The sequence below is a fragment of the Enterococcus sp. DIV1316a genome (genome assembly GCF_050536915.1).
GTDB lineage: Bacteria > Bacillota > Bacilli > Lactobacillales > Enterococcaceae > Enterococcus > Enterococcus faecalis.
Genome location: NZ_CP172913.1, coordinates 2,305,001 through 2,420,343, shown reverse-complemented (window position 1 = coordinate 2,420,343; position 115,343 = coordinate 2,305,001). Strand labels below are relative to the sequence as shown.

103 protein-coding genes, 1 tRNA gene, 2 rRNA genes and 1 other annotated feature (2 of these 107 running past the window's edge) are annotated in these 115,343 nt (G+C 38.6%); of the genes, 87 read left to right on the top strand and 19 right to left on the bottom strand.

Annotation, left to right across the window (positions count from 1 at the left end):
- From IGL56_RS11535 to IGL56_RS11505, 7 genes are all read left to right on the top strand, one after another.
- Positions 1-607, top strand: the 3' portion of a protein-coding gene (locus IGL56_RS11535; protein WP_231428270.1) for an anti-sigma factor. 320 nt of this gene lie to the left of the window's left edge; 607 of the gene's 927 nt are visible here — the last part of the coding sequence; its start codon lies beyond the left edge, outside the window; the stop codon is at positions 605-607.
- A gap of 151 nt (positions 608-758) precedes the next feature.
- Positions 759-2,540, top strand: a complete 1,782-nt coding sequence (locus tag IGL56_RS11530; protein ID WP_002403446.1) for a hypothetical protein — start codon at positions 759-761, stop codon at positions 2,538-2,540.
- 111 nt (positions 2,541-2,651) lie between these two features.
- The gene (gene truA, locus IGL56_RS11525) at positions 2,652-3,392 is read left to right on the top strand and encodes a tRNA pseudouridine(38-40) synthase TruA (RefSeq protein ID WP_002355033.1); all 741 of its coding nucleotides are present in this window, start codon (positions 2,652-2,654) and stop codon (positions 3,390-3,392) included.
- A 23-nt stretch (positions 3,393-3,415) separates the two neighbouring features.
- Positions 3,416-4,375: a restriction endonuclease gene (locus IGL56_RS11520; RefSeq protein WP_002383295.1), complete on the top strand. Its 960-nt coding sequence runs from the start codon at positions 3,416-3,418 to the stop codon at positions 4,373-4,375.
- 115 nt (positions 4,376-4,490) lie between these two features.
- Positions 4,491-4,874 carry a potassium channel family protein gene (locus IGL56_RS11515; RefSeq protein ID WP_002355036.1) on the top strand — a complete coding sequence of 128 codons (384 nt, stop codon included), beginning with the start codon at positions 4,491-4,493 and terminating at the stop codon, positions 4,872-4,874.
- A gap of 128 nt (positions 4,875-5,002) precedes the next feature.
- Positions 5,003-6,265: a serine/threonine transporter SstT gene (gene sstT / locus IGL56_RS11510; RefSeq protein ID WP_002355037.1), complete on the top strand. Its 1,263-nt coding sequence runs from the start codon at positions 5,003-5,005 to the stop codon at positions 6,263-6,265.
- 149 nt (positions 6,266-6,414) lie between these two features.
- Positions 6,415-8,967: a cation-transporting P-type ATPase gene (locus tag IGL56_RS11505; RefSeq protein ID WP_002392432.1), complete on the top strand. Its 2,553-nt coding sequence runs from the start codon at positions 6,415-6,417 to the stop codon at positions 8,965-8,967.
- A gap of 5 nt (positions 8,968-8,972) precedes the next feature.
- Here the strand turns inward: IGL56_RS11505 and IGL56_RS11500 are convergent, their stop codons facing one another.
- The 5 genes from IGL56_RS11500 to IGL56_RS11480 form a co-directional block, all read right to left on the bottom strand.
- On the bottom strand, positions 8,973-10,412 hold the full coding sequence (locus tag IGL56_RS11500; protein ID WP_002365311.1) for a helix-turn-helix domain-containing protein: 1,440 nt from the start codon (positions 10,410-10,412) through the stop codon (positions 8,973-8,975).
- A gap of 100 nt (positions 10,413-10,512) precedes the next feature.
- Positions 10,513-11,694, bottom strand: coding sequence for a hypothetical protein (locus IGL56_RS11495; RefSeq protein ID WP_002355042.1), 1,182 nt, complete (start codon positions 11,692-11,694; stop codon positions 10,513-10,515).
- Between the two features lie 42 nt (positions 11,695-11,736).
- Positions 11,737-13,161: a DUF1116 domain-containing protein gene (locus IGL56_RS11490; protein WP_002355045.1), complete on the bottom strand. Its 1,425-nt coding sequence runs from the start codon at positions 13,159-13,161 to the stop codon at positions 11,737-11,739.
- Complete coding sequence (fdrA, locus tag IGL56_RS11485) at positions 13,148-14,707, bottom strand: acyl-CoA synthetase FdrA (protein WP_002386299.1); 1,560 nt, start codon at positions 14,705-14,707, stop codon at positions 13,148-13,150. The genes IGL56_RS11490 and fdrA overlap by 14 nt, the downstream gene beginning before the upstream one ends.
- Positions 14,685-15,551: a DUF2877 domain-containing protein gene (locus tag IGL56_RS11480; protein WP_002355047.1), complete on the bottom strand. Its 867-nt coding sequence runs from the start codon at positions 15,549-15,551 to the stop codon at positions 14,685-14,687. The genes fdrA and IGL56_RS11480 overlap by 23 nt, the downstream gene beginning before the upstream one ends.
- Positions 15,552-15,678: 127 nt before the next feature.
- Here IGL56_RS11480 and IGL56_RS11475 point away from each other — a divergent pair, with 127 nt between their 5' ends.
- The 3 genes from IGL56_RS11475 to IGL56_RS11465 all read left to right on the top strand — a co-directional run bounded on the left by IGL56_RS11475 (position 15,679) and on the right by IGL56_RS11465 (position 19,434).
- Entirely contained in the window at positions 15,679-17,337 is a 1,659-nt protein-coding gene (locus IGL56_RS11475) for a PucR family transcriptional regulator (protein ID WP_002355048.1), read from the top strand.
- Positions 17,338-17,544: 207 nt separating this feature from the next.
- Entirely contained in the window at positions 17,545-18,753 is a 1,209-nt protein-coding gene (locus IGL56_RS11470) for a hypothetical protein (RefSeq protein ID WP_002355049.1), read from the top strand.
- 24 nt (positions 18,754-18,777) lie between these two features.
- Complete coding sequence (locus IGL56_RS11465; RefSeq protein ID WP_002355050.1) at positions 18,778-19,434, top strand: glucose-6-phosphate 1-dehydrogenase family protein; 657 nt, start codon at positions 18,778-18,780, stop codon at positions 19,432-19,434.
- A 51-nt stretch (positions 19,435-19,485) separates the two neighbouring features.
- Here IGL56_RS11465 and IGL56_RS11460 read toward each other — a convergent pair whose 3' ends face one another.
- Complete coding sequence (locus IGL56_RS11460) at positions 19,486-20,553, bottom strand: choloylglycine hydrolase family protein (protein WP_002367364.1); 1,068 nt, start codon at positions 20,551-20,553, stop codon at positions 19,486-19,488.
- 176 nt (positions 20,554-20,729) lie between these two features.
- Between IGL56_RS11460 and IGL56_RS11455 the strand changes: the two genes are divergently transcribed.
- A complete protein-coding gene (locus IGL56_RS11455; RefSeq protein ID WP_002397597.1) occupies positions 20,730-22,391 on the top strand; it encodes a SulP family inorganic anion transporter in 1,662 nt (553 codons plus the stop codon).
- A gap of 164 nt (positions 22,392-22,555) precedes the next feature.
- Here the strand turns inward: IGL56_RS11455 and IGL56_RS11450 are convergent, their stop codons facing one another.
- Positions 22,556-23,248 (bottom strand): hypothetical protein, encoded by a 693-nt coding sequence (locus IGL56_RS11450; RefSeq protein ID WP_002370054.1) that lies wholly within the window; start codon positions 23,246-23,248, stop codon positions 22,556-22,558.
- 192 nt (positions 23,249-23,440) lie between these two features.
- Between IGL56_RS11450 and sylA the strand changes: the two genes are divergently transcribed.
- The 6 genes from sylA (at position 23,441) to allE (ending at position 30,092) form a co-directional block, all read left to right on the top strand.
- Positions 23,441-23,893, top strand: coding sequence for a transcriptional regulator SylA (gene sylA, locus IGL56_RS11445; RefSeq protein WP_002371694.1), 453 nt, complete (start codon positions 23,441-23,443; stop codon positions 23,891-23,893).
- Positions 23,894-23,911: 18 nt separating this feature from the next.
- The gene (locus IGL56_RS11440; RefSeq protein ID WP_002391365.1) at positions 23,912-24,424 is read left to right on the top strand and encodes a GNAT family N-acetyltransferase; all 513 of its coding nucleotides are present in this window, start codon (positions 23,912-23,914) and stop codon (positions 24,422-24,424) included.
- Between the two features lie 594 nt (positions 24,425-25,018).
- Positions 25,019-26,515 (top strand): allantoin permease, encoded by a 1,497-nt coding sequence (gene allW / locus IGL56_RS11435; RefSeq protein ID WP_002392437.1) that lies wholly within the window; start codon positions 25,019-25,021, stop codon positions 26,513-26,515.
- Positions 26,516-27,880: an allantoinase AllB gene (gene allB, locus IGL56_RS11430; RefSeq protein WP_002392438.1), complete on the top strand. Its 1,365-nt coding sequence runs from the start codon at positions 26,516-26,518 to the stop codon at positions 27,878-27,880.
- A gap of 181 nt (positions 27,881-28,061) precedes the next feature.
- Positions 28,062-29,285, top strand: a complete 1,224-nt coding sequence (allC, locus tag IGL56_RS11425) for an allantoate deiminase (protein ID WP_002392439.1) — start codon at positions 28,062-28,064, stop codon at positions 29,283-29,285.
- Between the two features lie 21 nt (positions 29,286-29,306).
- Positions 29,307-30,092, top strand: a complete 786-nt coding sequence (allE, locus tag IGL56_RS11420; protein WP_002384779.1) for a (S)-ureidoglycine aminohydrolase — start codon at positions 29,307-29,309, stop codon at positions 30,090-30,092.
- A 117-nt stretch (positions 30,093-30,209) separates the two neighbouring features.
- Here allE and IGL56_RS11415 read toward each other — a convergent pair whose 3' ends face one another.
- Positions 30,210-31,835 carry a PucR family transcriptional regulator gene (locus IGL56_RS11415; RefSeq protein ID WP_002355060.1) on the bottom strand — a complete coding sequence of 542 codons (1,626 nt, stop codon included), beginning with the start codon at positions 31,833-31,835 and terminating at the stop codon, positions 30,210-30,212.
- Positions 31,836-32,006: 171 nt separating this feature from the next.
- Between IGL56_RS11415 and IGL56_RS11410 the strand changes: the two genes are divergently transcribed.
- Entirely contained in the window at positions 32,007-33,215 is a 1,209-nt protein-coding gene (locus tag IGL56_RS11410) for a pyridoxal-phosphate-dependent aminotransferase family protein (protein WP_002355061.1), read from the top strand.
- A 97-nt stretch (positions 33,216-33,312) separates the two neighbouring features.
- Positions 33,313-34,572 (top strand): MFS transporter, encoded by a 1,260-nt coding sequence (locus IGL56_RS11405; protein ID WP_002368361.1) that lies wholly within the window; start codon positions 33,313-33,315, stop codon positions 34,570-34,572.
- A 45-nt stretch (positions 34,573-34,617) separates the two neighbouring features.
- Here the strand turns inward: IGL56_RS11405 and IGL56_RS11400 are convergent, their stop codons facing one another.
- A complete protein-coding gene (locus IGL56_RS11400) occupies positions 34,618-34,878 on the bottom strand; it encodes a metal-sensitive transcriptional regulator (protein WP_002355063.1) in 261 nt (86 codons plus the stop codon).
- A 168-nt stretch (positions 34,879-35,046) separates the two neighbouring features.
- On the opposite strand from IGL56_RS11400, the gene IGL56_RS11395 reads away from it, so the two are divergent.
- The 26 genes from IGL56_RS11395 to IGL56_RS11270 all read left to right on the top strand — a co-directional run bounded on the left by IGL56_RS11395 (position 35,047) and on the right by IGL56_RS11270 (position 62,827).
- Positions 35,047-35,361 carry a rhodanese-like domain-containing protein gene (locus IGL56_RS11395; RefSeq protein WP_002365287.1) on the top strand — a complete coding sequence of 105 codons (315 nt, stop codon included), beginning with the start codon at positions 35,047-35,049 and terminating at the stop codon, positions 35,359-35,361.
- Positions 35,362-37,011, top strand: a complete 1,650-nt coding sequence (locus IGL56_RS11390) for an FAD-dependent oxidoreductase (RefSeq protein WP_002355065.1) — start codon at positions 35,362-35,364, stop codon at positions 37,009-37,011. It begins immediately after the preceding gene.
- Complete coding sequence (locus IGL56_RS11385; RefSeq protein WP_002355066.1) at positions 37,004-37,303, top strand: rhodanese-like domain-containing protein; 300 nt, start codon at positions 37,004-37,006, stop codon at positions 37,301-37,303. The genes IGL56_RS11390 and IGL56_RS11385 overlap by 8 nt, the downstream gene beginning before the upstream one ends.
- A gap of 171 nt (positions 37,304-37,474) precedes the next feature.
- Positions 37,475-38,641 carry an efflux RND transporter periplasmic adaptor subunit gene (locus tag IGL56_RS11380; protein WP_002361088.1) on the top strand — a complete coding sequence of 389 codons (1,167 nt, stop codon included), beginning with the start codon at positions 37,475-37,477 and terminating at the stop codon, positions 38,639-38,641.
- Positions 38,634-39,308, top strand: a complete 675-nt coding sequence (locus IGL56_RS11375; protein WP_002367351.1) for an ABC transporter ATP-binding protein — start codon at positions 38,634-38,636, stop codon at positions 39,306-39,308. Before IGL56_RS11380 ends, IGL56_RS11375 begins: the two co-directional genes overlap by 8 nt.
- Positions 39,305-40,513, top strand: coding sequence for an ABC transporter permease (locus IGL56_RS11370; RefSeq protein WP_002359134.1), 1,209 nt, complete (start codon positions 39,305-39,307; stop codon positions 40,511-40,513). Before IGL56_RS11375 ends, IGL56_RS11370 begins: the two co-directional genes overlap by 4 nt.
- Positions 40,514-40,893: 380 nt before the next feature.
- Positions 40,894-41,559 (top strand): helix-turn-helix domain-containing protein, encoded by a 666-nt coding sequence (locus IGL56_RS11365; RefSeq protein WP_002359135.1) that lies wholly within the window; start codon positions 40,894-40,896, stop codon positions 41,557-41,559.
- 96 nt (positions 41,560-41,655) lie between these two features.
- Entirely contained in the window at positions 41,656-43,104 is a 1,449-nt protein-coding gene (locus IGL56_RS11360) for an amidase (RefSeq protein ID WP_002355073.1), read from the top strand.
- A gap of 65 nt (positions 43,105-43,169) precedes the next feature.
- Positions 43,170-43,697, top strand: a complete 528-nt coding sequence (locus IGL56_RS11355; RefSeq protein ID WP_002355074.1) for a histidine phosphatase family protein — start codon at positions 43,170-43,172, stop codon at positions 43,695-43,697.
- Positions 43,698-43,818: 121 nt separating this feature from the next.
- The gene (locus IGL56_RS11350; protein ID WP_010776455.1) at positions 43,819-46,632 is read left to right on the top strand and encodes a sigma 54-interacting transcriptional regulator; all 2,814 of its coding nucleotides are present in this window, start codon (positions 43,819-43,821) and stop codon (positions 46,630-46,632) included.
- A gap of 71 nt (positions 46,633-46,703) precedes the next feature.
- Complete coding sequence (locus IGL56_RS11345; RefSeq protein ID WP_002365282.1) at positions 46,704-47,105, top strand: PTS sugar transporter subunit IIA; 402 nt, start codon at positions 46,704-46,706, stop codon at positions 47,103-47,105.
- Positions 47,106-47,124: 19 nt separating this feature from the next.
- Positions 47,125-47,619: a PTS system mannose/fructose/N-acetylgalactosamine-transporter subunit IIB gene (locus IGL56_RS11340; RefSeq protein WP_002355078.1), complete on the top strand. Its 495-nt coding sequence runs from the start codon at positions 47,125-47,127 to the stop codon at positions 47,617-47,619.
- A gap of 23 nt (positions 47,620-47,642) precedes the next feature.
- Positions 47,643-48,392, top strand: a complete 750-nt coding sequence (locus tag IGL56_RS11335; protein ID WP_002355079.1) for a PTS mannose/fructose/sorbose/N-acetylgalactosamine transporter subunit IIC — start codon at positions 47,643-47,645, stop codon at positions 48,390-48,392.
- Complete coding sequence (locus tag IGL56_RS11330) at positions 48,392-49,243, top strand: PTS system mannose/fructose/sorbose family transporter subunit IID (protein WP_002355080.1); 852 nt, start codon at positions 48,392-48,394, stop codon at positions 49,241-49,243. The genes IGL56_RS11335 and IGL56_RS11330 overlap by 1 nt, the downstream gene beginning before the upstream one ends.
- Positions 49,244-49,254: 11 nt before the next feature.
- A complete protein-coding gene (locus tag IGL56_RS11325) occupies positions 49,255-50,358 on the top strand; it encodes a DgaE family pyridoxal phosphate-dependent ammonia lyase (protein ID WP_002370039.1) in 1,104 nt (367 codons plus the stop codon).
- Between the two features lie 3 nt (positions 50,359-50,361).
- Positions 50,362-51,105, top strand: coding sequence for a 2-dehydro-3-deoxy-phosphogluconate aldolase (gene dagF, locus IGL56_RS11320; protein ID WP_010774012.1), 744 nt, complete (start codon positions 50,362-50,364; stop codon positions 51,103-51,105).
- Positions 51,106-51,451: 346 nt separating this feature from the next.
- Positions 51,452-53,365: an endonuclease MutS2 gene (locus IGL56_RS11315; protein ID WP_002355085.1), complete on the top strand. Its 1,914-nt coding sequence runs from the start codon at positions 51,452-51,454 to the stop codon at positions 53,363-53,365.
- An 87-nt stretch (positions 53,366-53,452) separates the two neighbouring features.
- Positions 53,453-54,898, top strand: a complete 1,446-nt coding sequence (locus IGL56_RS11310) for an alkaline phosphatase (protein ID WP_430599778.1) — start codon at positions 53,453-53,455, stop codon at positions 54,896-54,898.
- 111 nt (positions 54,899-55,009) lie between these two features.
- Complete coding sequence (locus IGL56_RS11305) at positions 55,010-55,981, top strand: dimethylarginine dimethylaminohydrolase family protein (RefSeq protein WP_002367340.1); 972 nt, start codon at positions 55,010-55,012, stop codon at positions 55,979-55,981.
- A gap of 425 nt (positions 55,982-56,406) precedes the next feature.
- A complete protein-coding gene (locus tag IGL56_RS11300) occupies positions 56,407-57,096 on the top strand; it encodes a WxL domain-containing protein (RefSeq protein ID WP_002355089.1) in 690 nt (229 codons plus the stop codon).
- 87 nt (positions 57,097-57,183) lie between these two features.
- Positions 57,184-58,317, top strand: a complete 1,134-nt coding sequence (locus tag IGL56_RS11295; protein WP_002392524.1) for a DUF916 and DUF3324 domain-containing protein — start codon at positions 57,184-57,186, stop codon at positions 58,315-58,317.
- Complete coding sequence (locus IGL56_RS11290; protein WP_002355092.1) at positions 58,298-58,699, top strand: LPXTG cell wall anchor domain-containing protein; 402 nt, start codon at positions 58,298-58,300, stop codon at positions 58,697-58,699. The genes IGL56_RS11295 and IGL56_RS11290 overlap by 20 nt, the downstream gene beginning before the upstream one ends.
- 45 nt (positions 58,700-58,744) lie before the next feature.
- Entirely contained in the window at positions 58,745-58,969 is a 225-nt protein-coding gene (locus IGL56_RS11285) for a hypothetical protein (RefSeq protein ID WP_002355093.1), read from the top strand.
- 165 nt (positions 58,970-59,134) lie between these two features.
- On the top strand, positions 59,135-61,144 hold the full coding sequence (locus tag IGL56_RS11280) for a BglG family transcription antiterminator (protein ID WP_002394059.1): 2,010 nt from the start codon (positions 59,135-59,137) through the stop codon (positions 61,142-61,144).
- 1 nt (position 61,145) lies between these two features.
- Positions 61,146-61,445: a PTS sugar transporter subunit IIB gene (locus IGL56_RS11275; protein ID WP_002355095.1), complete on the top strand. Its 300-nt coding sequence runs from the start codon at positions 61,146-61,148 to the stop codon at positions 61,443-61,445.
- A gap of 14 nt (positions 61,446-61,459) precedes the next feature.
- Positions 61,460-62,827, top strand: coding sequence for a PTS ascorbate transporter subunit IIC (locus IGL56_RS11270; RefSeq protein ID WP_002355097.1), 1,368 nt, complete (start codon positions 61,460-61,462; stop codon positions 62,825-62,827).
- Positions 62,828-62,889: 62 nt separating this feature from the next.
- Here the strand turns inward: IGL56_RS11270 and IGL56_RS11265 are convergent, their stop codons facing one another.
- Complete coding sequence (locus tag IGL56_RS11265) at positions 62,890-63,864, bottom strand: alpha/beta hydrolase (protein WP_002370033.1); 975 nt, start codon at positions 63,862-63,864, stop codon at positions 62,890-62,892.
- Positions 63,865-64,075: 211 nt separating this feature from the next.
- Here IGL56_RS11265 and rbsR point away from each other — a divergent pair, with 211 nt between their 5' ends.
- The 4 genes from rbsR (at position 64,076) to rbsU (ending at position 67,399) form a co-directional block, all read left to right on the top strand.
- Positions 64,076-65,071, top strand: coding sequence for a ribose utilization transcriptional repressor RbsR (gene rbsR / locus IGL56_RS11260; RefSeq protein ID WP_002370032.1), 996 nt, complete (start codon positions 64,076-64,078; stop codon positions 65,069-65,071).
- Positions 65,072-65,162: 91 nt separating this feature from the next.
- Entirely contained in the window at positions 65,163-66,080 is a 918-nt protein-coding gene (gene rbsK / locus IGL56_RS11255) for a ribokinase (RefSeq protein WP_171844219.1), read from the top strand.
- 15 nt (positions 66,081-66,095) lie between these two features.
- Entirely contained in the window at positions 66,096-66,491 is a 396-nt protein-coding gene (rbsD, locus tag IGL56_RS11250) for a D-ribose pyranase (protein WP_002355102.1), read from the top strand.
- A 20-nt stretch (positions 66,492-66,511) separates the two neighbouring features.
- Positions 66,512-67,399, top strand: a complete 888-nt coding sequence (rbsU, locus tag IGL56_RS11245) for a ribose/proton symporter RbsU (protein WP_002355103.1) — start codon at positions 66,512-66,514, stop codon at positions 67,397-67,399.
- A gap of 19 nt (positions 67,400-67,418) precedes the next feature.
- On the opposite strand, the gene IGL56_RS11240 is transcribed toward rbsU, so the two are convergent.
- Entirely contained in the window at positions 67,419-68,303 is an 885-nt protein-coding gene (locus IGL56_RS11240) for a LysR family transcriptional regulator (RefSeq protein ID WP_002370030.1), read from the bottom strand.
- Between the two features lie 107 nt (positions 68,304-68,410).
- Here IGL56_RS11240 and IGL56_RS11235 point away from each other — a divergent pair, with 107 nt between their 5' ends.
- The 7 genes from IGL56_RS11235 to IGL56_RS11205 all read left to right on the top strand — a co-directional run bounded on the left by IGL56_RS11235 (position 68,411) and on the right by IGL56_RS11205 (position 76,961).
- On the top strand, positions 68,411-68,992 hold the full coding sequence (locus IGL56_RS11235) for a DapH/DapD/GlmU-related protein (RefSeq protein WP_065813716.1): 582 nt from the start codon (positions 68,411-68,413) through the stop codon (positions 68,990-68,992).
- Positions 68,992-69,729, top strand: coding sequence for an SDR family oxidoreductase (locus tag IGL56_RS11230; protein WP_002355106.1), 738 nt, complete (start codon positions 68,992-68,994; stop codon positions 69,727-69,729). The genes IGL56_RS11235 and IGL56_RS11230 overlap by 1 nt, the downstream gene beginning before the upstream one ends.
- Positions 69,730-69,910: 181 nt before the next feature.
- Complete coding sequence (locus tag IGL56_RS11225) at positions 69,911-71,224, top strand: NCS2 family permease (protein ID WP_002355107.1); 1,314 nt, start codon at positions 69,911-69,913, stop codon at positions 71,222-71,224.
- Between the two features lie 159 nt (positions 71,225-71,383).
- Positions 71,384-72,598 (top strand): tRNA uracil 4-sulfurtransferase ThiI, encoded by a 1,215-nt coding sequence (gene thiI, locus IGL56_RS11220; protein WP_002359156.1) that lies wholly within the window; start codon positions 71,384-71,386, stop codon positions 72,596-72,598.
- Positions 72,599-72,727: 129 nt separating this feature from the next.
- Positions 72,728-73,375 (top strand): redox-sensing transcriptional repressor Rex, encoded by a 648-nt coding sequence (locus IGL56_RS11215; protein WP_002365189.1) that lies wholly within the window; start codon positions 72,728-72,730, stop codon positions 73,373-73,375.
- A 63-nt stretch (positions 73,376-73,438) separates the two neighbouring features.
- Positions 73,439-73,927 carry a thiol peroxidase gene (gene tpx, locus IGL56_RS11210; RefSeq protein WP_002355111.1) on the top strand — a complete coding sequence of 163 codons (489 nt, stop codon included), beginning with the start codon at positions 73,439-73,441 and terminating at the stop codon, positions 73,925-73,927.
- A gap of 49 nt (positions 73,928-73,976) precedes the next feature.
- Positions 73,977-74,216: a binding site (T-box leader), on the top strand.
- A 102-nt stretch (positions 74,217-74,318) separates the two neighbouring features.
- Positions 74,319-76,961, top strand: a complete 2,643-nt coding sequence (locus tag IGL56_RS11205; RefSeq protein WP_002355112.1) for a valine--tRNA ligase — start codon at positions 74,319-74,321, stop codon at positions 76,959-76,961.
- 45 nt (positions 76,962-77,006) lie between these two features.
- On the opposite strand, the gene IGL56_RS11200 is transcribed toward IGL56_RS11205, so the two are convergent.
- On the bottom strand, positions 77,007-77,606 hold the full coding sequence (locus IGL56_RS11200; protein WP_002355114.1) for a TVP38/TMEM64 family protein: 600 nt from the start codon (positions 77,604-77,606) through the stop codon (positions 77,007-77,009).
- Positions 77,599-80,163, bottom strand: coding sequence for a YfhO family protein (locus IGL56_RS11195; protein WP_002389062.1), 2,565 nt, complete (start codon positions 80,161-80,163; stop codon positions 77,599-77,601). The genes IGL56_RS11200 and IGL56_RS11195 overlap by 8 nt, the downstream gene beginning before the upstream one ends.
- Before the next feature lie 248 nt (positions 80,164-80,411).
- Between IGL56_RS11195 and IGL56_RS11190 the strand changes: the two genes are divergently transcribed.
- The 4 genes from IGL56_RS11190 (at position 80,412) to IGL56_RS11175 (ending at position 83,485) form a co-directional block, all read left to right on the top strand.
- Positions 80,412-81,734, top strand: a complete 1,323-nt coding sequence (locus tag IGL56_RS11190; RefSeq protein ID WP_002355117.1) for a bifunctional folylpolyglutamate synthase/dihydrofolate synthase — start codon at positions 80,412-80,414, stop codon at positions 81,732-81,734.
- Positions 81,718-82,377 (top strand): HAD family hydrolase, encoded by a 660-nt coding sequence (locus IGL56_RS11185; protein WP_002385286.1) that lies wholly within the window; start codon positions 81,718-81,720, stop codon positions 82,375-82,377. The genes IGL56_RS11190 and IGL56_RS11185 overlap by 17 nt, the downstream gene beginning before the upstream one ends.
- 55 nt (positions 82,378-82,432) lie before the next feature.
- On the top strand, positions 82,433-83,131 hold the full coding sequence (gene radC, locus IGL56_RS11180; protein ID WP_002365188.1) for a RadC family protein: 699 nt from the start codon (positions 82,433-82,435) through the stop codon (positions 83,129-83,131).
- Positions 83,132-83,284: 153 nt separating this feature from the next.
- Positions 83,285-83,485, top strand: a complete 201-nt coding sequence (locus IGL56_RS11175; protein ID WP_002355121.1) for a cold-shock protein — start codon at positions 83,285-83,287, stop codon at positions 83,483-83,485.
- 105 nt (positions 83,486-83,590) lie between these two features.
- Here IGL56_RS11175 and rnjA read toward each other — a convergent pair whose 3' ends face one another.
- From rnjA to IGL56_RS11160, 3 genes are all read right to left on the bottom strand, one after another.
- On the bottom strand, positions 83,591-85,276 hold the full coding sequence (rnjA, locus tag IGL56_RS11170; protein WP_002355122.1) for a ribonuclease J1: 1,686 nt from the start codon (positions 85,274-85,276) through the stop codon (positions 83,591-83,593).
- 1 nt (position 85,277) lies between these two features.
- Positions 85,278-85,490 carry a DNA-directed RNA polymerase subunit epsilon gene (locus IGL56_RS11165; RefSeq protein ID WP_002355123.1) on the bottom strand — a complete coding sequence of 71 codons (213 nt, stop codon included), beginning with the start codon at positions 85,488-85,490 and terminating at the stop codon, positions 85,278-85,280.
- Between the two features lie 305 nt (positions 85,491-85,795).
- Positions 85,796-86,182, bottom strand: coding sequence for a YbaN family protein (locus tag IGL56_RS11160; RefSeq protein WP_002355126.1), 387 nt, complete (start codon positions 86,180-86,182; stop codon positions 85,796-85,798).
- A gap of 228 nt (positions 86,183-86,410) precedes the next feature.
- Here IGL56_RS11160 and efrA point away from each other — a divergent pair, with 228 nt between their 5' ends.
- The 19 genes from efrA (at position 86,411) to IGL56_RS11065 (ending at position 106,978) form a co-directional block, all read left to right on the top strand.
- The gene (gene efrA / locus IGL56_RS11155) at positions 86,411-88,138 is read left to right on the top strand and encodes a multidrug efflux ABC transporter subunit EfrA (protein ID WP_002389280.1); all 1,728 of its coding nucleotides are present in this window, start codon (positions 86,411-86,413) and stop codon (positions 88,136-88,138) included.
- Positions 88,135-89,904, top strand: coding sequence for a multidrug efflux ABC transporter subunit EfrB (gene efrB, locus IGL56_RS11150; protein WP_002365186.1), 1,770 nt, complete (start codon positions 88,135-88,137; stop codon positions 89,902-89,904). The genes efrA and efrB overlap by 4 nt, the downstream gene beginning before the upstream one ends.
- A gap of 242 nt (positions 89,905-90,146) precedes the next feature.
- On the top strand, positions 90,147-90,638 hold the full coding sequence (locus IGL56_RS11145) for a gamma carbonic anhydrase family protein (RefSeq protein WP_002355129.1): 492 nt from the start codon (positions 90,147-90,149) through the stop codon (positions 90,636-90,638).
- Between the two features lie 13 nt (positions 90,639-90,651).
- Positions 90,652-91,803, top strand: a complete 1,152-nt coding sequence (wecB, locus tag IGL56_RS11140) for a non-hydrolyzing UDP-N-acetylglucosamine 2-epimerase (protein ID WP_002387311.1) — start codon at positions 90,652-90,654, stop codon at positions 91,801-91,803.
- Between the two features lie 74 nt (positions 91,804-91,877).
- On the top strand, positions 91,878-92,555 hold the full coding sequence (locus IGL56_RS11135) for an HAD family hydrolase (RefSeq protein WP_002392521.1): 678 nt from the start codon (positions 91,878-91,880) through the stop codon (positions 92,553-92,555).
- A 207-nt stretch (positions 92,556-92,762) separates the two neighbouring features.
- Positions 92,763-94,148 carry an endolytic transglycosylase MltG gene (mltG, locus tag IGL56_RS11130; protein ID WP_002389176.1) on the top strand — a complete coding sequence of 462 codons (1,386 nt, stop codon included), beginning with the start codon at positions 92,763-92,765 and terminating at the stop codon, positions 94,146-94,148.
- 260 nt (positions 94,149-94,408) lie between these two features.
- On the top strand, positions 94,409-94,888 hold the full coding sequence (gene greA / locus IGL56_RS11125) for a transcription elongation factor GreA (RefSeq protein WP_002355133.1): 480 nt from the start codon (positions 94,409-94,411) through the stop codon (positions 94,886-94,888).
- A 150-nt stretch (positions 94,889-95,038) separates the two neighbouring features.
- Positions 95,039-95,770, top strand: coding sequence for a cell wall-active antibiotics response protein LiaF (liaF, locus tag IGL56_RS11120; RefSeq protein WP_002381168.1), 732 nt, complete (start codon positions 95,039-95,041; stop codon positions 95,768-95,770).
- Positions 95,767-96,870: a sensor histidine kinase gene (locus IGL56_RS11115; protein WP_002365182.1), complete on the top strand. Its 1,104-nt coding sequence runs from the start codon at positions 95,767-95,769 to the stop codon at positions 96,868-96,870. Before liaF ends, IGL56_RS11115 begins: the two co-directional genes overlap by 4 nt.
- Positions 96,845-97,477, top strand: coding sequence for a response regulator (locus IGL56_RS11110; protein ID WP_002355137.1), 633 nt, complete (start codon positions 96,845-96,847; stop codon positions 97,475-97,477). Before IGL56_RS11115 ends, IGL56_RS11110 begins: the two co-directional genes overlap by 26 nt.
- 103 nt (positions 97,478-97,580) lie before the next feature.
- Entirely contained in the window at positions 97,581-98,246 is a 666-nt protein-coding gene (locus IGL56_RS11105) for a potassium channel family protein (RefSeq protein ID WP_002355139.1), read from the top strand.
- A gap of 54 nt (positions 98,247-98,300) precedes the next feature.
- On the top strand, positions 98,301-98,630 hold the full coding sequence (locus IGL56_RS11100; protein ID WP_002355140.1) for a HesB/YadR/YfhF family protein: 330 nt from the start codon (positions 98,301-98,303) through the stop codon (positions 98,628-98,630).
- 203 nt (positions 98,631-98,833) lie between these two features.
- Complete coding sequence (locus IGL56_RS11095) at positions 98,834-99,772, top strand: glycosyltransferase family 2 protein (protein WP_002355141.1); 939 nt, start codon at positions 98,834-98,836, stop codon at positions 99,770-99,772.
- A gap of 146 nt (positions 99,773-99,918) precedes the next feature.
- Entirely contained in the window at positions 99,919-101,052 is a 1,134-nt protein-coding gene (locus tag IGL56_RS11090; RefSeq protein ID WP_002385276.1) for an ABC transporter ATP-binding protein, read from the top strand.
- Positions 101,052-101,927 carry a carbohydrate ABC transporter permease gene (locus IGL56_RS11085; RefSeq protein ID WP_002355143.1) on the top strand — a complete coding sequence of 292 codons (876 nt, stop codon included), beginning with the start codon at positions 101,052-101,054 and terminating at the stop codon, positions 101,925-101,927. The genes IGL56_RS11090 and IGL56_RS11085 overlap by 1 nt, the downstream gene beginning before the upstream one ends.
- Positions 101,928-101,931: 4 nt before the next feature.
- The gene (locus tag IGL56_RS11080; RefSeq protein WP_002355144.1) at positions 101,932-102,750 is read left to right on the top strand and encodes a carbohydrate ABC transporter permease; all 819 of its coding nucleotides are present in this window, start codon (positions 101,932-101,934) and stop codon (positions 102,748-102,750) included.
- Complete coding sequence (locus IGL56_RS11075) at positions 102,734-104,023, top strand: MBL fold metallo-hydrolase (RefSeq protein WP_002355145.1); 1,290 nt, start codon at positions 102,734-102,736, stop codon at positions 104,021-104,023. Before IGL56_RS11080 ends, IGL56_RS11075 begins: the two co-directional genes overlap by 17 nt.
- Positions 104,024-104,046: 23 nt before the next feature.
- A complete protein-coding gene (locus IGL56_RS11070) occupies positions 104,047-105,327 on the top strand; it encodes an extracellular solute-binding protein (RefSeq protein WP_002355146.1) in 1,281 nt (426 codons plus the stop codon).
- A 97-nt stretch (positions 105,328-105,424) separates the two neighbouring features.
- Complete coding sequence (locus tag IGL56_RS11065; RefSeq protein ID WP_002355147.1) at positions 105,425-106,978, top strand: bifunctional metallophosphatase/5'-nucleotidase; 1,554 nt, start codon at positions 105,425-105,427, stop codon at positions 106,976-106,978.
- Positions 106,979-107,042: 64 nt separating this feature from the next.
- Here IGL56_RS11065 and IGL56_RS11060 read toward each other — a convergent pair whose 3' ends face one another.
- Both IGL56_RS11060 and IGL56_RS11055 read right to left on the bottom strand, forming a co-directional pair.
- Positions 107,043-108,005 carry a phosphoglycerate dehydrogenase gene (locus IGL56_RS11060; RefSeq protein WP_010816047.1) on the bottom strand — a complete coding sequence of 321 codons (963 nt, stop codon included), beginning with the start codon at positions 108,003-108,005 and terminating at the stop codon, positions 107,043-107,045.
- A 148-nt stretch (positions 108,006-108,153) separates the two neighbouring features.
- A complete protein-coding gene (locus tag IGL56_RS11055; protein WP_002355149.1) occupies positions 108,154-109,164 on the bottom strand; it encodes an NAD(P)/FAD-dependent oxidoreductase in 1,011 nt (336 codons plus the stop codon).
- A gap of 204 nt (positions 109,165-109,368) precedes the next feature.
- Between IGL56_RS11055 and IGL56_RS11050 the strand changes: the two genes are divergently transcribed.
- Positions 109,369-109,959 carry a peptidylprolyl isomerase gene (locus IGL56_RS11050; RefSeq protein WP_002355150.1) on the top strand — a complete coding sequence of 197 codons (591 nt, stop codon included), beginning with the start codon at positions 109,369-109,371 and terminating at the stop codon, positions 109,957-109,959.
- Positions 109,960-110,123: 164 nt separating this feature from the next.
- On the top strand, positions 110,124-110,330 hold the full coding sequence (locus IGL56_RS11045; protein ID WP_080477317.1) for a DUF3955 domain-containing protein: 207 nt from the start codon (positions 110,124-110,126) through the stop codon (positions 110,328-110,330).
- A gap of 33 nt (positions 110,331-110,363) precedes the next feature.
- On the opposite strand, the gene IGL56_RS11040 is transcribed toward IGL56_RS11045, so the two are convergent.
- Positions 110,364-111,530: a MalY/PatB family protein gene (locus IGL56_RS11040; RefSeq protein WP_002355155.1), complete on the bottom strand. Its 1,167-nt coding sequence runs from the start codon at positions 111,528-111,530 to the stop codon at positions 110,364-110,366.
- Positions 111,531-111,713: 183 nt separating this feature from the next.
- On the opposite strand from IGL56_RS11040, the gene IGL56_RS11035 reads away from it, so the two are divergent.
- The 6 genes from IGL56_RS11035 to IGL56_RS11010 form a co-directional block, all read left to right on the top strand.
- The gene (locus IGL56_RS11035) at positions 111,714-112,082 is read left to right on the top strand and encodes a CvfD/Ygs/GSP13 family RNA-binding post-transcriptional regulator (protein WP_002365178.1); all 369 of its coding nucleotides are present in this window, start codon (positions 111,714-111,716) and stop codon (positions 112,080-112,082) included.
- A 64-nt stretch (positions 112,083-112,146) separates the two neighbouring features.
- The gene (locus IGL56_RS11030) at positions 112,147-112,518 is read left to right on the top strand and encodes a hypothetical protein (RefSeq protein ID WP_002385270.1); all 372 of its coding nucleotides are present in this window, start codon (positions 112,147-112,149) and stop codon (positions 112,516-112,518) included.
- Positions 112,502-112,750: a hypothetical protein gene (locus IGL56_RS11025; protein ID WP_002392518.1), complete on the top strand. Its 249-nt coding sequence runs from the start codon at positions 112,502-112,504 to the stop codon at positions 112,748-112,750. Before IGL56_RS11030 ends, IGL56_RS11025 begins: the two co-directional genes overlap by 17 nt.
- A gap of 434 nt (positions 112,751-113,184) precedes the next feature.
- Positions 113,185-114,745, top strand: a 16S ribosomal RNA gene (locus tag IGL56_RS11020).
- A 79-nt stretch (positions 114,746-114,824) separates the two neighbouring features.
- Positions 114,825-114,897 (top strand) — tRNA-Ala (locus tag IGL56_RS11015).
- Positions 114,898-115,073: 176 nt separating this feature from the next.
- Positions 115,074-115,343, top strand: a 23S ribosomal RNA gene (locus tag IGL56_RS11010); it runs 2,643 nt beyond the window's last position.
- The 16S and 23S rRNA genes sit together here with 1 tRNA gene alongside, the layout of an rRNA operon.

Here is a 115,343-nt window from a genome sequence, read left to right as displayed (position 1 = left end):
TTCGATTGACTGGAATGAAGTCTATCCTGGTAGCTATTATTCTTCTAAGAATTTTTATGAATACAACCGACAAACCAAGCAGAAAGTAGCATCTTTTTATAACCCAGCGATTACCAATTACTATGGTGGTATCAAAAACGAATTAAGTGAATTAGATAAAATGGAAAACCAAGTAGCGGAAGTGGCGATTTCTTTTGATAAACCTTATCCATATGAAGAAGTCCGCAAAATGTTACCGAGCAATGTCAACTTAGTTTGGCTCTATGTTTACTCCGAAATGGTTAATGAAGCAGAAGGTCCTTCTGGTACGCTGCCTTATGGTTTTCAATTAAGCATGGACGATCACAACGAAATATTTGATCCTGAAAACGACAAGCAACACTTTTTTGAAACCTTAGAAAAATCCCCCTTGTTTGCTGACAACCAAGAAGGCCAAAAGTTTATCCAACAAAATAAAAATAAAAAAGTCGAAAAATTACCTATTTGGGGAGTCATGCTTACCGGACAAACCAAAAATTTCAAAGCCTTACAAAATGAACCTTTTGTTCGTGGGGCTTCAATTGGCGTGACCGCACCTATCGTTCCTTATATTCAGCCAGAGAAATAAACGTTCTTCAGAACTCTAAGCCTTCCGACTGATTTTGCTTCAACGATATTGTCAGTAAAAATAGAAAACGTTATAATAGAATGGATCACAGGAAGTGCTTCTACAATGCGTGGGAGCACTTTTTTTACTTATCTATGAGGAGGGCAAGTGAATGTTTTTTAATTTTATTGGGTTAACGTTATTTTTTGGTATCGGGATCTTAGTTGCGAATGGCGCCAAAATTGTAGCGAATAAAGGGAAAAAGAGTAAGGGGACTATTCTATTAATGGCGATTGAATTGCTCTTGTTAGGTATCTTTTTATTTGTGACTTTGCCAAGTAAAAATCTTTCAACCGTGTTATGGATTAATCTGATTGGCGCAGTGATTGCTAGTGGGGTGTTATTAAGTACACGCTTAGCTAGTAAAGTCGAAGTTCCTGGTATCCCAAAGGGCCGCAAAGAAGTAGGGAAGAATACCAACAAAACGGCTAACAAAGACTGGTCTGGCAAAATTTTGGGTGTTGCCGTTTTGGCAATGATTTTGTTGACTATTGTCAGTAGTATTACCAGAATCTCTTCTATTGATGAAATTTATCAAACGATTCCTTTAAAAACGGAAGAAAAAGCTGAAGTTTTAACTTCGGCGAAAGAAACACCCATTGCGATTGCACCACAAACGGCGAAACGAAAAATGTTACAGAAATTTTCCGTCATTCCCAATTCCAATATGTTTACTTTGGATGGTATAACGGCACAAGTTGTCAATGGCGAGTATGTTTATGTAGCAACAGTCGAATTTAATGGCTTCTTTAAATGGCTAAAACTGGGGGAAGTACCTGGCTATTTCATCATTAGTGCGACAGATATCAACGCACAGCCAGAATTTGTAGAAAAACCAATTGTTTATACTCCTTCAGCTTACTTTGGCAAAGATGCCGCACGAAAAATTTATTCCGCTTATCCAGGTTATGCAGCAACGGGCACAATCAATTTAGAGCTGGACGACCAAGGGAATCCTTACTATATTCAAACGCTTTACAAAGAGTATGGGGTTTCTGGTCGCATGCACTATAATGAATTTAAAACGGCGGTATTAAATGCTACAACAGGAGAAGTTAACGTTTATGACAGTCAAAAAGCCCCAAGTTTCGTTGATGCGCCGATTACTAGCTCAGCGGCGAATAGCTTAAATGAATTCTTTGGTCGTTACAGTCAAGGCTGGTGGAACCAGACAATGTTTGGTGCCAAAAAAGATGTTAAAATTCCAACTGAAAATGGTATTTATGCATCAGGACAAATTACGCCGATGATGAACAAGGAAGGGAACCAGTTGCTTTATTTTACGGACTTTACAAGTAGTGAAAAAGACCAAGATTCCGCTTTAGGTTATTCCTTAATCAATGCCCGAACAGGCCAAGTTACGTATTATCGTGATACTAAAGTCGGCATTATGGATAGTGATGGCGCCATTTCTATCGCTTCAAAAATTTATCCAGAAAAGAAATGGAAAGCTAGTATGCCAGTCCTTTATAACATTGATGGCGTGCCAACGTGGATTGTTTCGTTAATGGACAGTAAAGGGATTTTCAAAAAATATGTCTATATAAACGCCGTAGATAATGATATTGTGATTGATGCAGACACGGCACAAGGCGCATTAGACGCTTATCGAATTGAGTTAGTAACAAAAGGAAGCAACAATGAAAATACAGACAAAGCCAACTTGAAAACGATGCAAGGTAAAGTAGCTCGTGTCTCAGTAGTAGCTGGGGAAGCGCAAACGGTAGTTTCATTTTTACTAGAAGATGAAAAAACCATTTTTAGCGTAACGACTAATAACAGTCCGCTGGCGCTATTCTTAAAAGAGGGCGACCAAGTGACATTTAAAGCCGTAGTGACTGAAAATGCTAAAGCAGCGAATGTTGAAGAATTGAAAATTGCAGGATTAAACTAAATAAAACACCTCTTTTCTATAGAAAAGAGGTGTTTTATTCTTGGAAAAGAAGAAAAATCCACTTATTTCTGCTATGATAAGAGAGAAAAAGAATACGAAGGAGCTTCGCCCATGCGCAACATAAAATTAACCATTGAATATGATGGTAAAAGATACTCAGGTTGGCAACGACTAGGTAATTCAGAGAAAACGATTCAAGGGAAAATTGAAAGTATTTTAACACAAATGACAGGTGAACCGATTGAAATTATTGGCTCAGGCAGAACGGATGCCGGCACACATGCACGTGGTCAAGTAGCGAATTTTAAAACGACTAGTTCACTAACAACAACCGAAATGTTATCCTTTTTAAATCGATATTTACCTGGCGATATTGTTGTTAAAGAAGTTACAGAAATGCCTGAACGTTTTCATGCACGGTATAACGCCACAGGCAAACAATACAGCTACTATGTTTGGAATAGCCCAATTCCTAATGCCTTTGAACGGTATCATAGTTTTCACTTTCCCAAAGCGTTGGATCAAGAAAAAATGGAACAAGCTTGCCAAAAATTAATAGGGACCCATGATTTTATTGGCTTTTCAGCATTGAAAAAAACCAAAAAATCGACTACTCGAACGATTGAAAAGATTACGATTGAAAGAAACGGCGAAATGTTACAGTTCACTTTTGTGGGCAATGGGTTCTTGCATAAAATGGTCCGCATCCTCGTTGGGACACTTTTAGAAATTGGTGCAGGCACCAAAGAATTAGCGATAATTGATGAATTGTTCGCAACAAAAGTCCGAGAAGGCGCAGGTGAAACGGCTCCTGCACAAGGGTTGTTTTTAGATGAAGTGTATTATAAATAAACAACTTTAGAGGTGGGAGAAAAGTGAATAAAGATTGGAAAAAACTAAAAGCGTCTAATGAAGGTATTCCAACATTTGAATCATTAATGCCATATACTTTAGAAGTTTTGAAAGATGGAGATGTACTGAACAGAAAGATCATTTTAAAGCGTATTATTCAGTTCTTAGATATTCCGGATGAAATTGCCTCAATGATGTATCCAAACTACCCTCAAGGAGATGGGATTTTAGCAAATCGTTTCAGCTTTGCTATCAGCGATTTGTATAAAGCTGGAGCTGTTGAACGGATTAAACGAGGTATGTATCAAATAACAGAACTAGGTTTGGATTTATTAAATAATTATGGTGAAAAAATCAATAGAAAACTTTTGGAACAACAACCTGCATATCAAAAATATATGCAAGAATTAGTCGAACGGAATAATCGTGTTGGAACGACTACTATCGAAGCAAGCGCACCAATTGAAAGTGCTAAAATAGACATTGAGGATATGATCAACAATCAAAATAATCAAATTGCGATTGAACTATTAAATAAAGTTCGACAAGTGGAGCCAGTATTTTTTGAAAAGCTAGTTATACATTTATTGGAGACAATGGGATATAGTGGAAAACACGGAACGGCAGTTGTTACATCCAAATCAAATGATGGTGGAATAGATGGTATCATCAATCAGGATCCATTAGGAACTAGTACTGTTTATGTTCAAGCAAAGCGATATCACGAAACTAATACCATTGGTCGCCCTGCTATACAAGGATTTTATGGCGCTTTAGCTGCTGTAAATGCAGATAGAGGAGTTTTTATAACAACTTCTAGTTTTAGTGCTAATGCGCACGAATTTGCCAAAAATCAAGGGATAGTTTTAATAGATGGTATTAAATTAACAGAGCTCATGTTAGAGTTTGGTGTTGGTGTAGAAATAGCCAAGACGTACAAGCTATTTAGAATTGATAATGATTACTTTGAAGATGAGCTTTAGCTTATTATAAATAACAAAAAATAAATTTTCTTTAACCACACCAATTAAAAAGTTGAACTTCATCTAAAAAGTGCTAACGTTAAGAAGAGATTAACAATAGAAAGAGGTCATTTTTTTGCTATCTTTACTTATTTCTGTCAAAAAATTATTTTCATCTTTTTTAGGTATCTTAAAAAAAGAAGACACTCGTGCCTTGTTCTTTTTACTGGCAACCACGTTGTTGAGTGGGACTATTTTTTATTCAACAGTGGAAAAATTGTCGCCATTAGATTCGTTATATTTAAGTTTCATGACGTTAACCACGATTGGTTATGGAGATGTGCATCCAGTTACTGACTTGGGAAAAATTTTCACCATGGTTTATGCTACAGTAGGCTTGGGGATTATGGCTATGTTTATTTCGGTCGTAGCAAAATCCTACTTGTATTCTAAACAAAGTCATCACCACCATCACCATAAAAACAAAGAACATTCAGCGGAAAAGTCTTCAGAAAAATAGACGAAATTGATGAGTTGACCAAGTGTTTCTCGAAAAATGAAAGTTTTTTGAGAAACACTCTTTTTTTATCTTAATAATTATGGTAGTATGTCCCAAACTGTATTTTATTTTAAAGGAGCGTGAAGTGAATGGTCAAAGCGATTCGGAAATTATCGTTAATTCAAAAAATCATGATAGGGATTGTGATTGGAACCACCTTGGGTTTCTTGGTGCCAGAATGGACCTTCATCAGCGTTCTTGGTGAATTGTTTGTGGGCGCCTTAAAAGCAATTGCGCCGATTTTAGTTTTTGTTTTAATTATTGCGTCGCTAGCCCAACAAAAGGCTGGGGCGAAAACATATGTTGGATCAATTTTAGTTGTGTATCTGTTAGCGACATTTTTGGCAGCTGTTGTTGCCGTGACGGCAAGCTATCTGTTTCCCGTTAAGATTGTCTTGGAGGCGGCGCAGGAAGCGCAAGCAGCCCCAACGCAACTTAGTGATGTTTTAAGTAATGTGTTAACAAGCGTTGTCCAAAATCCGATTCAAGCGATGATTGAAGGCAATTATTTATCTGTTTTATTTTGGTCCTCATTAATCGGTATTGGGTTACGTCAAAGTTCGGTCGCTACCAAGGATGTGATTGCCAATCTTTCAACAGGGATTACCACGGTCGTTCAAATGATTATCGGCATTGCGCCAATTGGAATTCTAGGTTTGGTGTTTCATTCGGTGGCAACAACAGGCATTGCAGGGTTAGCCAAGTATGGTCAGTTACTATTATTGTTAATTGGTACGATGGCCGTGGTTGCTTTAGTCGTTTATCCAGCGATTGTTTTTTGGAATATTCGGCAAAATCCGTATCCGTTAGTCTTTTTTGTATTAAAGGAAAGTGCGATTCCCGCATTCTTTACACGCAGTTCTGCGGCCAATATTCCCATTAATATGGAATTGGCGAAAGCAATGGATTTAAATGAAGAATCTTATGCGGTCTCTATTCCGCTGGGCGCAACGATTAATATGGGCGGCGCAGCCATTACGATTACCATTATGACATTGGCGGCAGTCCACACATTAGGCATGTCCGTGCCAATCTATTTAGCATTATTGTTGAGTATCATCGCCGCTGTTTCTGCTTGTGGGGCTTCAGGAATTGCTGGTGGTTCCTTGTTGTTAATTCCGCTTGCATGTAGTTTGTTTGGCATTTCCAATGACATTGCCATGCAAGTCGTCGGCGTTGGCTTTATCGTCGGCGTAGTCCAAGATTCCATTGAAACAGCGTTGAACTCTTCTAGTGACTTGTTGTTTACCACCTCAGTTGAGTTAGCAGACCGACGTAAAAATGGTGAAATTATTGATGTCAAAGCGTTAATTGGCAAAAGTCAATTGGTGGTCGAACAAGAAAATATTTAAAAGAAAGGAACAACCCGCTAAAATGCGGGTTGTTCCTTTCTTTAATAATCTCGGCCCCATTTTTTTCAGGGGCCACTGAAATTATCGACCATTTTGTGAAGAAAATCCTCTCTATAATAAAGGTATCAAGTAAATAGGAGGTACACGAAATGAAATGGTATCAACTTTCCTCAACAAAAGTAATCGAGCAGACTAAGACGAAGCAAACGGGTCTTTCTAGTGAAGAACGTCAGCAACGTTTACAAACGAATGGTCCAAATAAAATTGAAGAAAAACAACAACTGAAAACATGGCAAAAGCTAGCCAAACATTTTACAGATTTACTAATGGTGGTCTTACTCGCTGCCGCAATTCTAAAATTTGCCACAGGCGAAGTGGTCGAAGGAAGTATCATTTTTCTAGTGGTACTTGTCAATGGCTTTGTCGGTTATTGGCAAGAGCGTAAAGCAGAAGAATCATTAGACGGCCTGAAACAGATGATGGGCCAAGAGGCAGTCGTTCTAATTGATGGACAAAAAACAACCGTTTCTTCTGAAACATTGGTTCTAGGAGATGTAGTCACGTTACAAGCTGGCGATGTAGTCCCAGCAGATTTGCGCTTATTTGATGTTCATAATCTGATGATTGAAGAATCAATTTTGACAGGCGAATCAGAAGCCGTGGGGAAAATTACCGGTTCCTTGAATGAGGAATTGCCAACAGGCGATCAAAAGAATTTGGCTTTTTCAGGAACACTTGTCCAAGCAGGTTCGGCCTTAGGTGTTGTAGTAGAAACAGGAGATTCCACTGAAGTTGGAAAAATTAATCACGCGTTGCAGTCAGTAGATCAAAAAACAACGCCGCTCGTACGGAAAATGCACCAATTAAACAAGCAAATTTTCCAAGGGATTATGGTCTTGATCTTGTTCCTGATTTTCTTTACCACTTTTCGTCATGGCATGGAATGGAGCCTCTTATTTTCTGCGATGATTGCATTAATTGTAGCAATGATTCCAGAAGGCTTACCTGCTGTGTTAACGATGATTTTATCGATGGGTGTTCATGAGATGGCTAGAGAAAATGCGATTATTAAAGGCATGCCTTCCGTTGAAACATTAGGCTCAATGACAGTTATCTGTTCAGACAAGACAGGAACGCTAACTAAAAATGAAATGACGGTAATGGATGTAGTGACTGAAGAAATGACCATTGTCAAAGAGATTATGGCCAACTGTCAAGAATTGAAATTACAAGACCAACAAAAAATCGCCGACTTGCAGGGGAATCCTACCGAGTTAGCTTTACTACAATATGTTGATCAGGATCAACTGTCTTTACGCCCTGTAGAAAAGAAAATTCCGTTTAGTTCAAGTTATAAATACATGGCCACTCGCCATCCGCAAGCAGAAGGTTCAATTATTTATGTCAAAGGTGCGCCAGAAGTATTGTTACAACTTTCTACGTTATCTGATAATCAAAAAGATGCTTGGCAAGCACAAGCTGCGCAATTAGCGCAAAAAGGACAACGGGTATTAGGTTTCGCTTATAAGACAGTTACGTCACAACAGGAACTGACACATGAAACATTGTCAGGATTGACGTTTGCTGGACTGGCAGGCATCATCGATCCGCCAAAAAAAAGTGCCATTCAAGCCGTCAAAGAATCTCAAGAAGCAGGTATTTCCGTCAAAATGATTACCGGAGACCATAAAGATACAGCGCAAGCCATTGGCGAGCAGGTTGGTTTAAAGCATACGAAAAAAGTCCTTGAAGGATTAGAAATTGATGTTATGTCAGATGAAGAATTAGCTCAGCACGTTCAAAAAGTCGATGTATTTGCACGAACGACGCCAGAACATAAATTACGAATTGTCACGGCGTTACAAAACAATGGCGAAATTGTCGGAATGACCGGCGATGGTGTAAACGATGCGCCAGCACTAAAGAAAGCCGATGTCGGAATTGCCATGGGAATTAAAGGAAGTGAAGTAACCAAACAAGCCGCAGATATGGTTTTGGCAGATGATAATTTCCATACGATTGCTAAGGCCGTGAAAGAAGGACGCCGCATTTTTGATAACTTGAAAAAGACGATTACTTTCTTCTTGCCAACTTCTTTGGCACAAGGTTTAATTGTTGTCTGGGCGCTTTTAATGAATCATCCTCTACCGTTGACACCTGTCCAGATATTATGGGTAAACATGGTAACTACGATTACTTTGTCTTATGCATTAGGTTTTGAAAAAGCGAGTGCTGATACCATGAAACGACCACCAAGAGATGTCAACGAAGGCATTTTAACAAAGTACAGTATTTTTAGAATCGTCTATGTGTCGGTACTCATTATGGTACCAGGTTACCTTATGGCATTACAATTTGAGGGCCAAGCCTTACAGCAAACGTTCCTCTTACAAAGTATCGTCTTAGCGCAAGCAGCGTATATGATCAACTGTCGTAAGTTGGTTGATCCGTCGTTAAGCACAGGATTTTTCCAAAATAAAGTGTTGTTTGCTTCATTAGGAATCCTCTTTTTGCTACAAGCGCTAGTAGTTTACTGGCCAGTAGCGCAGCAATTAATTGGCACAACTTCTTTAAATGGCCTTCAATTAGCAATGATTTTCGTCCATGTTGTGAGTCTGTTTTTCCTTGTTGAAGGGGAAAAATATATAACCAAACGATTCATGACGAAAGAAAGCCAAAAAACTAGCGAATGTCCTCGCTAGTTTCTTTAAAAATAAGAATGAAGAGTGAGCTCTGCTAGTCGGCGGAGTTCATTTTTTGTTGGAATTAAAGAGAGATAAAAGACAGGAAGATCAAGATGATCCAAGGGGAAATTGGAAATAATTATGTCGGCTTCATTTAACGTCAACTGGCTTAGTTCCACATATTCAATAGCTTGTAATTTCACACGAGTACCTAAATAAGCAGCTAATTCTTGTTGTAAAAAAGCTTTCCAAGCAGGTTCCCCTTGAAAGAGGAAATAGGCAGTCATCGTTTGCGCCTGAATGGAATAACTGGCTTGTTTTTCTAACAAAGAAGCCAAACTAAGAAAATAAGTCGGTTCTTCAATCGTGGTGTAGCGAGATAAAATCTCCAAAAGTTCTTGGTTGCTCTTTGATAACGCAAGGTCCTCTGCGGCTTGTTCGGTCATTAATTCTTGATATTCCAATTGAAATTGCTCAGAAAGTGTTGGGGACTCGGTATATTTAATGAATAACAATAACAGATTATCCAATAAATTTGTTTGGATTAAATCAGGCCGGGCTTCTTCAGTGGACAAATTAGTGACAAACTGTTGTAACGACTTTCGCAGCTGACTGTAATGAGTGTGGAGCGCAGAAGCCAACGTTTCGCCATAGACATTATCGTAATTCCAACTTTCTAAGAAACAAAAGAAGGCGAAAAAACTTTCTTCTCCTTGCAAATAGATGCCTTCAGAAGCATAAAGTTTTGCCAAGGACGGTTGATAAAGTTGAAACAAGACATCTTTTGAGTCAAAAGAAAATTGACTCACTCGGCAATTGGCTTTGTTGCGAATCGTGTTAATAAAAAACCAACAAGCGCCAAAAATTTCTTCCGTTTCCACCGTCAACTCACTATTGTAAACTTGTTTCAAAAATTGAAAATAATGCTCCTCATGAATAGAATAATCGTCAAAAAAATAATTATTATGAGTAAAAGGCACCAACAAACGGTGATAAAAAATCCGAATATTGCTTTCTGCCCCGATTAGCTGAATGGTCGTCGTGGTTAGCTGAATCGTTAAATGAAAATCACGTAAGGCCAGATTCATTTTTTTGATATGTCGCTTCAAAGTTTCATAAGAAACACCACTAGTGCTCAAAAAAGAAGTTGTCACTAACTCTTTCGTAAATAGTAGCTCTTTTAATAGTTGAATACTAATGGATTGAGGTAAAAATAATGACCAAAGCTCATTGGTTTGCGCATTCCCCTGATTGCGTAACCGAATACCACTGCTATCGGTTTCAATGGACCAGTCGGCGGGTAATTGACTGCGAATATACTGTAAATCCGAAAAAACGGTTCGCTCTGTCGTTTGGATTTGCGTGGCTAAACGCTTGGCTGTCAGCTGAGGAACATTTAACAACTGTTCCAACAAACGAATTTGCCGAAGCAAATCTTTTTCCGTTATCACACGTTTTAACATGGAGTACATGGCAAAACCTCCTTTTGCTTAAGAATACGGATAAAAAGGGGATTGGTCAATTAAAAAAAGAAGCGAATCGTCATTCGCTTCTTTTTATTCACTATACAAAAATATCAAATGTATGCAAAACGGCTGACAATAAAATGGTTACAACAGCCATTCCTGATACAAAGCCGACAGCACCAGGAACAAACGGAGGTAATCGTTTAGCAATATAGCTACCGACAGGGGCCGCACTGATTCCTGCTAAAACGGCGATGGTCAGGGAAAGCCAAAAGCCACCACCCATCATTAAAATCACACCAGGAACAATACTGACCAGTGGCATAAACGTTGGATACCAACCTTCTTCAGCGAAATGTTTTTGATAAAGAAAAACACCAACAGCCGAAGCAATCATTTGTCCCATTAAAATGTCAGGAACCAAGCCAGAACCATTTGTAATATGATTAATATTGACAAACCAATCTGTTAAAACGCCTAGAATTACCAAACCTCCAACTAACTCATTTCCATAAAACCAAGCTTCGGAGAAGTCAGCAAAAGTGCGTCGTATTGACCATTGAAAGGTTTGCGTATTTTCAATTTTAGGTTGTTTTTGCCGCTTCTGAGCGATTGGTGCAACAGAAGGAACCATCCAAGGAAGTTGATGACAGATGGCTGAAACAATCCAGCCAACAAAAGCCATTGTGGTAACGTTGGAAACTGTCCCAGGTACATTTAAAAGGGGCATCAATTGCGCATTCAGCCAATTGGCAAACGGAAAGGTGAAAAGCGCACTCAACAGAGAAATCGTTCCTAATTTTTTCCAGCCAGGACCATAAACGAGCGTTAAAGCTGGCGGCGTGCCGACAACCACAATAAACGTTGGTAACCACAACACTTCTTTTGTAAAAAAGCGTGTAAAATCAAAAACATAAATAGTTAAAAAGAGGGAAAGTAGCTGAGAAGCAAGTACCCAAGGCCAAGCACCAGAACCACCAGCAATTGCAAATCCCTGCCATTTTGAATTTTTCCGATAAAGTTGCCAAGCAATCAGACCGCCGATTAGTAAGAAAAGCGTTGTAAAAAGTCCACCGTAAAATTCCCCTTCCGTGAAGTTCATAACAAAATAGATAAATTTGTAAAATCCCTGCTGATTCACTTTGGTAACTACGTCATTGTAAGGAAAAAAGTTAGACACATGTCGAAAGCCATTCATGATCCAATACAGGAACATTCCCAAAAAAATTTTTACAACAAGAGCTAAAACGGCTTCGTAATTGATCGATTTATTTTTCATATGATCGCTCCAAAAAAATGACATTTTACTAAGTTTTTGAAATTAGTTTATTTTAGCTACTAAAGCTTTTAGTGCCTCGTTAAAGACATTTGCTGGCGGATTAGTCAATCCAGCGCCAATCATACCAATCCCCGGTTCTTTATGAGCAATAGCAGTATTAATGACAGGCAGCATCCCTGTTTCTAAGACTTTTAAGACATCGATGCCTGAAGGAATCCCCATAAAATCTAAAACAGGAATCGTGACATTGGGATTTTCTTTCGTAGTAATTTCCAGCATTTCTTTTGAATAATTCAATGCTTCTGCCACTGTTCCGCCAACTAATGGGACAATTGCTGGTGCAGCTGCCATAGCAAATCCGCCAACACCATACGTTTCTGTAATAGCACTATCGCCCATATCCAAACCAGCATCTTCTTGTGTGTAACCAGCAAACATCGGACCAATCACCCGTTGGGCAGGCCCCGTAAACCAGTGATTTCCGCCAATTCCACTGACACGAATTCCAAATTCGACCCCATTGCGACACATGGTGGTGACAATTGTACTATTCTCCACATTATGACCAGCATCTAACGCACATTTAGCGGCACCCATCCAAGTTGGACCAGAAAAATAGTCAGAACTGCCAAGAAATTCAAATACTTCTTTTAATTGTTCACGAGAAAAATCAGTTTGAACCATGTAAGGTGTTAATGCTTGGACTAACAACGTACTTCCGGCTACATTGCGATTATGGCACTCATCGCCCATATGCAAGGCTTGCGAAAGCATTAAGCGTAAATCAATGCCTTCTGGACAAAAAGTCATGGCATCATGAAGTAATGGACCTAAAACATCGCGCATCCAAATCAGGCGATCCACGACGGATTGATCATTTGCACCAAATCGTAAAACTTTCGCCAATTGTTCACTTAAATTAGTAAAAGCCGTGTTGCCGTACGTTTCATTTTTGATAATATGAACGTACATATTCGGAGAAGTCACGCCAGCCATAGAACCAACGGCATCATGTTCATGACAAGGAGAAAACGTAATCGCGCCAGAACGAGCAACCCGATCGGCATCAGCTAGATCTTTTGCTAATCCTTCAAAAACAAGCGCTCCTTGAACGGCACCTTTCATCGGTCCGCACATATTTTCATAAGTAATGGGTGGCCCAGCATGTAAAATGGTCGTTTCAGTCATATCGGGCATGACATTAATTGCTTTATCAAATCCCACTAAAATAGGTTTTGATTGAATAATGCGGGTAACCGCTTCTTCGTTGGCTTGTTGGATTTTTTCATAAAGTGTTGGATTTTTTAATTGATCCAATAATTTTAATAGCTCTGGGTCACCATTGGCTGGCGGTGCCCAATTTACTTGATGTGAAGGAATCCCTTGTTTTTTCATATCTTCATGAATAAAGTCAATGCCTACATTGATCGTATCTAAAGGCTGTTTAAAAAGATCATTTCTGCTCATGTTCGTTCGCTCCTTTTACAAAAGTTTTGGTGGCTTCGCAAAGTTGATGACTGCTGTCGACAACGAGAACCTCTAAATCTTCTAAAATTTTCCGCTGTTCATGAATATCTTGTGGATCTTCTTCGGTCCCTAAAACATAGCCAATAATGGCTAACTCACGACCATCTGCTTTCGCTATTGCTTTGGCTTCCTTTAACGCCTCTGCTAACACACCAACGGGATTTTCGTGAGAACCATAACCTAATTCAAAATCTAACGCTAAAACTGCCACTTCAGGATCTTTGGCTTCTTGAAGAATGCGAGTAATCCGAGAAGTCGGATCGATCATTGGATGTGGGCGGCCTTCTGTGAAACGATCATCACCGAAATCAATCAATGTATGTGCTTGGCTGTGGTCAGGATTTGCTAATTGTCGTTCAGGAATTTTATGAATATTACTATAAACATCATCAGAGACTTCTGTTAAAGCATATAAAAGTTCATCACAAAGAGTGCCACCACAGAACAACCCACGAACAAATTTTTGAGAAGGGGCTTGTTGCTGTTGGATGGCTGTTAACGTTGCGCCTGTCGGATTTTGATAGAGGCTGGTTTCCGCTTCCTGTGTTTGACTAAATTGAATCACCTTTTGAACTGCATCCAGAGAAGAAGTAGCAAAAGTGACGTTGTCTATTTTTCGTTCCGTTTGTTCACTGCCGATAAAATAAATAACAACTGGTTTAGTTGAAACAGCTAATTTTTTTAAAATTTTCTCTGTTACTTCTGGAGCAGGCGGTTTAGAAATAAGCAAAATTGCCTTAGTTTGTTCGTCTACCATTAAAGCATCCAGCCCGTCAAGCATCATCAGCCCACCAATTTCAGCAGACAAATCACGGCCACCAGTACCGATTAATTGTGAAATCCCATAACCATATTTATGGATTTGAACACTAACTTCTTGGCTACCTGTACCAGAAGCGCCGACAATTCCAATATCTCCTGAACGTACCTCGTTAGCAAAACATAACCCGACGCCATTAATAATCGCTGTTCCACAATCAGGGCCCATCACAAACAGTTCTTTTTCGTGTGCTTTTTGTTTTAACGCTAATTCCTCGTCAACCGTCACGTTATCACTAAAGAGCATGACGTGTTTTTGCTGATCTAAAGCTTTATGCGCTTCTCGTGCAGCAAATTTTCCATTGACAGAAATTACAACTAAGTTGGCATCAGGCTCTTCATGAAGGGCTGAATCTAACGTCTTATAGGTTACTTCAGAAGAAGCGGTTTTCTTTTTCTTCGTAAATAACTCGTCGACTTGCTGTAAAATTTCTTCTGAGTTCGCTTGGTCATCAAGATCTAAAACAATTAATAAATCACCTGTTGTAACATGATCCAAGGCGGGTGTATATAAACCAACATTCCGAATCACTTCAAGATTCATGTCGGTTCCCATCCCAATCATTGCGGTTTTAACTCCAGCCAGTTCATTGGCTCGTGTTGAAATGGTCATTAAAGTAACTGAATCAAAATAGGCGTTCTCTTTAATTACTGTTTGAATTGTCATGATTATTCTCCTCACAAAATAGTTTTAAACCAAAAATAATGCCGCAAAGTATGTCGCTTCCTGAAGTTGAGCCCACCTCCTCTAAAGCTGAAACCGCTTGAGCCATTTCGTTTGTATTTCCACTTTCAATTGATAAAAAAACACGCTGAACTAGTTGAGAAAACCGCTCGTTCACTGCTTCATGGATTTCCGCATAACTGACCGCATTCGTTCGTTCCTTGGCTAGCACAGCCAGCTGTTGGAAATTCGAGGGAAGTTGCTTTAATGCAGAAAAACTAGCAAGTAATCCTGTGATAAAATCATCGCCAGTGGGGGTTAAACCAATCCCCAATCCCAAAATCTTCGTTAAACAATCAAGAGCTATTTTAAAAGATTTTTGCTCCCAAGCCTGTTGAAAATGAATCATTTCTTTTTGAATCTGGGTCCGACTATAAGAATCAAAAAGAAAGGTTGACGGCGAAGCAGGAAAAAGCGCTTGCCAAGGATTGAAACGAGTTTGCTGAATATACGTTAAAAAAATAGCTATCTTTGTTTTACTGGGTGTTAAATAAAGTGGCGTTGGTTGCCAAATTTGGGCATCGGCTAGGGTTAATTGTCGTCGGCCTAACCGGATAAACAGGGGCTCAATTTGGACAGGTAAATCAGCGAAATGGCTAAGTTTTTTTTCATCGAGTATAATCGTGTTAGGTGCTATATGTTCGGGATGCGTTGAAATGGTCAAGAGAATTTCTTGGGTGTCTACATGACCATAATTAATAGCGTGCGTAAAACATTGCAAACTAGTCAATGTTTGATGAGGGAGTTTCGATAAAATCGTTTGGTCATAAGCTAAAATTTTTGTCATTCCAACGACCTCCTTTTTAATAGCGCTTTCACGACTTCATAATAAAAGAATCCAGCACGCTAAACAATTGCTAAAAATGACATTGATTTACAAGTTTGAATGGACAATTTGTACATTGGGAGGATAAATGATGTTAAAAGTGAGTGATTTATTAACGTTAGAAGAATTACCTGGCATTACCTTAGTGGCAGGACATAAAAATCAGGACCAACCGATTTTAAAAGTCAATATTTTAGAAAATCCTGATATTTTAGATTGGCTAACAGCAGGTGAGCTGCTGTTAACGACAGGGTACATATTTAAAGATGATCGGAAATTACAGAAAAATTTTTTGAAAGAACTAGCTAAACACCATTGTGCTGCCTTAGGATTTAAAACCCAACGTTATTTTGAAGAAGTTCCACCAGACCTAATCAAATTAGCAGATGAAATGAACGTTCCTATTTTAGCAATTCCTTACAATTACACCTTTTCGCAAATTGCTGACGTGTTGAAAAGTCGTGTCACGTTAGAACAATTTGACATGAATGCGCAAGAAACCGCATTGCATAATAAAATTTACCAAATCTTAGAAACGGGAAGTAGCAGTTTTCATTTGCTGCAGGATCTAGCAGAAACCATTCAAAATCCTGTCTTGTTATTGAATGACCACTTTGAAGGAGTTAATTTTTTTGACTTGCCTAAAAATCCAATTCGTATTTCTAGCATTTTAGAAGATAGACAAGAAACCTCAGAGTTCCAAAAACAATTGCTGGAACAAAGTCATCCATTATTACGCTTTTATCAAGAACCGATTCATTTACAGTTGAAACTCCAGAACCAAGTGGTGCCAATTGAAATTTATCCAATTAAAAAGAAAAATGTTATTTTATATTATTTACTCGTCTGGAACACCTTGGCCCCATTACGGCCAGTCGATGTGGCTCATTTTAAAATCACAGCTCATTACTTACTTTTACAATTGCAATTGGAATACTCACGGAAATTTGAAGAATACCAACAACGAAACGAATTATTTTTTAAGCTGATTGCGCATGAAAAGAGGGATCAAGCTGTTTTCCAACAATTTCAACAGTATTATCGCTTGGCAATAGATAAGCCCTATGCGATTTTGCTAATTTCATTAACCTTAAATGAACGCCAAAGGCAAGAAAGAATGTCTATTTTAGGTAACCAGTTAAACCAAGTTATCTTAGGGGACAAACAAAAAATTGTTTGTATTGAAATTGACAGTTCCTTTGTCTTATTAGTTGAAGATCCACCTGAAAAAGAAGGCGATTATCTGAAAATGATGCAACGCCTAGCAAAAAGTAGCATAAATCAGTTAATGAAAGTACAAGAAGATGTGGAACTTTTCCTAACAATAGGACCTAAGATTCAAGGTCTGACCCAGATTCATGAATCGTATCAACAAGCGATTGACGTTTTAGCCTTTCAACGCCAATTCGTTGCAGAAAAACCTGAAATGAGGATTGCTTCCTACGCGAATTTTCATTTTAGACAGACATTGCAACGTTATTTTTTAGAAGAAGGACAAGCAACCCTCAGAAAAAAATATCTTCAACCATTGCAGAAAAGTGATCAACAGCAACATACCGACTTTGTCCATACACTGAATGTCTATTTTCAATCAAAACGAAACTTGTCTCAAACAGCCAAAAAACTCTTTATTCATCGTAATACTTTATTACAGCGATTGGAGAAAATTGAACAGCTAGTGCTGTTGGATTTTGATAAGGAAGTGGACTTGTTGGCGCTGGAAGTGGCGTTGTTTGTGGGAACTTAAGAAGCAATATAAGTGGCGGTTTTTAATTTAATGGAATATATATAGCTAAAAGAAACGATTATACAAGAAGGATAATTTGATCAATAAAAAATGGAATCTTTTCATAACCTCAATTTTTTCAAAAAAATAAATCCTTCCCAAAATCTTCAAACACAAACCACTAACTATCTGCTACTATAAAAGAAACAACTATCATTTGGAGGAAGTATGCGTAACAGAAAAATGTGGACAATTATCGTCAGTGGGTTATTTTTAAGTAGTATCATCGCGGGAATTTCAGGAGCATTTTTAATCATTGAAGGAGAGCTAACGACTCTGCTCTGGGAGGTGTTGCCAGCGCAAATGAAATGGCCAATTCTCTATTATTTTGTCTTGTGTGTGCTAGGAGCGTTGGTATTGAGTTATCTGAAGAAACGCTTCGGGCAAATACCACAAACGGCGCATGAGGCTCTGACAGAATTGAAGGCGAAACAATCGGTCGATTATTCAGGTGTGTTTAGAAATTTATTGGCCGCCTTGGTAATTTTAATTTTCGGGGCTGGTGTCGGTCCTGAAGCCGCATTGTTGGGAGCGATTATTTCGTTGTCAGTCTGGCAATCTGATAAGTTACGGTACCTTTATTTTCATTATGACGAGCAAGAACAGCAAGCATTTAGGACAAAAATTCAGCGCTTGCTGCATCCGCAACAGTTTGTTCAGCGCTACGATACGATGCTCGCTCCTGTAGATAAAAAGAAACTGAAACAAGTGATGAACGGGTTATTTATTGTGAACGGGTTGGTGGTGTTTACCTTTTTAATGAAATTGGTGGGACACCCATCGTTTATTACGAAGTTAGGAACTGGAAAAATTGAAATGGCTTCGTTATGGCTGATTTTACCCGCTTTATTAACTGCTTTTGTGATTGGTAACGCCTATCAATGGTTGAAAGCTGCTCTGGCTAAACTATGCCAACCTTTTGAAGAAAAGCAAAGCATACTGGTAAGCTTTGGTGCAGCCTGTATTTTTCTTTTTGTTATTTTAATGCCAAGATTACTATTTTCAGGACAATCTTTTATGCATTTAGTTCCTAGTTTTGGTAGTCAACAAGCCTGGTATATCTTGGTGATCGCTGCGATAATGAAACTAGTATTTTTACAAGTTTGTTTACAGACAGGTTGGATAGGTGGCGATATTTTTCCCGTCGTTTTTTCAGCTATTTTAATCGGGTTTGCGGTCGCACAATTTTTCCCAACAATTGACTCGCTTTTTGTTGTCGCAATTTTTGCTACGAGTTTAACAACCCAGATTTTAGGGACGATTCTTGTACCAGGCATTTTTGTGGGGCTCTTTTTCCCAATCACGCTTTGGCCAATTGTAGTCCTTGTGTTATTTTTACAATGGCTATTGAAAAATAAAATTATTAAGAGTAACTAGAAGATACTAAAAAGAGGGAATAAAATGAACCTAACCCATCAAGACTTCAATCTATTCAACCGAGAAATCTTCACATTTAAACAACTCAAAGAGCAACAAACATCAGCAGAAATCGATGACTTAAAGCAAACCTACAAGCAACATTGGGAAAAGTGGAAAGCCTTAAACCTCGCAATCGCTCAAGGTCTACCAGCTGAACTCGGCATCACTAAGCCGAAAATCGAAAGCTGGACCAACGGCTGGAATTTACGCAGTCATTTCTGGGCTGCGTATCGCAGTGAGCAACGTCAAGCGGAAAATGCTTGTCTGGCATTGTTATTAAACAAAAAGCAATTTCAAGTGTATTTGATGTTTCAACATTACAAAAGTGAGGAGCGGGCAGGCTCAGTCGTCGCTTACAATCAATTGCTTAATCGTTTAGAAGCTTGGAGCCAAACCATCGACTGTGAAGGCTATTATATTTGGCCGCAGGAGGAGCATGAACTAGTGGACCATTTGCCTTTAAAAGATTATTTAGCAGATGAAAAACAACGGAAAATTCTAGAAGAGCGGATAGGCAATCGCTCATTTCAGATCGGTAAGTTGTGGTTTGCGACGGAAAAGCTTGAAACGATTGAAGAAAAAAGTTGTCAGGCGCTTCAAGAATTAGCGCCGTTGTATAACGCATTATCTGAAAAATGAACGAAACAACGTCCTTGACCAAGTACCTAGTCAGAGACGTTGTTTGTGTTTTTATTGATTTAAATCTGTTAGTAGTAGTTCGTTAGAAACAGCAAAAGTAGTAACTTCTGTTAAAGCTGGATCCAAAGTGTATTTTGTAAATGAGGTAGTACTTTCTGGTTGGACATACATGGTTAGATTAGTCACATCATATCCTGACCAATAATGTGTGAAATCAGACAGAGAATTACTTTGACCTAAATGGCCAATCCCCCGAGGAATCATCACTGTTTGGAAGGCGCGATAGAGTTGCATAATCCCTTCAGAGCTATCAAATTCTTGGAGATTGTCAGAATAGTATAACGCACGAATGAAGCGTGACGGCGAAGTGAAGTCTCCTGGGATTCCTAATAGTCCGTAAGAAGTCCCACCTTCAATTGGGTCAAGTGTTGCGCCTGATTTTAAAGTGTAAGGTTCTTTAATAGCGTAGTTGCGCATTCCGATATAGTTTCGTGCATTGGTTAAATGATAATTGTATTCTGGGCTGTTTGTGACTACGCCAATCGAATCATAAATGACGAACGCTCCGTTATCTGTTGGTTGCAAAACGATACTATTATTATTTTTATCATTAATGGTCCAGTGTAAGGTGAAATGAACTTCCCCCAATGAATCAAGTTGGAATTTTTGATCTAACAGGCCGATTTTTTCAAAAGCTACTTTTACTTCGTCAACGCTTTCAAAATTACTCAAAATATAAGCAAGTACTTCTTCTGCAATATGAGGTGTTAAACCACGATCTGCTAAACTTTCAGCAGGTGCTGTTGAAGATTCCATTAAATATTGAATATCACCAGATAAGCCGGCTTCGTTGATACCATCTGTGATAGCAAGGCTGACGGTTTTACCATCGTTCGCTGGTTGATCTGTGCCTGACATTGCTAGTCCCATAAAGGCATATTTTGCCGTCCAAGGATTTAGTTGGCTGTTTAGAACTGTACCTTTTGGAAATTGAGCAATTAGAGTAGGGATTTTTGGTGCAATTGGATCTTCGTTGCCAAAAAAATCAAACGTAAAATCCATCGTACGTCCATAAAAAATATCATTTGTTTTGGAAATAATCTTGATGCCTGTACACATAATAGTTTCCCCCAATTAATGTAAGTTTGTGAAGCCTGTTTACTAGTTAAGCATATCATACTCTAGGAAACAGCGGTGGCTAAATTCTTAAAATATTAGACAATTTTGTCTAAATGAGGTGAAAAAAATTTTTTAGCGATTTCCTTCACAAAACACCTTATTATCTTTCCGAAAATATGATATCTTTAGAATGGAAATTTCATGAAAAGAGGATGCGAATGTTTAAAAAGTACACACAAATGATAAGGGATGAATTTAAAGGGTATGATCAAAAAAAATTGAAAAAAGATTTCTTGGCAGGTTTGACTGTCGCAGCCGTCGCGTTGCCGTTAGCGTTAGCGTTTGGGGTCTCTAGCGGCGCGACTGCAGCAGCTGGCATGATCACGGCGATTATCGCTGGAATTGTGATTGGGAGCCTTTCGGGTGGGTTTTATCAAATTTCAGGACCAACAGGTGCGATGGCAGCTATTTTAATGTCAATTGCGGCAGTGCATGGCATGCAAGGGATTTTGTTGGCCACCTTTTTGGCGGGAATTTTCTTGCTTTTGGCAGGGATTTTGCGTTTAGGGAGCTTGACTTCTTTTATTCCGTCACCGGTCATTACCGGGTTTACTTCAGGAATTGCTATTATTATTGCGTTGGGGCAGCTTGATAATTTCTTTGGGGTTCGTTCAGAAGGCCACAATTTAATTGAGAAAATCAGCAGTTATCGTTCATTGGGTTTTGATTTAAGTATACCAACGACGGTTATGTCGATTTTAGTGGTGCTTGGATTAGTGTTCTTTCCGAAAAAGTGGAATGCGATGATACCAGCTTCATTGGTGATGATTATTTTAGCTACGTTAGCAACAGTGGTTTTTCAACTGCCAGTGGCCACTGTAGGGAAAATTCCGACAAGTATTTTTAGTGATACACGTTTGGAACTTGGTTCGCTTCAATTAAGTGCGTTTCAGGATATTTTGGTGCCTTCGATTAGCATTGCTATGTTAGGTATGATTGAAAGTTTGCTTTGTGGCGCTTCGGCTGGTCGCATGACAGGGAAACCATTAGACAGTAATCAGGAACTAGTGGCACAAGGAATTGGCAACTTAATTTTGCCATTTTTCGGTGGCGTACCTGCGACGGCAGCGATTGCCCGCACGAGCGTAGTGATTAAATCTGGTGCGCAAACACGTTTAGCGGGTATTTTTCATGCAGTCTTTTTATTGTTATCGATGTTGCTTTTATCGCCAGTCATGTCTAAAATTCCCATGCCTGCGTTAGCTGGTGTTTTAGTGGTGACAGCGTGGCGAATGAATGAATGGTCGGTGATTAAAGAATTCTTCCAGAAACGTTTCCACACAGCCTTATGTTTATTCTTCTTAACGATGGTAGCGACCGTTATTTTTGACTTGAGTTTAGCGATTGTTTTAGGGGTCTTAGCGGGTTGCCTGTTTTTCATTGCGAAAAGTGCCGTGATTACGATTAATGTCGAGGAAGTTGATTGGTCAAGAATGGGGCTAGTACCGACCGATTGTACGGAAAATTGGGTGGTGGTTTATTTGAGTGGCCCGTTATTTTTCATGTCTTCTGAACGATTGAAACAAACGTTACTGCAATTGGAAACAAAAAGTGGTGTAGTATTTTCAATGCGAGGAGTTCCTAGCATTGATAGTACGGCGTTAGATATTTTAGAAGAATTTTGTCTTGCAGCAGAAGGTCGTGGACAACAAGTTCAATTTGCCGCTCTGCAACCAGAAGTTGAAAAAATGATTCGAACCATTCAAGGAAATCAAGAGAAAGAATACCATTTCTCAGTCGCAGAATTTTTACAAACGGTGCATATTGCAGAACAATAATTCATTTTCAAATAAAATGTTCTATTTTCTATCGCGGGCTTAATGGGTGAAGAAATAAGAAAAATAAGTGGGGACTAAAACGAGTTTCTAGAGGAGTTCCTAAAAAAATAATAAAGAGAAAACTTCTAAGTATGAAGTTTTCTCTTTATTATTTTTTTTGTTATTTATTGAATTACTTCTAGCATAACGTCTTTTTGATCATCCGTAACATTGCCTGCGTAGTTAGGAGTGATTAAAGATATCGAACCATTTTTATTGTTGAATAAGTATAAAGTGCCCGATCTATTTTGTTCATCGTTTGAAGAAATATTAGTTCCTAAAATTAATTCTGTATTTACTTTAACGGTGCGAATACTGTTATCGGCCGCTGAAAATATTCTAATCTCTTTTGTAGGAATTGTATTTATAGATAGCTCATATTTATTAATGGCTTCTTTCACTTGACCATTTTCAGCCCCAAACAATTTAGTTCGGAAGGTAGCAGTTGGTGTTGAATTTAAGTTCTCTAACGTAATTGAAGTTGGCACATTCATTCCTTTAAAATTAAATACGAGTGGATTGTTTAAACTACTAAGATCGACAGCATAAGGTGTTGCTTCTAAAGAATTTGCTTCTTCGACATTTGTGGATACTTCATTTTTAGACTTTGCCGAAGCTTGAGTGGTACTGGCACTTTCTGAAGTTTCTTTTAGTTTATTATTAGAGCTTGTTTCTGTGCTAGAACTGTAATGATTAGCACTGCTTTTCATTGATGTTGTATGATTGGTAGAATTTTCTTGTTTTTTAGGTTCATTCGCTTTTTGAGAACTACAACCTGTTAAAAAAATAACTAAAATAACACAAAATAATTTTTTCATACTATTCCTCCTATAGACGCTATAACTAATTTTATCTTACTTGTTAATATAACAAAAGAAATAATTATTTTATTTTCACGAATGCTCAAATTGTTTAAATCTGTAGTTTTTATACTTATTTTTGTTGCATTTGCAACAAAAATAAGTTAAAGTAATGACAATCATAAAATATTAGCGAAAGGAAGTGTCCTAGTGATAGATATTTTAAGAGAAATTGGCATGATTGCGCGCGCCTTAGATTCAATCAGTAATATCGAATTTAAGGAATTATCTTTAACACGAGGACAATATCTTTATTTGGTCAGGATCTGTGAAAATCCTGGGATTATCCAAGAAAAGATCGCCGAACTGATTAAAGTTGATCGAACCACAGCGGCGCGGGCGATTAAGCGTTTGGAAGAACAAGGCTTCATTTATCGTCAAGAAGATGCAAGCAACAAAAAAATTAAGCGGATTTATGCCACAGAAAAAGGGAAAAACGTTTATCCAATCATTGTGCGCGAAAATCAACACTCGAATCAAGTTGCTTTGCAAGGCTTGTCAGAAGTGGAAATTTCACAATTGGCAGAGTACTTAGTCCGGATGCGTAAAAATGTCAGCGAAGATTGGGAATTTGTCAAAAAAGGGAACACTCGAAATTATTAAGGAAAGGACGACTGATTGATGGGAGAAATAAAAAAATTAACAATAGAAGATGCACCAGCGTTACAAGAAATCAGCATTGAAACTTATACAGATACTTTCGGACCATATAATACCCCAGAAAATATGCAAGCCTATTTAGTAGAAGCCTACAATTTAGAAAAATTACAAAAGGAATTGGCTAATCCCCACTCTGACTTTTATTTTATCTTTGTCGATAATCAATTAGCTGGCTACATGAAATTAAATCGTGAGAAGGCACAAACGGAACCGATGGGGCCAGAAAAGCTCGAGGTTGAGCGATTGTATATTTTGCCTGCGTTTAAAGGAAAGAAGCTGGGAACACAATTGTTAGAACTGGCGGAAGAAAAAGCTCGTGAATTTGGTAAAAACGCACTGTGGCTAGGTGTCTGGGAACACAATGATGCGGCGCGGGCATTTTATAAAACGATTGGCTACCGTTATTATAGTCAACATTCGTTTTTTATGGGAGACGATGAACAGACGGATTTTATTTTGTTAAAGGAATTGTAGCAAGAAAATTTATAAACAAAGATTTCTGATAAAATCAGAAATCTTTGTTTATTTTTTTGACTAAAATTAAGCAATTTTTTATTTTCAAAATGTTATTTTTTAAAACGTAAAAATTGAAAAAGAAGATTTTGAATCTGTGAAAAGTTGTCGATCTTGTGAGAAAACTCTTTTGTCAGTGTCTTTTTTCAGGATGGGTCTCTTCCTGAAAATCCACTTCAGTTTATCTGATTTGTGTGTGTTTGATTAAAAAATGTTGTGTTGGATTTCATTTAACTGTATAATTTATTTATGTCATTTTTAATAATAAGCGTATTTCAGCATTTGAAAAGAGAAGTTGTACATAATATGTGAATAAAAAGATTTGTTTCTTACTTTCTAGAGTGAGAGGACGATATAAAAAAGGTTGCTATTTTTTCGTTCAAAGTGAACAAAGAATCGTTTGTTATTTAGTTGGGGTAACTAATGATTGTTGTTATAAAAAGCGCTTACAATTTGTGTGATGAGAGTAGTACGCATGTTTGTGCAAAAGTGACAAAAAAGAGAAGGCAGGGTGTTTTAATAGAAAAAAATTTTTAATAAAAAGGAGAGTTTGTCGTGGAGAAAAATGTGTCTCAAGTAACAGCTCAAGAAGAAACAGCGATGAAAGCACGTGGCTACAATGAGGATTTGTTGCCAAGTAGCCCGAAACAACGGACAATGGGCGCGCGCAATTTTTTTACATTATGGATGGGTTCGATTCATAATATCCCGAATTATGCAGCAGTGGGCGGCTTTATTTTCTTAGGTTTATCGCCGCTGCAAGTTATGTTGGCAGTTGTGTTAAGCTCATTCATTGTAGCAACTTTCATGAATTTGAATGGCGTGGCTGGCTCTAAATATGGCATTCCTTTTGCGATGCACTTACAGTCTACTTACGGTAGTCTCGGGGCAAAACTGCCAGGGTTCTTAAGAGGTTGTGTGGCCGCGATTGCTTGGTTTGGTCTGCAAACATTTACAGGATCGCTGGCTTTATTAATTATTCTCGGGAAATTTTGGCCGAACTTTTTAGAAATTGGTGGATCATTCCAGTTTTTTGGTCTCAGGCTACCTGAATTAATGGCGTTTACTCTTTTCTGGCTCTTAAATGTGGCAATAGGTTTCGGTGGTAGCAAAATTTTGAACCGTTTTACCGCCATTTTAAGTCCGTTGATTTATGTCGTTATTATTGGATTAACGATTTGGGCCATTCGAGCTGGGGGCGGTTTAACACCAATTTTGTCCTATCAAGTTTCTGGTGCGATTCGTTCAGTCAATCCACTGGTGGCGTATCTGATTATTTTTAACTCGGTTGTGGCCGTTTGGTCAGCGCCTGGTGCGAGTGTGGCGGATTTTACTAAGAATGCGCGCTCGACACGTGCTCAGGTTGTAGGGCAAACAGCAGGTTTAGTTGTTGGTTATGGGATTTTCGCTTTTTCCAGTGTGGTTATTCTGTTAGGTGGTTCGCTGTATTTTGGGATTCAGGAATGGAATATTTTAAACATTATTGATCGTTTAGATAATGTGGCGGTGGTGGTCTTAGCCATGTCGGTTTTCTTATTAACGACTATTTCAACGAATGCAACGGGGAACATCATTCCGGCAGGTTATCAATTGGCGGCGCTGTTTCCTAAAAAAATGACGTATAAAAAAGGCGTCATGATTGCCAGTGTTATTAGCTTTCTCATTATGCCTTGGAAACTGATGGAAAACGCCGATAGTATTTTTATTTTTCTGAACGCAATTGGGGCTGTTTTAGGACCAGTCGCTGGTGTGATGATTGCGAATTATTATTTTGTTCAAAAGCAACAAATTGATTTAAATGCTTTATACGTAGATAAATACAAAAAAGAGGAAGCTAATCCTTTTTACGGATTAAACAAGCCGGCGTATGTCGCTACTATTCTGGCGTTGGTTCTTTCCTTAAGTGGTCAATTTATTCCACAGGTTAAAATCATTGCTGATATTTCGTGGTTTGTGGGCTTTGCCACAGGTTTTGTGCTGTACTTAGTGTTAAAAAAATGGACTTGGGATTCAAAAAAAGTGAAAGAAACAGCTTATCAGGAGGGAAAATAAATGCAAGCAGAGTTAGTGATTAAAAACGGGTTAGTTATTTTAGAAACTGGAGAAGTCATTACGGATGTCGCCGTTCAAGGAGGAAAAATCGTAGCGATTGGGCAAGACTTGTCAGGAGAACGTGTGATTGATGCGACGGGTTTAGTCGTTAGTCCTGGGATGGTGGATGCCCATGTTCATATTACCGATCCTGGTGGTGGTTACCGCGATGAATGGGAAGGGTATGTCACAGGAACGGCCGCTTGTGCCAAAGGGGGCGTGACGACCTTTATGGAAATGCCTTTAAATCAGATTCCAGCAACTGTGGATAAGACCTCTCTTGAGATCAAATACAAGGCAGGAGAAAATAAACTAAAAGTAGATGTAGGGTCATTTGGGGGCGTGGTCCCGACCAACTTGGCTGGCGGGATTCAGGAACTTGATGAAGGAGGCGTTTCCGGCTATAAATGCTTTTTAGGAACGTGCGGCGATCGTTCAATTGAAGGAGATTTTCAAAATGTCGACGATTATTCACTATATGAAGGAATGAAACAAGTCGCCAAAACTGGCAAAGTGCTAGCAATCCATGCAGAAAATGCGCCAATTACGGATAAATTAGGCGCGGTAGCTTATCAAAATGGCGAAACGACTTTAGCAGCATATGTAGCTACACGTCCTGTGTTTACCGAAGTTGAAGCGATTCAAAAAGCTATTTTATTTGCCAAAGAAACAGGTTGTCGGATTCATATTTGTCATGTGGCTTGTCAAGAAGGTGTGGAAGAAGTTTTAAAAGCCCAAGCAGAAGGGATAGATGTGACTTGTGAAACATGTACGCATTATTTATATTTTACCACGGATGAACTTGATGCCATTGGTCCAGTTGTCAAATGTTCGCCGCCGATTCGTGACGCGGACCAACAAGCCGCCTTATGGAACCACGTGCAAACAGGCGGAATCGCGTTTGTAACCTCTGACCATTCTCCTTGTACGCCAGACTTAAAAGATACAACCAATGCTTTTGAAGCTTGGGGCGGCATTTCTGGTGTTCAAAATAACGTCGATGTGTTATTCGATGAAGCCGTCCAAAAACGTGGTTTATCCTTGAAACAATTCGCGGATATGATTGCAGCAAACCCAGCTGACCGTTATCACTTAGCACAAAAGGGCCGCATCAGCATTGGTAAGGATGCCGATTTTGTACTAATTAAACCTAATGCGCCGTATATCTTAAAAGCAGAAGATTTAGAATATCGAAATAAAATTAGTCCTTACATTGGTCGTGAAATTGGGGCCCAAGTGATTCAAACAATTTTAAGAGGCGAAACAATTTACGCACAAGAAACTGGAGTAACCGAGGCGTTTAACGGCGTATTTATCAAAAATTAAACACCTATTTTAGAAATGAAAAGGGACAGAAGCGTGATTGAATTAGCGCCTCTGTCCAAGAGTTAGAGGATGTTCATTGGTTGTTTTGCACAAAAAAAGGCTTAATTTTGTTTGATAAGTACAATGAAGATGACTAGGGAAACGTTTACAATCAGAGTGTAATCAGTCAGGAGGTTTTGTGATGGACTTGGAAAAAGTTTTAAAACAAAGAATCGAAGAGTTGTCAGCAATTGGGAGTGATCCTGCTGGAGGGATGACACGCTTACTTTATACAGATTCGTGGTTAGCAGCACAAAAGTATGTGCAAAGCCAAACTGAGGCGTTTGGACTGGAAACGCAATTTGACGAAGTCGGGAATCTGTTTTGTCGAGTGGCAGGAACGGAATTTCCTCAGGAAACGATTTTAACTGGGTCACATATCGACACAGTAGTTAATGGTGGGACATTAGATGGTCAATATGGTGTCATTGCTTCCATGACGGCTGTTCAATATTTATTAGATAAATATGGGAAACCACGGCGTTCTTTAGAAGTGCTTTCCATGGCTGAAGAAGAAGGGAGTCGTTTTCCAACGGTTTTCTGGGGAAGCAAAAATGTCGTTGGTGAAGCCAAATGTGAAGAAGTAGTCGACATCTCTGACAACGAAGGCAAAAAGTTTGTTGATGAGATGCATCGCCAAGGCTTTGATTTTCGGCAGGAGCAAACTAGACGTGAGGACATTGAAGCATTTGTCGAAATTCATATTGAACAAGGCAATATTTTAGAGAACGAAAAGCTCCAAGTCGGTGTTGTTCATAGTATTGTAGGGCAACGTCGCTACACGGTTAACTTAAAAGGGCAAGCCAATCATGCAGGCACTACGCCAATGAGTTACCGTCATGATGCGGTATATGGCTTTGCTAAAATTTGTGCAGAAGCCATTGATCGTGCGAACGAAATTGGGGATCCGTTAGTTTTAACATTCGGCAAAGTTATTCCGAAACCCAATACAGTCAACGTGGTGCCTGGAGAAGTGGAATTTACAATTGACTGCCGTCATACCGACGCTGCTTTTTTACGACATTTTACCGGTGAATTAGAAGAACGGATGAAAACAATTGCTCAAGAATTAGGCTTGACGATTGCGATTGATCGCTGGATGGATGAAGCCCCTGTACCGATGAATCAAGCAATTGTAGAAGTTATTGAACAAAAAGCCAAAGAAGGCAAGTATCAGTATCGTATGATGCATAGTGGTGCTGGGCATGATTCGCAAATTATTGCGCCTCATTACCCGACAGCGATGATATTTGTGCCAAGTATTGGTGGGATTAGTCATAATCCTGCAGAAGCAACGGCATTTCCAGATTTGGTTGAAGGCGTCAAGCTTTTAGCAGATACCTTATATGAATTAGCGTATAAATAAGATAGAAAAGGAAGAATTGTGATGGGTTATAAAAATAATCGAGTTGGTTACCAAAAAGAATTGTTAACATCAAGAGCTGTGATAAAAAAAGACAATTACGCCATTATTCCCCATGATGGTTTGGTGCAAAATGCAGTACCTGGTTTTGAAAATGTCGATATTTCCATTTTGGGATCACCTAAATTAGGTGCGACATTTGTGGATTACATTGCTACGTTTCATAAAAATGGTCAACAAACAACTGGTTTTGGTGGCGACGGGATTCAAACGTTGGTTTATGTCATTGACGGTCGTTTGCGCGTTTCAGATGGTCAAGAAACTCATGAACTTGAAGCAGGGGGCTACGCCTACTTTACGCCTGAAATGAAAATGTATTTAGCGAATGCACAGGAAGCGGATACAGAAGTTTTCTTATATAAAAAACGCTATCAGCCGTTGGCGGGCCATCAACCTTATAAAGTGGTTGGGTCAATTCATGACCAACAACCCGAAGAATATGAAGGAATGACAGACGTTTTACTTTGGAGTTTATTGCCGAAAGAGTTTGACTTTGATATGAATATGCATATCTTATCTTTTGAACCAGGCGCTAGTCATGCCTATATTGAAACGCATGTCCAAGAGCATGGTGCGTATTTAATTAGTGGCCAAGGGATGTACAATTTGGACAATGAATGGTATCCAGTGGAAAAAGGGGACTATATTTTCATGAGTGCCTATGTGCCACAAGCAGCCTATGCGGTTGGTCGTGAAGAACCGCTAATGTACGTTTATTCCAAAGATGCCAATCGTGAACCAGAATTATAAAGAAAAGCCGAATGTAAAGTAATGACCTCGGAACAATAGGATTTGAACACGCAGTGGTGAACGGTAGAGTCCTTCTTCTTGGTAGACGTTACTTTTATTCGGCTATTTTCCTGTTAATTATTTTTCTGAAAGTTCCAACGCTACCCGTAAGAGTAAACTCGTCTCAGGCTCTTGAATAGAGGTATCTAATAATTTTTCACATTGATTCATGCGATATTTAATGGTGTTTCTGTGAAGGTAAAGAGCGTTGGCCGTTTTAGTAATTTCGCAATTGAAATCTAAAAAAACTTTCAAGGTTTTTCGTAATTCTTGTAACGTCGGTTCCGTCGGATAGGCCAACTCTTTCAATTGTTGCTGGCAAAAGTATTCAACATCTTCAGTGCCAATCTTTTCAAAAAGTCCAGCTAGGCCTTTGGGATGGAACAATTGCACAGTCGCTGGTTTTTGAGCGTGTAAAGAAGCCTCTAATGTCGAGGAAGCTTCAATATAAGAGTTAGGCAAATCTTCTAGGTTTTCATAAGCATTGCCGAAAGCAAAGCGAATGGTAATAGGCAAAGCCTGTTGCAAACGTTCAGCGAGGTTTTGCAAAATCATCAAATGGTCATTTTTCTTAGATTGAAAAATCAAGATACTTTTATTTTGATTTTTTAATTTAAACAAGGCGACATCTGGCAGGATTTCCGGCAATTGTTCTTTGAGCCATTGGAAAATTAGTTGCCCTTCCGCTTGCTGATAACGAATATGGGTTTCATTTTCTGGTTTAGTCACGCCGTAGACAATCGCTAATTGATAATAATCACTGTTGATTAAACGATAATTTTTCCAAAGTTCCAACCAATTTTGATGTTTACTCAGCGTTTCTTGATGTGTATCAAGCAAGCGGTCCAAAAAGTCTGTTTTGAGATGTTCAAAAGATTCAGCAATTTTCTGGTTTTTAAATAACATAAAAGTCAAAACTAAAATGGCCTGATCAATGGCAAATTCAGAAATAGGATAAGGAATCTGTTCAGGAGATAAGACCAATAAATAATAGGGAAAATAATCGTTCACACGAATTGGAAAGCCAGCTACTTGAATGTTTTCTTGTCGCTCATCCTGTAAACGAAAGATTTTCTTTTCTTGTGCCAATTGTTGAAAGTGGTCTTTTGATAATTGTTCGATGAAAAACTCCGCCGATTTTTGATTGCCATAAAAATAATTCGAGTGGGCAATCACCTGTTGCCAAGGACTTAATAAAATAATTGGCGCATTTAAAATTTTCGCAAATTCAGCGATGAAGCGCGTAGCATCAACATCTTGCATTAATAATGTTGAAAAACGCTTTTGTATGTCAAATGCTACAGACATCTGTTCGGTTTTGCTATCACGAAGATAGCCTACAATTTCATGCAACAACCCGCCTAGTGGCTGTGTGCTAGGAATTTTAATCAGGGGCAAATCAACGGCACTGGCATAGGCAACAATTTCTGGTGAAATTTCGTCAAGGAACCGCCCAACTTTGATTCCTAAAGCCGTACACTCTGCTTGTTTTAGCGAGTCAATAAAAGGTTTCAATTTTTCTTGATCATCTTTATAAATCATTGCCGTTGTTAAAATCATGACATTTTTAGGGATAAAATCAGCCACATCAGGTGTTTCCGTGATTTCTACACTTTCCAAGGGCTGTGTTAAGTTTGAGTGAGACGATAATAATTGTAAGTCAGAAAATCTTGGTAAAGCCAAGACCTCAGCTAATATTTTCATCACAACAACCTCCTTTTTTTATAGTATAGCGAAGAATAAAAAGGAGTACAAAAGATAGTTATTGAATATGTCTAAAAAACAAAGTCAAAATAGTGCAAATTGAACAATGAATTTCTGAGTTTTTCCAAAGATAATAAAAGAGAAGAATTAAAAATGAAGTGAGGGATTACTATGTATCAACAACCAAATTTTGTACGGCGAACAATCATGACGCCGGGACCAGTCGAAGCCCATCCATCGGTACTTCGTCAAATGGGTCAACCAATTTTAGGGCAATTTGATCCAGAATTTCTACAGATCATGGACGAAGTTCGGGAAATGATTAAAGTACCTTTTGCCACAAAGAATCAACAAGCCTTTGCCATTGATGGCACGTCACGTTCAGGCTTAGAAGCGGGGTTATTTGCATTGATTGAGCCAGGCGACAAAGTGCTTGTGCCTGCGTATGGCCGGTTTGCTTATTTATTAGGTGAAATTTGCGAACGCGCCCGGGCCGAAGTCATTTATTTAGAAAAGGACTGGCTCGCACCGTTTGAACAAACAACGGTGATTGAAGCGATTAAAGAACATCAACCAAAAATTGTTGCGATGGTCCACGGCGAAACGGCGAATGCACAAATGCAACCGCTGGATCAAATTGGCGCCTTTTGTCGGGAAAATGAAATTTTCTTCGTAGTAGATATGGTGGCGACTTACGGCGGTGTCGAAACAAAGGTCGATGATTGGAAGATTGATATTGCGGTAGCAGGCACTCAAAAATGTGTCAGCGTACCTTCAGGCCTTTCTTTGATTACCTACAACCAACGTGTAGCCGATTATCTGGCGGGCCGTTACCAAAAAGAGTTAGGGCTTGGCGCGGATGCGCGGAATGAACGGTTCATTCAAAGTAACTACTTGGATTTATCGCAATTAGAAAAATATTGGGGACCAGAGCGCTTAAATCACCATACAGAAGCGACTACAATGATTTATGGGCTACATGAAGGGCTGCGCTTGTTACTTCAAGAAGGCATGGAAAATGTCTACGCACGCCATCGGAAAAACGATCGTATTTTAGTTGAAAGTCTGCAAAAAATGGGCTTAGAAATTTTCGGGAAGTTAGACACAAAAACACCAACAGTCATTCCTGTGGTCATTCCAGAAGGAATTGATGGTGAAAAAGTGCGGAGCTTATTACTGGATCATTTTAAAGTTGAAATTGCCTCTTCCTTCGGTGATTTAAAAGGAAAAATTTGGCGGGTCGGTAATATGGGTTACAGCAGTCGCGAAGACAATGTGTTGCATTTCTTAAGTGCCTTTGAGACTGTATTGAAACACCAAGGTTATCAATTTGAAGGCGGTAGCGGTAGTACTCATGCATTGGCTGAGTATTTAAACTAAAAAAGAAGGTAGGACAAAGGTCACTACGTAAAAAAGCGTAGTGCTTTTGTTCCTTGTGAAACGTTAACCAAAAAAATGATTGGTGGAGGAAAAGAAAATGACAGACAAGACAAAAAGTTCGTTGGCTTATTGGAAAAAAATCGTTATTTTACTATGTATGGGCTGGGTAACAATCTGGATTTATCGTTCCGCGCTTTCTCCTGTTTATCCACAAATTCGCGCGTCTCTAAATGGTAACGCTTCCGATACGGCCCTAGGGTCCATTTCTAGCTTTTATTTTCTCGGTTACGTAGTCATGCAGATTCCTGCAGGCTTCTTGGTAGACAAGATTGGGAAAAAACGTGTATTAATTCCAGGCTTTATCTTGTTTGCGCTGGCAGCATTACTGATTGCCCAAGCCCAAACGATTGGAACAATTTACTTAGGTAGCTTATTGGCAGGCTTAGGATGTGGTTCTTTCTATGGCTCGGCTTACTCGTTGACGTCGCAAAACATTCCTCAAGCCAAAAAAAGTTTTGCAACAGCTATTGTCAACAGTGGTTCAGCCGTTGGTTCAGGTTTAGGAATGATTTTATCTAGTTATTTAGTTGCCCAAAAAGGATTGCCTTGGCAAGTGATGATGTACATTTCCGCCTTTATGATTATTTGTATGTTAGTGGCTTTTCAAGTGATTATTCGCAATCATAAAGAAGACATGGCCTTGATTCAGCCAACCGTTGTTGATGAAAAAGATAACGGAGCGGTAAAAGAAAAAGTGCCCTTTAAAAAACTGTTTGCGCCACATATGCTATTTGCGTATATTTTATATTTTGGCACTTGTTATGCATATTATATGATTGTGACTTGGTTACCTAATTTTTTAAGTACCGAACGTGGTTTCCAAGGAGCGGCAATTGGATTGTCCTCTTCGCTGGTCGCATTTGCCTCTATTCCAGGAGCGTTATTTTTTAGTCGGTTGGCGGATAAGTACATGCATAAAAAAGTTCAATTCATCGTTGTTTTAGAATTTTTAGCAACAGCTATGCTCTTGTTAACTGTACAAGTAAGTAATGCGACGTTGTTATTAATTGCTTTAATTATGTATGGGTTCTTAGGAAAATTAGCTGTAGAACCGATTATTATTTCTTGGCTAGGTGAAAATGCACCAAAAATTGGAATTGGCACTACTTTGGGCGTGTTTAACTTTTTCGGCATGATGTCATCTGTGATTGCCCCAGCTTTAACTGGGAAAATTTCTGACACAACGGGTTCGAAAGTCATGGGCTTTTATATCGCCGTCGTGATTTTACTAATTGGCACGATTCTTTTTATGCTTGTTAATTTAAAAAAACGCGGGGCAGATTCGTCTAATAAATAAAAAAACAACGCAAACTTATCTTTCGCTGAATAAGTTTGCGTTGTTTTACTTTTTGACAATCATATTAATCGCTTGTGCTAATCGCTCTTCTTGTTCTTTAGGATCTTTTTCAGGATTTTCAAAGCAATGCTTTAGATTCTCCGCAACTATCATTCCCATTACGCGATCAATACTAGAACGGACCGCACTCAACTGAGTGATAACATCGATACATTCTTTTTCTTCATCAATCATTTTTTGAATCCCGCGAATTTGACCTTCTGTGCGGCGTAAACGATTCAGCACTTTCTTTTTTTCTTCAGTCATTTTGCCCCTCCTTAAGAGTAGTGATTGGTTTAAAATATACCTATACGAGGTATTTTTGTCAACTATCTTTTCTTTGAATCTAAAAAGAGCAGAAATCTCTTCAGTTGACAAGTCTAACTTTTTCATGTTAAATATACCCCATAAGGTATATAAGAGAAGGAGAAAAAGATGTTATTTCAATTGTTTAAAAAAACGCCAAGTATTTCAACAAAAGAATTGCAGTCACGTTTATCTAAAGAGATAACGTTATTAGATGTCCGGACACCTAGCGAATACCGCGCAGGGCATATTCCACAAGCGATTAATGTCCCACTTAACAAAATTCCCGCCTACAACAAATCCGCTAACGAAGTCTATGTGATTTGCCAGTCCGGCATGCGCAGCAAAAATGCGGCCAAAATTTTAGCGAGAAAAAACTATCACGTGATTAACGTTCGTGGCGGGATGTCCCAATGGTCTGGTCAAATTAAAGGAGGAAAATAAATGAAAATTGTAATTATCGGAGGCGTGGCTGGTGGTATGTCAGCAGCGACACGCTTACGTCGTTTAATGGAAGATGCTGAAATTGTTGTCATGGAAAAAGGCCCTTTTGTTTCATTTGCAAACTGTGGTTTGCCTTACTACGTTTCTGGCGAAATCGCAGAAAGAGAGCAACTGCTTGTTCAAACACCCGAAGCGTTAAAGGCACGGTTTAATTTAGATGTTCGTCCTCACCATGAAGTCGTGGCGATTGATCCAATAGAAAAAGTGATCACAGTGAAACATGAAACAGAAATTTTAACAGAACACTATGACAAATTAATTTTATCACCAGGGGCGAAACCTTTTGTGCCACCAATTACAGGATTGGCAGAAGCCAAAAATGTTTTTTCATTAAGAAATGTTCCTGATTTAGATCAAATTATGACAGCCTTGACACCAGAAACAAAACGAGCCGTCGTGATTGGCGCAGGCTTCATTGGCTTGGAAATGGCAGAAAACTTACAAAAACGCGGATTAGAAGTCACTCTCGTGGAAAAGGCACCCCATGTTTTACCGCCATTAGACGAAGAAATGGCCGCTTTTGTCAAAGCTGAATTAAGCAAAAACAATGTTCAAGTAATTACGGGACAATCTGCGGTTGCTTTTGAAGAAGAAGGACAAGTGATTCGCTTAGAAGACGGTCAAACATTAGATTCTGATTTAACCATTTTGTCGGTGGGGGTCCAACCAGAAAATACCTTAGCAGTTGAAGCAGGTGTAGCAACTGGTTTACGTGGCGGTATTGTTGTTGATGAACGCTATCAAACGAATCAACCCGATATTTATGCGGTTGGGGATGCTATTGTAGTGAAACAACAAATCACTCAAGAAGATGCGCTGATTTCTTTAGCTTCTCCTGCCAATCGCCAAGGACGTCAAGTAGCGGATGTGATTGCTGGGTTAGAGAGAAAAAATCAAGGAAGCATTGGGACCGCCATTGTGCGAGTCTTTGATTTAACCGCTGCTTCAACTGGTTTAAGCGAACGGGCTGCTAAAGCTGCTGGACTAACAACAGCTGTTGTGCATATCAGTGGAAAAGACCATGCGGGGTATTATCCTGGCGCAACAGATCTTCAGTTAAAATTAGTTTTCCATCCTACGACAGGGGAAATTTATGGCGCACAAGGAATTGGGGCAAAGGGCGTAGATAAGCGGATTGATATTCTTGCGACCGCTATTAAAGGACAGTTAACTATTTTTGATTTGCCTGAATTAGAGTTTACCTATGCGCCGCCGTTTGGTTCAGCGAAAGATCCTGTGAACATGTTAGGCTATGCAGCGATGAACCTTGTAGAAGGATTGAGTGAAAACGTTCAATGGTATGAGTTATCCAACGAATTAGCTAAGGGGGCTGTTTTATTAGACGTCCGTAATCCCGCCGAACGAGCCAATGGTCAATTTAAAAATGCTGTCTCTATTCCTTTAAATGAGTTAAGAGAACGTTTGGAGGAATTAGACAAGTCAACGGAGTACATTGTTAGTTGTCACAGCGGTTTGCGTAGTTATATTGCAGAACGGATGCTAAAACAAGCAGGCATCTCAGCCAAAAATTTAGATGGTGCTTTTGCGCTATATCGAATGGTAAAACCGGAGGAACTAGAAAATGTATAACACGATTGGCATGCCTGAATTTTATCAGGAAGCAAAACGAAAAAAATTACCGATTATTGATGTACGAGAAGAAATGGAATACCAACTGGGGCATGTCCCTCAGGCCATCAACTTACCTTTAAGTACTTTAACCGAAAATTATCAGCAATTAGATAAAAACCAGCCCTATTATCTGATTTGTCAAATGGGATCGCGCTCCGCACAAGCGTGTGCGTTTCTCAGTCAACAAGGGTATCAAGTAACCAATGTTCTAGGCGGTACATCTGGCTGGTTGGGTCAATTAGAACAATAAAATAACAAAAAACGTTTATCCTTTTACACAGGATAAACGTTTTTTTGTTAAATAAAGATGTGTCAAAACTGTAAGAGGAATGATAGGAAGATGAAGGGACCAGTTTTTTTATTCATTATATACTAAATAAAATGACAAACTCGTCAACAGAAATCAAGGAGGAACAAATAAATGAAAAAGTCAGGCCAGAAGAAGCGAAATAAAAAAGTGTGGTTCGGTATTGGTGCCGCAGTGGTCGTCGTCGGATTTATCGGAGCAAAAACAGTTTTTTCTTCAAAAGAAGTTGAACCTGAATACACAACGTATACCATTACAGAAATGGCCTCATTAAAATTAGATGGTCAAGTGAGTTTTCTAGATACTCGGGATATTTTCTTTGATCCTTCTTTAGGAAAAATTGCCGAAATAAATGTTGAAAATGGTAAAGAAGTCAAGAAAGATAGTCCATTGTTAACGTACAATAACTCAGACATCCAAGCCACAGAAACAGAACAAGCGAATGCCGTTAATCGGAACAATCTTCAAGTCCAACAAGCACAAGAGAACGTTAACTTAGCCACTCAAAAATACAATGAAGCCTTAAACAAAGTTGCTGCAGCCAAGCAAAAATTAAACACCGCAAAAGAGGCTGAAGAGAAAGAAACACTAAATGCGGAAATTCAGCAATTGAATGAAGCTGTTAGTGCTGCGAATAGTGAAGTCGCCCAAGCTAACCAAGCCCTTCAATTAGCCAACAGTGATGCCGTCGGAGCAGCAAACACGCTTGAACAAACACGTGGCAAAGTCAACACAGTCGTTACAGCACCAATTGATGGCCAAGTCACTGTTGATGCTAGTGCCATGAGTAGTACCGATAAACCAGTCATTAAAATTGCAACACAAAAGAAAAATATTCAAGGAAAAGTAACCGAGTATGATTACGATAAATTACAGACAGGGGAAGAAGTAACAGTGACGACCGTTGGTTCAGGCAAATCAGCGCCAGGCAAAATTGTTTCCATTGCGCAAACCCCAATAGCTAAAAATGAAGGCAATCCAGTAGTGAGTTATCAATTTACAGTAGAAGGTGATTTTCCTTGGGCAGAAGGCTTGTCTACTAGCATCGCTGTACCGCAAAAGCAAATGATTATACCGACAGCAGCAATCCAAAAAGAAGGCGAAAAAGAATTTGTCTATGTTTACAAAGCGGGCAAAGCGAAAAAAACACCGATTGAAACAGAAACAAATTTAGGTCGTAAAGTTGTCAAAAGTGGCTTGAACTGGAAAGACCAAGTGATTGCCAATCCCAATAAAGAATTAAAAGATAATCAAGATGTTCAGGTAGCTGCCAATGATTAAGCTATCCCATATTCATAAATATTATTATTCCGAAGAAGAAACACTGCATGTGTTAGATGATATTAACCTCCAAGTAGACGCTGGAGAATTTTTAGCGATTATGGGTCCTTCTGGTTCTGGGAAATCGACTTTGATTAATTTGCTAGGCTTTATTGATAAAAAGTTTGAAGGAACGTATTTATTTGAAGACCGTGAAATTGGCGACTTCTCTGATAAGGAACTATCCCGAATTAGAAATGAAGCAGTCGGCTTTGTCTTTCAGAATTTTAGTTTAATTGAAACACTAACAGTTGAAGAAAACATTGAATTGCCTCTTTTATATAGTGGGTTAACCCCAAAAGAAGCCAAAGATCGTGTCCACGAAGTTCTGACAAAAGTCGGCTTGCCAGATAAAGGCAAGAAGCATCCAAAACAACTTTCGGGCGGACAACAACAACGTGTGGCCATTGCACGTGCGATTGTCAATCGGCCAAGTTTTATTATTGCAGATGAACCAACTGGGGCTTTAGATAGTAAAACATCGGAAGAAATTTTAACGCTCTTTCAGCAATTAAACAATGAAGGAGTCACCATTATTTTAGTGACACATGATGAAGAAACAATTGAATACTGCAATCGTTTGATTAAAGTTCGTGATGGAAAGATTTTAGAGGAGGTGCTGACATGAAACGTTCAATTATTTGGAAAACCGCCTTCCGTTCCATTTTGAAAAATAAGCGACGCAGCTTGTTAACGATGCTAGGGATTGTCATCGGGATCGCTTCGGTGATTACCATCGTGGCTATCGGTAACGGCTTTAAAGAAGACATGGTCGATAAATTATCTGCTGAAAAACAAAAAGAAAATGTGAAAAAGATTTCTTTTTCGGCCTACAACACTTCGGATATGTTTAGTGACCAAGCGATGTTTACCGACAATGATTTAGGGGTCGTGCGCATGGTTCCTGGCGTAGAAAAAATTGATTTTGATCAAAGAGAAGTTGATGGCGCTCAAAAAGGTACACTGAATTTTCAAGCAGGACCGAAAAATCTTTCTGTAACCTATGAACTTGCCGACAAAACCACCAAAGAATTGTTGGCGGGACGCCAACTGAATGATGGAGACAATGCAAAACTGGATAAAACAGTGGTGGTGGATGAACTGGTTGCCAAAGAACTCTACCAAGACCCGACTGCAGCAGTTAATCGAACTTTTCCATATAAAGAGCAACTTTTTACCATTGTTGGCGTGACAACCAATACCAGCGGTGCCATTGGTCCAGGTAATGATGACTCATTGCTTTATTTTCCCAAAAAGACCTATGAACATTATTTCGGCAAGCTAAAAGATACATCTACGTTGAAACTAACAGTAGCACCTGGCTATCAACCAGATCAAGTATTGAAAGAAACAATAAAAACTCTCTCTCAACAAGGAACCATGAAAAACAGTGGGACGTATCAAGAATATAATGTTAAAGATACCATCAAAGAAATGGGCTCTTTATTAAATAATTTAACCTTGTTTATTTCCGCAATTGCGGCTATTTCACTGGTAATTGCTGGGGTCGGCGTTATGAATATGATGTACATTTCGGTCTCAGAACGGATTAAGGAAATTGGTATCCGACGTGCATTGGGCGGGACAGCCAGTGATATTAAAAAGCAATTCTTAACAGAAGGGATTGCCTTGACCTTAATCGGCGGAATTACTGGTTATCTTTTAGGAATGATTATTGCCTACTTAGCCTCAATGGCACTACCGTTTTCTGTTCGACCAGATTTAATGACCGTTTCATTAGCCATTGGGATTTCTGTCTTTATCGGGGTTGTATTTAGCTATTTCCCTGCCTCGGCAGCTTCAAAAAAAGACTTGATCGATATTATGAAATAAATATAAACAGCAAAGAAACAGCCATTTTTGGCTGTTTTTTTTAGTGAAAGTAGAAAAAAATCCAAAGATTTCAAGAGAAAGTAGCTAACAAACGTCAAAAGGTTGATATTAGCTACCAACCTTTTGACGTTTGTCAGTTAAATAAAAAAGAAAAAAATTAAAAAAATAGCACGTTGAGGATTAAATAACAAACATTTTTTAAATAAGACTATTGGAAATCCTTTATAAATCGGGGATTACAGGAATGACTGTTAATGACTGATTTGCTTGTAAATTTCTAAATTTTAATTCGAAAAATTTCCAGTATACTAAATATATCAAAACAAAACACGAAAATTGAGAAAATTTTGAACCAAAAAAGAATTAAGGAGGAATCAAGAATGAAAATAATGGTCATCACAAAAAATATTTTATCAGAAACTGCTTTTCAAAACCGCTTACAGCATTTAGATCACCAAGTTTTTTGTACGACGTGTCTGATTGGTGAAATTAAGGAAAGTCATTTGTTTTATCGAAAATTTGATGCCATCATTCTCAGCGAAACGATTCCTCGCAAAGAACAATATTTATATCTAAAGGAATTAGCCAGAGTTAAAACGCCGTTGTTTCTTCGCTCGGAAGACATTCCTACCTCGGAAGAATTGAGCATTAGCTATCAATATGGCATTCTCAATTGGTTACGATTGGATGCGACTTTGGATACGTTAAGAGAAAATCTCCTTTTGGCAGAATTAAATAAACCCATCCAACGAGAAGATGAAAAGTTAGATGTAGAGGGAATAAAGCTAACAGCCGCAGAACGTGCACTACTGGCTGTCTTGTATAGTACGCCAAAAGAACACTTACCAATGGAGCGCCTGTGTAAATTAATATATGACACAGAAGAAACAGCCAATAATCGAAAAAAAATGACCAAACAGCTGACAAAATTAAATAAAAAAATTCAAGTAGGGGGTTTTAAAAAACAAGGTATCCAAAATACACGGTATAAAGGCTACAAACTGCATCCGCAGTTGCTTCCTTACATTGGCGAATTATTTACTTAAATTAGAGAAGCACTTGACGAATGAAAATCACCATCACAGGATGACCTCTAAAAACCATGCTATACTAATACGGAATAGTATAGGAGGTGGGTCTGTATGAAAGACGGACTATATTGGGTACAACAATTAAAAGAACAGAAAGTAAGTCGCATAGAACTCTTAAAGGATATTGAGAAAAAAGTCCAAAAGTTAAATCCAAAGATCAATGGCTTTGTAACCTTTGATAGCCAAGAAGCAGAAGCAACTTATCAAAAAAATAAACAGCAGGACACACTATTTGCTGGTTTGCCATTTCCATTGAAAATGTTAGGCCAAGAAAAAGCGGGGTGGTCAGCAACGGCCGGCTCGCAACTTTTTAAAAATAGTACTGCAACAACGACCTCTAACTTTGTCAAACAAGCAGAAACGATTGGCTTGATGCCTTTAGGACAAACCAACGCTCCAGAGTTTGGCTTTAAAAATATTACGGACCCTGCGCTTTACGGGCCAGCCCGCAATCCTTGGAACCTGGAACATTCGCCAGGCGGTTCCAGTGGCGGCGCTGCCGCAGTTGTCGCTAGCGGGATTGTTCCTATAGCCGGCGCTAGCGATGGCGGTGGCTCCATCCGAATTCCCGCCTCTTTTAGTGGCTTAATTGGCTTAAAACCTAGCCGTGGCTCCATGCCTGTCGGCCCAGAAGGCTGGCGAGGCTGGCAAGGTGCCTCGATTGACTTTGCGTTGACTATTTCTATGAGAGACACCAAAGCGTTATTTTATGGCCTACGTGGTAGCCACAGTGGCGCCCCCTACCAAGCGCCCTTGGCAGAATGGCAAACACACCCTAAAAAACAACGGCTAAAAATTGCTCTGTGTACCGCTTCGCCTATCGGCTCACTGATTTCGCCAGAAGCAACACAAGCGGCGAAACAAGCGGCTGATTTTCTGGCAGCCGCTGGTCATGAAATCATTGAGATTCCTTATCCAGTCGATGGTGCAGCGCTGATTCGCTCCTATTATCAAATGAACGGCGCAGAAACTACAGCAATGATGAACAGCATTCAACAGGGGCTCGGGCGCCCAATTCGTAAAGAAGAAATCGAACCTTTTTCATGGACCATGCATCAATTTGGCCAAAAGATTCCAGCAGCCACCTATGTTCATTCATTACAGTTGTGGGATCAAGCAGCAGTAACGATGGAAGAACTTTTTCAAAAATTTGATCTGTTTTTATCACCAACAACGGCTTTTTCAGCACCAAAAATTAATGAAGATTTGCAAAGTGAGCACATTCGTCAACGAATGGAGCAAGCAGCAGAATTAACAGAAGCAGAGCTAGCTGAATTAATCTATGATTATTTTGATAAAAGTTTACAGCTAACACCGTATACTCAACTAGCGAACTTGACAGGACAACCAGCTATCAGCTTGCCCACACATGTTACGGCAACGGGGTTACCCTTAGGCATTCAATTGCTGGCTGCTCGTGGACGTGAAGATCTCTTATTCCAAGTAGGCGAACAGTTTGAGCAAGAAGGCAAATTTAAATTACCAGAAAGTTACCGCTAAATAGGGTGTTATTGTGACCAAATTTCAGATAAAATAGACACAAGACAAAAAACTGAGGTGGAAAAATGCTGTACGTAGTGAGACATGGTGAAACAGATTATAATGTGGCCCGTAGAATTTGTGGTCATGCGGAAGCGCAATTGACCAAAAAAGGCTATCAACAAGCGGAATTGGTAGCTGAAAAAATTGCCAAACAAGGAATTCAAATCGACCGTTTACTGGCGTCGCCTTTAAAAAGGGCGCAAGAAACAGCCCGTAAAATTGCAGAACGAAATCAATTGACGATTGAAACAGAACCTCGTTTAATTGAGATGAATTTTGGCATTTATGATGGTGAACCGATTGAAACAACGGCTTTCCAAGAAAATCGTTCTGAGATTTCCTTGCCGTTTCCAGAAGGGGAATCAGTCCTAGATGTCGCGGGTCGAATTTATCCCCTGATTGAGGAAGCCTTGGCTTCAGAGGAAACTTACCTATTTGTTTGCCACAATGCGGTCATGCGAGTCATTGATAACTACTTCAATGGCAAAAAAATCCAAGATTTCTTGGACTTTCATTGTGAAAATACACAACTTGTACAATACGGAGAATAAAAATCAAGTCTTTAATCTTTTGGTTAAAGACTTGATTTTTTTTATGGTAAATAAGAAACCGCTTCCGTTTTAATGTATAATAAATTAACTTTTGGATCAAAAAAGAAATGGGGAAAAGACTATGAGAATTGATAATATTCATCAAGCGTTAAAACAGTTTCACGTACAAAATCCAAGTAGCAAAGAAACCTTGTTGCCCGCAACGGCTTCGCAATTAAGTCAGACCTCTGGCTATACCCGAACCGCTGTTAGTGAAGAGCTTTCAGAATTAGTGAGAAAAGACCAAGTCGTTAAAGTTAAATCAAGACCGGTGTTATTTTTTGATAAAGACTACTTAGAGGAACAGTTTCCTTTTTTTAAAAGTAGCACATGCTATGATTCCCTCGCTTCGCTGCAAGAGGACATTTATCAACAGACAGAACAGATACATAAGAAAAAGCAGCTACTGAAAATGAATCCATTTGCGAACGTAATTGGTTTTGATGGGAGCTTAGCAGACGCCATCAAGAAGTTGAAAGCCGCTATTTTATATCCGCCTAATGGCTTGAATATTTTACTTACTGGAGAATCTGGGGTGGGGAAAACCTTAATTGCGGAACAATTACACCAATTTTATCAAGTTAAAATGAACCAAGAAGTTCCGTTTATTTATTTTAATTGTGCAGAATATTTCAACAATCCAGAATTATTAACTTCGCATCTGTTTGGCTATAAAAAAGGCAGTTTTACTGGTGCCGTCAATGACCAAAAAGGCTTAGTGGAGTTGGCAGATGGCGGTTTTTTATTTTTAGATGAAGTCCATCGATTAACGAGCGAAGGCCAAGAAAAATTGTTTACAGTTTTGGATAAAGGGTATTTTACACGGATGGGCGAAGCCGAAAAACAAAGAAATGTATCGATAAAATTTATTTTTGCAACAACCGAAGCAGTCAATCAACATTTTTTGAAAACGTTTTTAAGAAGGATCCCTGTGACATTAGCTATTCCAGCTTTAGCCGAGCGCTCTTTGAAAGAAAAAATTCAATTGATTTTGTCCTTTTTCTTAGAAGAAAGTCAACGGATTCAAAAGAATATCCATATTCGTTATGAGGCGTTGAAACAATTAACGTTTACTCATTTTGAAGCCAACGTTGGCGAATTGAAAGCGGCGATTCAATTTATGAGCGCACAAGCCTATTTAGAAGTGTTCGATCAATTAACGGAAACTATTTGCATTGAAGCAAACGAGGGGACAGTCAAAGAGCAACCTGATGTAGAAAGTCTGCTGGCTTTTAATGAGTGGATACCTAACGATGGCCTCACGATTCAATACAACCATTTTTATTTAAGCAGTCAAGAGTTACTCAAATCGGAAAGTCTGAAAAATGATCGTTTTTATAATTTTCTATTGAAAGAATATGCGGATTTGAAAAAATTAACTCTTTCGACAGAGGATGCGCTAGCAATCATGCAAAACAAAGTCGAGCAACTTTATGATATGGACATTTTTGCTCAAGAACCGCTAGCCTTAGAGGCCATTGACGAAACATTGCAGCCAAAAATTCAAGAAGCCATTGTCTTTTTTGAACAATTAATCCAAGAAAAATTGACAGAGGATTTCCAGAATATTTTAATTGTCCACCTTTATTCTGCTGTTTTTTATTCTGCACAAATGAATGAAACATTTTATTCAGATACCAAAAATATCTATTCTGGCAAAGTAACCCAGTATCAAGCTGCTAAGACCATGGTGGACTTTCTACAAACATTGTTTGGGATTTCTTTTGCTGATACGGAAATCCTCTTTTTCGATCTATTTATTCGTAAAGTCACAGCTAAAAAAAGAGCGCACTCAGATGAAGAAAACTGTGGCGTTATCGTCGTTGCACATGGTGCCGCGACGGCCAGTAGCATGGTTGAGTACACCAACCTTCTGTTTTCAACAACGGTCATGCGTGCAGTTGATATGCCGATTAATCAATCAGTGGAAGAAACATTAGAAAAAGTCCGTACAATTGTAAAGCAAAATCAGTATAAAAAAATTATTTTAATGGTGGACATCGGTTCCCTGGTTTACTTTGGTAATGCTATCAGTCAAACGTTTCAAATGGAAGTGCTGCTAATTAGCAATATCAATCTATTAACATTGCTAGAAGTGGCCCGAGAAGTCATTTATGAATCGACGGCGTTTGAGTATCTATTACCAGTCTTAAAAGAAAAAAATCATCGCGCCTTGATTTGCAGTAAAGGTCGCTTCAACGAGGCAAAAGTTCTCATTATTTCCTGTCTAACTGGCATGGGGACTGCTATTAAAATTGAACAGTTGTTACTAAAAACTTTTCCCAATGAATTACTAACGAATGTACGCATCATTACTTTAGAGAAAAGAGAAGTGGAAGACATTGATCGCTTGCATTCTTTTGTTCGGAAAGAAGAGAAAATCGTTGGTATCATTGGCACCGTAAAGACAGAAGTGCCAGATATTCCGTTTATTTCTTTACAAGATTTACTATCGAAGCGGGGTATTCAGCTAGTTTTCGAATTATTAGACCATCATTTAGAAGAAAAACAAAACCAAGAGTTACTAAAGAAAGTTTCAGCTAAATATATTCAAGGATTATCAATCGAAGCTATTACAGACTTACTAACGGTTTTGAATCCTACAACCATTTCAATCGAATTAGCTAAGATTTATTCAGACATTTGCTTGCAAACTAAAATAAAAAGTGACGAAAAGGTTTTACTTCGTTTTATCATTCATTGTGCTTGTATGTTAGAACGGCAATTGTTGAATCCAGAATATGACCCGACAGCTTATGAAGTGTCATATCGAGAGTTGCCAGAAGCTGTATCTGTCATAAAAATGGCGTTTCGACCGCTTGAAGTGTCCTATAATCTGTTGATTCCACCTTTGGAAGTGCGCTATATTTATGAATTGCTCTTTGAAAAGGCTTAATTCAAACGGAAATGAAAGTTGGCACACTTATTGCTTTTAATAAAATGATTAATTAGCAAAGGAGTTTGTTTATGGAAAATGAACCAATTTTACTTTTAACACACAATGGTTGGGGCTTGGAATTAGTCAAAAGCGTCCAGATGATTGTAGGAGAAGTCACAAATGTACATGAAGTAGCATTACAAGCAGAGGATTCACTGGGGGATTATTTAGAACGAGTCACAGAAAAAATTGACCAATTAACGTGGCACAACCAGTTGCTAATTTTAACAGATGTTAAAGGCGGCACACCTAGTAACGTTGCATTACGTTTATCAAAAGATTATGACCTCCTGATTGTGTCAGGATTATGCACATCGTTATTATTAGAATCCGTCATGAAACAAAGTGGTCCTGGATTTCGTTTACAAGATGCAGAGATGATTCAACAAGCAGCAGTAGACAGTTGTCAAATTTTAGAAATTCCAAAATAAGAAAGTACAGGTGAACAGAATGTCAAAAATCGTATTAACAAGAGTCGATAGTCGTTTAATCCATGGACAAGTAGTGACTAAATGGTTACAACAATCAGGTGCAAATGAAATTTTGGTAGTGAGTGATGAACTAGAGCAAGATGAATTTTTACAAAGTATTTATTTAATGGCGGCGCCTCCAGGGGTTTCTGTAGTAATTAAAGGGATTGAAAGTGCCAAAGAATATTGGGAATCGCAAGAAAAGGAAGAGAAAAAGGTGTTATTTTTAGTGCCAGATTTAACGACCTTAAAAGCGATGGTGGACCAAGAAATTATTAAAGAGGAGATTCAAGTTGGTGGCTTAGGTGGCGGACCAAATCGGAAAAATGTTTTAAAAAATATCAATTTATCTGAAGAAGATGTTGCAATTTTGACTGAACTTTTAACGAAGGGCATCCATGTTTTCTTCCAAGCGATTCCCGAAGAAAATCCCCTACCAATTCAAAAATTAATTGAAAAATATCAATCACTATAATCAGAGAAAAAGGAGAGAATCATATGGGCGTTTTAGGTGTTTCAATTATTATGGGACTTTATTATTGGTTTGCACGTTTGCGTTTTGGGTACACATTTTCAGGCATGCTGTCTCAGCCATTAGGTGCAGCGTTGGTGGCTGGTTTAGCAACAGGAAAACTTAGTGAAGCAATGGTTGTAGGTGCGGGGATTCAACTTGTTTATCTAGGAGTCACCTCCACACCGGGCGGCAATGTGCCTAGTGATCCGGCTTTAGCTTCAGCAATTGCGATTCCAATTGCTTTAGGTGTGGGAATGAATGCCGAGGCGGCTGTTGCACTAGCTGTTCCTTTTGGTGTGTTAGGCGTCTTTATGGATCAATTACGGCGGACCATCAATGCGACGTGGGTGCATATGGCTGATAAATATGCAGAAGAGTTAAATTATGGGGGGATTTACCGAGCTGCGTTTGTTTATCCAGCTTTAGCGGGATTTTTAATTCGCTTTCCTTTGGTTTTTGCGGCGAACTTTTTTGGTCAATCCGTGGTGAATAAAGTCTTAGAAGTTATCCCAGCATGGTTGATGCACGGCTTTGAAGTAATGGGTGGTATTTTACCAGCGTTAGGCTTCGCCTTAACAATTATGGTAATTGGCAAGAAAAATTTGATTCCTTATTTTTTAATTGGTTTTGTTGCAGTAGTATATTTTGGCGCAGAAGTTATGGCCGTCGCTATTTTAGGAATCTGTATTGCCTTTTTAGTTAGAAACAAGGCATTGAGTGAGGAGGCAGCATAATGGAACAAATGACACAAGCAAATGAACAACAATTGGAACAGAAAAAAATTACTAAAAAAGAATTATCCAAAGCCTTTTGGATTTATCAACTAGGCTGTGAATTATCAAATTCTTATGAACGTCTTCAAAGTTTAGTTTTTTGTGCATCGATGATTCCTGCAATTAAAAAACTTTACGCAGACGATGAAGAACAACAAAAAGAAGCTCTGAAACGTCATTTGAATTTTTTTAATACTGAAGGAACAGTAGGGGCTTCCATTCAAGGGATTGCAATTGCTATGGAGGAAGAAAAATCCAATGGCGCAGCGATCTCTGATACGGCGATCACATCGATTAAAACTGGGCTGATGGGTCCGCTGGCTGGGATTGGCGATTCGATTATTTGGGCAGCATTAATGCCGTTAATCATTTCCATTTTTATTCCAATGGCTAAAGGAGGTAACGTGATTGGAAGTATCGGTCCGTTGGTTCTGTACACAGCCATTACATTATACATCAGTTGGACGTTAGTGAATAAGTCCTATACATTAGGGCGTAATTCAATCTTAAGTTTGTTAAAAGACGGCAAAATTAAGCAAGTCATTTATTCAGCAAATGTTTTAGGAATGATGATGATGGGCGCTTTAAGTGCGAGTTATGTTAAAATTGCTAGCCCGATGACGTTTAAAGTTACTGGCGGTGCCACGATTGTTTTACAAGATATCCTAGATCAAATTATGAAAGGGTTACTTCCTTTAGCAGCAGTCATGGCTATTTATTTCTTCATGGTAAAAAAAGGCCCACGTTACGGTATCATTATCGGCACGATTGTCTTAGTTAGTTTGGTCACTTCATTCTTTGGTTTGTTATAAAGGAGAAAATAATGAATAGTTACGAAAAATTCCACTTAAAAGAAGTCATTAATGCTTCTGGCAAGATGACCATTCTAGGTGTCTCCAAAGTTTCGGAGGCAGTCCTCGCGGCTCAACGATTCGGCGGCGAACATTTCTTTGAAATGAGTGAACTTAGTGTGCAAACAGGGGCCTTTTTAGCCGACTTGTTGAAGGTAGAAGATGCCCAAATCGTTTCCTCGGCTTCGGCGGGGATTGCCCAATCGGTGGCTGCCTTGATTGGAAAAGGCAGCTTGTACCACGCGTATCATCCCTATTCAGAAAAGATCGAACAGCGGGAGATTGTTTTACCTAAAGGGCACAACGTGGACTACGGCACGCCTGTAGAAGTTATGGTAGCGCAAGGCGGCGGCCAAGTGGTGGAAGCTGGCTACGCCAACATGTGCAGTCCAGAACACGTGGAAATGATGATTTCTGAAAAAACAGCGGCCATTCTATACATCAAAAGCCATCATACCGTGCAAAAAAGTATGCTGACGGTAGCCGAAGCGGCCAAAGTGGCGCAACGCCACAAGGTGCCGCTAATTGTTGACGCGGCAGCAGAAGAAGATCTTTTCAAATACACCGAAGCAGGTGCTGATTTGGTGATTTACAGCGGCGCCAAAGCCATTGAAGGGCCAAGTGCTGGTTTAGTGGTCGGGAAAAAAGAATACATTGACTGGGTGCGCCTACAAGGCAAAGGCATTGGTCGAGCAATGAAAATTGGCAAAGACAATATCCTAGGCTTTACGCAAGCAGTGGAAGAATACTTGGCGCATGGCAGTGAATCAGGGGCTTCGATGCAAGAGCGCTTAAAACCGTTTGTTGAAGCCATCAACAACCTGTCAGATTTAACCGCCAAAATTGTCCAAGATGGCGCTGGCCGAGACATTTATCGCGCCAGTGTCAAAGTGGACGGCAGAAAAACCGCCAAGGAAGTCATCCAAGCGTTAAAAGCAGAAAGTCCAGCCATTTATACGCGAGAATATCAAGCCAACAATGGCATCATTGAATTTGACATTCGTTCTGTCAATCAAGAAGAAATGAACAAAATCGTGCAACGATTACAAGAAATTATGGACACAAAGGAGAAATAAGCCATGTCATTAAAACCTAATTATTTAGAAGAACGCATTTGTTTAAACGTTTTAGCCAATTCAGTAGAAAATGCCCAAGCCTGTTATGAAGCAGCAGAAGGGCATGTTGTGTTAGGCGTCCTTTCAAAAAACTATGAAACCGATGAAGCAGCCATTGACGATATGAAAAAATACCAAGCAGCAACCAACAACGCTTTATCTGTCGGCTTAGGGGCTGGCGATCCTAATCAAAGTCAAATGGTGGCTCGCTTATCAGAAGTTCTACAACCGCAACACGTGAACCAAGTCTTCACAGGTGTCGGCGCTTCGCGGGCCTTACTTCGTCAAGACGAAACAGTGATTAATGGCTTGGTTTCACCCACAGGCAAAGTTGGCTATGTCAACATTGCGACAGGTCCGTTAAGCTCGGGTGCGCCAGCGGCGGAAGTGCCTATCGAAACCACCATCAAATTGTTGAAAGACATGGGGGGCAGTTCCATTAAATATTTCCCGATGAAAGGCTTGGCTCACAAAGAAGAATATCAAGCAGTAGCAGCAGCTTGTGCCAAGTATGACTTTTATTTAGAACCAACAGGGGGCATTGATTTAGAAAACTTTGAAGAAATTGTTCAAATTGCGGTGGATGCCGGCGTTAAAAAAATCATTCCTCATGTCTACAGCTCAATTATCGATCAAGAAACAGGGGACACTAGAACAGAAGACGTGAAAACGTTACTAACCATGATGAAAAAGACATTGAATAAGTAAAGGGCCAATCTTTAGTTGACTTTCTCCACCAGATTTGCTACTCTCAAGTGGAGAATAAATAAAAACCAACAAATGAATGTGGGGTATTTTGGTGAGTGTCGTAGGTATCTAATTGATAAGTTGAATAACCAGTGAACCAAGCAAGGTTTATTTGGTGTGCTTAGAAAGTGATACCTGTCAGTCATCTCAATTACTAAATACCTCCTTTAAAAGAGGTTTCTTTAGTAACCTTTATCCAATGATAAAGAGGACAGCGGTAGAACGCTGTCCTCTTTTTTCTGTAGAAACTGGTTTTTATTTAAAGGCGCCAGGTATTCTTTTCGTGATAGAAAGGAAGAAAAAACAAATGAATCATGAAACCATTCAAAAATTACAATTTACAACAATTCTTAAAGAAGTTCAAACACGTGCGATTGGCGAGTATAGTAAAGAACGGTTGGCGAAAATGGTCCCTGCAACACGTTTAGAAACAGTGCAGTCCCGCTTAACGGAAACAACCGAGGCCCGCTTAATTATTGATAGCGGACAACACGTCCCTTTCATGGGCTTGAGCCAAATTACCCGCTTGCTTCAACAAGTGAAAAAAGGCTTAATCCTTACACCAAACGAATTGATTGAGGTCGCTGACTTTTTAAGAAGTAGTCAGCGAATCCAGAAGTTTTTTGAAAAAAATCAATACCAAACACCACGCCTATTTAGTTACAGCCAGCACTTAGCTGATTTCAGAGCAATTGAAGAACAAATTTATACGAAAATCCATAATCAAAAAGTTGCCACCGATGCTTCTCGACAACTTCGGAAAATCCGGCGTCAAATCAATGAATGCCAACAAGAAATTGAAACAAAAGTCACCAAATTTTTACGTAATAAAAATAATCAACTGTATATTCAAGAAAATATGATGGTGAAAAAAGGGGAACATTACACGGTACCAATCAAAGCTAGCTATAAAAATAAGGTTTCAGGCACAATCATTGAGCAATCCAATAAAGGACAAACGGTCTTCATTGAACCTGTAGCAATTAGTAAATTAAATGAACAATTGACACTCTTAAAAGCGGAAGAAACAGCGGAAGAATATCAAATTTTGGCAGAACTAACAGGGTTAATCAATGAGCAAGAACGACTAGTCGATCAAGCCGTCGATACAATGACCACCTTAGATATTATTTTTGCACGAGGAAAGTATAGTCGCGAAATTGGTGGGATTACGCCAAAAGTAAACAAAGAAGAACGCTTGCGCATTGTTCAAGGAAAACACCCTCTTTTATTAGAACACGCAGTACCATTGACGTTTTCTTTAGGAGCAGAGTATCGAGGACTTGTCATTACAGGTGCCAATGCTGGTGGTAAAACGGTTGTCTTGAAAACAGTTGGCTTATTGACTGTCATGACACAATTTGGGTTGCAAATTCCAGCACAAGCAGGCACAGAGATTCCAGTATTAGATGAAATTTTTGTCGATATTGGTGATCAGCAAAATCTGGAAAATGCGTTAAGCACTTTTTCTGGGCACATGAAAAATATTGCGGAAATGTTGCGTAATGTTAAGCGACACACGCTTGTTTTATTAGATGAAATTGGCAGTGGTACCGAGCCGAACGAAGGAGCTGGCTTAGCGATTGCTATCATGGAAACGATGTATCAAAAGGGAGCCTTGGTAGTTGCAACGACCCATTATGGTGAAATTAAACGTTTTGCCCAAGAGCATGACGATTTTGTGCCCGCCGCAATGGCCTTCGATCGTGAAACATTAACGCCCAAATATCAATTGAAAATTGGTGAAGTTGGCGATAGTCAGGCGCTTTGGATTGCACGTAAAATGAAGATGGAGCCACAGCTCATTGAAAAGGCGGCTCATTATATTCAGCGGAAAGAATACCCTACTAATCGAAGTCTATTTAAACCCCTGAAAGCAAAAGAAACGACCTTTGCCACGTTTGTAGAAGAAACACACCGTTATCAAAAAGGTGATCGTGTCCTATTGACAGAAACACAACAAATTGGGTTGGTTTTTACAGATGAGGGTGAACAAGAAATCCAAGTATTTGTGAATGATAAAATTGAAAATGTACCACGAAGACGGTTGAAATTACAAGCGAAAGCACAAGATCTATATCCGCAAGACTATGATTTAGAAAGTTTATTTACAGATTTCCATGAACGAAAGAAACTCAAAGATATTGAACGCGGCTCAAAAAAAGCGCAGAAACAATTACGCAAAGAGGCCGAAAAAAGAGCAGCAAGACGCGATAAATAAGGAACTTAACAGAAGCAATACAACAACTTAACACTTTGTTTACTTGTTATTTATCAGAAATCAACTAAGACTTGTTATAGTCAATGTATGGGTAGATATGAAGGAGGAAACAAGGAAATGAAGAAAAGAGCTTTGCTAGGGGTTACCTTATTAACATTCACAACATTAGCGGGTTGTACAAATTTATCTGAACAGAAAAGCGGCGAAAAACAAACAGAGGTTGCTGAAGCGAAGGCAACTGAATCTGAAAAAGCATCAGTAAAAAATGTTATTTTTATGATTGGAGATGGCATGGGGAATCCGTATACAACGGGCTATCGCTATTTCAAAGCCAATCACTCAGACAAGCGTGTTCCCCAAACAGCTTTTGATACCTATTTGGTCGGACAGCAAGCCACTTATCCAGAAGATGAAGAAGAGAATGTCACCGATTCAGCTTCCGCAGCGACAGCGATGGCTGCCGGAGTGAAAACCTATAATAATGCTATTGCACTCGATAATGACAAGTCCAAAACAGAAACAGTGCTCGAACGTGCGAAAAAAGTGGGGAAATCAACGGGTCTTGTAGCAACATCTGAAATAACACATGCAACCCCTGCTGCATATGGCGCACATAATGTTTCACGCAAAAATATGGCAGAAATCGCCGATGACTATTTTGATGATCAAATCGACGGACAACACAAAGTCGATGTGTTACTTGGCGGCGGCTCCGAATTATTTGCCCGGAAAGATCGTGATTTAGTCAAAGAATTTTCCCAAGCGGGTTATGGTCATGTCACAGACAAAAAGTCGTTAAATGAGAACCAAGACGACAAAATTTTAGGCTTGTTTGCACCAGGCGGGCTACCTAAAATGATTGACCGAACGGAAGAAGTCCCTTCATTATCTGATATGACAGAAGCGGCTCTTCAACGGTTAGATAAAAATGAAAAAGGTTTCTTTTTAATGGTTGAAGGTAGTCAAATTGATTGGGCCGGGCATAGCAATGATATTGTTGGCGCGATGAGCGAAATGCAAGACTTCGAAGCGGCGTTTGAAAAGGCCATCGATTTTGCCAAAAAAGATGGTGAAACATTGGTGGTTACAACTGCAGATCATTCAACAGGTGGCTTGTCTTTAGGCAAAGGAGATCAATACAACTGGTTGACGGAGCCTTTACATGCGGCAAAACGCACGCCTGATTTCATGGCAGAAGAAATTATTAAAAATGGTAATGTGGAAAAAACAGTGACTGAGTATATTGATTTTCAATTAAGTGAGGCTGAATTGAAAGCAGTGAAAACAGCGGCGGAGTCAAAAGATGTTGAAAAAATCGCTCAGGCATTAAGAAAGATTTTTGATGAACGTTCGAATACTGGTTGGACTACTGGCGGACACACAGGAGAAGATGTAAATGTCTATGCTTATGGCCCACAAGCAGAAGCTTTTTCAGGACAAATTGATAATACAGACCAAGCGAAGATTATTTTTGGCTTAGTAGATGGCACCGGGCAAAAAGCTGAGATTAAAGATAAAGGTATTGGTAAATAACAAAATGAAGAAAAAGCAGAACGTATAGAAGTTCTGCTTTTTCTTCATTGAAGGCATAAAAATTTTATCTCTGTTATAATGAAGGTAACCAGATAAAAGTGAGGTCAAATAATGAAAAAAATGCATGTTGAAAGTGAATTTGCACCGTTGCGTTCAGTTGTTTTAGCACAATCGCAATTTTGTTTACCAGATAAATTTGATGAAGCGGATACGACTTTTTTAACAGAGGAAAATGCCCGTTTAACACAGAATAATGAAGGGCGTGATTTAGCAGACTTTGCACCAGAACAACAAGTGCGTTGGGAAAAAGAAAAAGAAGTCATGCAAGGAGTATTAGAATCTTATGGCGTAGAAGTATTTCGTCCACGTTTATTGACAACCTATGAAAAAGAACATGGCAAGGAATTGGGCGTAGGATATAGTAACTTCTTTTCACGAGACCCTTTTTTTACAATTGGCAATCTCTTAATAGAAGGAAACTTAAGATTTCAACACCGTCGACAAGAAATTTTACCAATTCGTCCGATTATTCAGCAGTGGACACAAGAAGCAGAAGGCTATTATTTTGCTGCGCCACAACCTGACATTTCTGAAGGGGCTTTAAGTGAAGCAGGTCCCTTTATTGAAGGCGGCGATGTTTTAGTTCTAGGAACAACAATTTTTGTGGGCTACTCTGGCTTGGCAAGTAACCTAGCAGGAATTCAGTGGTTAGCCAATATGATTGGTCATTTTGGTTATGAAGTGGTGCCGGTTCGGTTACATCCGCATATTCTCCACTTAGATTGTGCGTTGAGCTTGTTGAGAGAAGGCTTGATGATTGTTTGTGAAGAGGCCTTTTTGGATGGACTTCCTGCGCAATTAGCAAACTGGGAAAAAATTCACGTTACTTTGCAAGAAGCAGCGTATTTAGTGACAAATGGTCTACCGCTTAACGAAGAAACGTATATAACGGACCAATCGTTTACAACTTTAATTCCTCAAATAGAAGCAAAAGGTATCAAAGTTGAGGCAATTGATTACCATGTTTCTAGAATGTTAGGTGGTTCCTTCCGCTGTACAACGCAAGCTTTGATTAGAGAATAGTCAGCGAGTGATTATCAATTTTCGTAAGAAAAAATGTACGTTTTGTCTATGAAAACGATATAATTTTAGTTTTCACTATTTTTTTTAAAAATATTGAGGAAATTTCGATTTAATAAATGCGAGAAAACGTCAAAATGTTAGTGTTTGTTACTAATGTTTTGACGTTTTCTCGCTGTTTTTTTATAAAATTACTACTTTATATGTGAAAAAAAACAATATATTTTTTGAAAATTACGTTTTCAAAGACACAAAAAGTCGTTGGAACCTTGCTGTTATAGTAAATTCATTTTTTTTGCATGAGGTGTTTAAAATTTGAAATCACAAGCAGTCTTTTTTTCGCTATACTTAGTTTACGTTCTACTGAGATAGAAAAGTTTTTCACTTTTTTATTCATTAATTAACCAAGATATAAAGGAGAGAGTAAAATGAAGAAAAAAACATTGGTAACTTTATTTGCAGGAACGGCAATTTTAGGGGCAAGCATCGCTCCTGCAGCAGCACATGCAACAACGACTGGTACAACACCAGCAAACGTAGAAATGACGAGTGGTTCATTACCAGGTGGTAATGGTGATGGAGAAGATGGAAGTACCCAAGAACCAGAACCAGGTACGAATACTAACTTTGATTTGTTATATGTTCCAACAGAATTCAAATTTGCTTCGACAGAAGTTAGTTCTGATTTATCAGCGATTTCATTAGATGCAAATGGTACACAAACAAAACGTTATGCGGTCGGGGATGTTCGTGGAACACAAGCGGGTTGGTCAGTTACTGCAGGCGTTGCTGAAATGAAAAATGGTACTGCTACTTTAGAAGGTTCAATTACCTTTGCGCAAACAGGAGCAGTAGCTAAATACGATGAAACAGCAAAAACATACTCACGTGATGTGGCTGCCTTTGCAGCAGATCCAGGAAGTCCTGAATTTGCTGGAACAACTATTCCAGTAGGTGGAGCAGCTGTATCAATTGCTACAGCAGCAGTTGGTAAAGGTCAAGGTACATGGGATTCTGAATTATCAAATGTAAAATTAAACATTACAACACCTAGTTCACAAATTACAAATGGTGCGTATACAGGTAACGTAACTTGGACATTAGTGGCTGCGCCATAAAAAGTTACTAACGAGAATACTGCATTACTAGAAAAGGAGCTGCGCAGTGGTGCACGGCTCCTTTTCGATACATAGGAGGAACAAATAATGAAGACAATGCGCTGGCTAATCGTCACAGTTTTTATTTGTGTGATGGCATTAAGCATCCCTTCTGCTGTACAAGCAGAAGAAGCGGATGACAACATGAATACAAAATTTACAGTTAAACCCAATATTCCTGAGAATCAAGCGAAAAATACGCAATCCTACTACGATCTCATTGTAAAACCAGGACAGAAACAAGAAGTCGAATTATCTTTAATTAATAAAACAGATGAAGAATTGACGATTGATTTAAATTTGGCGAATGCTGTGACGAATGACAATGGTTTAATTGTGTACAATGATTTCGAGAAAAAACCAGATTCAAGTTTAAAAGTACCCTTGACAACATTAATTAAATTACCTGAGGAACATGTAAAAGTTCCCGCTAAGAAAACCGTAACAGCCAAAATGACTGTCGAAATTCCAGCGAATGGTTTCCAAGGATTAGTTTTGGGTGGTGTTTATGCTTCGCTTGCAGAAGATGAAAAGGAAGAAAAAGGAAAATCAACGGGTTTAACCAGTCGATATGGATTTAATGTAGCAATTGCTTTACGAATGTCAGAAGATACACCGATGTATCTAGCAGAGACTCTTCAATTAGTTAAATTAGTTCCGACCATTGCTTTAGGAAATAAATCGGTCCAAGCGGTTATTCAGAATCCGACATCCGCTATTTTTCCTGAAGTGCGTTTAGAAGGAAAAGTAACGAAAAAAGGCGAAACGAAAGAATATGCCAAACGGATTTTACCAAGTGTTCGTTTTGCGCCAAATTCGACGATGAACTTCCATTTAGATTTCGGGAAAGAAGATGTTCGTCCAGGAACCTATATTTTTGAAGGAAAAGCGGTCTTGAAAGAAGATGAACAACAAGTGTGGCCGTTTAAGCAAGAATTTACCATCAGTAGTCAAGAAGCCAAAAAATTAAATAAAGAAGCAGTAGTGAAATTGGTCCTACCGACTTGGTGGAATCAAGCTTTTTATGGCTTGTTAGCTGCAACAATTGTGAGTCTAATTCTAGCTATTTGCCGTTTTACGCAACAGAAAGCAACACTGAAACAACAAGCCTATTTACAACAAGAAAAACAGGCAGCTTTGAAAAATAGACAAGGAGCACGCTATGATGACAATGAAAAGTAAAGGGTCACTTCTGGTGACGTTGGGAATACTTTTAACCGTTGGCATTGCGAGTCTAATTGTTTCTTCTGAAAGTTTTGCAGAAGAAGTAGGGCAAACGAATATCGGTGTAACGTTCTATGGAGGGAAAGAGCCACTAAAAACGGAAGGTGTCATTAAGCCAATAGAGCAACCAGTCACTGATAAAGATAAAAAAACGTCACAACAACAAGACAAAGTGAGCAGAAAAACCACTGCTAAAACGAATCCGACTAATGCACAGACGTCATTACCAAGGACAGGTGAACGAAATAGCACGTGGCTTTACAGCCTTGGTATTGCCTGTTTACTCGTAGTACTAACAAGTTTCTATTATTTGAATAAAAAAAGGAAAAAGGAAAAATAATGTGCTGTTTTTATAAATAGAGTTAATGTAGAAGGAGGAATATAGATGGAGATTACGATGTGGATTTGGATTTGTGCTGGCTTGGCCGTCCTTTGTTTTGCTTTATTTTTACTGTTCTTAGTAAATAGCATGAATTTTGTACATCTGGCAAAGCCTAAGCAGTCTTTAGTAAAACAATCAATGTTTAGTTGGCTGCTTCTGGTGATGTGTGGTGGCTGGGTGGCGGTGGCTATTTTGCTGAATATCGCATTACAAACACAATTAACATAAAGAAAACCCGTTGTAAGTTTTTAAGAAACTTGCAACGGGTTTTTGTTAACTTTAAAATAAAGAACGGTACAATTTATCAAAAAAGTACAGTAGACATTTGTACCCAACTTAGATAGAAAATAAAGCGCTATCATTATATGATGATTACAGGAGGAGGACACAGCTGTGAATTATAAAATAAGTTATCTCCTTGACGAGTATGCAGGGCAAAAAATTGCGCTCTCTTTGGCTCAACAAATAACCGATCTTTCGCAACGAGAATTAGTGACACAACTTTCGACAATAGGCGGAGAAGTTCAACAGAATACCGTCAGCATTCCAAACCTTTCCGCAAATGAATGGGGAAAACAACTTTTTCAACAACGTCAAGTGATCTATAGCGAAACAGAAAGACAAGCACTTATTTTTTTGCTCACTTATTCAGAAATCGAAGAACTATCGGTGTATCATTATCAAAATTTTTTAGACGTTTCGAAAGGCACTATTTTAGCGGACATCAAAAAAGTACGACACCAACTAGCAACTGAAAACATTGCTTTATCCTACGAACGAAAACGAGGGTTTTACCTAGAAGGAGATGAATTTCGGATTCGTCGTTTCGGGAAAAATTGGCTTGCCCGCCTCTTACAACAAAAGTCGGGCACCTTTGCTTTATTTTGCTGGCTCAGTCAGCATCAAATGAGCCAATACGCAAAAATGCGTGACGGCATTCAATTAGCCGTCCAGGAAGCACAGCTTCAACTGGTACCCAGCAGATTAGATGAAATTAGTTACTTTCTTGCTTTTTCTCAAAAAAGATTAGGCAAATATAAAACAGTCGTCTGGCCTGAGAACCAGTTAATTCAGTCCTTACGCGCTTATCCCGTCAGTCGTCGTATTTTAAGTGATTTAGTTGGGCCAGTGGCGAATGTAGAAACTGAGAGTCTTTTTTTCACGATTTGTTTAATGACAGCCTTGCAAGGAGAATTGCGAGATACGAAGTTAGAGTTTTTATTAGATATTTCTGGTGAAATTATTCGGAAAATGGAATTATTGGCCGTCGTTCAATTTGAGCAGCCTCGTGAATTGCTCATGAATGTGTATTATCATCTGGTTCCTGCCTATTTTCGGATTAACTATGGCTTTTACTTGCCGAATGTTTTAATCAAGGATATTCGACAATCGTATCGGTCGCTTTATCATCTTTGTGAACAAGCGTTAGCTCCTTTAGAAAAATTAACGAAACGGTCAATCCCGTCAGAGGAAATCGGTTTTTTTACCATATTATTTGGTGGAGAAATTTTCGGCCAAAAAAATGAGCAGCGGCAAGAAAAGCTAAAAGCGCTAATTGTTTGTCCCAGTGGTATCAGTTCTTCGTTGATTTTGCAATCGGAATTGCGTCGGCTATTTCCAATGATTGAATTTAAAGAAACGAATGCGGTGAGGGAAATAGAGAATGTATCTGAAAAAAGCTATGACATCATTTTCTCAACGGTCCCTATTGAAACAGCCAAAAAGGTTTATCTTACCAAGCCCATTATGAGCTCTTTGGAGAAAAATCAATTGATGCACCAAGTTCAATCAGATTGGCTATTGCCAGGTATTTCCATGCCAGATGTTAAAGATATTTTAGATGCGTTAAAACCTTACATTTCCTTAAAAAAAGGAGTCACAGAAGCGCAGTTATATCGTGTCTTGCATCGTAAAATGAACAAAATTTTAGAAAAAGAGGAGGATCTGCGTCCAATGTTATCGGAATTATTAACAACAGAAACAGTCCAAGTCCTGCCTGAAGTTGCAGACTGGCGAGCGGGAATTACAGAAGCTGCCAAGCCGTTATTAAAAAATGGCAGTATTACGGAAAAGTACATTGATGCAATGATTCAAAAAGTCGAATCGTTTGGGCCATTTATCCATATCTGTCCAGACGTAGCATTGCCTCATGCGCGACCAGAAGATGGCGTTAATCAGTTAGGCATGTCATTACTAAAAATCCAAAAAAGTGTCGATTTATTAGAAGATCCTAAGCATGAAATTCACCTTTTTATTTGTTTAGCTGCTTCAGATAACGAAACACATTTACGGGCCTTATCTAGTCTGACAAAAATTCTATCAAAAAAAGAATCATTACATCGCTTAGTGGCGGCTGAAACCGTCCCAGAAATACTATCAATTATCCAAGAAGGAGAGAAATAAGATGAAGATTTTTACAGTTTGTCAAAGTGGTTTAGGAACAAGTTTTATGGTGCAAATGAATATCCAACAAATTTTAGAGGAAGTCGGTGTTGATACAGATAATTTTCAAATTGATCACACAGATGTCGGGAGTGCCAGTGGCGATATGGCTGATTACTTCTTTGTCGAAAAAACATTGCAAGATGCTTTAGGGTCAATTCCTGATGAAAAAATCATTCCTTTAAATGCGATTATTGATTACGATGAAACGAAGGAGAAAGTCTTGAAAGTTTTAGATGACAATGGCATTGCACATCAATAAGAAGGAGGAAAAACATGGAAACTTTATTGAATTTATTTGTTTCAATTGTTAGCCAGCCAGCGATTCTGGTTTCATTAATTGCTTTGTTGGGATTAGTTTTACAGAAAAAGAAATTTTCTGATGTTGTTCAAGGAACGTTGAAAACATTCGTCGGCTTTTTAGTTTTAATTGGTGGCGCAGGGCTATTAGCGAACTCGTTAACGCCCTTTGCGGAGATGTTCCAAACCGCGTTAAATACACAAGGCGTGGTGCCTAGTAATGAAGCAGTTGTAGCGATTGCCTTGCAACAATATGGGACACCAACTGCTCTGATTATGTTGGTGGGCATGGTTGTTAATATTCTGTTGGCGCGTTTTACACGTTTTAAATATATCTTTTTGACAGGTCAAGCGATGATGTACGTTTCGTGTTTGACAGCCGTTATTTTAGTGGGGGCCGGTTTTAGCGTTAGTTTGCCAATGATTCTTTTAGGTGGTTTATTTGAAGGAACTTTATTAACAGTGACACCTGCTCTTTGTCAGCCCTTTATGAAACAAATTACTGGAAATGATAAAGTAGCAATGGGGCATACAGGGAATATTGGTTATGCGGCAAGTGGCTTTATTGGAAAAGTCTTTGGGAATAAAGAAAAGTCAACGGAAGATATTAAAATTCCTAAAAGTTTTGGTTTTTTAAGAGACTCAACCATCTCAATTATGATTTTGATGTCGATTGTCTATGTGATTTTGGCTTTGCTGGCTGGGACAGGCTATGTCGAGCATGAGTTAAGCAATGGCGAAAATGCGATCATCTTTTCATTAATTCAAGCAGGAACCTTTACGGCTGGTTTCGTAGTGGTTTTACAGGGTGTGCGGATGGTTTTAGGAGAAATTGTGCCAGCTTTCCAAGGAATTGCTAAAAAATTAGTGCCTAATTCTAAACCAGCACTTGATGTTCCCATTATCTTTCCTTATGCGCCAAATGCTGTCTTGATTGGGTTCTTTGTGAGCTTTATTGTGGGAACTATTTCAATGTTAGCGATGGTTGGTCTGAATACCACCGTGATTATACCAGGCGTTGTCGGGCACTTTTTCTGTGGTGCCGCGGCAGGTGTTTTTGGAAATTCCACAGGGGGACGTCGGGGAGCGATTTTAGGGGCTGCGTTTAATGGCTTATTAATTAGTTGGTTACCGTTATTCATTTTACCAGTCTTGGGTGATTTACAGTTAGCATCCTCAACGTTTGCGGATACAGATTATTTAATCCCAGGCCTATTTTTAGGCAAATTAGGTGAGGCAGGTCCGAGTCTTTTAGTAGGAGGAATCATTGCTTTTGTAGTGGTTGTTCTTTTGGCTAGCGCTGTTTTGACTATGCGGGAGAAAAAAGTCGCCGAAGAAAACTAAGTGTTTTGTTCTAAAAAGGCAAGTGGGACAGAAGTCGTTTTGACTTCTGTCCCACTTGCCTTTTACCATTGTTCTTGGATAAATTGTGCAATTTGTTTCCGCGCTTGTCGTCCTTCTGGCAAGTATTGTTTCATTGCGAAAACGTGTTGCATGCCAGGCACCAATCGGCAAGTATCTTGTGGTCGTGGCCCTAATTGTTTTAAAAATTGGTGATAGGAAGGGCAAAAAACTTCATGTGTGCCGCCCACGAAAAAAAGTGGCGGAAATTTTTGATAATCAAAGGACAAGCAATTTAAAGAAAGCGTGGAGTGATTAGCTGTGTCGTCAATCTCGTGGGCAATTAATTGTAAATAGTTCATGCCAATCATTTTGTCCTTTTTTTGATAACTTTTGGCAACGGGAATGTCTAAATGTCCATCTAACCAAGGAGAAATTAAAACAGCAGCTTTGGGTAAGCGTTCAGGGAAATCGGTGGCTAAATTCTGCAATACGTTTAAAACCAATGTGCCACCAGCAGAATCACCTAATAAAATAACATCTTCGGGATCATAATGCTGTAAAATTTCTTGATAAGCAGCATAGCAATGATTATAAATATCAGCAAAAGACTTATTTGGTGCTAATGGATATACAGGGATAAAATAATCTGTTGCAAAAGAGAGATCTTCAATTAGTTTATAACTAAAGTCTAATTGGCTATAGGCGAGATTCAATGTAAAGCCCCCACCATGCAGGTACAGTACAGCTTTCTTGGTAGGTGCAATAACGGAGTTTGACATGCGATACATTGTAGGAAATTGAGTCATTTCTTGAAGAGGAAAAAGATGACGTAAATGTTTTGGCAAAGTTACTTGTTCATTTAATGATCGTTGCCAATGATAAAAAGCCTTGGTGACTTTCGGATTTCGTTCAAGGCGAGCAATTTGGGAAAGACGTAAAGAATCTTCAAAAAGACAGGCTTTTAAGGATTTTTGACGAGAACGTGTGTGAAACAAATATGCGCTAGCTAACAACAAACCAATCGATTTCTTTTTCAATTAAGGCCCTCCATTCAGCAAAAAGTAAATCATTTTTTCTACAGTATAACATTTTAAAAGTAGAACAACGAAATTTGTTGAAGGGATGAAAGGACGGTTTAAACGAATGTACGTATTTATTTGTGGTTGCGTAAAGTAAATGATTGTAGTAAATTAAATGAGATTAAGAGGTCCGGTGAATGGGCGCGTTCACGGCAAGGAGAGAAGTAGGATGACAAATAAAAAGGTTACAATTAAAGATGTTGCCAATGACTCAGGTGTCTCCATTACTACCGTTTCACAAATTTTAAACGGGAATGGGGCACGGTTTAGTGGGAAAACGGTCGAAAAAGTATTGGCTGCAAAAGAGCGATTAAACTATCAGCCCGACTATTTTGCGCAACGTATGGTGATGAAAAAAAGTAAGACGATTGGCGTAATCGTACCTGATATTACTAATCCATTTTTCGCGCAATTGATTCGAGGAATTGAAAGTGTTTTATACAAAGAAAATTTTATACTGATGTTATGCAATGCGGACCAAGACGTTACAAGAGAACATGAATATTTAACAGAGTTGATTCGTCGTAGTGTCGATGGCTTTGTGATTGCAAGTTCTGAAATTTCCAATCAAACGATTAATGAAACGCTACGTGCGAAAAAGATTCCGTTTATTGTACTTGACCAAAAAAAAGCAGAAGGCTTTAGCGATGCTGTTTTGACAGACGATTATAGAGGTGGGCAACTAGCAGCAAAACATTTACAAGAGCAACGACATAAACAGGTCGTCGTGGTAATGCCACCACATGCGCCAGTCAATATTCAGCAACGGTTAAAAGGTTTTTGTTCTGTTTATACGGAAAAGGTCCAGTTGATCGAAACAGAATTATCAAAAACCGGCGGCTACCAAGCTGTCCCCGAAATTTTAAAAACAGAGAGCACCGGAATTTTTGCTATCAATGATGAAATTGCTTTTGGTTTATATCGAGGATTAGCAGAAGCGGGCAAAAAAATTCCTGAGGATTATAGTATTATTGGTTATGACAATGTTGATATGTGCGAGTATGTTTCGCCGCCGCTAACAACAATTGCTCAACCTGTTTTTCAATTGGGGCAAACTACGGCGACTTTATTATTGGAAAGAATCCATCAGCCTGCAAAAGATTGGGAGGAGCAAACCTTGCCTGTCCAACTGATTGAACGATTTTCGACAGCACCCTTGAAATAGCTTTCAAGGTGTGCTATATTTTTGTTGTGGAATTAAAACGTTTTACTAAAACGTTTTAATTAGAATGAAAAAATAAATTTTATTGAGGTGGATGAAAATGAACGCGGTTACAATTATCGGAAGTATCAATTTAGACACAACATTAAGAGTCAAAGAAATGCCAAAACCAGGCGAAACAATTCACGCCATTGAACATTTTACAGCAGGTGGTGGTAAAGGAGCAAACCAAGCAGTTGCAGCGAAACGTTCAGGCGCAGAAACATATTTTATTGGTGCTGTGGGAAATGATGGCGCTGGAGCTATGATGACTGATTTAATGAGTCAAGATGAAATTAATTTAACTGGGGTCACCACTTTAGAAAAAACAGCTACTGGCCAAGCCTTTATTATGGTAGATAACGCTGGTGAAAATAGCATTATGATTTACGCAGGAGCCAATAACGCCTTTACGCCAAAACAAGTCCAGGAACATCAAGAAATTATTGAAAAAAGTGATTTTGTGATTGCCCAATTTGAAAGTGCGATTGATAGTACGATTGCAGCGTTTAAAATTGCTAAAAAAGCAGGCGTCAAAACGATTTTAAATCCCGCACCTGCGTTAGAAAAAGTTCCTGAAGAATTACTAAACGTGACAGATATGATTGTACCAAATGAAACAGAAACTGAAATTTTAACAGGCATTAAAATCACAGATGAAGCGAGTATGCGTAAAGCCGCAGAAGCACTTCATCAATTAGGGATTGAAGCAGTAATTATTACAGTAGGTAGTAAAGGCGCCTTTTATGACGTCAATGGACGAAGTGGTATTGTGCCTGCTTTTAAAGTGAAAGCGGTTGATACAACGGCTGCTGGCGATACTTTTATTGGCGCATTAAGTAGTATATTAGAAAAAGATTTTAGCAATTTGGAAGAAGCTATTCGCTATGGAAACAAGGCGTCCTCGTTGACTGTTCAACGTTTTGGAGCCCAACCTTCGATTCCTTATCAACACGAATTGGCAGACAAATAAAAAGGAGCGAGCGACATGAAAAAAACAAAAGTTATTAATTCTGATATTTCCCGCGTTATCGCACAAATGGGTCATTTTGATAAATTAAGTATTGGTGATGCAGGCATGCCAGTGCCTCGGACTACAGAAAAAATTGATTTAGCAGTTACCAATGGCGTCCCTAGTTTTATGGAAGTTTTAAACAATGTCCTTGAGGAATTGGCAGTTCAACGAATTTATTTAGCAGAAGAAATTAAAACAGAAAATCCTGACATGTTGACAGCAATTAAAACTCGTTTACCAGAAACTCCCATCAGTTTTATTCCTCATACAGAAATGAAACAAGAATTAAACAACTGCCATGCATTTATTCGGACGGGGGAAATGACTCCTTACGCAAATATTTTATTAGAAAGTAACGTTGTCTTTTAAACGAGAGAGGGGAAATAGAGATGAATGCGACTGCATTATTAATCGGTTTAGGACCGCTTCTAGGTTGGGGGCTTTTCCCAACAATCGCTTCCAAAATTGGTGGTCGTCCAGTGAATCAAATTCTCGGTACCAGTTTAGGAACATTAATTTTTGCCGCTATTTTTTCAATGATTAATGGTTTGGCTTTTCCAGCGGGCATGGATTTATTCTTTTCAATTTTATCTGGTGTCGGTTGGGCCTGTGCGCAAATCATTACATTTAAATGCTTCACGATGATTGGGTCATCACGTGCTATGCCAGTAACGACCGCGTTCCAACTTTTAGGTGCTTCTCTCTGGGGTGTCTTTTTCTTAGGAAACTGGCCAGGTGCGACAGCCAAATTGTTAGGCGCATTTGCCTTAGTGTTAATCATGATTGGTGCCAAAATGACGGTCTGGTCGGAAACGGAGTCCGCTGAGAGTGCTGGAATTATGAAAAAAGCAGTTCTTCTATTAGCCGTTGGTGAAATCGGCTATTGGGCGTACTCTGCAGCACCACAAGCGACGGCAATTGATGGCATGCATGCCTTTTTACCACAAGCAATAGGCATGGTAATTGTGGCAGTTATTTACTCAGCAGTTGTCACTATTAAGGGTGGGGAAACATCCCCATTTATAGAAGCTGTTTCTTACAAACAAATTTTTTCAGGCTTTTTCTTCGCCTTTGCAGCGTTAACTTATTTAATTTCAGCGCAGCCAGATATGAACGGCTTGGCAACTGGCTTTATTCTATCCCAAACATCAGTTGTGCTTGCAACGTTGACAGGTATTTGGTTCTTAGGTCAAAAGAAAACAGCCAAGGAAATGACCGTAACGATTATCGGCTTAGTTTTGATTTTGGCAGCAGCTACGATCACAGTGATGATTTAAAAAAGTATTCAACGACCTATTATTCAGGGCGTTGAATACTTTTTTTTATTTGTTCTAAAAATAATGCAGCAGCTGTGGAAAGAACCGTATTTTTGCGCCAAATTAAACTAATTTTGGCTGTTAAAGCAGGATATAGCGGGATAAAACGTAAATTTGTTTGCTTTGTTTCTAGAATACCATCAATGCTTAGGGCGCTACCTAGCCCAGCTTCTACCATCAGTGAAGCGTTGTAAAGTAAGTTGTAGGTCCCAACGATTCGGAACTGATCTAGACTTGCTTCGAGCCAATCAGAGAGTTGGCTCGGAACTTGTGCTTGTCGAGAAATAAATAAAGGTTCTTCTTTTAAATCGGCTGCAGTAATAACATTTTTAGTGGCTAAGGGATGGTCCTTTACAGTAATTAAGCCCCATGTATCTACAACTGGTAATGTTAAATAGCTATATTTTTGTTTAGGTGCAGGCTCAATAATTAAACCAAAATCTAATAATCCTTTGTCTAGCCGTTCTATTACATCATCTGCATTCCCACTGTATAAATGAAGGTGAATATCAGCTGAGTGCTGGCTTGTTATTTGTTGTAGTGCATTCGCTAAAAAAGACATAGCTTTTGTTTCGCCGCCACCAATCGTGATTTCGCCATTAATGAATTCATTTTGCGACAAGTTGGTGACTGTTTTATTCGCTAAGCTTAAAATATCTTGCCCTTGTTTAGCTAAATATTCTCCTTCAGGTGTTAATTGTATTTGTCGATTTCCTCGTATAAATAATGTCACGCCTAATTCTTCCTCTAATTCTTTTAATTGCTTAGATAATGTTGGTTGTGATACATGCAATTGTTTGGCTGCGCCACTAATCGTTTTTTCTTGGACCACTGCTAAGAAATAGTGAATCACTCGTAATTCCATTACTTTCCCTCCTATAACTAAAACGCATACTTATCTATTTATTATAAGTATTAGACAGAGGAGTTGTCACGTATTACGATAAATTTAGCAAAAGGAGGCGATTAGGAATGCTTACAAAAAATCTCCAAGAACTAATTGCAACAGGTAGCATTGATAAAGATGAACCACTATTTCAACTTATTCATCAGATTCAAGAGGAAAATAGTCGCTATTTAATAGAATTAAATCAACAAGCCTATACACATAATGAAGTAAGGAATCTTCTTGCCATGATTATCCAAGACAAAATTGACGAAACCGTTACGATTTTATTGCCTTTTTATACAGATTTTGGACGCAATATACATTTTGGTAAAAATATTTTTATTAATCGGGCAGCTATGTTTGTTGATTTAGGGGGCATTATAATTGAAGACAATGTTTTAATTGGTCCGCGCGTTAATCTCTTAAGTGTCAATCATCCGGAACTGCCAATGAAACGGCGAGGCGTATTGCTAGCACCAATTACCATTAAAAAATTTGCGTGGTTAGGCGCGGGTGTTACTGTTTTACCAGGTATTACGATTGGTGAAAATGCTATCGTAGCAGCTAATGCGACTGTAACTAAAGATGTGCCAGCTAACGCTATTGTTGCAGGAACACCAGCTAAAATTATTCGTTGGATTCAGGAAGATAAGGAGGAAATATAATGAAATCATTATCAGAAAAAGTTATTGTTATCATGGGCGCTTCCAGTGGAATCGGTGAGGCAACAGCCCGTTTACTTGCCAGAAAAGGAGCGAAGTTAGTCATTGCAGCACGTCGACAAGAACGTTTAATTGCTATAAAAAAAGAACTTCCTGAAGCAACGATTCTCGTGCAACAAGCAGATGTAACGAAAGAAGAGGAAGTTCAGCGTGTAATCAAGCTTACAATGGAAAAATATGGACGAATTGATGTTCTTTTTAACAATGCAGGAGTTATGCCAACGGCGCCTCTTATTGAAGCACCAAAAGGAGAATGGCGTCAAATGCTAGATATTAATATTATGGGTGTTTTAAATGGCATTGCGGCAGTTCTTCCAATTATGGTTGAACAAAAATCAGGGCAGATTATTACTACTGATTCTGTGGCAGGACATGTCGTTTATCCAGATTCGGCTGTCTACTGTGGAACAAAGTTTGCTGTTCGAGCAATTATGGAAGGATTGCGACAAGAACAAAGAGAGAATAACATTAAATCAACGATTATTTCACCAGGTGCTGTACAAACAGAACTTTATCAAACAATTTCTAATCGAGTAGTAGCTGAAACGTTACATCTAGAACAGTTAAGTTGGGGCTTAAAGGCGGAAGACATTGCGCAAGCGGTGGTCTTTGCCATAGACACGCCAGATCGTATGTCAATCAGTGAAATGGTTGTTCGCCCGACCACACAAACGATTTAATTTAAAAAGTATTCCTAGAAAGGAATACTTTTTTTGAATCGTGATTGTTCGTTTTTTACAGAATTTAGAATTTGATATTTACTTATTTGTTGGTTTATTATATGATTAAACACGTTGTTTCATTAATAAATTGAATATTTTACGAACATTGTAGGATGTTTAGATTTTAGGAGGACGGAACATGAAAGAAAAGATAAGTTCATATTTTGAACTTGAACAATTGAATACGAATATGAAACGAGAAATGTTAGCTGGTTTCACCACATTTATCTCAATGGCGTATATTTTGTTCGTTAATCCAACCGTACTTGGTGCTTCTGGCATGGACGAAGGCGCTGTTTTTACTGCCACCGCTTTAGCGAGTGCCTTAGGTTGTATTTTAATGGGTGTGTTGGCGAAATATCCGATTGCGACAGCACCAGCTTTAGGAATTAATGCATTCTTTGCTTATTCAGTCTCTGTTGGTATGGGGATTCCTTGGCAAACGACATTAGCAGGCGTTTTTGTGGCTTCATTGATATTTATTTTAATTACAATTTTTAAATTACGCGAGCTAATTATTGATGCAATTCCTGCAGACTTGAAATTTGCCATTTCAGGTGGGATCGGGTTGTTTATTGCTTTTCTTGGTTTAAGCCAAGGTGGCTTAATTGTGGCTAATGATGCGACACTTGTTGGCTTAGGACCTTTGAATGTTGGTTCAACGTGGGTTACCATTGTCGGCTTAGTCGTAACTGCAATTTTGTTAGTTCGTCGAGTACCGGGTGGTATTTTTATTGGGATGGCGATTTCAACGATTGTTGGTTTAGCGACAGGCGTTATTCCAATGCCTGATAAGATTATTTCAAGCGCGCCAAGTTTAGAACCAACATTTTTAGTGGCGTTAGGACATGTGAAAGATATCAATACGATTCAAATGTGGGTCGTGGTTTTAACGTTCCTATTAGTAACATTCTTTGATACGGCTGGTACGTTGGTGGGCTTAGCCAATCAAGCAGGTTTTATGAAGGACAATAAAATGCCGCGTGTGGGGAAAGCTTTAGCCGCTGATTCAACAGCGATGTTAGCTGGTTCTCTATTAGGGACATCGCCAGTTGGCGCATATGTCGAATCATCTGCGGGGATTGCTGTGGGTGGTCGTTCAGGAATCACAGCTATTACAACCGGGATTTTATTTATTTTCAGTTTGCTATTTTCTCCTTTGTTAGCAGTTGTCACTTCGCAAGTTACAGCACCAGCGTTGATTATTGTTGGTGTTTTGATGGCACAATCCTTAAGCAAAATTAAATGGAACGAGATGGAAATTGCGATTCCTTCCTTCTTAATCTTGTTAGGAATGCCATTGACATACAGCATTTCAGATGGGATTGCCTTAGGCTTTATCTTCTATCCAATTACAATGATTGCGGCAAAACGTGGGAAAGAAGTTTCGCCAATTATGTATGGCTTGTTCTTTGTTTTTGTCGGATTCATGTGGATCCTGAATGCGCAATAAGCAAGAGAGAAAGTTATCAAATAGTTGATTCATAAGACAATGAACTTATGAATCAACTATTTTTTTTCGACTAAGCACTAGAAAAACGCCCCTTATTTGATGTATAATTTGCAAAGACATTGACCTGTGAAGATACAGGAACAGAGAGGAATTAATTGAGTGAAGTATACAGAAATTATGGTTCGCTATGGCGAATTATCAACTAAAGGAAAAAATCGTAAAACGTTTATCATGCAGTTAGCACAAAATGTGAAACGTGCGTTAGCTGATTTTCCAGCATTGAAAATCCATGCAGATCGAGATAGAATGCATATTTTATTAAATGGGGAAGATAGTGAAGAAGTGATTCCAAAACTAAGTAAAGTGTTTGGAATTCAAAATTTTTCGCCAAGTATTCGTATTGAAAAAGAAATGCCAGCGATTCGTGCAATGGTTCAAGAGGTTGTTCGGGAAGTTTATACGCCAGGTAAGACGTTTAAAATTACTGCTAAACGTTCGGACCATTCATTTGAACTTGATTCAAATGGCTTGAATCAAGAATTAGGTGGGGCTGTTATTGAAGCCATTCCGGAAATTCAAGTACAAATGAAAAAGCCTGATATCAACTTAAGAATTGAAATTCGTAAAGATGCGGCGTATTTATCTTATGAAACGATTCGCGGTGCGGGTGGATTGCCAGTGGGCACCAGTGGTCGTGGTATGTTGATGTTGTCAGGAGGCATTGATTCACCAGTTGCTGGTTATTTAGCTATGAAACGTGGCGTGGAAGTGGAAGCTGTCCATTTTGCTAGTCCGCCTTATACAAGTGAACAAGCGTTACAAAAGGCTAAAGATTTAGCTGAAAAATTAGTCCCTTATGTAGGAACTATTCAATTTATTGAAGTGCCCTTTACAGAAATTCAAGAAGAAATAAAACGAGTTGTTCCCCAAGGCTACTTAATGACCATTACACGACGTTTAATGTTACGCTTAACAGATGCAATTCGTGAAATGCGGAAAGGTTTAGTCATTATTAACGGTGAATCGTTAGGACAAGTGGCTTCGCAAACACTTCAAAGTATGGTAGCAATTAATGAGGTTACCTCAACACCGATAATTCGACCTGTTGTTTCAATGGATAAGACAGAAATTATCGAAATTGCCGAAAAAATTGACACGTTTGAATTAGCCATCCAACCCTTCGAAGATTGTTGTACAATTTTTGCGCCACCGCAACCGAAAACACGACCTCGCTTGGATAAAGCGCAAGATTATGAAGCGCGCTTAGACTTGGAAGGTTTAATGGCTCGGGCCTTAGAAGGACTCAAAATTACAGAGATTTCAGCAGAAACAGCGAAAGATAAACAAGAAGACGAATTTGCAGATTTCCTATAAGAAATAAATACAGTGACGGTCGCTTAGACGTCACTGTATTTATTTTGTACTTATTTCACAAACAAGTTGCTCGGAGAGGGGAACCGTGATAAACTGAATATGTGAAGTAGGTAACAAGGAGGACAGAGGATGGAGAAAAAAATGCCTAAAGCAACGGCAAAACGTTTGCCGGTTTATTTACGTTATTTAAAAATGTTAGGGGATTCTGGTGTTAAACGCATTAAATCACGAGAGTTTAGTGAAATGATCCAGATTCCTTCTGCAACGATTCGGCGTGATTTTTCCCACGTTGGTGAACTGGGCCGAAGCGGTTATGGTTACGATGTGCCGTATTTAATTGAGGTATTTAGTAATATTTTAAATACGCAAGAAGAAAAAAGAATTGCTCTGATTGGTTGTGGCAATTTAGGCAAGGCATTATTAAAAAATAATTTTAGACGCAACGAGAATTTGAATATTGTCTGTGCTTTTGATAATGATTCGGCTTTAGTCGGCACCACGATTAATGGATTATTAGTTCATGATATGTCTGAGTTAGAAGCATTCGTTCGACAAGAAGGGGTCACGGTAGCCATTTCTACAGTACCAAGTCACCATGCCCAAAAAGCCATCGACAAAATTGTTCAAGCGGGTGTGACTGCGATTTTAAATTTTGCGCCAGACCGTGTCAGTGTGCCAGCCAACGTTAGTGTGCAGTATATTGATTTAACAACGGAACTGCAAACACTGATTTATTTTAATGAAACTTTTTCACTAGCAAATAGCCCAAAGCAATAAAATTGTCTTCATAAAAATCCTCTACTATACTTATTATTGAAAGTGGAAAAGGAGGATTTCAGAATGAATGTTACAAGAAAAGGGCACGTATTAGAATTGACAGGTGAACAGCCTAAAGTTGGCACAAAAGCCCCCGTCTTTTCTTTGAAAAATTTAAACAACCAAGAAATCAACTTGGCAGATTATAAAGGTAAAACGGTTTTAATTAGTGTGGTTCCTGATATCGACACACGTGTTTGTTCACTGCAAACGAAACGTTTCAATCAAGAAGCGGCGAAATTAGACGGTGTTCAGATTATCACGATTTCCAATAACACAGTTGAAGAACAAGCAAATTGGTGTGCCGCTGAGGGTGTCGAAATGGAAATGCTTCATGATACTGAAGACTCATTTGGTGCAGCTTATGGTTTGTATATTCCAGAAATGGGCCGTTTAGCACGTGCTATTTTTGTGATTGACCCAGAAGGAACGTTAGTTTATGAAGAAATCGTCTCAGAAGTTTCGTCGGAACCCGATTATCAACAAGCGTTAGAAGCTGCAAAAAAAGTGTAATCCCTCTAGATTACAAATTGACTTTGCTTGCGCTTCATTGTAGAATGAAGCAAAGACAGCGAACAAGAGGAGTATCATTGGCGTCGTTTTAGAGAAAAAGTCGTTCAGGTGCAAGACTTTTACACAACCAGTGAGAAGGTAGCTTGTGAGTCAATGGTTTGAACACAGTACGTTAGTAGAACGATTCGTTTCGTGAACGTTATCTCACGAATGAGTGGCATTTGAATGAATTCAATTCAAATGCAATTTAGGTGGTACCGCGTAAATAAGATGAATCTACGCCCTAAAATACGAAAGTATTTTAGGGCGTATTTTAGTGTTTAGCCAAAAAAACTCATTTGTAAAATAATTACCGCTCCAAATCGCGTATTTTAAGAAAGAAGGGGAAAAAATGTCAGAAGAAAAAAACTTACCAACGAAATATCAACCGACAGAAATCGAAGCTGGCCGTTATCAAAAATGGCTAGATCAAGATTTATTTAAACCAAGTGGCGACAAAAAAGCGAAGCCCTATTCAATTGTTATTCCACCACCTAATGTAACAGGGAAGCTACACTTAGGGCATGCTTGGGATACAACATTACAAGATATGATTATCCGCCAAAAAAGAATGCAAGGCTTTGATACGTTATGGCTGCCAGGAATGGACCATGCTGGAATTGCCACGCAAGCAAAAGTAGAAGAGAAACTAGCACAACAAGGAATTTCACGTTACGACTTAGGTCGTGAAAAATTTGTTGATCAAGTGTGGGAATGGAAAGAAGAATATGCTTCTCACATTCGTGAACAGTGGGCAAAAATGGGTCTTTCTTTAGATTACAGCCGTGAACGTTTTACTTTAGATGAAGGGCTATCTGAGGCCGTTCGTAAAGTGTTTGTCTCTCTTTACGAGAAAGATTTGATTTACCGTGGTGAATATATCATTAACTGGGATCCAAAAGCGAAAACAGCATTGTCTGATATTGAAGTAATCCATAAAGATATTGAAGGAGCTTTTTACCACATGAGCTACCCATTATCAGATGGTTCTGGTGTTGTTGAAATTGCGACAACGCGTCCTGAAACAATGTTGGGAGATACGGCGATTGCGGTCCATCCAGAAGATGAACGGTATCAGGAACTTATTGGTAAGACAGTTGTCTTGCCATTAGTAGATAAAGAAATTCCAATTATTGCAGATGACTATGTAGATATGGAATTTGGAACAGGGGTTGTAAAAATCACACCTGCCCATGATCCAAATGACTTTGAAGTCGGTAATCGTCATGACTTACCTCGAGTAAATGTTATGAACGAAGACGGCACGATGAATGAACTGGCTGGAAAATACGAAGGAATGGATCGTTTTGCTGCACGTAAAGCGATTGTCTCTGACTTGAAAGAACTAGGTCGCTTAATTAAGATCGAAACAATGAATCACAGCGTGGGCCATTCAGAACGAACAGGCGTTGTCGTGGAACCACGTTTATCGACCCAATGGTTTGTAAAAATGGGACCATTAGCTGAAAAAGCAATGAAAAATCAAGAAACAGAAGACGCTGTTGAATTTTATCCACCACGCTTCAATCAAACATTTTTACGTTGGATGGAAAATGTACATGACTGGGTTATTTCGCGACAATTATGGTGGGGCCACCAAATTCCTGCTTGGTATCACAAAGAAACGGGCGAGATGTATGTTGGGATGGAAGCGCCAGCCGACAGTGAAAATTGGGTTCAAGATAGTGACGTCTTAGATACATGGTTTAGTTCTGCTTTATGGCCATTTTCAACGATGGGTTGGCCAGATGAAGCAAGCGAAGATTATCAACGTTACTTCCCAACAAGCACATTAGTTACTGGCTATGACATCATCTTCTTCTGGGTAAGTCGTATGATTTTCCAAAGCTTAGAGTTTACAGGTGAACGTCCCTTCCAAAATGTCTTAATTCACGGCTTAATTCGTGATGAGCAAGGACGCAAAATGAGTAAATCATTGGGGAATGGGATTGATCCAATGGATGTCATCGAAAAATATGGCGCAGATGCGTTACGTTGGTTCTTATCAAATGGTTCAGCTCCAGGTCAAGATGTTCGTTTTAGTTATGAAAAAATGGATGCTTCTTGGAACTTTATCAATAAGATCTGGAATGCAAGTCGCTTCGTTATCATGAATGTAGAAGGTATGACTGCTGCAGATATTGACTTTAGTGGTGAAAAGACTGTCGCTGATCGTTGGATTTTAACGCGCTTAAACGAAACAGTCGCCCGTGTGACAGAATTATTTGATCGTTTTGAATTTGGTGAAGCAGGTCGCCAATTATACAACTTCATCTGGGATGATTTCTGTGATTGGTATATTGAAATGAGTAAAGAAATTCTTTACGGAGACAATGAAGCAGCTAAACAAACAACGCGGAGCATCTTGGTGTACACATTGGATCAAATCTTACGCTTATTGCATCCAATTATGCCGTTTGTAACAGAAGAAATTTGGGAAAAAATTCCGCATCAAGGTGAGTCATTGGTTGTGGCAGAGTACCCAGTTGTTCATGAAGAATTTAACGATGAAGCAGCAGCTCGAGGAATGGAAGTTCTGAAAGAAGTTATTCGTTCGGTTCGGAATATTCGAGCAGAAGTGAATACACCACTTTCTAAACCAATTACTTTGTTAATTAAAACAAACGATACAGAAGTAGAAGAATTTTTAACAGCTAATACTAGCTACTTGGAACGCTTCTGTAACCCAGAGGAATTAGTCATCAGTCGTGAAATAGAAGCGCCAGAATTAGCCATGTCCGCTGTATTAACAGGCGCAGAACTATTCCTACCATTAGCTGGGTTGATTAATATCGAGGAAGAAATTGCTCGCTTAGAAAAAGAATTAGACAAATGGACAAAAGAAGTCAAACGTGTGCAAGGCAAACTTTCAAATGAACGTTTTGTGTCAAATGCACCAGATGAGGTCGTGGAAGCAGAACGTGCAAAAGAAAAGGACTACCTTGAAAAACAAGAGGCTGTCAAAGAACGGATTGCCCAATTACGTTCAATCTAAAAAAGAAAAGACAACAAAACCAACGTTGGTTTTGTTGTCTTTTTGTTATAATTTGCCAAATAATTGAAACAAATACAACATTAAGTAGCTGTAAGTAGCCACAGACCAGAATTTCAATAAAAGAACAATTTTCATGAATTCTTTTAAAGAAATATCTGTAATTCCCGCCACTAAACAAACAATATCATCTGGAGCGAAGGGGACTAACATAGTAAAGATTAAGAGCTTTTTGACATTGTGTTCATTTTTGTCTAAAATCTCTTCAAATTTTTTGTATTTATTGGGTGAAAGGATTATTTTTACAAAGCTACGTCCATAGTAACGAACCAGTAAAAAGCCAATAAACTCACCAATAATCAATCCAAGATAGCTATACAAAAGTCCTTGCAAATTGCCAAACATCAACATTCCTGCAACAGAAGAGATTCCTCCAGGTAGAATAGGAATAATCACTTGGACGATTTGTAAAAGAATAAAACACAGAACCGCATAGTTACCAAACTGTTTAATAAAAGCTTGCAAGGAAGCAACAGAATGAAAAATTCCTCTGGAATATCCCCATAAAATTAAGCCGAAGAAAAGCACCAGTCCAACTAGGGGTAACCACCGAATGAGTCCATTTAAAAATTTTTTCTGATTAGTCATGAGTGGCCTCCTGACGTTTTCGACGGTATTTTTTAAAGCCAAGATAACCAGCCGTTCCCAGTAAAATCGTTCCGCTGACGGCAGTGCCGAGATAAATCATTCTTGGATGATAGGCAAAGGTTAACTGCTGTTTGCCAGCTGGGACTTCAACAGCTAAAAAGCCACCTAGAATGCGTTGTGTTTTTAAGGGTTCTTTTTGTAGCGACGATTTGACTTGCCAATCTTGGTCATAAGGAATGGACGTATACAGTAACTGAGTGTCATTTTCAGGTACATTCAGTGCGCCATTTAAGTGGCCTTTTTTAGTTAGGTTCACGTGAAGAGCTTGTTGGCGTAATTTGTCAACCGCACGATTAAAGGCTGTTTGGTCTAAAGTTTGAAGTTGCCAATTAGTTAAATCAACCACTTGTTCAGCAGTTAGTGACAGGGTCACGGTAGTTCCTTTTTCAAAATGCCCTAAATTGAACAGTTGATTGGTTGCAATATAAATCGGCGTCGAGATAACTTGTTGGTTTACCTTCAATTGTGTAACCTTTTTCCATTTTAAATTCGGAATATAAAGATGCAAGTCGCCAGTGCTATTCACTTTAAAGGTTGCTTCAATTGTTTCGTTGGTATGATGAGGTTCATTTATCAACGAAGCTGTTTTAAAGTAAGGTTTATCCGTCGGCACGAGCGTTTGCAGGAGTTCTTCTTGGGCATCTAAAGGATTATTTTTTGCTAATTTTAACTTGGTTAATGCGGTTGGCGCCAAAAAGCCCATACCGATCGCTTCATCATTTTCCATGATTTTCGTGGAACCAACTGTTTTTAGCAATTTTTCACTCGTAGGTTTTTCAATTGGTAAAAAGTCATATTTCACATTTAAAAGTAAATTGGTTAGTTGTGAATTATCCACATAGGCAATCCGGCGATCATTTTTTCGATATAAACCTAGCGCACTTAATGTGTCTTGGGTAGTGGCAGTTAAAGTCGAAGTATAGCTAGAAACGCCAGCATAGCCATAAAGTAAAGGATTATTGTAGCCGTTATTGATTTCACGGAACCCTGTTTCTTTGGAAGGAATGACTTGTTTCATGCGATAAAGTTCTGGTGCTGAGGCCATTTTTTCATCGATTAATTGGCTGTGTTTTCGGTAATCTTGGGCAAATGTTGCTTGGCTACCAAAGGGCATGTGTTTAAAAGAAATCCAGAAATTCGTTGTTAATTCTGTGCTGACCAGTAAGAATAAAGCCACGACTACATAGTTTCTTAAGGCCTTTTTGTGTGCTAAACGCAAGCAAAAGAAAATCAACCAAATAAAAAGTAAACTTAGCCATAAATAATTGATCGAAATTAAGAGATTCTTTTGTGGACCATAATACAAAGATCCGTAGCCAATGACTAACAGCAGACTAAAAATAATAGGTGCGGTCCAAGGAATGGTCACTTTTTTAAGCCAAACTTCATAGGCAAAGACAATCAATAAAAAGCTAAAGATAAAGACATTTCGGTAAGGGAAACCAGCTGGGCTTTGAAACATGTGCCAGACAGTATTAAAGGCTTCTAACCAAAAGCTTAAAAAGAGAATGAATAAAAGAATTGCTGAAGCTATTCTTTCTTTTAACGCAATTTGTTTCGTTTGAAAATAGGCAACACAGAGGAGTGTCACAAATAATCCAGCAAAAACGGTTGGTAAATGGTCTAAACGCAACTCATAATTAATAGAACCTAAGCCTAATTGCGAGAAAAACGAAGTGTTGAACTTAGGCGTTAAAAAGAACGTCGAGACATCAAAATCTGCTTTTTTTGTATAGAGCATCCCTTCTGCTGCAGGTAATAATAAAAAGCTAGTTGCAGTTCCTGTTAAAAAAGAAACGAGGATGAATAACGGACTTTGTTTAAAAAATTGCCGAATAGCATGGGGTTGGGTATTCTTTTTAAAGAACCAATAGATACTGTACAAAACAGCAAAGAGACAAATCATATAACCCATGTAGTAATTCGTCACAATCGCTAAAAACAGGGTGATACTGTATAAGCCCCATTTACGTTGATCCCATAAACGTTGGAGTCCCAATAAGATAAGCGGGAATAGAATCAGTGCATCCAACCACATAAAGTTTTGGCTATAGACGGTGACAAAGCCACAGAAACTATAGGACGTTGAAAAAAGTAACGTGGTGCCATCAACTTTTTGATAGGTGTATTTTAAATAGCTAAACATCGTCGTGCCCATCAAGGCAAGTTTTAAGGTAATAATCCATAAAATTGCTATAGGTAATTGTTCATAAGGAAAAAAGAAAGCCAACACATTAAAAGGGCTCAGTAAGTAATAGGCTGCCAAAGGAACAATCGACTCACCAATCTCATTGGAAAAAGAGTAGAATGTAGTTATTCCCTCGTGAAAAGAGCGTTTTAAAAAACTCAAGAAAGGCATGTATTGTGTGCCTAAATCACTAACTAATAAGTTGTTGTCACCAAAAGGCGCAAGTTGTAATGTCATCCATACAAGCAACAGAAGTAAAAACGGCAAGAAAAAACTTCCTAACCATAAAAGCTTCGATTTGTTTTTCATCAAAATAAGTCCACCTTTATAAAAAAATCATGAATAAGCGTGTTGAACGCTTTAAAAATAGTTTTTAATTGGCTGGCTGGAACGAACCATCCAGAATGTTAGTTTACCATAAGTTCATTAATGTATCTGCTAATAACGCAAAATTATGAAAAATGCAAAAAGTTTTCAAGAAAAAGTTTCAATTGGTTATTAGTGAAAAAGTCACCTAACTTAGTTATAATGTAGAAGAAGACAAGGAGTTGGACAAGATGCAATTAACAATAGAAGAAGCCATTGAATGGATTCATAGCCGGTTACCCTTTGGTTCAAGACCTGGTTTGGATCGGATTAATGCGTTATTAGAAAAAATTGATCATCCAGAAAACAAAGTGCCAACGATTCATATCGCAGGAACCAATGGTAAAGGCTCAACCGTGACATATTTACGCTGTCTATTAGAAGAAATGGGCTTGAAAGTCGGAACCTTTACCTCTCCTTATATTGAATCATTTAATGAAAGAATTGCGATAAATGGTCAACCAATTTCAGACGAACAATTGATTACCTATGTGGAAAAGTATCAACCAATCATTAAAGAATTAGACCAGATCACTGAAGTGGCTGGAATTACAGAATTCGAAACATTGACAGGAATGGCCTTGGACTATTTCGTGAATGAACAAGTGGATATCGCCGTTGTTGAAGTTGGCTTAGGTGGATTACTTGATAGCACCAATGTCGTGAAGCCATTATTGACGGGGATTACGACAATTGGGAAGGATCACACAGAAATTTTAGGTGAAACAATTGCTGAAATTGCCTATCAAAAAGCGGGTATTATTAAAGAAAAAGTCCCAGTAGTAACAGGCAATATTTGTGCTGATGCGCTAGCAGTCATTGAAAAAGTCGCACAAGAAAAACAGAGTCCAATTTTTCGTTTTGGCAAAGAGTATCAAGTGGAATATCTACATCCTGATACACAATGGGGGGAAGTATTTAATTTCTATGGAGAAATGGGCAAACTGACAAAAATTAAAGTTCCCTTGTTGGGGCGTCACCAAGTAGAAAACGCGGCGGTAGCTATTCAATTATTTGACAAGTATTGCCAACTACAACATTTGCCGTTTAAAGAACGAGACATTACTCAAGGGTTAGCTAAAGCGCAATGGCCAGCTCGAATGGAACGTCTTAGTGATGAACCGTTGATTGTTTTAGATGGTGCCCACAATGATCATGCAGTAAAACGCTTAGTTGAAAACTTGCGCAAAGAGTTTCCACAACACACGATTCATATTTTATTTTCAGCTTTAGCAACTAAAGATGTGGATGAGATGATTCAGGACTTAAAGCAAGTACCGAATGCGCATCTTTACTTAACTAGCTTTGATTACCCTAAAGCTATTGCACTTACAGAAATGGAAAAATATGAAGACGATTTAACAGAAATTGTGTCTTTATGGCAATTTGGCTTAGGCGAAATTTTAGAAAAAATGTCGACAGATGATTTATTATTAGTAACAGGTTCATTATATTTTGTTTCTCAAGTAAGAGAATTACTTTTAACTATAGGAGGAAATGATGAAGAAATTTGATGGCGTAATTTTTGATATGGATGGGTTGCTTTTTGATACGGAGTTGATTTACTATACATCTACTCAAAAAGTAGCAGATGCAATGGGGTTACCATATAGTAAAGAAGTCTATTTAGACTATGTTGGGATTTCCGATGAAGAAGTACAAGAGAATTACCGACGTATTTATGCATCTTATGGTCACGACACAGTGGAAGAATTTATCCGCCGTTCTTATGATGATACCCTGCAAGAGTTTCGATCTGGTAACGTACCTTTAAAACCAGGGGTGGTGGAATTTCTCGACTTTTTAGATGATCAAAAAATTCCTCGATTAGTTGCTTCAAGTAACGTCCGTCCAGCAATTGAAATGTTATTAAGCCATGCTGGGATTCAGGATCGTTTTGTAGGGATCGTTTCAGCAGAGGATGTTAAACGAGCAAAACCAGACCCAGAAATTTTTCAAAAAGCTCGTCAACTTTTAGGAACAGAAGCCCCGAAAACCTTGATTTTCGAAGACTCATTTCATGGGGTAAGTGCGGCTCATAGTGCGGGCATTCCAGTGATCATGGTACCTGATTTATTGCAACCAACTGAAGTTATCCAAGAGAAAACATTGCATGTCTTGGAGAGTTTACATCAAGCGCCACATTATTTAAAATAATAAAAACAACACTCCTTTGCGTAGTTTATTAATGACTAGCAAAGGAGGTTTTTTTATGCAAGTATCGGATCTGTTTATTCGCGAGATGCCGAGTGATTGTTTACCACGAGAACGGCTCTTAGCGATAGGAGAAAAAGCATTATCGAATCAAGAGTTGTTGGCGATTCTGTTACGCACTGGCTCAAAAGAAGCAGACGTGATGACTGTTGCCGCAACGCTGTTAAAACAGTTTAAGCAACTTTCTTATTTGCAGCAAGCCACGTTGAACGAGTTAATGGCTATTAAAGGCATTGGCCAAGTGAAAGCCATTGAATTACGTGCGGCCATTGAATTAGGGTGTCGAATTTATCAAAGTAGTCAAATCAAATTTGGCAAAGTTACGTCCAGTCAACAAGTCGCTCAACGATTACTCCAAGAGATGAAGGGGCTGCAACAAGAACATTTAATTTGTATTTACTTGAATACCAAGAATGACATTATCCAACAGAAAACGATTTTCAAAGGATCACTGAATCAAAGTATTGCTCATCCACGCGAAATTTTTCGGGAAGCGGTTAAATATTCTTCTGCTCGCATACTATTAGCTCATAATCATCCATCTGGCAATCCGACACCGTCTCCACAAGATATCCAATTTACCAAACGAATGGAAGAATGTGGCGAAATGATGGGGATTCAATTGTTGGATCATATTATTGTTGGTGATAGCGGATACATTAGTTTGAGAGAAGAGAATTTTTTTGCTTCAGAATGAGGACAATTCTTGCAAAAATATTTTATCACGTGTAAAATGAAAGGGTAATCTTGTTTGGAATTATGTAGACTTTTTAAATTTTTTTAAATATTCTATTGGAAGCGAGCAAAGTTACGACTATTTATGTGCAAATGCACGAGGAGGAACAAAAGAATGGAACAAGGAACAGTAAAATGGTTTAACGCAGAAAAAGGTTTTGGGTTTATCTCACGCGAAGATGGAAGCGACGTATTCGTACACTTCTCAGCTATCCAAGGTGATGGTTTCAAAACTTTAGAAGAAGGTCAAGCAGTGACTTTTGATGTTGAAGATTCAGACCGTGGCCCTCAAGCAGTTAACGTAGAAAAAAACTAATAAAAAATAATCCAAAAACACCTAACGCATGTTAGGTGTTTTTTTGTTAGCAAAAATAGAGAAGAAAAATGGACAAACATTTTTCTTCTCTATTAAATGAGAGCTTTATTGATCACTAACTGTGGCAGTCATAATCATTGGCAGAATCATTGGATGACGTTCTGTTTGTTCAAACAAGAAAGGCTGTAAAGCGGTCGTCATGGCTTCGCCTAATTTTGCTTCGGTACAGTTTTTATCTTTCATTGCTTCACGTAGAGCATTGAATAAAAGACGTTGGCCTTCATGAATCATATCACCAGACTCACGCATGTAGACAAAACCACGGGAAAGAATGTCTGGACCAGCCATAATTTCTTTATTTTTAATATCAACCGTTGCTACCGCTAAAACTAAACCTTCTTCAGATAAGATACGACGATCCCGTAAAACAACATTCCCGATATCACCGACACCATTTCCATCAACGTACACGTCGTTAGCGTTGAAGTGACCAGCAGGACGTGCGCTATCAGCCGTTAAAGCTAAGACATCGCCGTTGCCCATGATAAAGCAATTTTCTTCAGGAACCCCTGTATCTTGAGCGAGCGAAGCATGGATTTTTAACATTCTAAATTCACCATGAACAGGCATGAAATATTTAGGCTTCATCAAACGAAGCATTAATTTTTGCTCTTCTTGTCCACCGTGACCAGAAGTATGGATATTATTGATTTTTCCGTGGATAACTTCTGCACCGGCTTCAGATAATAAGTTGATTAAACGGTTAACGCTTGTCGTATTCCCAGGAATTGGTGAACTTGAGAAAACAACCGTATCGCCTGGTTGAATACTAATTTGGCGATGTGTACCGTTAGCAATCCGACTAAGCGCGGCCATAGGTTCTCCTTGAGAGCCAGTACATAAAATCATTGTTTCATTTGCTGGCAATTGATTCAGTTCCGCCGCATCGACAAACGTTCCTTTTGGCACTTTGATGTAGCCTAAGCGTTCGCCATTGACAATGGCATTTTCCATGCTACGACCAAAAACAGCAATTTTGCGACCTGTTTTCACGGCTGCATCAGCAGCTTGTTGTAAACGGAAAATGTTTGAAGCAAAACTGGCAAAGATAATCCGACCATCAATTTTTTCAAAGATTTTTAAAATAGAGGTCCCAATTGTTTTTTCGGATTTTGTAAAGGTGGGTATTTCAGCATTGGTACTGTCTGAAAGAAGACAAAGGACGCCTTCTTCACCTAATTTCGCCATTCTGTGTAAGTTGGCTGGCTCACCAACGGGTGTAAAGTCAAACTTAAAGTCACCTGTTGCGACAATGTTACCAGAAGGCGTTTTAACCACAACGCCCAAGGCATCAGGAATACTGTGAGTCGTCCGGAAAAAACTAATCGCTGTTTTTCTAAAACGAATCACCGTATCTTCATTAATTTCGTGTAATTCCGCTTCTCGCAATAAACCATGTTCATCTAGTTTGTTGGTAATTAAAGCCAAGGCTAGTGGTCCCGCATAGATTGGGATATTCGCTTGACGTAAAAGATAAGGAACGCCACCAATATGGTCTTCATGACCGTGGGTAATAACGAGTGCTTTGACTTTATGCAAATTTTGAACGATGTAGCTATAATCTGGAATCACGTAGTCAATCCCAAGTAAATCATCTTCTGGGAATTTGATCCCAGCATCAATAATGATAATTTCATCTTGGAATTGTACCCCATATGTGTTTTTTCCAATTTCGCCTAAACCACCGATTGCAAAAACGCCAGTTTCGTTATTTTTTATGTTTACTTTCATGTTAAAACTCCGTTAGAGTGAAGTCCGCATGTTCTTGCTCGTAAGCAAGATGTTTTTCGTCTAATAATTGAACGTATTCAATATTGTATGGGGTATTTTCTTCAACTAATTGGCGCACGATTACATCGCTATCGGCTTCCATGTAAAGAGATTTTGTGTCTTCTCTTTTTGGGTTTCTGATTTTTGTTTCTTGATAGTATACTTTGTAAATCATCGATTCATTTCTCCTTCAGCTACTAATAGTAGCAATTTATAGTTTTTTTCATTTTAAGACAGAAAATTAAACACAACAAAACGAGGTGCTGATCACCTAAAAAAGAATGCTCATCAAAAACATCTGTTAATGATGAAATGAAGCCTCGACTTTGCTTCATTCTGGGTATTTGATTTTATGTGTTCTTTTTTCAACCGTCCCGTGTGTTGTGAATAACAACAATTAAGCTTATTTTATCATAGAATGATAAGGAAGTATAGAAACACTCACTGGACTTTTAAAAAAAACAAACTTCTTGTTTCACCTTATTCTTGATCAAGTTCGAGTGCCTTTTTTTTAGGACGCCAATACCAACTTAAGCCGATCACGTGGGCTAAATAAACAATCGCTAAAGTCGTAGTCATCAACGTATTTCGGACAATTAAACACGGAATGGCAAATAAAAGAAACATGGAAATAAATAGTTTCCATTTACCTTTACGAGTAATTTTTTTCTCAAAGAAGGCTTCTTGGATATATTTTTGATAATAAGAAGAAGCTAAAAATTTGTTATAAAGTTTATCTGAACTACGCATCCAAAAAAAGGCCGTTAATAAATAAAAACCAGTGGTGGGTAAAAGCGGCAAAAAGATTCCTAACGTGCCTAAAGCAAACGTACAGGAACCGAGAAAAATGAAGAATAATTTTTTCATTCAAAGGGTCCTTTCAGTTTTTCCCAATTATGGCACAATCAAAAGGAAGTAGCAATTTTAATCGTATAAGTAAATCATTAAAATTATCTATTTTTTAGAAAATCTAAAAGAGAAAGGATAGAAAGAGAAAGGCTGTTTTTTCTAGCCAGACAGCTTGTATTACCGATTTCTTTTTGATACAGTGGGAGTACTAGAAAATTTAAAGTAAGATAAGAAGGAGATGATTAATTGAAGTTAATGTGGCGTTACACAATGCGTTATAAGAAATTACTTTTCGCTGATTTTATTTGTGTGTTTGGTTTTATTTTAATTGAATTAGGCTTGCCGACCATTTTAGCACGAATGATTGACAAAGGAATTATTCCTAGAGATATGGACTATATTTATCAGCAAGGGATTTGGATGGTTGTAATTACGATTATTGGTGTCGCAATGAATATTTTGCTGGGGTACTTTGGTGCCAGAATTACAACAAACATTGTTCGTGATATTCGTGATGATTTATTTGAAAAGATTCAAACTTTCTCACATAGTGAATATGAAAGTATTGGGGTTTCTTCCTTAATTACGCGAACTACCAATGATGCATACCAAATTATGCTCTTCATGGGAAATATTTTACGTCTTGGCTTTATGACGCCAGTGATGTTTATTGCCAGTCTTTACATGGTGATGCGAACGAGTCCGTCGTTAGGAATGTACGTTTTAGGTGCCTTGCCTTTTCTGCTGCTAGCAGTTGTCGGAATTGCTCGTTTGTCAGAACCGTTATCTAAAAAGCAACAAAAGAACTTAGATGGAATCAACGGGATTTTAAGAGAAAATCTTTCTGGATTGCGGGTAATACGCGCATTTGTTAATGAAAAATTTGAAGAATCTCGTTTTAATAAAGTCAATGAAACTTACACTAAAAGTTCAAAAAGTTTGTTTCGTTTAATGGCAGCAGCCCAACCAGGGTTCTTTTTCTTATTTAATATTGTGATGGTCTTAATCATTTGGAGCGGGACTGTTCAAATCAGCCATGGGGATTTAGAAGTTGGGAATTTAATAGCTTTTATTGAATATATTTTCCATGCGCTGTTCTCGTTTATGTTATTTGCCAGTGTCTTTATGATGTATCCGCGGGCTGCGGTTTCGGCTTCGCGGATTCAAGAAGCCTTAGACATGGAACCAGCTATTCGTGAAGAAGAAGGCTTAACAGAAACAGCTACTAAAGGCTATCTAGAGTTTAAAAATGTAACCTTTGCCTATCCTGGACATGCGGAAAGCCCAGTCATCCGCAATGTAAGTTTTAAGGCGTCACCTGGTGAAACAGTGGCCTTTATTGGGAGCACAGGTAGTGGGAAATCAACATTAATTCAATTGATTCCACGGTTTTATGATGTATCAGAAGGTGAAATTTTAATCGATGGAGTGAACGTAAAAGAGTACAAACTTAGTGCATTACGCAATAAGATTGGCTATATTCCACAAAAAGCGTTACTTTTTACTGGTACAATTGCTGATAACCTTCGCTACGGTAAGGAAGATGCGACATTAGAAGAAATGGAACGAGCAATTGACATTGCTCAAGCAACAGAATTTGTTTCACAAAAACCGCAAGGCTATGATGAACCTCTTTCAGAAGGTGGCACGAACTTTTCTGGTGGTCAAAAACAACGTTTAGCTATCGCACGGGCGATTATTCGCAATCCGGAAATTTATATATTTGATGATAGTTTTTCTGCGTTAGATTATCAAACAGATGCAAATTTACGAGCGCGTCTGAAAAAAGAAACAACAGAATCCACTGTTTTAATTGTGGCACAACGTGTTGGAACAATTATGCATGCGGACCGCATTGTTGTTTTAAACGAAGGCGACGTGGTCGGAATTGGCACACATCGTGAATTACTTGAGACTTGTCCAATTTACTATGATATTGCGGCTTCTCAATTGTCAGAGGAGGAATTAGCATGAAACACGCCTTTTCTTCTATGAAACGAATCGGTCGCTATATTAAACCGTACCGAGTGACGTTTTATTTAGTTATTTTATTTACAATATTAACCGTTGCCTTTAATGCAGCGTTGCCTTATTTGACTGGATTACCAACGACAGAAATTAGCCGTAATATTGCGGCTGGCGAATCCATTAATTTTGATTATGTAATCCAATGTTTAATTTGGATTTTAGTTGTGGGAACAGGTTATTGTGTGGCACAATTTTTGTCAGGCTTTTTAATGACGAATGTCGTTCAACAATCCATGCGCGATTTACGCCGCGATATTGAAGAAAAAATCAATCGTTTGCCAGTTTCTTATTTTGATAAGAACCAACAAGGAAATATTTTGTCACGGGTGACGAACGATGTGGATGCTGTCAGCAATGCGATGCAACAAAGTTTTATCAATATTGTTTCAGCAGTCTTAGGGATTGTGATGGCGGTAGTGATGATGTTCTTAATCAATCCGCTGATGGCGATTTTTTCAGTGATTATGATTCCGTTGTCTCTGATTATTTCCAGAACAATTGTTAAAATCTCCCAGAAATATTTCCAAGGAATGCAAAATTCTTTAGGAGACTTAAATGGTTATGTCCAAGAAAATATGACTGGGTTCAGTGTTTTAAAACTATATGGTCGGGAAAAAGAAACTCTTGAAGGCTTTAAACAAGTCAATCATCGTTTAAATGGTTTTGGTTTCAAAGCATCCTTTATCTCAGGATTAATGTTGCCATTGGTTCAAATGACCGCTTATGGGACCTATATCGGGGTAGCTGTCCTTGGTAGTTACTATGTGGTTGCTGGTGTGATCGTAGTGGGGCAGTTACAAGCGTTTATTCAATATATTTGGCAAATTAGCCAACCAATGGGGAATATTACGCAGTTGTCTGCAGCTTTACAAAGCGCTTCAGCTTCGACCATGCGGATTTTTGAAATCCTAGATGAACCAGAAGAAGAACTTAACGAACAAGATGTTCCTTTACCAGAACCTATTTTAGGCTCTGTTGAATTTGAAAATGTCAGCTTTAGTTATGACCCAGAAAAACCGTTAATTCGTAATTTGAACTTTAAAGTTGATGCGGGCCAAATGGTTGCGATTGTGGGACCAACTGGCGCTGGGAAAACAACCTTAATCAATTTGCTAATGCGTTTTTATGATGTAACAGAAGGCGCCATTAAAATTGATGGCATTGACACGAAAAAAATGAACCGTAGTGATGTCCGATCTGTATTTGGAATGGTATTGCAAGATGCTTGGTTGTATAAAGGTACCATTGCAGATAACATTCGTTTTGGGAAGTTGGATGCCACGGATTATGAAGTTGTCGATGCAGCGAAAACGGCCAATGTGGATCACTTCATTCGGACAATGCCAGATGGGTATGAAATGGAAATCAATTCTGAGGGAGATAACGTTTCCCTTGGTCAAAAACAATTGTTGACCATTGCCCGAGCGGTAATTTCTGATCCGAAAATTTTGATTTTAGATGAGGCGACTAGTTCAGTCGATACACGCTTGGAAGCCTTAATTCAAAAAGCAATGGATCGTGTTATGGAAGGACGAACGAGTTTCGTTATTGCCCACCGCCTATCAACTATTCGTGAAGCTGATTTAATTCTTGTTATGAAACAAGGAGAAATCATTGAAAAAGGTACGCATCATGAGTTGCTGGAACAAGGTGGCTTCTATGAAAAACTATACAATAGTCAATTTGCTGAAGAAGGCGACTATGAGGAATAAAAAGAGGTCGGGACAGAAGCGTTTAACTCCGAGAAATAAGAAGGAATTTCCGAAAATTGTTCTGTAATTTTTGGAGAATTCCGGCTTATTTCCGAAGGAGTTGCTTTTGTTCCCGCCGTTTATCAGTTTTTGAGCGTGGAGCAAAAATCCAAAGTGATTTTTGTCCCACGCTCTTTTCTTGTCTTTTTTACTATGAAAGTGAGGAATTCTTGTCTATACTTAATGAAAAGAGGTGACAGAGTTTGAAAAAAGAATATTTTATTGCTGCTAGTGCAGATGTCTATGGAAACGTACAACTAGCGAAGGATAGTAATATTTGGTTTCAGTCGGTCTTAAGAGGTGACAGTAACACAATTACCATTGGTGAAGGTAGTAATATTCAAGATGGCACGATTATTCATGTTGATGAAGATGCCCCGACAATTGTAGGCAAGTATGTAACGGTGGGCCATCAATGCATGTTACACGGTTGTAAAATCGGTGATGGTGCTTTGATTGGCATGGGTTCAACGATTCTAAATAACGCCATTATTGGAGAAAACAGCCTGATTGGTGCGGGCTCTTTAGTGACAGAAGGCAAAATTATCCCGCCAAATGTTTTAGCATTTGGTCGACCCGCGAAGGTTATCCGTCCGTTAACGGCAGCAGAAATAGCCAGTAATCATACGAACGCCTTACATTATATTCAACGAGCAGAAGAATTTCGCCAACAAAAATACCCGAAACTAACATAGAATTAGGAGGAAAATGATGAAGAAAATTAAAGTAATGACGGTTTTTGGAACACGGCCAGAAGCAATCAAAATGGCCCCTTTAATCAAAGTTTTAGAAGAGCAAAGTCAAGGATTTGACTCTGTAGTAGTCGTAACAGCGCAACATCGCCAAATGTTGGATCAAGTGTTAGAAGATTTTCAAATTACACCGAATCATGATTTAAATATCATGAAAGATGGGCAAACCTTAACAGATATTACAAGTCGTGTTTTGAATTTATTAACTGAGGTTCTTGTGACAGAACAGCCGGATATTGTCTTGGTTCATGGCGATACAACCACGTCATTTGCGGCTGCATTGGCTGCTTTTTATCAACAGATTCCAGTGGGACATGTGGAAGCAGGATTGCGGACCTGGCAAAAATATTCTCCGTTTCCGGAAGAAATGAATCGTCAACTGGTAGACGTGTTAACTGATATTTATTTTGCCCCAACCACTCAAAGTAAGGACAATTTAATCAAAGAAAATCATCCAGAAGAACATATTTATGTGACTGGCAATACAGCAATTGACGCGATGGCGTACACCGTTGATGCCCACTATCAAAATGATTTATTGGAAAAAATCCCTACAGACCAACGCATCGTGCTAATTACAATGCATCGTCGTGAAAATTTAGGCCTGCCAATGGCAAATGTGTTTAAAGCTGTTCGTCGACTTGTAATGGAACATCCAGAAATTGAAGTCATTTTCCCTATGCACAAAAATCCCAAAGTCCGTGAAATAGTAGCGGAACACTTAGGTGAATTAGCTCGTGTGCATTTAATTGAACCATTGGATGTCAAAGATTTTCAAAATTTTGCAGCGAAAAGTGCTTTAATTTTAACTGATTCTGGCGGTGTGCAAGAAGAAGCTCCTTCCTTAGGTGTGCCAGTTTTAGTTTTACGAGATACAACGGAACGTCCAGAAGGCGTAGCGGCAGGAACATTGAAATTGGTTGGTACAGACGAACAAGTAGTCTATCAAGAGGCGAAAACATTATTGACTGATTCTGATGCTTACCACGCGATGGCGCATGCACAAAATCCGTATGGGGATGGTCAAGCTAGCCGCCGAATCGTTGAAGCCATTGCCTATGAAATGCAGAAATCAGATAAAAAACCAGATACGTTTACAGCAAAATAAATAAAAAGGCAGAGAAGCGCTGAAAAATGTGCTTCTTTTGCGTATCTTATTTTGAAGAATCAATTAGACAAAAAATGCTAGAAAGTAGTGAAGTGAAGATGTATCAAACGATTTTATTTGATTTAGATGGCACAATTACGGATTCTGGTAGCGGCATTATGCGTTCTATTTTGTACGCAACAGAACAATTAGGCTGGCCAGCTCCTAGCGAGGAGACGTTACGTTCTTTCATAGGGCCGCCTTTATATGAGTCATTTTTGCACATGGCGCCTTCAGCTGAAGCAGCGCAACAAGCCGTGGGTCATTATCGAGCGTATTATCAGAGAAAAGGTATGTTTGAAAATCATGTGTATCCAGGTATCCCAGAGGTACTAACAAGGTTAAAGGAAGCGGGAGCAAAGTTATACATTGCGACTTCCAAGCCAGAAGAATTTGCTAAAAAGATTATTACTCATTTTGATTTAGATCGTTATTTTACAGGCATCTATGGAGCGAGCATGGACGGTCATCGTTCTAAAAAAGCAGATGTGATTCAGTATGCATTAACGGAAGCTCAATTAGCCCCAACCAAAGAAGCAATTATCATGGTTGGTGATCGTAATCATGACATTCTTGGTGCTCAACAAAATGGCTTAGATAGTATAGGTGTCTTGTATGGATTTGGTGAAGAAACAGAATTACAAGAGGCGGGAGCGACATTCCTAGTACAATCGCCTAAAGACTTAGGTGCTATTTTGCTACAAAATTCTTAATAGAAAATGGATTTTCGATAAATTTAGGAGGATTTTAAGATTTATTATCGTTTCAATAGAAAAGCGCCATCATAGGCTTTAAACGTTGTCAATGATGAATTTTTTATCAGGGAATGACGGTCTTTTTATTAAAAACATTTAATTTTAAAGAGGTTTCATGTATAATAGTTTCAGTCATAAACGATAGAATAGTAAGGAGGGTTAGTTTTGGCTAATGATAACCAAAATAACCAAGATCCCAAATCTTCGCTTAGAGATCAAGTAACTGGGTCTTTAAATGGTAGAAATGATGGCGATCAACCTGATTCCTCTGAAAAAAATGATAGGTCACCCCAACCTTCATCTGATGAATCACAAGAAACAGCGAGCCGCACAACACAAACACGTGCAGGTTCTAGAGCTGCTCGAAGACGTGGGAAAGACAAGACAACACAGACAGTCGAAGAGCCAACCCCGATTGAAACAGACGAAAAGCCAACAAATACAAAAAAACAAACACGTAAAAAAGAAGATCGTTTAGTCGGTCGTATCGTGTTAATTGTAGTTTCTGTATTAGTTTTAATGATGGCAATCTTTGGGTTTACTTTTTATAAATATGTAGATGCTGGGCTACAGCCACTAGACAAGAACAATAAGAAGCTTGTTCAAGTGCATATCCCAGAAGGATCTTCTAATAAGCAAATTGCTGCGGTTTTAGAAGAAAGCAACGTCATTAAAAGCGGAATGGTTTTTAACTACTACGTAAAATTTAAAAACTTAACAGATTTTCAAGCGGGCTATTATCAAATGTCTCCAAGCATGACACTCGATGAAATTGGTGAAATGCTAAAAGAAGGAGGTACGCCAGAACCAACTAAAATTGCAGATGGCAAAGTAACGATTCCTGAAGGCTACGATATAGATAAAATTGGCGAAGCTATTGAAAAAAATACAGATTTCAAGAAAGCAGATTTCATTGCATTAATGAAAAACGAAGACTTCTTCAATCAAATGAAGGCTAAGTATCCTGATTTACTTGAAAGTGCTGCAACCGCAGAAGGTGTTCGTTATCGCTTAGAAGGGTATTTATTCCCGGCAACTTATGATTACTACAAAAAAGCAACACTTCCTGAATTTGTCGAACAAATGATTGCTAAAATGAACACAGTAATGGAACAATATACGCCGACAATTCATGCAAAGAATTTAACCAATCAGCAAGTCTTAACGTTAGCTTCATTGGTTGAAAAAGAAGGAGTCAAAGAAGCAGACCGCAAACAAATTGCGCAAGTATTCTTTAACCGCTTGGCTGCCGATATGCCAATCCAATCAGATATTTCTATTTTGTATGCTCTAGGAGAACACAAAGAAACTGTAACGTATGCTGACTTGGAAGTGGACTCGTCTTATAACTTGTATAAAAATACTGGTTATGGACCAGGACCATTAGATAGCCCAAGTGAGGAGTCAATTAAAGCAGTCTTGAATCCGACACCAAGTGACTATTTATACTTTGTAGCAGATATTTCTACAGGAAAAGTCTACTTCTCAAAAACATATGAAGAACATCAAGTATTAGTAAATCAGTATGTCAATAATTCAAGTAGTGAATAAAATGAAAACATAAAAGAGCTTGGTGAATCAATTTTGTATGATTCACCAAGCTTTTAGATACTCAAAAAGTAATCTGTTTAACAGAGGGAAAGAGTAGCAACTAGAAATTTATATAAATAAAATTTAGCAAAATCACAAAAATTCAATAATTATATTTACAATTTAGAAAAAGCGTGGTACTCTTTTGTGGATTGAAAGCGGAATTTTTTTCAATAACCAACCAAGAACTACGTATCGTTAAGCGAAAAAGGAGAATTAACATGGTAGAAAAAGTATATCCAATGACTCTTGAAGGAAAAGAAAAATTAGAACAAGAGCTAGAAGAATTAAAAACAATTAAACGTAAAGAAATCGTAGAGCGTATTAAAATCGCTCGTAGCTTTGGGGATCTTTCAGAGAACTCAGAGTATGAATCAGCTAAAGATGAACAAGCTTTCGTTGAAGGACGTATTACAACGTTAGAAAATATGATTCGTTTTGCAGAAATCATCGATAATGATGGCGTGGACCAAGACGAAGTTTCCATCGGTAAAACAGTTACTTTCCAAGAGTTACCTGACGGAGAAGAAGAGGAATACACAATCGTAGGAAGTGCCGAAGCCGATCCATTTTCTGGTAAAATTTCTAATGATTCACCGATTGCGCAAGCCTTAATTGGTAAACAATTAGGCGACCAAGTGATTATTGCAACACCTGGTGGCGACATGACAGTTAAAATTACAAAAGTTGAAGCAAACTAAATAATTGAGTAGGGCAGGCAGCTTCCAAGGCCTGTCCTTTCGCAATCTAGGACATTTAGGGCTAAAGTCCTATGGTAACCTGAGGCGCAAACCACTATGATTAAATAAAATAAACGAGTAAAATAAATGACAGAGGGAGGAGGCAAATCTATGAATAACCCTTGGCGCTTTTTTATCGTCGCAGAAGCATTACTTTTTATTCTGGCGTTATGGCAAATTGTACATAATCCTGGATTAGCTGTTTTATTAACAATTGGCGTTTTACTTGTGGCCTACGTTTCCAGGAAAGCATCTAAAACACATTTTAACAACTTTCAATTCGTCCTCGGCGTTGTTTTTATTGTCATTGGTGCAATGAACAGCACGGCTGTTTGGTTTATGTTGATTTTTGGCGTACTCTTTATCGGCTTAAAAGGCTTTGAGATTTCAGGCGTGGATATAGCTGAGCGAGCACCTTGGCGAAAAAAACAAATGATTATGGTGGAGACGGCGGCAAAAGAACCTAAAAATGGCAAACGATTTAAACGCCGCTGGTTTGCCAACGAACGCATTGGTAACAATATCTATGAATGGGACGATATCAATATTGATTTAATCTCTGGGGACACCATTATTGATTTAGGTAATACGTTACTACCGAAAGAAGACAATATTATTATTATTCGTAAAGGTTTTGGCCGCACGCGAATTCTAGTGCCGTTAGGTGTAGCTATTTTGTTAGAACATTCAACTTTTTACGGAACGGTACGTTTTGAAGAAGAAAAATATCAATTGAAAAACGAATCATTAAAAATTTACAGCAATGATTATGATACCAATCTTCGTCGTTTGAAAATTATGACGAACACTTTAGTAGGAGATGTTGAGGTGATCCGTGTATGACCGATCGGATTTCAAGACGCATGATTTCATTATATGCGTCCCTTAGCACCTTTATTGTTATCTTAATTACATTGTTTTCATATTTTCATTCGATTAAACAAAACCGGTGGTTATTAGAGCTTCTTCAGAGAAAAGTCTTTTATTTACCACTAATTGTGCACATTGTTCTCATATCCTTACTAATAGGCTTATTGACCTTTTTACTGATTTCATTGGTTCAAAAAGGGCAATATGGACGGATTGAAGAAAAACTTCGGTTATTGGCCAACGGTAATTATGAAAGTCCAGTCTTAAACAAACCAACGACCAGTGAAAATCAAGACCATTATCTAACCGAAGTCGAACAAGATATTTGGTCGATTAAAAATAAATTATTAGAGATGTCTAAAGAATTGCAATTATTAAACAGTCGACCGCAATTAATGGATGGGCAAACAAAAGAAGAAATTTTAGAGAACGAGCGGCATCGTTTGGCGCGGGAGTTGCATGATTCAGTCAGTCAACAACTTTTTGCAGCCATGATGATGTTGTCTGCCTTAAATGAACAAGCACAACGAACAGAAACTCCTGAACCATATCGCAAACAACTAGCCATGGTGGCAGAAATCATTAATGCCTCCCAATCGGAAATGCGTGCGCTACTATTGCACTTGCGTCCTATCAGTCTAGAAGGAAAAAGTTTGCGTAAAGGTATTGAACAATTACTGAAAGAACTACAAACAAAAATTAAAATTGAATTGATTTGGGATGTTGAAGATGTTCATTTAAATAGCAGCATTGAGGATCATCTTTTCCGAATTGTGCAGGAGTTACTTTCAAATACCTTAAGACATGCCAAAGCAAAGGAATTAGAGGTATACTTACACCAAGTCGATAAAAACGTGTTATTGCGTATTGTTGATGATGGTGTCGGCTTTGATATGAAGGAACAAAGTAATAAAGCCGGTAGTTATGGCTTAAATAATATCCGAGAACGTGTTGTCGGCATGGGCGGTACAGTTAAAATTATTAGTTTTAAAGGGCAGGGAACCAGCGTTGAAATTAAAGTTCCTGTCATAAAGGAGGAAACTGCAAGTGATCAAAGTAATGTTAGTGGATGACCATGAAATGGTCCGTTTAGGCGTTTCATCATATTTATCTATTCAAGAGGATATAGAAGTCGTAGGCGAAGCAGAAAACGGTAAGATTGGCTATGAAAAAGCATTGGAACTACGTCCAGATGTTATTTTGATGGATTTGGTAATGGAAGAAATGGACGGCATTGATTCAACAAAAGCGATCTTGAAAGATTGGCCAGAAGCCAAGATTATTATTGTGACGAGTTTTATTGATGATGAAAAAGTGTATCCGGCGATTGAAGCTGGTGCAGCGGGCTACCTATTAAAAACATCAACAGCACATGAGATTGCTGATGCAATTCGGGCGACTTATCGCGGAGAGCGTGTGTTGGAACCTGAAGTGACGCATAAGATGATGGAACGGTTAACAAAAAAACAAGAGCCGGTGTTGCACGAAGATTTGACAAACCGGGAACACGAAATTTTAATGTTGATTGCACAAGGTAAAAGTAATCAGGAAATAGCTGATGAACTCTTTATCACTTTGAAAACAGTTAAAACACATGTTTCAAACATTTTAGCAAAACTAGATGTGGATGATCGGACCCAAGCGGCGATTTATGCTTTTCAACATGGTTTAGCCAAATAAATATCAGATAAATCCATAAATAAATTCTAGGAAATCCTTCTAGGAATTTATTTATGGATTTGTTATACTAATTTTAACGAACAGACAGGAGCGGTCAGAAGAAATGAAACAAAATTTTGCAATTATTGGTTTAGGACGTTTTGGCGGCAGCATATGCCAAACTTTGGTGGAAGCTGGTCAAGAAGTTTTGGCCATTGACAGCAGTGAAGACCGTGTCAATGAATATATGAATATTGCAACGCATGCAGTGGTGGCTAACGCCCAAGATGAAATGACGTTGCGTTCTTTAGGGATTCGGAATTTTGATCACGTAGTGGTGGCAATTGGTGAAGATATTCAAGCGAGTATTTTAGTAACATTAATGGTTAAAGAGATGGGGGTTCCCAATGTCTTAGCCAAAGCAGTCAATGAATATCATGCCCGTGTCTTAGATAAAATTGGGGCAGACATGGTCGTTCACCCAGAGCGGGATATGGGCATTCGAATTGCTCACAAACTTGTTTCACGCAATATTTTAGATTATATTGAATTATCTAGCGAATTTTCATTAGCTGAGGTTCGGGTCACCAATCCTAAATTTTACAATAAAACCTTAGCAGAATTAAATTTCCGTCAGCGATTTGGTTTAACTGTGGTAGCGATTCGCCGCTCGAAAACAGAAGTAATTGCTTCGCCAGATGCTTCTGAAATTGTTCGAGAAAACGACAATTTATTAGTTATCGGTGATACAGCAGACGTGGATTTATTAGATGAAAAAATGAATGGCTAAGCACTTTATTCTCTAAAAGCACTACGCTGTGCTACAATAAATGGCGACAGAGATGTGAAGGAGGAACAAAGAATGAAATTAGAAGTGACACCGAAAGCCCAACAATGGTTTAAAGAAGAAACCGGGGTTCAGCCTGAGACAGGCATTCGTTTTTTCGGAAAAATTTACGGAAAAACACCTGTTCATGATGGTTTTTCCATTGCGATGTCTGTAGAAGCGCCAGATGAGCCAATGATTAAAGAGAACCTAGATGGGATTACCTATTTTATTGAAGAAACAGATGATTGGTTCTTTAAAGGGTATGATTTGATTGTTGATTATGATGAAAAGAATGATGAACCGCGTTATCAATTTGAAGCGAACCAAGAAGATTTAACAAAATAAATTTAGTGCTAAACAAAAGAGGCTGAAGTAGTGCGTAGGACTATTTCTGTTGCTTTCGTTTAACCGCTAGTCAGCCTGAGAAAAAATCGTTTTGGATTTTTTCTCAGGTTCTTTCTATTTAAGTTATTTTTAGTTGGATATCGTTATTTAATAAGGCTATTATATGGTATAATGATAATTAACTGAAGTGTGGAGGAAATAAAATGTTATCAATTGTTGTCCCTTGTTATAATGAGGAAGCAGCGATTCCGCTGTTTTTTGAAGAAGTAGAAAAAATTAGCCAGCAACTGTCTCATTCAGTAGAATATATATTTGTGAATGATGGCTCAAAAGATAAGACGTTAGCTGTTTTAAGACAGCTTTATCGCGAACATCCAGAGAAGGTCCGTTATCTTTCTTTTTCACGAAATTTTGGGAAAGAAGCAGGCTTATACGCTGGTTTAAAAGAAGCAACAGGTGACTTAGTGACAGTCATGGACGTTGATTTACAAGACCCGCCTGAGTTATTACCTCAAATGATTGAGATGATTGAAACCAGTACAGATTTAGATTGTGTTGGCACACGACGCATAACAAGAGACGGCGAACCGCCCATTCGTAGCTTTTTTGCACGGATGTTCTATAAACTCATTAATCGAATTGCTGAGACGGAAATGGTGGATGGTGCCCGTGACTTCCGTGTCATGACCCGACAAATGGTCGATGCGATTTTAGAGTTATCTGAGTATAATCGTTTCTCAAAAGGGATTTTTAGTTGGGTCGGCTTCAAAACAGAATATATTGAATTTAAAAATCGAGAACGAATTGCTGGAGAAACCTCTTGGTCTTTCTGGAGTCTATTAAGTTATTCAATTGATGGGATTGTCAATTTTTCAGAAACACCATTGAATATTGCTTCATACGTTGGCGCCTTTTCGTGTATTGGTTCTGCGCTAGCAATGTTAGTGATTATCTTTCGAACATTAGTTAATGGTGATCCAACAAGCGGCTGGCCTTCAATGGTTTGTATTGTACTTTTTGTAGGTGGTTTGCAACTATTATGTTTAGGAATTATTGGCAAATATATCGGCAAAATTTTCTTAGAAACGAAAAAACGACCAATTTATATTGTAAAGGAATCAGAAAAAGATTCTAAAAAATAACCAAAAAAGCAGAGAAAAATTCTCTGTTTTTTTGTTGTGCATTAAAAAAAGTGTAAATAGGCTTTTCAGAAAAACAACATTTTTTACATAAAAAATACATTAACTTTACCTATTTTTATCTTAATGAAACAGCTTTGCTCTCGCGGTTGCAAGAAATAAATGTTAAAATCAAAAGGTATGCTATTAAATGTTTTTTTGGAGGTTGGGTCATGATAGAAGTTATCGACTTGAAAAAAGTATTCGATAATGGGTTTGAAGCGTTAAAATCGGTCAATTTTACGATTGAGCAAGGGGACTTGGTTTGTTTGTTAGGACCAAGTGGGTGTGGGAAATCCACAATTTTAAACTTAATTGCAGGTTTATTGCATCCAAGTGATGGAGATATTCAGTTTCGACAGCAATCGGTTGTCAAAACAGCACCAAAAGATCGGAACATCGGGTTCGTTTTTCAAAACTATGCCTTATATCCACATATGACTGTTCTAGAAAACGTAATGTTTCCTTTGACGGTAGGAAGTAAGAAAGTTCCCAAGGCAGAGGCACAAGCTATTGCCGAAGAATATATGAAACTAACGAATATTGAAGAGTTAAGCCATAAAAAGCCAGGCACACTTTCTGGTGGTCAACAACAGCGTGTTGCGATTACCCGGGCGTTAGTTCAAAAACCAGATGTTTTATTATTAGATGAGCCTTTAAGTAACTTGGATGCACGTTTGCGTTTGAAAATTCGTGAAGAAATCCGCCGCTTGGTGAAAGAAGTAGGCATTACAACAATCTTTGTAACGCACGACCAAGAGGAAGCGCTATCAATCAGTGATAAAATTATTTTATTAAACGAAGGGGTTATTCAACAAAATGATGAACCTCAAAACCTTTACTTAGAACCAAATAACTTATTTGTTGCTCAGTTCATAGGTAACCCAATTATTAATTTATTGTCTGTTGAAGTGAAAGACGGCAAAATGTACCACGAAAGTTTTGAAATTCCGCTTGAGCGTTTTGAGCAAGCACGCTTTAAAATGCCAATGACTGATGGGAAATATACGTTTGCTTCTCGTCCAGAAGATGTGGTACCAACTGAAACAGGTCTCTTTACCACAACGACAGATTTAGTGGAATTGATTGGTCGAGAACGTATTTTACGATTTACATTAGGAAATGAACAAGTGAAATCAATTGTAAGTGTAGAAGAAGCGATTGAAGAAGGAGACACTTTATCTTTTGATTTTTCATATAAAAAAGTATTTATCTTTAACGAAGCGGGAGACCGGGTTTACTAATGAAAAAATACAATCCAGAAAATCAACCAAAAGCATGGCTCTTCCTTCTGCCATCATTAGGAATCATTTTACTGTTTAGCGTTTATCCGCTGTTTCGTTCTTTGTGGATGAGCTTCCAAAAAGGTTCCTTAATTAACCAACGCTACGCTGGTTTAGAAAATTATCAACGTGTATTGAATGATCCAATCTTCTATAAAGCGTTAAAAAATACAGCGCTCTATGCATTTGCTGTGGTACCGATTGCCTTGATAATTTCCCTAGCAATTGCTTGGATTATCTTTGAAAAAGTTAAACATAAGAGTTTCTTTGAAACGATTTTCTTTATGCCTTATGTAACGAGTACGATTGCCATTGGGATTGTCTTCCGTTACTTCTTTAATGGCGATTATGGAATTGTCAATTACGTCTTAGGCTTTTTCGGCATTCCTTCTGTCAACTGGCTAGATAATGTTCAAATGAGTATGCCGACATTGATTATTTTTGGGGTTTGGACGAGTTTAGCATTTAATATTATTATTTTGTTGGCTGGGTTGAGAAATATTGATGAAGAACATTTTAAAATTGCAAAAATGTTTGGCGCCTCAGACGGCGAAATTTTCCGACGTATTACGTTTCCGCAGCTAGTCCCGACCATTGCCTTTTTATTAACGGTCAATTTAATTGGCGCCTTTAAAGTTTATACACAAGTTTATGCTTTATTCGGTGGTCGTGCGGGGATTGCCAACAGTGCCACAACCGCAGTGTACTATATTTATGACAAATTCCACATTGCAGGGCGTCCCGGAATTGCGATGGCCGCCACAGTGATTTTATTTGTGATTATTTTAGTGGTCACTTTCTTACAAAATAAACTCTTAAAGAAAGTGGGGCAATAAGCCAATGAAAAAAGTTTTAACGATTATCGCATTTGTTTTCTTAGGCATTTTAGCCGTTATTACGTTATTTCCATTTGTCTATATGATTTTAGCTGGTTTAATGAGTTACTCTGAAGCGACCAGCATGCCGCCAACCATGTTTCCAAAACAACCACAATGGCAAAACTACACAGAGGTCTTTCAAAAAGCACCCTTTCTTCGGTATTTCTTGAACACAGTCTTTGTTTCAGGCGTTACAACGATTGCTACGGTAGTCACCGCCGTGTTAGCTTCATTCGCATTAACGAGTTTGAAGTTCCGTTTTAAAAATGTGGTCATTGCTTTGATGATTTCGTTGTTAATGGTTCCGTATGAATCTATTATTTTTACCAATTATCAAACGATTGCGCAATTAGGTTTGTTAAATACTTACAGCGCCTTAATTATTCCATTTTTAACTAGTATTTTTTATATTTACTATTTAAACGGTTATTTAAAAGGTATTCCTGATACTTTTTACAAGGCTGCCAAGATTGATGGCGCTAGTGATTTAGAATATATTTGGCGTATTTTAGTACCAATGTCAAAACCAGCGTTGGTAACAGTAGGGATTTTAACATTCATTTCTAGTTGGAATTCTTTCTTGTGGCCATTGTTGGTGACGAACGAGAAAAAATACCGTCTATTGAATAATGGACTATCGGCCTTTGCGACAGAGAGCGGTAGTGACGTACATTTACAAATGGCTGCTGCAACATTAACCGTTATTCCAATTTTAATTATTTACTTGATTTTCAGAAAAGAAATTATCAGAGGAGTTGCAAAAAATGGAATCAAAGGCTAAAACAACTGTGACTTTTCACAGTGGCATTTTAACAATTGGAGGAACCGTGATTGAAGTGGCGTATAAAGATGCCCACATCTTCTTTGATTTTGGCACAGAATTTCGACCAGAATTAGATTTGCCCGATGATCACATTGAAACCTTAATTAATAATCGTTTAGTGCCAGAATTAAAAGACTTATATGATCCACGTTTAGGTTATGAATATCATGGTACAGAAGACAAAGAGTATCAACACACAGCTGTTTTCTTATCTCATGCCCATTTAGATCATTCGCGCATGATTAATTATTTAGACCCAGCTGTTCCGTTGTACACATTAAAAGAAACGAAGATGATTCTAAATAGTTTAAATCGCAAAGGTGATTTTTTGATTCCATCACCGTTTGAAGAAAAGAATTTTACCCGAGAAATGATTGGTCTTAATAAAAACGATGTGATTAAAGTTGGCGAAATTTCAGTGGAAATCGTGCCTGTTGATCATGATGCGTACGGTGCTTCGGCATTACTGATTCGCACGCCTGACCATTTCATCACATACACAGGTGATTTGCGCTTACATGGCCATAATCGTGAAGAGACTTTAGCTTTTTGTGAAAAAGCTAAACATACTGAATTATTAATGATGGAAGGCGTAAGCATTAGCTTCCCAGAACGTGAACCAGATCCAGCCCAAATAGCGGTTGTCAGTGAAGAAGATCTTGTTCAGCACTTGGTTCGTTTAGAACTAGAAAACCCGAATCGACAAATTACCTTTAATGGTTATCCAGCAAACGTGGAACGTTTTGCTAAGATTATTGAAAAGTCACCACGTACAGTCGTTTTAGAAGCAAATATGGCTGCGTTGTTACTTGAAGTATTTGGAATAGAAGTTCGTTATTATTATGCTGAATCTGGTAAAATACCAGAATTGAATCCAGCGTTAGAAATCCCGTATGACACGTTACTAAAGGACAAAACAGACTATTTGTGGCAAGTTGTGAACCAGTTTGACAACCTCCAAGAAGGTAGTTTATACATTCACAGTGATGCACAACCGTTAGGGGACTTTGATCCACAGTATCGCGTGTTTTTAGATTTGTTGGCTAAAAAAGACATTACTTTTGTCCGCTTAGCTTGTTCAGGACATGCAATTCCAGAAGATCTGGATAAAATTATTGCATTGATTGAACCTCAAGTATTGGTTCCAATCCATACGTTAAAACCAGAAAAACTGGAAAACCCGTATGGTGAAAGAATATTGCCAGAACGTGGCGAGCAAATTGTTTTATAAATTTTTTTAAGGGAGAGAAAAAAATGAAGTTCAAAACTCTAGCAACAACAGTGTTAGCAACCGCAGCTATTTTCGCATTGGGGGCTTGTGGTAACGGTAATGGGGCCAAAGAATCAAACGATATTGTGAAAGAAGTGAAGGAAGATACGACAATCACTTTCTGGCATGCAATGAATGGGGTTCAAGAAGAAGCGTTAACAAAATTAACGAAAGACTTCATGAAAGAAAATCCAAAAATTAAAGTGGAATTACAAAATCAATCTGCTTACCCTGATTTACAAGCCAAAATCAATTCGACTTTAACTTCACCAAAAGATTTACCAACAATTACGCAAGCGTACCCAGGCTGGTTATGGAATGCTGCACAAGATGAAATGTTAGTGGACTTAAAACCATATATGGATGATGACACAATCGGCTGGAAAGATGCAGAGCCAATTCGTGAAGTATTGTTAGACGGCGCCAAAATCGACGGCAAACAATACGGCATTCCATTTAATAAATCGACAGAAATGTTATTCTATAATGCTGATTTGTTGAAAGAATATGGTGTTGAAGTACCGAAAACATTAGAGGAATTAAAAGAAGCTTCTAAAACAATTTACGAAAAATCCAACAAAGAAGTCGTTGGTGCTGGTTTTGACTCGTTAAATAACTATTACGCAATTGGAATGAAAAACAAAGGCGTTGATTTTAATAAAGACTTAGATTTAACAAGCAAAGATTCACAAGAAGTCGTGGACTATTACCGTGATGGTATCGAAGCAGGTTACTTCCGCACAGCTGGTTCAGATAAATATTTATCTGGCCCATTTGCAAACAAAAAGGTAGCAATGTTTGTCGGTAGTATTGCTGGTGCTGGTTTTGTTCAAAAAGATGCTGAAGCTGGTGGCTATGAATACGGTGTTGCACCACGTCCTGAAAAAATCAACTTACAACAAGGAACAGATATTTATATGTTCGATAGTGCTACGCCAGAACAACGGACAGCGGCATTTGAATTCATGAAATTCTTAGCTACTCCTGATTCACAATTGTACTGGGCACAACAAACAGGTTATATGCCAATTTTAGAATCTGTTTTACACAGTGATGAGTACAAAAATTCTAAGACAACCAAAGTACCTGCACAACTTGAAAACGCAGTAAAAGATTTATTCGCTATCCCAGTAGAAGAAAATGCTGATTCAGCCTATAATGAAATGCGGACAATTATGGAAAGTATTTTTGCTTCATCAAATAAAGACACGAGAAAATTATTGAAAGATGCAACATCACAATTTGAACAAGCATGGAACCAATAATCAATAAATAAACAGACGTGGGAGGTTGGGATCTGAGTCGTTATGGCTCGTGTTCTAACCTTCCTGTTCTTTTGGGCGGAAGAAGGAGAGAAACAAAATGCAAATAAAAATTTTAGCAACAAGTGATATGCATGGGTACATTATGCCAACAAGTTATAGTGAAAAAAAGATGGATTTACCTTTTGGAACCGCAAAAGCAGCAACCATGCTGAAAAAGTTACGGGCGTCTGCCAAAGGACCAGTTTTTCAAATTGAAAATGGGGATTTTATTCAAGGTTCGCCGCTTAGTTACTACGTAAGAAAAGCAGAAACACATTCAGTGGCTGCCATCACTAAAATCATTAATCAAATGAATTATGATGTTAGCATTTTAGGTAACCATGAATTTAATTACGGTTTAGATTATTTAAAGGAAACGATTGCCAGTTATCAACAGCCAGTTTTAGCTGCCAATATTCTTGGTAAAGATGGACAACCTTATTTCGGTCAGCCGTATGTCATCATAGAAAAACAAGGGGTTAAAGTAGCCATCCTTGGCGTGACGACTCAATATATTCCTCATTGGGAACAGCCGGCAACAGTCAAAGATTTAACGTTTAAAAGTGTCGTTGAAACAGCGGCAGAATACGTGCCAAAATTACGGGAAGAAGCGGATCTAGTTGTTGTCGCTTACCATGGCGGTTTTGAAAAAGATTTAGAAACAGGGGAACCCACGGAATTACTAACAGGAGAAAATGAAGGCTACGATTTATTGGAAAAAGTTCCTGGGATTGATGCCTTAGTCACTGGTCACCAACATCGAGAAATTGCTACAAAACTGAATGGAATACCTGTGATTCAACCAGGTTTTCGAGGAGCTTTCGTTGGAGAAATTACTTTAGAAATTGAACCTATGGCTAAAGGCTATCGCGTTATTGGAAGTGACGCAGCTATTCATCCTGTTGGAAACGAACAACCAGATACAGAAGTTTTAGCTTTGACAACAGCGTTACATGACGAGGTAGAAGAGTGGCTTGACCAACCAGTGGGAAATGTGGAAGGGGATATGACGATTCAAAATCCGAATGCCGTACGCCTCAAAGAACATCCGTATATAGAATTTATTAATAACGTCCAAATGGCTTCAAGCGGAACGGATATTTCAGGGACTGCACTTTTTAACAATGAAGGCAAAGGGTTTAATAATCAAATTACGATGCGCGATATCATTACCAACTACATTTATCCAAATACCTTGGCTGTATTGCGTGTCACTGGACAAGACCTCCGTGAAGCGTTAGAACAAAGCGCTACTTATTTTGTGTTAGAAAAAGGCCAACCAATTTTCAACCCGAAATATGTCGATCCAAAACCACAATACTATAATTATGATATGTATGAAGGCATTGAGTATACGCTTGATTTAAGACAACCGTTTGGTGAAAGAGTGACGAAACTTAATTATCATGGCAAAGCAGTGCAAGCAGAAGATGTTTTGGAAATCGTGACAAATCAATACCGAGCAGTCGGTGGCGGAAACTATCAAATGTTCCAACCTGAAAAAATTATTCGAGAAATTCAAATTGATATGACGGAACTGATTGCAGAATATTTAAAAAAACATCCAATCATTCAAGCGTCGACAAATGATAACTTCAAGGTTATCTGGTAAAAAATAGCAAAAAAAGCCTTCAACCATGCAATTACTTGAAAGATGGTTGAAGGCCTTTTTTGAGTTAATAGCCTTTTTTTAAGGAAACTTGGTTTTTGACGAGGGTCTGATCCGTCACAAATTGATTTAAGTTTGGAATAAAAATCGCCAGTAATTTTGATTTGAACTTCGGTGTCATGCCAGAAATATGAGGTGTTAATAAAACATTCTGCATCTCCCATAAAGGGCTATCTTCGGGAAGAGGTTCTTCTTCAAAGACATCTAAGGCAGCAAAAGCAATGGTTTTATTGTTTAAGGCAGTTATCAAATCGTTCGTTGCTACTGAGGCGCCTCGACCAACATTTACGAAAATTGTTTCAGGAGCCATTTTTTCAAAAAGTACCTGATTGTATAAATGTTTTGTTGTTTCAGTCAAAGGAAGAATGTTCACAACAATGGACATTTCATGAATAATTTTACTCATATTCTTCTGTGAATAGCATTCAATGAAGCCTTCCGTCACATGTCCAGAGGTATTCACGCCATAAACTTGAAGATTTAAACCTTTAGCAAATTTAGCTAATTGTTGTCCGATTTGCCCAGTGCCTACGATTAACATTTTTTGCCCAGAAAGTTGTTGATAGGAAGGGGCTGTTTGATTCCATGTGTGTTGCATTTGTTGTTGGATACTTTCTTGCAGTCCGCGGGTATGTGCTAATAAAACGCCTAAAACATGTTCTGAGATAGAAACACTATGAATTCCGCTACCATTAGACAACAGAATGCCTTTTTCTCTTAATTTATCAAAATCCATATAATCAGCACCAGCAGAAATGAGCTGAATCCATTTTAGGTGACTAGTATCAGAGGCTAATAAACGCGGACCAATTTCTTTATGCCAGCCTAACATAATTTCGATTGCCTCTTCTTCAGCAGATGATAAATGATCGGTAGATGTTTTAACTAGATAATTGGGCGCCACAGCTTTCACTTGTTCCAGTTGTTCTTCGTTGAATACTTCATTTAAATAAATAATTGGTTGGTTCATCTTTCTTCCTCCTAGCACTTTTTATTGTATCAAAAATAAATTTAAAAGAGAAAAAGAAAGGCTTTTCAGTAAAGCAGAAAGCCAAGGACAAAAATCCGATTTAGATTTTTGTCCTTGGCTTAAAAACTGCTAAAGTCCAGTGCTAACCTTATTTAGGTACGCCGTTTTCAAATAAACTTGTACTATGAACTGGTTGACGTCGAGCATCGGGCCGTAAGTAATGTAAAGCATTATTTACGGCAGTAGGTGCCTCACCAAAGCCTGTAGCGATTAATTTCACTTTTCCCTCATAGGAACAGATATCCCCTACAGCGTATACACCAGGAATGTTAGTTGACATATCGGAATGAACATTAATAGCATTTCTAGAAACGTCTAATCCCCATTCTTTGAGGTGTGTTAAAGAAGAAGTGAAGCCATAATTGATAATTAAATCATCCAGAGGGAGATCCAATGTTTGGTCACCTTTTGTCTCCGTTAATTGGATGCCTGTGAACGTTTCGTTTTCCTTTAAAATATCACTAATGATATAGGGAGTTCTGATAGAAACACTAGATTTTTCCAGTTGTTCCACGCTATGTTCATGGCCGCGAAATTGTGGGCGACGATGGATAATAGATACTTCTTCTGCAACGTTTTCTAGCATTAAAGCCCAATCAATTGCGGAATCGCCGCCACCAGCAATCGCAACTTTTTTGCCAGCGAATTTTTTCATGTCAGTCACATAATAATGGATTGACTCACCTTCAAAGGCTTCAACATTTTCGATAGCTAAACGTCGAGGTTGGAAAGCGCCGTTACCAATCGCAAAGATAACCGTTTTAGAATAATGTGTGCCTTTAGTTGTTTCTAAGCGCAAAAGTCCATCTGCTTCCTGTGCAAGGTGTGTGACCTCTTCTTCCAAGCAAACATCGTGCTGAAATGGCTGCATCTGTTTTTCCAAATTGGCAATTAACTCACCTGCTTTAATAGCAGGGAATCCAGGAATATCATAAATATATTTTTCGGGATACAGCATTGTTAGCTGACCACCTAATTGCGGCAGGCTATCAATGATTTTCGTTTTCGCTTTACGAATTCCCGCATAAAAAGCGGCAAATAATCCAACAGGACCGCCGCCGATAATTGTTAAATCATAAATATCTTTTTCATCAGACATTTGAAAATTCCTCCTAATTCATTTAGGGTTGAGACAACTATTGATTGTTTTGCGAACACTTCACAAAATAGCACGGCTTTTCGAAAAAAGCAAGTTTGGCTAACGAATCAAAGCATTCTTTAATCATTGGAAAAAGATCATAGCAATTTTCAGCATTTTTCGATATGATGGAACTATAAAATAATTATCTAGGAGGACATTCTCATGTCACAATTTCCACAATTAGATTTAGAAAATGCTAAAGGCCCAAAAGCGGTCATTAAAACAAACCGAGGCGACATCACTGTTCAATTATTCCCAGAACAAGCGCCTAAAACGGTTAAAAATTTTGTTGAATTAGCGAAAAAGGGCTACTATGATGGCGTTATTTTCCATCGTGTGATTCCTGATTTTATGATTCAAGGCGGTGACCCAACCGGAACAGGAATGGGCGGCGAAAGTATTTATGGAGAAGCATTTGAGGATGAATTTTCTCGGGATGTTTTCAATTTGCGCGGCGCATTGTCAATGGCAAATGCTGGTCCTAACACAAATGGCAGCCAATTCTTTGTTGTTACTAATCAAAATGTTCCAGCTCAAATGATGAGTCAGTTAGAAGACGCTGGTTTTCCAGAAGAAATTATTGAAGCTTACAAACAAGGCGGAACACCTTGGTTAGACTTCCGTCATACTGTTTTTGGTCATGTTGTTGATGGTATGGATGTAGTGGATGAAATTGGTGGAGTCCAACGGGATGCCCAAGACCGTCCAACATTTGACGTCGTGATGGACACAGTTGAAATCATTGGTGAATAAGTTTAACCAATTGAAAAAGAGAGTACCAACGAGGGACAAATTCGTTGGTACTCTTTATTTTTTTCTTAAAACGACTAACTTTTTTTTAAAAGCATCCAAATCGCTTCTTTTAATGAAGTCTTTATAGGATACTGAGTTAAAGAATAGAAGGAGAGGAAGCAAATTTGTTAGAAAAATACAGATATCCAATGGCCTTGACTTTGTTTGCAGTAATACTCCCATTTATAGGAACGTTTTTTACGTATGTAGATCAGCAAGGAATCGTTCATGAACCAGGGTTTTATACAATCATAATTGGAGAAATTTTACTTCTATTTTCAGGTATCTGGTTCGTCAGAGTTTATTTAGCTAAACGCAAAAGAAAGAATTAAAAACAGCTGTCCTAAAAACTAGGACAGCTGTTTTTAATTAAAAGCTTTTTTGATACGTAAAAGGCCTTCTTCGAGAGTTTCTTTTGAACAAGCTAAGTTTAAACGCATGTGTTGAGAACCTTGGGGACCGAAACTAATTCCTGGATTTAGAACCACTTTCCCCTTATGAATTAAGGTATCGCGAAGTTCCCGATCCGTTAGCGAATAAGAACTAAAGTCTAACCATAAAAGATAGGTTCCTTCAGGCTCCATTACACGAACGCTAGGCAGCTCTTCACGGAAAAAGGAAAGGGCAAAATCAATATTTTCTTTTAGATAATCAAGTAACGCCGTTAGCCATTCTTCCCCTGTTTGATAGGCAGCTGCCGTTCCAACGTAGCCAAAAGTATTGATACCGCCTTGATGATTTTTGTCTTGTAAAGATACGAAAGATTGCCGTAGTTTTTCATTAGGAATGAACAGCATTGAATTTTTAATACCCGCTAAATTAAAGGTTTTCGTTGCCGCTGTTAAGGTAACAGTGAATTCCTTAAATGCTTCATCAGCAACAGTGAAGGAAGTGAAGGTATGCGGTTTGAAAATCAAATCCTGATGAATTTCATCGCTAACTACAGTTACTTGGTGTTTTTGGCATAAACGGCCAATTGCTAGCAATTCTTCTTTTGTCCAAACACGTCCACCAGGATTATGGGGATTACAAAAAAGTAACAGTTTCACCTTTTCTTCGATTATCTGTTGTTCCATTTTAACCAAATCAACTTCATAATGTCCGTTAACTTCTAGTAAAGAATGGCGCACAAGTCTACGCTCATTTTGTTTTACCACATCTGCAAAAGGGGGGTAGACTGGATCACAAATCATGACAGAATCAGCAGGTGCTGTATACGCTTGAACGGCTGTGGCCAAACTGGGTACCACGCCACTATTAAACAAAATTTCTTCTTTTTCAACAATCAATTGATGGTGTTGCCGTTGCCAATCTTGAATTGCTTGATACAGTTCATTAGGTGCAACTGCATATCCTAGAATGCCCTGTTCAATAACTTGTGACAAGGCATCAAGAATAGGCTGATGTACTTTGAAATCCATATCAGCAACCCATAAAGGTAGTAAATCTTTTTCGTGGTAACTCGTTTCAACGGTGTCCCATTTAACACAATTCGTGTGGCGACGATCAATGGTTTCATTAAAATTAAACATAAGATAACTCCTTTTCTTCTATATAAAGTCTTACTTCCTATAGTATAGTAGATTTTGCTTAAAAGATGAAACAATAGTTTTAACAACTAGGGAAGAAATAATGCACAAACGTTGAAAAAATGCTATTATTTTAAATGAGTAGAAACGGAAAAAGAAATTTATCGTATGAAAAGAGGAAATTTGATGAAGTACAAAATTGGTATGGTACTTTCTGGCACAATTACCGGACTTCAACCATATGGCGCATTTGTTTCTTTAGACGAAGAAACACAAGGACTGATTCATGTTTCGGAAGTACAAGCTGGCTTTACCAAAAATATCCATGGACTCTTAACCGTTGGACAAAAAGTAACCGTTCAAGTTATTGATGTTGATGAATATTCTCAAAAGATTAGCTTATCTTTACGAACCCTTGAAGACAAAGTTCATTCAGTGAACCATCGACGCAAAAAATATTTTACGGATAAGAATAAAAAAATTGGCTTTGCAACCTTAGACAAAGAACTTCCAGAATGGATTGATGAAGCAATGGATAAGTTGCTTGAAAAATAATTCTGTATTTTTTCAGAAAGTGTGTTACAATTTCTTTTGTTAGTGAATCTAAAAATTAATTGAGGTGGATGTCGTGTCTAACAAAAAAGTCGCTGGAACAATCATACTGAACTTAAACGATGGTAGTAAAAAATTTTTGATGCATCCAATAGGTGAAGCGATTGAGTTTGCGATGGCAAAAGTTTCTGATGAGATGACGGGTTTAGCTAGTATGCTACAATGGTTCAAAGAAGAGGTTCAATTGGACGTTACTTCAATTAGCTTAGTAGAATTAACTAACGCGCATATCAATAAAGAAAATGTTCCGCTGTTTGTCTTCGAGATGGATGAACAAGCACTTAAAAATGAAATGGATAAAGACTATACATGGGTAGCACCTGCAGAATTAAAAACGATTTGGTCAAAATATCATATTGAAGGTGTCCCAATGTTTTAAACAAAAAAGAAAGAATCTGTCGATAATCGAACAGATTCTTTCTTTTTTTATGTTGTACGTAAAAAAGTTAATCGAACTATTTCAAATATATGATTCAAATTGTTCGATTTTTAGTAAGGAATTAAACTGTTTTGATAGACAATTAGGATTTAAAAAGTTTAAAAACGAAATAATTGAAAAGAATGAAAACAGATTGAAAACTTCTTTTAATTTTTTTGAAAAAAAGTGTTGACCAAACATCAAAATCTTGATATATTATTACATGTCGCAAGGCGAGTCACACAGCTGAGCGATTCAGAAATCAATAATTAAATAACAATTCTTGATTTCGAATCTCTCGAAAAAAGTTTGAAAAAACAACAAAAAAGTTGTTGACAAATAACAAACGGGATGATAAGATATAGAAGTTGTCACAACAGACAACAACAACCGAGCAAAACAACTTAAAAAAACTTTTTTAAAAAAGTTCTTGACATCCAAACGAAAGTTTGTTATGATATAAAAGTTGCTGCGAGGTAACGTAGACCTTTGAAAACTGAACAAAGAATAGACGAACCAAATGTGTAGGGCGTCTTGATTCAATTCAAGACAACAAACATTTTTAACAAGCAAGCAATATGCTAGCAAACAAATTGAGCTTAACAATCGCAAGATTGTTCTAACTTTTATTATGAGAGTTTGATCCTGGCTCAGGACGAACGCTGGCGGCGTGCCTAATACATGCAAGTCGAACGCTTCTTTCCTCCCGAGTGCTTGCACTCAATTGGAAAGAGGAGTGGCGGACGGGTGAGTAACACGTGGGTAACCTACCCATCAGAGGGGGATAACACTTGGAAACAGGTGCTAATACCGCATAACAGTTTATGCCGCATGGCATAAGAGTGAAAGGCGCTTTCGGGTGTCGCTGATGGATGGACCCGCGGTGCATTAGCTAGTTGGTGAGGTAACGGCTCACCAAGGCCACGATGCATAGCCGACCTGAGAGGGTGATCGGCCACACTGGGACTGAGACACGGCCCAGACTCCTACGGGAGGCAGCAGTAGGGAATCTTCGGCAATGGACGAAAGTCTGACCGAGCAACGCCGCGTGAGTGAAGAAGGTTTTCGGATCGTAAAACTCTGTTGTTAGAGAAGAACAAGGACGTTAGTAACTGAACGTCCCCTGACGGTATCTAACCAGAAAGCCACGGCTAACTACGTGCCAGCAGCCGCGGTAATACGTAGGTGGCAAGCGTTGTCCGGATTTATTGGGCGTAAAGCGAGCGCAGGCGGTTTCTTAAGTCTGATGTGAAAGCCCCCGGCTCAACCGGGGAGGGTCATTGGAAACTGGGAGACTTGAGTGCAGAAGAGGAGAGTGGAATTCCATGTGTAGCGGTGAAATGCGTAGATATATGGAGGAACACCAGTGGCGAAGGCGGCTCTCTGGTCTGTAACTGACGCTGAGGCTCGAAAGCGTGGGGAGCAAACAGGATTAGATACCCTGGTAGTCCACGCCGTAAACGATGAGTGCTAAGTGTTGGAGGGTTTCCGCCCTTCAGTGCTGCAGCAAACGCATTAAGCACTCCGCCTGGGGAGTACGACCGCAAGGTTGAAACTCAAAGGAATTGACGGGGGCCCGCACAAGCGGTGGAGCATGTGGTTTAATTCGAAGCAACGCGAAGAACCTTACCAGGTCTTGACATCCTTTGACCACTCTAGAGATAGAGCTTTCCCTTCGGGGACAAAGTGACAGGTGGTGCATGGTTGTCGTCAGCTCGTGTCGTGAGATGTTGGGTTAAGTCCCGCAACGAGCGCAACCCTTATTGTTAGTTGCCATCATTTAGTTGGGCACTCTAGCGAGACTGCCGGTGACAAACCGGAGGAAGGTGGGGATGACGTCAAATCATCATGCCCCTTATGACCTGGGCTACACACGTGCTACAATGGGAAGTACAACGAGTCGCTAGACCGCGAGGTCATGCAAATCTCTTAAAGCTTCTCTCAGTTCGGATTGCAGGCTGCAACTCGCCTGCATGAAGCCGGAATCGCTAGTAATCGCGGATCAGCACGCCGCGGTGAATACGTTCCCGGGCCTTGTACACACCGCCCGTCACACCACGAGAGTTTGTAACACCCGAAGTCGGTGAGGTAACCTTTTTGGAGCCAGCCGCCTAAGGTGGGATAGATGATTGGGGTGAAGTCGTAACAAGGTAGCCGTATCGGAAGGTGCGGCTGGATCACCTCCTTTCTAAGGAATATTACGGAAATACACATTTCGTCTTTACTTTGTTCAGTTTTGAGAGGTCTACTCTCAATCAAATAAATTCGGGGCCTTAGCTCAGCTGGGAGAGCGCCTGCTTTGCACGCAGGAGGTCAGCGGTTCGATCCCGCTAGGCTCCATTGATAGCTTTTGCTATCAGATTCGTTCATTGAAAACTGGATATTGAAGTAAAAAGAATCAAAACAAACCGAGAACACCGCGTTGAATGAGTTTTTTAATAAGTTCAATTGCTTATTTATTGATTAACCTTCTATCGCTAGAAGAAGTGATCAAGACCCAACCGTAAGGTTGATAAGGTTAAGTGAATAAGGGCGCACGGTGGATGCCTTGGCACTAGGAGCCGATGAAGGACGGGACTAACACCGATATGCTTTGGGGAGCTGTAAGTAAGCTATGATCCAGAGATTTCCGAATGGGGGAACCCAATATCTTTTATAGGATATTACTTTTCAGTGAATACATAGCTGATTAGAGGTAGACGCAGAGAACTGAAACATCTTAGTACCTGCAGGAAGAGAAAGAAAATTCGATTCCCTGAGTAGCGGCGAGCGAAACGGGAAGAGCC

What these genes read in the sequence shown, in the direction of transcription:
- IGL56_RS11345 (WP_002365282.1), top strand. Translation starts at nt 46,704, where the DNA reads ATGGAAAATGAACCAATTTTACTTTTAACACACAATGGTTGGGGCTTG.
- IGL56_RS11050 (WP_002355150.1), top strand. Translation starts at nt 109,369, where the DNA reads ATGTCACAATTTCCACAATTAGATTTAGAAAATGCTAAAGGCCCAAAA.
- IGL56_RS11375 (WP_002367351.1), top strand. Translation starts at nt 38,634, where the DNA reads ATGATTAAGCTATCCCATATTCATAAATATTATTATTCCGAAGAAGAA.
- IGL56_RS11085 (WP_002355143.1), top strand. Translation starts at nt 101,052, where the DNA reads ATGAAAAAATACAATCCAGAAAATCAACCAAAAGCATGGCTCTTCCTT.
- IGL56_RS11270 (WP_002355097.1), top strand. Translation starts at nt 61,460, where the DNA reads ATGGAAACTTTATTGAATTTATTTGTTTCAATTGTTAGCCAGCCAGCG.
- IGL56_RS11310 (WP_430599778.1), top strand. Translation starts at nt 53,453, where the DNA reads ATGGGTAGATATGAAGGAGGAAACAAGGAAATGAAGAAAAGAGCTTTG.
- dagF (WP_010774012.1), top strand. Translation starts at nt 50,362, where the DNA reads ATGTCATTAAAACCTAATTATTTAGAAGAACGCATTTGTTTAAACGTT.
- rbsK (WP_171844219.1), top strand. Translation starts at nt 65,163, where the DNA reads ATGAAAATGAACGCGGTTACAATTATCGGAAGTATCAATTTAGACACA.
- IGL56_RS11240 (WP_002370030.1), bottom strand. Translation starts at nt 68,303, where the DNA reads ATGGAATTACGAGTGATTCACTATTTCTTAGCAGTGGTCCAAGAAAAA.
- efrB (WP_002365186.1), top strand. Translation starts at nt 88,135, where the DNA reads ATGAAACACGCCTTTTCTTCTATGAAACGAATCGGTCGCTATATTAAA.
- allC (WP_002392439.1), top strand. Translation starts at nt 28,062, where the DNA reads ATGGACTTGGAAAAAGTTTTAAAACAAAGAATCGAAGAGTTGTCAGCA.
- IGL56_RS11060 (WP_010816047.1), bottom strand. Translation starts at nt 108,005, where the DNA reads ATGAACCAACCAATTATTTATTTAAATGAAGTATTCAACGAAGAACAA.
- IGL56_RS11165 (WP_002355123.1), bottom strand. Translation starts at nt 85,490, where the DNA reads ATGATTTACAAAGTATACTATCAAGAAACAAAAATCAGAAACCCAAAA.
- IGL56_RS11530 (WP_002403446.1), top strand. Translation starts at nt 759, where the DNA reads ATGTTTTTTAATTTTATTGGGTTAACGTTATTTTTTGGTATCGGGATC.
- IGL56_RS11305 (WP_002367340.1), top strand. Translation starts at nt 55,010, where the DNA reads ATGAAAAAAATGCATGTTGAAAGTGAATTTGCACCGTTGCGTTCAGTT.
- IGL56_RS11070 (WP_002355146.1), top strand. Translation starts at nt 104,047, where the DNA reads ATGAAGTTCAAAACTCTAGCAACAACAGTGTTAGCAACCGCAGCTATT.
- IGL56_RS11405 (WP_002368361.1), top strand. Translation starts at nt 33,313, where the DNA reads ATGACAGACAAGACAAAAAGTTCGTTGGCTTATTGGAAAAAAATCGTT.
- IGL56_RS11235 (WP_065813716.1), top strand. Translation starts at nt 68,411, where the DNA reads ATGCTTACAAAAAATCTCCAAGAACTAATTGCAACAGGTAGCATTGAT.
- IGL56_RS11135 (WP_002392521.1), top strand. Translation starts at nt 91,878, where the DNA reads ATGCTAGAAAGTAGTGAAGTGAAGATGTATCAAACGATTTTATTTGAT.
- IGL56_RS11340 (WP_002355078.1), top strand. Translation starts at nt 47,125, where the DNA reads ATGTCAAAAATCGTATTAACAAGAGTCGATAGTCGTTTAATCCATGGA.
- IGL56_RS11095 (WP_002355141.1), top strand. Translation starts at nt 98,834, where the DNA reads ATGTTATCAATTGTTGTCCCTTGTTATAATGAGGAAGCAGCGATTCCG.
- IGL56_RS11055 (WP_002355149.1), bottom strand. Translation starts at nt 109,164, where the DNA reads ATGTCTGATGAAAAAGATATTTATGATTTAACAATTATCGGCGGCGGT.
- greA (WP_002355133.1), top strand. Translation starts at nt 94,409, where the DNA reads ATGGTAGAAAAAGTATATCCAATGACTCTTGAAGGAAAAGAAAAATTA.
- IGL56_RS11160 (WP_002355126.1), bottom strand. Translation starts at nt 86,182, where the DNA reads ATGAAAAAATTATTCTTCATTTTTCTCGGTTCCTGTACGTTTGCTTTA.
- IGL56_RS11440 (WP_002391365.1), top strand. Translation starts at nt 23,912, where the DNA reads ATGGGAGAAATAAAAAAATTAACAATAGAAGATGCACCAGCGTTACAA.
- truA (WP_002355033.1), top strand. Translation starts at nt 2,652, where the DNA reads ATGCGCAACATAAAATTAACCATTGAATATGATGGTAAAAGATACTCA.
- IGL56_RS11450 (WP_002370054.1), bottom strand. Translation starts at nt 23,248, where the DNA reads ATGAAAAAATTATTTTGTGTTATTTTAGTTATTTTTTTAACAGGTTGT.
- IGL56_RS11295 (WP_002392524.1), top strand. Translation starts at nt 57,184, where the DNA reads ATGAAGACAATGCGCTGGCTAATCGTCACAGTTTTTATTTGTGTGATG.
- IGL56_RS11075 (WP_002355145.1), top strand. Translation starts at nt 102,734, where the DNA reads ATGGAATCAAAGGCTAAAACAACTGTGACTTTTCACAGTGGCATTTTA.
- IGL56_RS11285 (WP_002355093.1), top strand. Translation starts at nt 58,745, where the DNA reads ATGGAGATTACGATGTGGATTTGGATTTGTGCTGGCTTGGCCGTCCTT.
- IGL56_RS11385 (WP_002355066.1), top strand. Translation starts at nt 37,004, where the DNA reads ATGTATAACACGATTGGCATGCCTGAATTTTATCAGGAAGCAAAACGA.
- IGL56_RS11115 (WP_002365182.1), top strand. Translation starts at nt 95,767, where the DNA reads ATGACCGATCGGATTTCAAGACGCATGATTTCATTATATGCGTCCCTT.
- IGL56_RS11290 (WP_002355092.1), top strand. Translation starts at nt 58,298, where the DNA reads ATGATGACAATGAAAAGTAAAGGGTCACTTCTGGTGACGTTGGGAATA.
- IGL56_RS11225 (WP_002355107.1), top strand. Translation starts at nt 69,911, where the DNA reads ATGAAAGAAAAGATAAGTTCATATTTTGAACTTGAACAATTGAATACG.
- IGL56_RS11355 (WP_002355074.1), top strand. Translation starts at nt 43,170, where the DNA reads ATGCTGTACGTAGTGAGACATGGTGAAACAGATTATAATGTGGCCCGT.
- IGL56_RS11465 (WP_002355050.1), top strand. Translation starts at nt 18,778, where the DNA reads ATGAACCTAACCCATCAAGACTTCAATCTATTCAACCGAGAAATCTTC.
- IGL56_RS11495 (WP_002355042.1), bottom strand. Translation starts at nt 11,694, where the DNA reads ATGAAAAATAAATCGATCAATTACGAAGCCGTTTTAGCTCTTGTTGTA.
- IGL56_RS11415 (WP_002355060.1), bottom strand. Translation starts at nt 31,835, where the DNA reads ATGAAAATATTAGCTGAGGTCTTGGCTTTACCAAGATTTTCTGACTTA.
- IGL56_RS11195 (WP_002389062.1), bottom strand. Translation starts at nt 80,163, where the DNA reads ATGAAAAACAAATCGAAGCTTTTATGGTTAGGAAGTTTTTTCTTGCCG.
- radC (WP_002365188.1), top strand. Translation starts at nt 82,433, where the DNA reads ATGCAAGTATCGGATCTGTTTATTCGCGAGATGCCGAGTGATTGTTTA.
- IGL56_RS11370 (WP_002359134.1), top strand. Translation starts at nt 39,305, where the DNA reads ATGAAACGTTCAATTATTTGGAAAACCGCCTTCCGTTCCATTTTGAAA.
- IGL56_RS11080 (WP_002355144.1), top strand. Translation starts at nt 101,932, where the DNA reads ATGAAAAAAGTTTTAACGATTATCGCATTTGTTTTCTTAGGCATTTTA.
- rnjA (WP_002355122.1), bottom strand. Translation starts at nt 85,276, where the DNA reads ATGAAAGTAAACATAAAAAATAACGAAACTGGCGTTTTTGCAATCGGT.
- IGL56_RS11315 (WP_002355085.1), top strand. Translation starts at nt 51,452, where the DNA reads ATGAATCATGAAACCATTCAAAAATTACAATTTACAACAATTCTTAAA.
- liaF (WP_002381168.1), top strand. Translation starts at nt 95,039, where the DNA reads ATGAATAACCCTTGGCGCTTTTTTATCGTCGCAGAAGCATTACTTTTT.
- IGL56_RS11035 (WP_002365178.1), top strand. Translation starts at nt 111,714, where the DNA reads ATGAAGTACAAAATTGGTATGGTACTTTCTGGCACAATTACCGGACTT.
- rbsD (WP_002355102.1), top strand. Translation starts at nt 66,096, where the DNA reads ATGAAAAAAACAAAAGTTATTAATTCTGATATTTCCCGCGTTATCGCA.
- IGL56_RS11390 (WP_002355065.1), top strand. Translation starts at nt 35,362, where the DNA reads ATGAAAATTGTAATTATCGGAGGCGTGGCTGGTGGTATGTCAGCAGCG.
- IGL56_RS11185 (WP_002385286.1), top strand. Translation starts at nt 81,718, where the DNA reads ATGATGAAGAAATTTGATGGCGTAATTTTTGATATGGATGGGTTGCTT.
- IGL56_RS11105 (WP_002355139.1), top strand. Translation starts at nt 97,581, where the DNA reads ATGAAACAAAATTTTGCAATTATTGGTTTAGGACGTTTTGGCGGCAGC.
- IGL56_RS11410 (WP_002355061.1), top strand. Translation starts at nt 32,007, where the DNA reads ATGTATCAACAACCAAATTTTGTACGGCGAACAATCATGACGCCGGGA.
- rbsU (WP_002355103.1), top strand. Translation starts at nt 66,512, where the DNA reads ATGAATGCGACTGCATTATTAATCGGTTTAGGACCGCTTCTAGGTTGG.
- IGL56_RS11380 (WP_002361088.1), top strand. Translation starts at nt 37,475, where the DNA reads ATGAAAAAGTCAGGCCAGAAGAAGCGAAATAAAAAAGTGTGGTTCGGT.
- IGL56_RS11330 (WP_002355080.1), top strand. Translation starts at nt 48,392, where the DNA reads ATGGAACAAATGACACAAGCAAATGAACAACAATTGGAACAGAAAAAA.
- IGL56_RS11480 (WP_002355047.1), bottom strand. Translation starts at nt 15,551, where the DNA reads ATGACAAAAATTTTAGCTTATGACCAAACGATTTTATCGAAACTCCCT.
- IGL56_RS11365 (WP_002359135.1), top strand. Translation starts at nt 40,894, where the DNA reads ATGAAAATAATGGTCATCACAAAAAATATTTTATCAGAAACTGCTTTT.
- IGL56_RS11215 (WP_002365189.1), top strand. Translation starts at nt 72,728, where the DNA reads ATGGAGAAAAAAATGCCTAAAGCAACGGCAAAACGTTTGCCGGTTTAT.
- IGL56_RS11200 (WP_002355114.1), bottom strand. Translation starts at nt 77,606, where the DNA reads ATGACTAATCAGAAAAAATTTTTAAATGGACTCATTCGGTGGTTACCC.
- allE (WP_002384779.1), top strand. Translation starts at nt 29,307, where the DNA reads ATGGGTTATAAAAATAATCGAGTTGGTTACCAAAAAGAATTGTTAACA.
- IGL56_RS11335 (WP_002355079.1), top strand. Translation starts at nt 47,643, where the DNA reads ATGGGCGTTTTAGGTGTTTCAATTATTATGGGACTTTATTATTGGTTT.
- IGL56_RS11490 (WP_002355045.1), bottom strand. Translation starts at nt 13,161, where the DNA reads ATGAGCAGAAATGATCTTTTTAAACAGCCTTTAGATACGATCAATGTA.
- IGL56_RS11190 (WP_002355117.1), top strand. Translation starts at nt 80,412, where the DNA reads ATGCAATTAACAATAGAAGAAGCCATTGAATGGATTCATAGCCGGTTA.
- IGL56_RS11395 (WP_002365287.1), top strand. Translation starts at nt 35,047, where the DNA reads ATGTTATTTCAATTGTTTAAAAAAACGCCAAGTATTTCAACAAAAGAA.
- IGL56_RS11325 (WP_002370039.1), top strand. Translation starts at nt 49,255, where the DNA reads ATGAATAGTTACGAAAAATTCCACTTAAAAGAAGTCATTAATGCTTCT.
- IGL56_RS11360 (WP_002355073.1), top strand. Translation starts at nt 41,656, where the DNA reads ATGAAAGACGGACTATATTGGGTACAACAATTAAAAGAACAGAAAGTA.
- tpx (WP_002355111.1), top strand. Translation starts at nt 73,439, where the DNA reads ATGAATGTTACAAGAAAAGGGCACGTATTAGAATTGACAGGTGAACAG.
- IGL56_RS11475 (WP_002355048.1), top strand. Translation starts at nt 15,679, where the DNA reads ATGATGTTAAAAGTGAGTGATTTATTAACGTTAGAAGAATTACCTGGC.
- IGL56_RS11275 (WP_002355095.1), top strand. Translation starts at nt 61,146, where the DNA reads ATGAAGATTTTTACAGTTTGTCAAAGTGGTTTAGGAACAAGTTTTATG.
- IGL56_RS11300 (WP_002355089.1), top strand. Translation starts at nt 56,407, where the DNA reads ATGAAGAAAAAAACATTGGTAACTTTATTTGCAGGAACGGCAATTTTA.
- allB (WP_002392438.1), top strand. Translation starts at nt 26,516, where the DNA reads ATGCAAGCAGAGTTAGTGATTAAAAACGGGTTAGTTATTTTAGAAACT.
- sstT (WP_002355037.1), top strand. Translation starts at nt 5,003, where the DNA reads ATGGTCAAAGCGATTCGGAAATTATCGTTAATTCAAAAAATCATGATA.
- IGL56_RS11455 (WP_002397597.1), top strand. Translation starts at nt 20,730, where the DNA reads ATGATATCTTTAGAATGGAAATTTCATGAAAAGAGGATGCGAATGTTT.
- rbsR (WP_002370032.1), top strand. Translation starts at nt 64,076, where the DNA reads ATGACAAATAAAAAGGTTACAATTAAAGATGTTGCCAATGACTCAGGT.
- IGL56_RS11505 (WP_002392432.1), top strand. Translation starts at nt 6,415, where the DNA reads ATGAAATGGTATCAACTTTCCTCAACAAAAGTAATCGAGCAGACTAAG.
- IGL56_RS11065 (WP_002355147.1), top strand. Translation starts at nt 105,425, where the DNA reads ATGCAAATAAAAATTTTAGCAACAAGTGATATGCATGGGTACATTATG.
- IGL56_RS11460 (WP_002367364.1), bottom strand. Translation starts at nt 20,553, where the DNA reads ATGTGTACAGGCATCAAGATTATTTCCAAAACAAATGATATTTTTTAT.
- IGL56_RS11205 (WP_002355112.1), top strand. Translation starts at nt 74,319, where the DNA reads ATGTCAGAAGAAAAAAACTTACCAACGAAATATCAACCGACAGAAATC.
- fdrA (WP_002386299.1), bottom strand. Translation starts at nt 14,707, where the DNA reads ATGACAATTCAAACAGTAATTAAAGAGAACGCCTATTTTGATTCAGTT.
- IGL56_RS11040 (WP_002355155.1), bottom strand. Translation starts at nt 111,530, where the DNA reads ATGTTTAATTTTAATGAAACCATTGATCGTCGCCACACGAATTGTGTT.
- IGL56_RS11175 (WP_002355121.1), top strand. Translation starts at nt 83,285, where the DNA reads ATGGAACAAGGAACAGTAAAATGGTTTAACGCAGAAAAAGGTTTTGGG.
- IGL56_RS11350 (WP_010776455.1), top strand. Translation starts at nt 43,819, where the DNA reads ATGAGAATTGATAATATTCATCAAGCGTTAAAACAGTTTCACGTACAA.
- IGL56_RS11230 (WP_002355106.1), top strand. Translation starts at nt 68,992, where the DNA reads ATGAAATCATTATCAGAAAAAGTTATTGTTATCATGGGCGCTTCCAGT.
- wecB (WP_002387311.1), top strand. Translation starts at nt 90,652, where the DNA reads ATGATGAAGAAAATTAAAGTAATGACGGTTTTTGGAACACGGCCAGAA.
- IGL56_RS11470 (WP_002355049.1), top strand. Translation starts at nt 17,545, where the DNA reads ATGCGTAACAGAAAAATGTGGACAATTATCGTCAGTGGGTTATTTTTA.
- IGL56_RS11500 (WP_002365311.1), bottom strand. Translation starts at nt 10,412, where the DNA reads ATGTTAAAACGTGTGATAACGGAAAAAGATTTGCTTCGGCAAATTCGT.
- IGL56_RS11400 (WP_002355063.1), bottom strand. Translation starts at nt 34,878, where the DNA reads ATGACTGAAGAAAAAAAGAAAGTGCTGAATCGTTTACGCCGCACAGAA.